This is a genomic window from Chryseobacterium wanjuense, from assembly GCF_900111495.1.
GTDB classification, from domain to species: Bacteria; Bacteroidota; Bacteroidia; order Flavobacteriales; family Weeksellaceae; genus Chryseobacterium; species Chryseobacterium wanjuense.
The window spans coordinates 2,305,822-2,421,164 of sequence record NZ_FOIU01000001.1; the positions used below are offsets into that span (position 1 = coordinate 2,305,822).

Annotated in this window: 109 protein-coding genes and 1 riboswitch (2 of these 110 only partly in view); of the genes, 49 read left to right on the plus strand and 60 right to left on the minus strand. The window is 36.0% G+C overall.

Annotated features, from left to right (window positions below):
- A protein-coding gene (locus BMX24_RS10245; RefSeq protein ID WP_089792196.1) for a hypothetical protein crosses the window boundary here: on the plus strand, positions 1-141 show its 3' portion. 291 nt of this gene lie to the left of the window's left edge; the window shows 141 of its 432 coding nt (coding positions 292-432); its start codon lies off the left edge, out of view; its stop codon occupies positions 139-141.
- Between the two features lie 257 nt (positions 142-398).
- Here the strand turns inward: BMX24_RS10245 and BMX24_RS10250 are convergent, their stop codons facing one another.
- Both BMX24_RS10250 and BMX24_RS10255 read right to left on the minus strand, forming a co-directional pair.
- Positions 399-1,676, minus strand: coding sequence for a replication-associated recombination protein A (locus BMX24_RS10250; protein ID WP_089792198.1), 1,278 nt, complete (start codon positions 1,674-1,676; stop codon positions 399-401).
- Positions 1,677-1,681: 5 nt separating this feature from the next.
- Positions 1,682-2,044, minus strand: coding sequence for a helix-turn-helix domain-containing protein (locus BMX24_RS10255; RefSeq protein WP_089792200.1), 363 nt, complete (start codon positions 2,042-2,044; stop codon positions 1,682-1,684).
- A gap of 125 nt (positions 2,045-2,169) precedes the next feature.
- On the opposite strand from BMX24_RS10255, the gene BMX24_RS10260 reads away from it, so the two are divergent.
- From BMX24_RS10260 to lgt, 4 genes are all read left to right on the plus strand, one after another.
- A complete protein-coding gene (locus BMX24_RS10260; RefSeq protein WP_139176817.1) occupies positions 2,170-3,489 on the plus strand; it encodes a hypothetical protein in 1,320 nt (439 codons plus the stop codon).
- Between the two features lie 15 nt (positions 3,490-3,504).
- Positions 3,505-4,068 (plus strand): DUF6705 family protein, encoded by a 564-nt coding sequence (locus tag BMX24_RS10265; RefSeq protein WP_089792205.1) that lies wholly within the window; start codon positions 3,505-3,507, stop codon positions 4,066-4,068.
- Between the two features lie 77 nt (positions 4,069-4,145).
- Positions 4,146-4,388 carry a membrane protein insertion efficiency factor YidD gene (gene yidD, locus BMX24_RS10270; RefSeq protein ID WP_170835685.1) on the plus strand — a complete coding sequence of 81 codons (243 nt, stop codon included), beginning with the start codon at positions 4,146-4,148 and terminating at the stop codon, positions 4,386-4,388.
- A gap of 433 nt (positions 4,389-4,821) precedes the next feature.
- Positions 4,822-5,688 (plus strand): prolipoprotein diacylglyceryl transferase, encoded by an 867-nt coding sequence (gene lgt / locus BMX24_RS10275; RefSeq protein WP_089792874.1) that lies wholly within the window; start codon positions 4,822-4,824, stop codon positions 5,686-5,688.
- A gap of 150 nt (positions 5,689-5,838) precedes the next feature.
- Here the strand turns inward: lgt and BMX24_RS10280 are convergent, their stop codons facing one another.
- The gene (locus tag BMX24_RS10280) at positions 5,839-7,353 is read right to left on the minus strand and encodes an NAD(P)H-hydrate dehydratase (RefSeq protein ID WP_089792207.1); all 1,515 of its coding nucleotides are present in this window, start codon (positions 7,351-7,353) and stop codon (positions 5,839-5,841) included.
- A 212-nt stretch (positions 7,354-7,565) separates the two neighbouring features.
- On the opposite strand from BMX24_RS10280, the gene mscL (BMX24_RS10285) reads away from it, so the two are divergent.
- Positions 7,566-7,943, plus strand: a complete 378-nt coding sequence (mscL, locus tag BMX24_RS10285; RefSeq protein WP_089792208.1) for a large conductance mechanosensitive channel protein MscL — start codon at positions 7,566-7,568, stop codon at positions 7,941-7,943.
- A 106-nt stretch (positions 7,944-8,049) separates the two neighbouring features.
- Positions 8,050-8,430 (plus strand): large conductance mechanosensitive channel protein MscL, encoded by a 381-nt coding sequence (mscL, locus tag BMX24_RS10290; protein WP_089792210.1) that lies wholly within the window; start codon positions 8,050-8,052, stop codon positions 8,428-8,430.
- 53 nt (positions 8,431-8,483) lie between these two features.
- Here mscL (BMX24_RS10290) and BMX24_RS10295 read toward each other — a convergent pair whose 3' ends face one another.
- Positions 8,484-9,443 (minus strand): D-2-hydroxyacid dehydrogenase, encoded by a 960-nt coding sequence (locus BMX24_RS10295; protein WP_089792213.1) that lies wholly within the window; start codon positions 9,441-9,443, stop codon positions 8,484-8,486.
- Between the two features lie 89 nt (positions 9,444-9,532).
- Complete coding sequence (locus BMX24_RS10300; RefSeq protein WP_089792215.1) at positions 9,533-9,940, minus strand: LNS2 domain-containing protein; 408 nt, start codon at positions 9,938-9,940, stop codon at positions 9,533-9,535.
- A gap of 259 nt (positions 9,941-10,199) precedes the next feature.
- Here BMX24_RS10300 and BMX24_RS10305 point away from each other — a divergent pair, with 259 nt between their 5' ends.
- From BMX24_RS10305 to gcvT, 4 genes are all read left to right on the plus strand, one after another.
- Positions 10,200-10,796 carry a Pr6Pr family membrane protein gene (locus BMX24_RS10305; RefSeq protein ID WP_089792217.1) on the plus strand — a complete coding sequence of 199 codons (597 nt, stop codon included), beginning with the start codon at positions 10,200-10,202 and terminating at the stop codon, positions 10,794-10,796.
- Between the two features lie 229 nt (positions 10,797-11,025).
- The gene (gene idi, locus BMX24_RS10310) at positions 11,026-11,535 is read left to right on the plus strand and encodes an isopentenyl-diphosphate Delta-isomerase (protein WP_089792220.1); all 510 of its coding nucleotides are present in this window, start codon (positions 11,026-11,028) and stop codon (positions 11,533-11,535) included.
- A 1-nt stretch (position 11,536) separates the two neighbouring features.
- Positions 11,537-12,016, plus strand: coding sequence for a hypothetical protein (locus tag BMX24_RS10315; protein ID WP_089792222.1), 480 nt, complete (start codon positions 11,537-11,539; stop codon positions 12,014-12,016).
- Positions 12,017-12,031: 15 nt separating this feature from the next.
- Positions 12,032-13,108, plus strand: coding sequence for a glycine cleavage system aminomethyltransferase GcvT (gene gcvT, locus BMX24_RS10320; protein WP_089792224.1), 1,077 nt, complete (start codon positions 12,032-12,034; stop codon positions 13,106-13,108).
- A gap of 78 nt (positions 13,109-13,186) precedes the next feature.
- Here gcvT and BMX24_RS10325 read toward each other — a convergent pair whose 3' ends face one another.
- The gene (locus BMX24_RS10325) at positions 13,187-13,537 is read right to left on the minus strand and encodes an arsenate reductase family protein (protein ID WP_089792226.1); all 351 of its coding nucleotides are present in this window, start codon (positions 13,535-13,537) and stop codon (positions 13,187-13,189) included.
- 69 nt (positions 13,538-13,606) lie between these two features.
- Between BMX24_RS10325 and BMX24_RS10330 the strand changes: the two genes are divergently transcribed.
- From BMX24_RS10330 to BMX24_RS10345, 4 genes are all read left to right on the plus strand, one after another.
- Positions 13,607-14,074: an acyl-CoA thioesterase gene (locus tag BMX24_RS10330; RefSeq protein ID WP_072953061.1), complete on the plus strand. Its 468-nt coding sequence runs from the start codon at positions 13,607-13,609 to the stop codon at positions 14,072-14,074.
- Positions 14,074-14,943 carry a sugar phosphate isomerase/epimerase family protein gene (locus tag BMX24_RS10335; RefSeq protein ID WP_089792228.1) on the plus strand — a complete coding sequence of 290 codons (870 nt, stop codon included), beginning with the start codon at positions 14,074-14,076 and terminating at the stop codon, positions 14,941-14,943. Before BMX24_RS10330 ends, BMX24_RS10335 begins: the two co-directional genes overlap by 1 nt.
- Positions 14,944-14,967: 24 nt before the next feature.
- On the plus strand, positions 14,968-15,804 hold the full coding sequence (locus BMX24_RS10340; RefSeq protein ID WP_089792230.1) for a GLPGLI family protein: 837 nt from the start codon (positions 14,968-14,970) through the stop codon (positions 15,802-15,804).
- 29 nt (positions 15,805-15,833) lie between these two features.
- A riboswitch (Fluoride riboswitch) is annotated at positions 15,834-15,907 on the plus strand.
- Between the two features lie 30 nt (positions 15,908-15,937).
- Positions 15,938-17,242, plus strand: a complete 1,305-nt coding sequence (locus BMX24_RS10345; RefSeq protein ID WP_089792232.1) for a voltage-gated chloride channel family protein — start codon at positions 15,938-15,940, stop codon at positions 17,240-17,242.
- Between the two features lie 99 nt (positions 17,243-17,341).
- Here BMX24_RS10345 and BMX24_RS10350 read toward each other — a convergent pair whose 3' ends face one another.
- Complete coding sequence (locus BMX24_RS10350) at positions 17,342-17,536, minus strand: hypothetical protein (RefSeq protein ID WP_089792234.1); 195 nt, start codon at positions 17,534-17,536, stop codon at positions 17,342-17,344.
- 172 nt (positions 17,537-17,708) lie between these two features.
- Complete coding sequence (locus tag BMX24_RS10355; RefSeq protein ID WP_089792236.1) at positions 17,709-18,950, minus strand: MFS transporter; 1,242 nt, start codon at positions 18,948-18,950, stop codon at positions 17,709-17,711.
- A gap of 609 nt (positions 18,951-19,559) precedes the next feature.
- On the opposite strand from BMX24_RS10355, the gene BMX24_RS10360 reads away from it, so the two are divergent.
- Both BMX24_RS10360 and BMX24_RS10365 read left to right on the plus strand, forming a co-directional pair.
- The gene (locus tag BMX24_RS10360; protein WP_139176819.1) at positions 19,560-19,778 is read left to right on the plus strand and encodes a bacteriocin-like protein; all 219 of its coding nucleotides are present in this window, start codon (positions 19,560-19,562) and stop codon (positions 19,776-19,778) included.
- 67 nt (positions 19,779-19,845) lie between these two features.
- On the plus strand, positions 19,846-20,697 hold the full coding sequence (locus tag BMX24_RS10365; protein ID WP_089792241.1) for a GLPGLI family protein: 852 nt from the start codon (positions 19,846-19,848) through the stop codon (positions 20,695-20,697).
- A gap of 107 nt (positions 20,698-20,804) precedes the next feature.
- Here BMX24_RS10365 and rny read toward each other — a convergent pair whose 3' ends face one another.
- From rny to BMX24_RS10395, 6 genes are all read right to left on the minus strand, one after another.
- Positions 20,805-22,370 (minus strand): ribonuclease Y, encoded by a 1,566-nt coding sequence (gene rny / locus BMX24_RS10370; protein ID WP_170835686.1) that lies wholly within the window; start codon positions 22,368-22,370, stop codon positions 20,805-20,807.
- A gap of 228 nt (positions 22,371-22,598) precedes the next feature.
- Positions 22,599-22,886, minus strand: a complete 288-nt coding sequence (locus BMX24_RS10375) for a cell division protein ZapA (RefSeq protein ID WP_089792245.1) — start codon at positions 22,884-22,886, stop codon at positions 22,599-22,601.
- Positions 22,886-23,188, minus strand: a complete 303-nt coding sequence (locus tag BMX24_RS10380) for a hypothetical protein (RefSeq protein ID WP_089792247.1) — start codon at positions 23,186-23,188, stop codon at positions 22,886-22,888. The genes BMX24_RS10375 and BMX24_RS10380 overlap by 1 nt, the downstream gene beginning before the upstream one ends.
- Before the next feature lie 138 nt (positions 23,189-23,326).
- The gene (porT, locus tag BMX24_RS10385; RefSeq protein WP_089792249.1) at positions 23,327-24,109 is read right to left on the minus strand and encodes a type IX secretion/gliding motility protein PorT/SprT; all 783 of its coding nucleotides are present in this window, start codon (positions 24,107-24,109) and stop codon (positions 23,327-23,329) included.
- Positions 24,110-24,112: 3 nt separating this feature from the next.
- The gene (gene ubiE / locus BMX24_RS10390) at positions 24,113-24,844 is read right to left on the minus strand and encodes a bifunctional demethylmenaquinone methyltransferase/2-methoxy-6-polyprenyl-1,4-benzoquinol methylase UbiE (protein ID WP_089792251.1); all 732 of its coding nucleotides are present in this window, start codon (positions 24,842-24,844) and stop codon (positions 24,113-24,115) included.
- A 3-nt stretch (positions 24,845-24,847) separates the two neighbouring features.
- Entirely contained in the window at positions 24,848-25,417 is a 570-nt protein-coding gene (locus BMX24_RS10395) for a hypothetical protein (protein ID WP_089792253.1), read from the minus strand.
- A gap of 103 nt (positions 25,418-25,520) precedes the next feature.
- Between BMX24_RS10395 and BMX24_RS10400 the strand changes: the two genes are divergently transcribed.
- Together BMX24_RS10400 and BMX24_RS10405 are read left to right on the plus strand one after the other, a co-directional pair.
- Positions 25,521-26,588 (plus strand): 3-oxoacyl-ACP synthase III family protein, encoded by a 1,068-nt coding sequence (locus tag BMX24_RS10400; protein ID WP_089792255.1) that lies wholly within the window; start codon positions 25,521-25,523, stop codon positions 26,586-26,588.
- A gap of 69 nt (positions 26,589-26,657) precedes the next feature.
- Positions 26,658-27,863, plus strand: coding sequence for a metallophosphoesterase (locus tag BMX24_RS10405; protein WP_089792257.1), 1,206 nt, complete (start codon positions 26,658-26,660; stop codon positions 27,861-27,863).
- A gap of 93 nt (positions 27,864-27,956) precedes the next feature.
- Here the strand turns inward: BMX24_RS10405 and BMX24_RS10410 are convergent, their stop codons facing one another.
- A complete protein-coding gene (locus BMX24_RS10410; RefSeq protein WP_089792259.1) occupies positions 27,957-28,709 on the minus strand; it encodes a polysaccharide deacetylase family protein in 753 nt (250 codons plus the stop codon).
- 85 nt (positions 28,710-28,794) lie between these two features.
- Positions 28,795-29,760 (minus strand): NAD-dependent epimerase/dehydratase family protein, encoded by a 966-nt coding sequence (locus tag BMX24_RS10415; RefSeq protein ID WP_089792261.1) that lies wholly within the window; start codon positions 29,758-29,760, stop codon positions 28,795-28,797.
- A gap of 89 nt (positions 29,761-29,849) precedes the next feature.
- On the opposite strand from BMX24_RS10415, the gene ggt reads away from it, so the two are divergent.
- Both ggt and BMX24_RS10425 read left to right on the plus strand, forming a co-directional pair.
- Positions 29,850-31,535 carry a gamma-glutamyltransferase gene (ggt, locus tag BMX24_RS10420; protein ID WP_089792263.1) on the plus strand — a complete coding sequence of 562 codons (1,686 nt, stop codon included), beginning with the start codon at positions 29,850-29,852 and terminating at the stop codon, positions 31,533-31,535.
- Positions 31,536-31,735: 200 nt separating this feature from the next.
- Positions 31,736-33,016 carry a dicarboxylate/amino acid:cation symporter gene (locus BMX24_RS10425; RefSeq protein ID WP_089792265.1) on the plus strand — a complete coding sequence of 427 codons (1,281 nt, stop codon included), beginning with the start codon at positions 31,736-31,738 and terminating at the stop codon, positions 33,014-33,016.
- 7 nt (positions 33,017-33,023) lie between these two features.
- Here BMX24_RS10425 and BMX24_RS10430 read toward each other — a convergent pair whose 3' ends face one another.
- The 7 genes from BMX24_RS10430 to gyrB all read right to left on the minus strand — a co-directional run bounded on the left by BMX24_RS10430 (position 33,024) and on the right by gyrB (position 42,622).
- Positions 33,024-33,914, minus strand: a complete 891-nt coding sequence (locus tag BMX24_RS10430) for a diacylglycerol/lipid kinase family protein (RefSeq protein ID WP_394332534.1) — start codon at positions 33,912-33,914, stop codon at positions 33,024-33,026.
- A gap of 5 nt (positions 33,915-33,919) precedes the next feature.
- On the minus strand, positions 33,920-34,729 hold the full coding sequence (locus tag BMX24_RS10435) for a DUF3298 domain-containing protein (RefSeq protein ID WP_089792267.1): 810 nt from the start codon (positions 34,727-34,729) through the stop codon (positions 33,920-33,922).
- A gap of 90 nt (positions 34,730-34,819) precedes the next feature.
- Positions 34,820-35,647: an RsiV family protein gene (locus BMX24_RS10440; protein ID WP_089792269.1), complete on the minus strand. Its 828-nt coding sequence runs from the start codon at positions 35,645-35,647 to the stop codon at positions 34,820-34,822.
- Positions 35,648-35,726: 79 nt separating this feature from the next.
- Positions 35,727-37,664 carry a transglutaminase-like domain-containing protein gene (locus BMX24_RS10445; RefSeq protein ID WP_089792271.1) on the minus strand — a complete coding sequence of 646 codons (1,938 nt, stop codon included), beginning with the start codon at positions 37,662-37,664 and terminating at the stop codon, positions 35,727-35,729.
- Position 37,665: 1 nt separating this feature from the next.
- On the minus strand, positions 37,666-39,558 hold the full coding sequence (locus tag BMX24_RS10450) for a DUF3857 domain-containing protein (RefSeq protein ID WP_089792273.1): 1,893 nt from the start codon (positions 39,556-39,558) through the stop codon (positions 37,666-37,668).
- 137 nt (positions 39,559-39,695) lie between these two features.
- Positions 39,696-40,544, minus strand: coding sequence for a hypothetical protein (locus BMX24_RS10455; protein ID WP_139176821.1), 849 nt, complete (start codon positions 40,542-40,544; stop codon positions 39,696-39,698).
- 143 nt (positions 40,545-40,687) lie between these two features.
- A complete protein-coding gene (gyrB, locus tag BMX24_RS10460) occupies positions 40,688-42,622 on the minus strand; it encodes a DNA topoisomerase (ATP-hydrolyzing) subunit B (RefSeq protein WP_089792277.1) in 1,935 nt (644 codons plus the stop codon).
- Between the two features lie 232 nt (positions 42,623-42,854).
- On the opposite strand from gyrB, the gene BMX24_RS10465 reads away from it, so the two are divergent.
- The 4 genes from BMX24_RS10465 to BMX24_RS10480 all read left to right on the plus strand — a co-directional run bounded on the left by BMX24_RS10465 (position 42,855) and on the right by BMX24_RS10480 (position 47,581).
- On the plus strand, positions 42,855-44,198 hold the full coding sequence (locus tag BMX24_RS10465; RefSeq protein ID WP_089792279.1) for a cytochrome ubiquinol oxidase subunit I: 1,344 nt from the start codon (positions 42,855-42,857) through the stop codon (positions 44,196-44,198).
- Positions 44,195-45,199, plus strand: a complete 1,005-nt coding sequence (locus tag BMX24_RS10470) for a cytochrome d ubiquinol oxidase subunit II (protein ID WP_089792281.1) — start codon at positions 44,195-44,197, stop codon at positions 45,197-45,199. Before BMX24_RS10465 ends, BMX24_RS10470 begins: the two co-directional genes overlap by 4 nt.
- A gap of 161 nt (positions 45,200-45,360) precedes the next feature.
- A complete protein-coding gene (locus BMX24_RS10475) occupies positions 45,361-46,416 on the plus strand; it encodes a hypothetical protein (protein ID WP_089792283.1) in 1,056 nt (351 codons plus the stop codon).
- Positions 46,417-46,510: 94 nt separating this feature from the next.
- Positions 46,511-47,581: a hypothetical protein gene (locus BMX24_RS10480; RefSeq protein ID WP_089792285.1), complete on the plus strand. Its 1,071-nt coding sequence runs from the start codon at positions 46,511-46,513 to the stop codon at positions 47,579-47,581.
- 60 nt (positions 47,582-47,641) lie between these two features.
- On the opposite strand, the gene lysS is transcribed toward BMX24_RS10480, so the two are convergent.
- The 4 genes from lysS to BMX24_RS10500 form a co-directional block, all read right to left on the minus strand.
- Positions 47,642-49,339, minus strand: coding sequence for a lysine--tRNA ligase (gene lysS, locus BMX24_RS10485; protein ID WP_089792287.1), 1,698 nt, complete (start codon positions 49,337-49,339; stop codon positions 47,642-47,644).
- A gap of 119 nt (positions 49,340-49,458) precedes the next feature.
- Positions 49,459-50,388: a 23S rRNA (adenine(1618)-N(6))-methyltransferase RlmF gene (rlmF, locus tag BMX24_RS10490; protein WP_089792289.1), complete on the minus strand. Its 930-nt coding sequence runs from the start codon at positions 50,386-50,388 to the stop codon at positions 49,459-49,461.
- A 3-nt stretch (positions 50,389-50,391) separates the two neighbouring features.
- Positions 50,392-50,766 carry a c-type cytochrome gene (locus tag BMX24_RS10495; protein ID WP_089792291.1) on the minus strand — a complete coding sequence of 125 codons (375 nt, stop codon included), beginning with the start codon at positions 50,764-50,766 and terminating at the stop codon, positions 50,392-50,394.
- Positions 50,766-50,972: a hypothetical protein gene (locus tag BMX24_RS10500; protein WP_089792293.1), complete on the minus strand. Its 207-nt coding sequence runs from the start codon at positions 50,970-50,972 to the stop codon at positions 50,766-50,768. The genes BMX24_RS10495 and BMX24_RS10500 overlap by 1 nt, the downstream gene beginning before the upstream one ends.
- 135 nt (positions 50,973-51,107) lie before the next feature.
- Here BMX24_RS10500 and BMX24_RS10505 point away from each other — a divergent pair, with 135 nt between their 5' ends.
- The 11 genes from BMX24_RS10505 (at position 51,108) to lipB (ending at position 60,419) form a co-directional block, all read left to right on the plus strand.
- Positions 51,108-51,743 (plus strand): hypothetical protein, encoded by a 636-nt coding sequence (locus tag BMX24_RS10505; RefSeq protein ID WP_089792295.1) that lies wholly within the window; start codon positions 51,108-51,110, stop codon positions 51,741-51,743.
- 251 nt (positions 51,744-51,994) lie between these two features.
- Positions 51,995-53,422: an anthranilate synthase component I family protein gene (locus BMX24_RS10510; RefSeq protein ID WP_089792297.1), complete on the plus strand. Its 1,428-nt coding sequence runs from the start codon at positions 51,995-51,997 to the stop codon at positions 53,420-53,422.
- 28 nt (positions 53,423-53,450) lie between these two features.
- Complete coding sequence (locus BMX24_RS10515; RefSeq protein WP_089792299.1) at positions 53,451-54,062, plus strand: anthranilate synthase component II; 612 nt, start codon at positions 53,451-53,453, stop codon at positions 54,060-54,062.
- 2 nt (positions 54,063-54,064) lie between these two features.
- The gene (locus BMX24_RS10520) at positions 54,065-54,541 is read left to right on the plus strand and encodes a hypothetical protein (RefSeq protein ID WP_089792301.1); all 477 of its coding nucleotides are present in this window, start codon (positions 54,065-54,067) and stop codon (positions 54,539-54,541) included.
- A 46-nt stretch (positions 54,542-54,587) separates the two neighbouring features.
- Positions 54,588-55,574 (plus strand): anthranilate phosphoribosyltransferase, encoded by a 987-nt coding sequence (gene trpD, locus BMX24_RS10525; RefSeq protein WP_089792878.1) that lies wholly within the window; start codon positions 54,588-54,590, stop codon positions 55,572-55,574.
- A gap of 14 nt (positions 55,575-55,588) precedes the next feature.
- Positions 55,589-56,368: an indole-3-glycerol phosphate synthase TrpC gene (gene trpC, locus BMX24_RS10530; RefSeq protein ID WP_089792880.1), complete on the plus strand. Its 780-nt coding sequence runs from the start codon at positions 55,589-55,591 to the stop codon at positions 56,366-56,368.
- Between the two features lie 10 nt (positions 56,369-56,378).
- Positions 56,379-57,047, plus strand: coding sequence for a phosphoribosylanthranilate isomerase (locus BMX24_RS10535; protein ID WP_089792302.1), 669 nt, complete (start codon positions 56,379-56,381; stop codon positions 57,045-57,047).
- A gap of 28 nt (positions 57,048-57,075) precedes the next feature.
- Positions 57,076-57,648 (plus strand): hypothetical protein, encoded by a 573-nt coding sequence (locus BMX24_RS10540; protein ID WP_089792304.1) that lies wholly within the window; start codon positions 57,076-57,078, stop codon positions 57,646-57,648.
- Positions 57,629-58,834, plus strand: a complete 1,206-nt coding sequence (gene trpB, locus BMX24_RS10545) for a tryptophan synthase subunit beta (RefSeq protein ID WP_089792306.1) — start codon at positions 57,629-57,631, stop codon at positions 58,832-58,834. The genes BMX24_RS10540 and trpB overlap by 20 nt, the downstream gene beginning before the upstream one ends.
- 48 nt (positions 58,835-58,882) lie before the next feature.
- The gene (trpA, locus tag BMX24_RS10550; protein WP_089792308.1) at positions 58,883-59,659 is read left to right on the plus strand and encodes a tryptophan synthase subunit alpha; all 777 of its coding nucleotides are present in this window, start codon (positions 58,883-58,885) and stop codon (positions 59,657-59,659) included.
- A 31-nt stretch (positions 59,660-59,690) separates the two neighbouring features.
- Positions 59,691-60,419 (plus strand): lipoyl(octanoyl) transferase LipB, encoded by a 729-nt coding sequence (gene lipB / locus BMX24_RS10555; protein ID WP_089792310.1) that lies wholly within the window; start codon positions 59,691-59,693, stop codon positions 60,417-60,419.
- A gap of 114 nt (positions 60,420-60,533) precedes the next feature.
- Here lipB and def read toward each other — a convergent pair whose 3' ends face one another.
- The 9 genes from def to BMX24_RS10600 form a co-directional block, all read right to left on the minus strand.
- Positions 60,534-61,163 (minus strand): peptide deformylase, encoded by a 630-nt coding sequence (gene def, locus BMX24_RS10560; RefSeq protein WP_089792312.1) that lies wholly within the window; start codon positions 61,161-61,163, stop codon positions 60,534-60,536.
- Positions 61,164-61,377: 214 nt separating this feature from the next.
- The gene (locus BMX24_RS10565; protein ID WP_089792314.1) at positions 61,378-62,250 is read right to left on the minus strand and encodes a ChaN family lipoprotein; all 873 of its coding nucleotides are present in this window, start codon (positions 62,248-62,250) and stop codon (positions 61,378-61,380) included.
- A 186-nt stretch (positions 62,251-62,436) separates the two neighbouring features.
- Positions 62,437-63,465 carry a hemin-degrading factor gene (locus BMX24_RS10570; protein WP_089792316.1) on the minus strand — a complete coding sequence of 343 codons (1,029 nt, stop codon included), beginning with the start codon at positions 63,463-63,465 and terminating at the stop codon, positions 62,437-62,439.
- 4 nt (positions 63,466-63,469) lie between these two features.
- Positions 63,470-64,120 (minus strand): class I SAM-dependent methyltransferase, encoded by a 651-nt coding sequence (locus tag BMX24_RS10575; RefSeq protein ID WP_089792318.1) that lies wholly within the window; start codon positions 64,118-64,120, stop codon positions 63,470-63,472.
- A gap of 1 nt (position 64,121) precedes the next feature.
- Complete coding sequence (locus BMX24_RS10580) at positions 64,122-64,892, minus strand: heme ABC transporter ATP-binding protein (protein WP_089792320.1); 771 nt, start codon at positions 64,890-64,892, stop codon at positions 64,122-64,124.
- Positions 64,892-65,932 carry a FecCD family ABC transporter permease gene (locus tag BMX24_RS10585; protein WP_089792322.1) on the minus strand — a complete coding sequence of 347 codons (1,041 nt, stop codon included), beginning with the start codon at positions 65,930-65,932 and terminating at the stop codon, positions 64,892-64,894. The genes BMX24_RS10580 and BMX24_RS10585 overlap by 1 nt, the downstream gene beginning before the upstream one ends.
- Positions 65,916-66,794 (minus strand): heme/hemin ABC transporter substrate-binding protein, encoded by an 879-nt coding sequence (locus tag BMX24_RS10590; protein ID WP_089792323.1) that lies wholly within the window; start codon positions 66,792-66,794, stop codon positions 65,916-65,918. The genes BMX24_RS10585 and BMX24_RS10590 overlap by 17 nt, the downstream gene beginning before the upstream one ends.
- 84 nt (positions 66,795-66,878) lie before the next feature.
- Positions 66,879-67,964: an HmuY family protein gene (locus tag BMX24_RS10595; protein WP_089792325.1), complete on the minus strand. Its 1,086-nt coding sequence runs from the start codon at positions 67,962-67,964 to the stop codon at positions 66,879-66,881.
- A gap of 10 nt (positions 67,965-67,974) precedes the next feature.
- Complete coding sequence (locus BMX24_RS10600) at positions 67,975-70,110, minus strand: TonB-dependent receptor plug domain-containing protein (RefSeq protein WP_089792327.1); 2,136 nt, start codon at positions 70,108-70,110, stop codon at positions 67,975-67,977.
- Positions 70,111-70,205: 95 nt separating this feature from the next.
- Here BMX24_RS10600 and BMX24_RS10605 point away from each other — a divergent pair, with 95 nt between their 5' ends.
- Together BMX24_RS10605 and BMX24_RS10610 are read left to right on the plus strand one after the other, a co-directional pair.
- On the plus strand, positions 70,206-71,024 hold the full coding sequence (locus tag BMX24_RS10605; RefSeq protein WP_089792328.1) for a T9SS-dependent choice-of-anchor J family protein: 819 nt from the start codon (positions 70,206-70,208) through the stop codon (positions 71,022-71,024).
- Between the two features lie 202 nt (positions 71,025-71,226).
- On the plus strand, positions 71,227-72,510 hold the full coding sequence (locus BMX24_RS10610; protein WP_089792330.1) for a T9SS type A sorting domain-containing protein: 1,284 nt from the start codon (positions 71,227-71,229) through the stop codon (positions 72,508-72,510).
- Between the two features lie 240 nt (positions 72,511-72,750).
- On the opposite strand, the gene BMX24_RS10615 is transcribed toward BMX24_RS10610, so the two are convergent.
- The 6 genes from BMX24_RS10615 to BMX24_RS10640 form a co-directional block, all read right to left on the minus strand.
- Entirely contained in the window at positions 72,751-73,041 is a 291-nt protein-coding gene (locus tag BMX24_RS10615; RefSeq protein WP_089792332.1) for a putative quinol monooxygenase, read from the minus strand.
- Between the two features lie 90 nt (positions 73,042-73,131).
- On the minus strand, positions 73,132-74,016 hold the full coding sequence (locus tag BMX24_RS10620; protein ID WP_089792334.1) for a sulfite exporter TauE/SafE family protein: 885 nt from the start codon (positions 74,014-74,016) through the stop codon (positions 73,132-73,134).
- A gap of 180 nt (positions 74,017-74,196) precedes the next feature.
- On the minus strand, positions 74,197-75,438 hold the full coding sequence (locus BMX24_RS10625; protein ID WP_089792336.1) for a sulfate adenylyltransferase subunit 1: 1,242 nt from the start codon (positions 75,436-75,438) through the stop codon (positions 74,197-74,199).
- A 68-nt stretch (positions 75,439-75,506) separates the two neighbouring features.
- Positions 75,507-76,415: a sulfate adenylyltransferase subunit CysD gene (gene cysD, locus BMX24_RS10630; RefSeq protein WP_089792338.1), complete on the minus strand. Its 909-nt coding sequence runs from the start codon at positions 76,413-76,415 to the stop codon at positions 75,507-75,509.
- 22 nt (positions 76,416-76,437) lie between these two features.
- Positions 76,438-77,130 carry a phosphoadenylyl-sulfate reductase gene (locus BMX24_RS10635; RefSeq protein ID WP_089792340.1) on the minus strand — a complete coding sequence of 231 codons (693 nt, stop codon included), beginning with the start codon at positions 77,128-77,130 and terminating at the stop codon, positions 76,438-76,440.
- Positions 77,131-77,218: 88 nt separating this feature from the next.
- A complete protein-coding gene (locus BMX24_RS10640; RefSeq protein ID WP_076393217.1) occupies positions 77,219-77,626 on the minus strand; it encodes an RrF2 family transcriptional regulator in 408 nt (135 codons plus the stop codon).
- Between the two features lie 142 nt (positions 77,627-77,768).
- On the opposite strand from BMX24_RS10640, the gene BMX24_RS10645 reads away from it, so the two are divergent.
- The 7 genes from BMX24_RS10645 (at position 77,769) to BMX24_RS10675 (ending at position 83,237) form a co-directional block, all read left to right on the plus strand.
- Positions 77,769-78,197, plus strand: a complete 429-nt coding sequence (locus tag BMX24_RS10645) for a DUF4268 domain-containing protein (RefSeq protein ID WP_089792883.1) — start codon at positions 77,769-77,771, stop codon at positions 78,195-78,197.
- Positions 78,198-78,329: 132 nt separating this feature from the next.
- Complete coding sequence (locus BMX24_RS10650; protein ID WP_139176823.1) at positions 78,330-78,659, plus strand: hypothetical protein; 330 nt, start codon at positions 78,330-78,332, stop codon at positions 78,657-78,659.
- Positions 78,660-78,773: 114 nt separating this feature from the next.
- Positions 78,774-79,613 carry an SDR family oxidoreductase gene (locus tag BMX24_RS10655; RefSeq protein WP_089792344.1) on the plus strand — a complete coding sequence of 280 codons (840 nt, stop codon included), beginning with the start codon at positions 78,774-78,776 and terminating at the stop codon, positions 79,611-79,613.
- 462 nt (positions 79,614-80,075) lie between these two features.
- On the plus strand, positions 80,076-80,990 hold the full coding sequence (locus tag BMX24_RS10660; protein ID WP_089792346.1) for a helix-turn-helix domain-containing protein: 915 nt from the start codon (positions 80,076-80,078) through the stop codon (positions 80,988-80,990).
- Positions 80,991-81,051: 61 nt separating this feature from the next.
- Positions 81,052-82,521, plus strand: a complete 1,470-nt coding sequence (locus tag BMX24_RS10665) for a P-loop ATPase, Sll1717 family (protein WP_228404781.1) — start codon at positions 81,052-81,054, stop codon at positions 82,519-82,521.
- Between the two features lie 171 nt (positions 82,522-82,692).
- Positions 82,693-82,926, plus strand: a complete 234-nt coding sequence (locus BMX24_RS10670; protein WP_089792348.1) for a hypothetical protein — start codon at positions 82,693-82,695, stop codon at positions 82,924-82,926.
- Positions 82,920-83,237 carry a type II toxin-antitoxin system RelE/ParE family toxin gene (locus tag BMX24_RS10675; RefSeq protein WP_089792350.1) on the plus strand — a complete coding sequence of 106 codons (318 nt, stop codon included), beginning with the start codon at positions 82,920-82,922 and terminating at the stop codon, positions 83,235-83,237. The genes BMX24_RS10670 and BMX24_RS10675 overlap by 7 nt, the downstream gene beginning before the upstream one ends.
- A gap of 45 nt (positions 83,238-83,282) precedes the next feature.
- Here BMX24_RS10675 and gldG read toward each other — a convergent pair whose 3' ends face one another.
- From gldG to BMX24_RS10740, 12 genes are all read right to left on the minus strand, one after another.
- Entirely contained in the window at positions 83,283-84,953 is a 1,671-nt protein-coding gene (gldG, locus tag BMX24_RS10680; RefSeq protein ID WP_089792352.1) for a gliding motility-associated ABC transporter substrate-binding protein GldG, read from the minus strand.
- Positions 84,954-84,957: 4 nt separating this feature from the next.
- Positions 84,958-85,686, minus strand: a complete 729-nt coding sequence (locus BMX24_RS10685) for an ABC transporter permease (RefSeq protein ID WP_089792354.1) — start codon at positions 85,684-85,686, stop codon at positions 84,958-84,960.
- Positions 85,687-85,789: 103 nt separating this feature from the next.
- Complete coding sequence (locus BMX24_RS10690) at positions 85,790-86,335, minus strand: CopD family protein (RefSeq protein WP_089792356.1); 546 nt, start codon at positions 86,333-86,335, stop codon at positions 85,790-85,792.
- Between the two features lie 235 nt (positions 86,336-86,570).
- Positions 86,571-87,767 (minus strand): glycine C-acetyltransferase, encoded by a 1,197-nt coding sequence (gene kbl / locus BMX24_RS10695; RefSeq protein ID WP_089792358.1) that lies wholly within the window; start codon positions 87,765-87,767, stop codon positions 86,571-86,573.
- A 91-nt stretch (positions 87,768-87,858) separates the two neighbouring features.
- A complete protein-coding gene (locus BMX24_RS10700) occupies positions 87,859-89,784 on the minus strand; it encodes a M1 family metallopeptidase (RefSeq protein WP_089792360.1) in 1,926 nt (641 codons plus the stop codon).
- Between the two features lie 86 nt (positions 89,785-89,870).
- Entirely contained in the window at positions 89,871-91,340 is a 1,470-nt protein-coding gene (gene dacB, locus BMX24_RS10705) for a D-alanyl-D-alanine carboxypeptidase/D-alanyl-D-alanine endopeptidase (RefSeq protein WP_089792362.1), read from the minus strand.
- A gap of 160 nt (positions 91,341-91,500) precedes the next feature.
- Positions 91,501-93,948 (minus strand): replication restart helicase PriA, encoded by a 2,448-nt coding sequence (gene priA / locus BMX24_RS10710; RefSeq protein ID WP_089792364.1) that lies wholly within the window; start codon positions 93,946-93,948, stop codon positions 91,501-91,503.
- A gap of 429 nt (positions 93,949-94,377) precedes the next feature.
- On the minus strand, positions 94,378-95,286 hold the full coding sequence (locus tag BMX24_RS10720; RefSeq protein WP_089792369.1) for an AEC family transporter: 909 nt from the start codon (positions 95,284-95,286) through the stop codon (positions 94,378-94,380).
- Positions 95,287-95,402: 116 nt separating this feature from the next.
- Positions 95,403-97,886: a beta-mannosidase gene (locus BMX24_RS10725; RefSeq protein ID WP_089792371.1), complete on the minus strand. Its 2,484-nt coding sequence runs from the start codon at positions 97,884-97,886 to the stop codon at positions 95,403-95,405.
- Between the two features lie 152 nt (positions 97,887-98,038).
- A complete protein-coding gene (locus tag BMX24_RS10730) occupies positions 98,039-98,701 on the minus strand; it encodes a copper homeostasis protein CutC (RefSeq protein ID WP_089792373.1) in 663 nt (220 codons plus the stop codon).
- Positions 98,702-98,751: 50 nt separating this feature from the next.
- Positions 98,752-99,747: an isoaspartyl peptidase/L-asparaginase family protein gene (locus tag BMX24_RS10735; RefSeq protein WP_089792374.1), complete on the minus strand. Its 996-nt coding sequence runs from the start codon at positions 99,745-99,747 to the stop codon at positions 98,752-98,754.
- Positions 99,748-99,858: 111 nt separating this feature from the next.
- Entirely contained in the window at positions 99,859-102,114 is a 2,256-nt protein-coding gene (locus tag BMX24_RS10740; RefSeq protein WP_089792377.1) for a family 20 glycosylhydrolase, read from the minus strand.
- A 104-nt stretch (positions 102,115-102,218) separates the two neighbouring features.
- Here BMX24_RS10740 and BMX24_RS10745 point away from each other — a divergent pair, with 104 nt between their 5' ends.
- Positions 102,219-103,028 (plus strand): DUF4197 domain-containing protein, encoded by an 810-nt coding sequence (locus tag BMX24_RS10745; RefSeq protein WP_089792379.1) that lies wholly within the window; start codon positions 102,219-102,221, stop codon positions 103,026-103,028.
- Positions 103,029-103,126: 98 nt separating this feature from the next.
- Here BMX24_RS10745 and BMX24_RS10750 read toward each other — a convergent pair whose 3' ends face one another.
- Positions 103,127-103,780, minus strand: a complete 654-nt coding sequence (locus BMX24_RS10750) for a CoA transferase subunit B (protein ID WP_089792382.1) — start codon at positions 103,778-103,780, stop codon at positions 103,127-103,129.
- Positions 103,781-103,901: 121 nt separating this feature from the next.
- Between BMX24_RS10750 and BMX24_RS10755 the strand changes: the two genes are divergently transcribed.
- A complete protein-coding gene (locus BMX24_RS10755) occupies positions 103,902-105,701 on the plus strand; it encodes an ABC transporter ATP-binding protein (protein ID WP_089792384.1) in 1,800 nt (599 codons plus the stop codon).
- Between the two features lie 418 nt (positions 105,702-106,119).
- On the opposite strand, the gene BMX24_RS10760 is transcribed toward BMX24_RS10755, so the two are convergent.
- Positions 106,120-106,821, minus strand: a complete 702-nt coding sequence (locus BMX24_RS10760; protein WP_089792386.1) for a CoA transferase subunit A — start codon at positions 106,819-106,821, stop codon at positions 106,120-106,122.
- Positions 106,822-107,005: 184 nt separating this feature from the next.
- On the opposite strand from BMX24_RS10760, the gene BMX24_RS10765 reads away from it, so the two are divergent.
- Positions 107,006-107,497 carry a DoxX family protein gene (locus tag BMX24_RS10765; RefSeq protein WP_089792388.1) on the plus strand — a complete coding sequence of 164 codons (492 nt, stop codon included), beginning with the start codon at positions 107,006-107,008 and terminating at the stop codon, positions 107,495-107,497.
- A gap of 329 nt (positions 107,498-107,826) precedes the next feature.
- On the opposite strand, the gene BMX24_RS10770 is transcribed toward BMX24_RS10765, so the two are convergent.
- Positions 107,827-110,565, minus strand: coding sequence for a fibronectin type III domain-containing protein (locus BMX24_RS10770; RefSeq protein ID WP_089792390.1), 2,739 nt, complete (start codon positions 110,563-110,565; stop codon positions 107,827-107,829).
- A 292-nt stretch (positions 110,566-110,857) separates the two neighbouring features.
- Here BMX24_RS10770 and rplS point away from each other — a divergent pair, with 292 nt between their 5' ends.
- Positions 110,858-111,211: a 50S ribosomal protein L19 gene (gene rplS / locus BMX24_RS10775; protein ID WP_089792393.1), complete on the plus strand. Its 354-nt coding sequence runs from the start codon at positions 110,858-110,860 to the stop codon at positions 111,209-111,211.
- Positions 111,212-111,467: 256 nt separating this feature from the next.
- On the opposite strand, the gene BMX24_RS10780 is transcribed toward rplS, so the two are convergent.
- The 3 genes from BMX24_RS10780 to BMX24_RS10790 form a co-directional block, all read right to left on the minus strand.
- Entirely contained in the window at positions 111,468-112,460 is a 993-nt protein-coding gene (locus BMX24_RS10780) for an alpha/beta fold hydrolase (RefSeq protein ID WP_089792395.1), read from the minus strand.
- Positions 112,461-112,546: 86 nt separating this feature from the next.
- Positions 112,547-113,527, minus strand: coding sequence for an EamA family transporter (locus BMX24_RS10785; protein WP_089792396.1), 981 nt, complete (start codon positions 113,525-113,527; stop codon positions 112,547-112,549).
- Between the two features lie 133 nt (positions 113,528-113,660).
- On the minus strand, positions 113,661-115,343 hold the 3' portion of the coding sequence (locus tag BMX24_RS10790; RefSeq protein ID WP_170835687.1) for a T9SS-dependent M36 family metallopeptidase. Its footprint extends 936 nt past the window's final position; 1,683 of the gene's 2,619 nt are visible here — the last part of the coding sequence; its start codon lies beyond the right edge, outside the window — the gene reads right to left on this strand; the stop codon is at positions 113,661-113,663.

Genomic DNA, 115,343 nt, shown 5'->3' on the forward strand with positions numbered 1-115,343 from the left:
CAAATTGCTGAAAACACTCCGGTTTATATCGACGGGTACGAATTTACGAACACTAAAACCTTAGTATTCGGAGAGATCCTGACAAAGATGGAAGCGAAAGATAAAGACGGCAAAAGAACGTTGTTCATTACTACAAAATAAAGTAATTTCCTAGATCATATTTAAATGAAAAGGATGCTCGCTTGAGCATCCTTTTTTATGAAAATTTTTAACCACAAAAGGCACAAAAAGCTATTGAACTATTCACAGTCTAGTAATTTGAAAACAAAAGTCTGCAATAGAATAAAAATCAAAGATTTTTTTTAACTTATGTGTTCTTGTTTGCGTTTTAATAATGAACTTAAAATATTTAATGCGTTACTCTTTTGTATCTTTTGTAGTTAAAACTCTAAAAAAGATTAGTATTTATTGTTCCATTTTTTCTTTAACTCTTCATAGATTTTCTTTTCTGTAGCATTGTTTCCGGGCTCATAAAGCTTTACATCCTTAATTTCCTGGGGAAGAAAATCCTGGTCTACAAAATTTCCCTGAAAAGAATGAGCGTATTTGTATTCTTTCCCATAATCCAGGTCTTTCATCAATTTCGTCGGGGCATTTCTCAAATGCAGCGGAACAGGCAGATTCCCGGTCTGTTTCACCAAAGCCAAAGCTTCATTAATAGCCATATAAGCCGAATTACTTTTCGGGGAAACTGCCAGATAAACCGCCGTTTCACTCAAAATAATCCTTGCTTCCGGATTTCCGATTACATTCACCGCCTGAAAGCAGTTATTGGCGATCACCAAAGCATTCGGATTGGCCAAACCGATGTCTTCAGCCGCCAGAATCAGCATTCTTCTTGCAATGAATTTGATATCTTCACCACCCGCAATCATTCTGGCCAGCCAATACACCGCACCATTCGGGTCACTTCCCCGCATCGATTTGATAAAAGCCGAAATAATATCATAATGCTGCTCTCCGTTTTTGTCATAAAGCGCCATGGTTTCCTGCAAAACTTCGAGTACATCCTCGTTTTTAATTTCCGTTTTTTTGGAATTTTTAAATTGATTAAAAACAAGTTCCACAGAATTGATTAATTTTCTCGCATCACCTCCAGAATATTGGATAAATGCCTCTTTTTCAACTACTTTAAAATCAGTTTTCTCATCCTGATTGTATCTTTGTGCTGCAATATCTATTAATTCTTCCAGTTTTTCATAGCTCAAAGCCTTTAAAATATACACCTGGCTTCTCGAAAGCAAAGCTGAAACCACTTCAAAACTAGGATTTTCCGTCGTAGCTCCGATTAAAACAATCCACCCCTTTTCCACCGCATGAAGCAGTGAATCCTGCTGAGATTTATTAAAACGGTGAATTTCATCAATAAATAAGATTGGTGATTTCCCTGAAAAAAGATTTTGTTTTTTAGCATCTTCGATCACATCACGAACGTCTTTTACTCCTGAAGAAACTGCAGAAAGCTTATAAAATTTCCTGCCGGATTTTTCAGAAATAATTTCTGCCAGCGTAGTTTTCCCCGTTCCCGGTGGTCCCCAGAAAATCAGGGAATTCAGGGAATTGTTTTCCAACATTTTCCTGATCGTTCCTTTTTCTCCGGTAAGGTGCTCCTGGCCAAGAACATCATCTAATGCTTTTGGTCTTAATTTTTCAGCTAATGGAATATTTTGGTTCAAGATTTTTATTTATTCTTTTTATTAAGCATTTCTTTCAAAAGAGCAATTTGTTCGTCTTTCGATTGTATCAATTTTTCATATACTTCTTGGTTTGTCTGATACAAGTTTTGCACTTCTTGATGACCGACGGAGTAATCTTTTATATCTTGATTATAAACAATTTGATTCTTTAAATCCAGGAGATCTGTAATCTCTGTTTCTAATAATTTTGAAATAGTAAATAATCTGTCTACCGTAAGTTTAGTAGAATTACTTTCTATTTTCGCATAAGAAGCCTGATTAATATCCAGCTGATTCGCCATATATTCCTGACTAAAACCTTTTAATTCTCTATATTTTCTAATATTTTTACCTATTGATTCATTCATAATAAGAATAATTTATTCGTAAAAATAATAAATTATTCTCAAAACATCATTTCAAAATAAAATAATTTTTAAAACTTTGTGGAAATTATTTTTAATATATTTACAACGTAAAAACAAAAAAACTTATGATGAAAAAACTAGTCTCATGGCTGTCGTTCATGACAGTCTTCTGTTTTATGCTACACTCCTGTGTACAAGATGAGATATATTCTTCAACCGGTCCTACTTCTAAAGAATATCATTCCAAAAGCTTTTGGAAAGAAGATGAGAAGTACATTAAAAATGTAATGAAGATATATTTCGAACATGAATCTGAAATCAAAAAAATTGGAGGTAGTCCTGCATGGGATTATTCTATGAGTATGGGAAAGTATAACGAAACTTTTATGGCAGTCCCTATTGTGGAAAATGGCAGAGTTATAAATACTTTGGTATGTGCACGTTTTGATAAGAAGGTATATTTCAGATACGAAAATTCTGAGAGGAATAATAAATTCTTTAATGACATCATCTTCGGGAAATACACTAATTACAAAATTGATTCACAAAGTAATAAAGAAAAAGATAGTACAAACAAAGGAGTAATGTGCGGAACACGAAGTGTATCTATGTGGTATCCTGATAATGAAAGTAATCCGAATGGTTCAGGACATTGGGAAACCAATTACTATACCAATTGTTATTCCTATCAGGATTATTATGATCCAAGCTGGGAACAAGGTGGTGGTGGATTCGATTACAATGGTGGTGGCGGAAGTGGAACTGATCCCAACAATCCGGATACAAACCAAAATCCTTGTGAAAAAACAAAATCCTTGACAAATAATCCTGGTATACAAAATGCTATACAAAATTTAAAGAATCATATAAGCAGCAACACAGGAGGAGAATTAGGATGGAAATTTAATAAAGTTGGACCTCCTACACCAACGACACAAAACAGTGCACATAGTGTTGTAATTGGAGATCCATCTTCTATAAATGGAGCCTATCATAATCATACCGGTACCACTTTGGATATATTTTCAGCTACTGATATTAATACTCTTTTAGAAATAGCACGTTATCAAGATATTGGAAATACAGATAATGCATTTTATGGATTGATTGCACCAGATGACATACATTATCTAATTTACTTTAATGGCACTCATGCTGATTTACCAGCATCTGGAAGTTACAGTGATATTGATATCGACGTTTGGAAAATATATCAACTTAGAGATATGTGGAATATATTAAATAAAGATACTTCAGGAATATATTGTAATAATACAACAAATACGCTAAATAGTAAAGGACTAGAAAAAGTTTTTTTCGATACACTTAATAAAATGGGGATATCATCGAATAAAATAGTTTTGCAAAAAATAGATTCAAATAACAATATATCAACAGTAATTAAAAATAATGATGGAATGACAATTGAAATTCCTTGTTCTTAATAAATATAAATTATCATGAAATATATATTAATAATTAGTTTTCTTACAGTTTTTCATTTATATAATGCACAGATTTATCCATTAAACACTTTTCCAGATGATGTTCCTGTGGAGTCATATATGAAAGATTTAGATAATGAATTAACACCTTTTGTAGGAATTTGGAAAACAAACTATAATGGGAACACAATTATATTAACAATAAAAAAAGAAGAGCACAAAGCTTTTAAAATACCTCAGTCATCATATTTTTATTATCAAGATGCATTAGTTATAAATTATACTATTCAAAACTCAAATGGTATAATGTTACAAAACAATAATAATGTTCAACATGAATATGATAAAAATGCAATTGTAAGTATGTATGTTAACAATTCAATTGTGAATTTATATTACATAGGAACAAATTGCGGAGTGGGATGGGGTACAATTAATTTGAAAAAGATGAATAATACTCAAATATCTTGGTCGTATTATCCTAACGATACTGTTTTAACAACAAAAAATTGTCCAGGAAATCAAGATACAACTATTTATCTTCCGGAAACGAAGGATTTAATTTTCACTAAGCAATAGCAATCTATCAAAATATTAAAAATAAAACCCGTTTACTTTGAACGGGTTTTATTTTTTTACCCTATTTTTGTACCGTTTTGAAACTTACATTCAACAAAATCATTACTTTTCCTTTGGTAATATTCATAAGATTTTACCAATGGTTTATCTCGCCCCTACTTCCCAAAAACTGCCGCTACGAACCAACATGTTCGCATTATATGGTGAAAGCACTGCAGGTTCATGGGATCTTCAAAGGATTTTGGCTGGGAATGAAAAGAATTTCAAGATGTCATCCGTGGGGAGGAAGCGGATATGATCCTGTTCCACCAAAAAAGTAAAACCAATAAACAAACTACTAAAAAAATAGAAATGAGTAATATTTTTTTCAGAATTTATCTCGTAGTATTTGCGTTCATTACACAATGTTTTTTTGCGCAAAATTATCCGGACGGAATGTCTGACGGAACTTTAAAAGTAAACACCACAGACGTTCCCGTAAAGATCTACGCCACAACAGAATTGGGAGATCTCAATGTTTTCCCAGACAGAAAAGTAGACGGAAATGTGCTGATAATTCTGAATGAATCCAATTTCGAACCTGCCTATTTCAATTTCGGCACCCTGACTTTAACCAAACTTAAAGACGCAAAATACCAGCTTTTAGATAAGAACTTTAAGCCAATCACAACGCCTGCCACACAGGAAAATATTGACAATTTCAAATATGCCGTAAAATCGAATAAGCCGATCACTGCCGCAGACAAAGTAAGCCTGGAAACGCCTTTCAAGATCTGGGATCCTTCAAAAGGAATTCAATTGGGGCCGATTACCCTGCATTTTTATAGTCTGATGTTCATTTTTGCTTTTGGATTCGGCTATATTTTAATGAACAGAATTTTCAAAATCGACAATATTAATCAAAAATATTTAGAGCCTCTTTTCACTTGGACACTGATCGGAACTATTCTCGGAGCAAGAATGGGACACGTTATTTTTTATCAGCCCGAACTTTTCAAAGAAGATTTCTGGAGTGTATTTTTACCGATAAGTACTAAAAATGGTTTAAAATTTACAGGTTTTTCAGGCTTGGCAAGTCACGGTGCAACGATCGCTTTGATCTTTACAACACTGTATTATTCATTTAAAATCATTAAGAAAAATCCGTTCTGGGTGTATGACAGATTAGGAATTGTGGTTTCGTTGGGAGGAGCTTTCGTAAGACTGGGCAACTTTTTCAACTCTGAGATCATCGGAAAACCGGTTGACCCAAACTCTCCATTTGCCTTACTTTTCCCGCAACAAAGCAGCGAATATGGCGTAACAGTTCCTCGTTATCCGTCTCAGCTGTTCGAAGCTTTCGGATATGTATGCTTGTTTATTTTATTATGGATTTTATACAGAAAAACGAATAAAAAATATCAACAAGGATGGTTATTCGGATTATTTTTCATCATTCTTTGGGCAATCAGATTCTTTGTAGAATTCCTGAAAGAACCACAGGGTGACGAGTTCATTCAATTGGGAGGATTGAACACAGGACAAGTTCTTTCGATTCCATTCATGATAGCCGGAGTGGTTATTATGATTATTTCCAAGAAATTTAAAATTACTCAGGCGGAAAACGAAAAACCGGAATAGGTTACTGAGAAACAAAATTTAATATAAATGCTTCGACTCCGCTCAGCAAGACATCTCTAATACTAACAGTTTTATTTTGACGGTTAATTTGTAGCGATGTCTTGCTGAGCGGAGTCAAAGCATTTAATTATTATAAAAACTATAAAATTCCTATAATCTTATCTGTACTTTTTCATTAAGCTCTGTAAATACATTTCCGAATTCATGAATAACATCCGTCGGAAGCATGGATTCCTTAGAATATTTTTCAGAAGCAAATTCGGCGGCTTTTCCGTGAAACCAAACCCCTAAAATTGCAGCTTCTTCTTCTGTGTAATGTTGCGCCAGAAATGATGTTAAAATCCCTGTCAGGATATCTCCACTCCCGCCTTTTGCCAATCCGGAATTGCCTGTAATATTGTAAAAAACGTTTCCTTCAGGAGTTATCACCTGTGTATGATGATCTTTTAAAACAATAAAAATCCCAAGTTCATGGGCTTTTTCTTTTGCTAATTCGAGTCTTTCAAAAGAATTTTCTGTTTCTCCGAATAACCTTTCAAATTCTTTCGGATGTGGTGTAATGATCGATTTTTTTTGAATTAAATTCAGATTCTTTTTATCCTGCGAAATAATATTCAATGCATCCGCATCAATAACCATCGATTTTGAATAGCTTTTTAAAAATTTCAGAAAGTTTTTCACAGTTTCAGCTTCGGTTCCTAGTCCCGGACCTACTCCACACGAAGAATTTTCATCAATAATAAAATCATTAACGTAATCAGCTCCGCCTTCAATAAACATCGCTTCAGGACATGAAGTCTGAAGAATTTCATATCCACATTTGGGAGCCAGCGTGAAGGTAAGTCCAGCCCCGGTTTTCAATGCCGATTTTGTAGCTAAAACCGCAGCCCCGATTTTCCCATAGCTTCCACCAACGATCGTTACTTTTCCATAGCTTCCTTTATGTGAGAAATCTTCCCTTGGTTTAAAAATATTTTTAACCACTTCATCATCAATCACAAAATTATTAGTTAGAGTTTCTGAAATATAATCTTCGCTTAAATTAATATCTAAAATCTCAACTTTTCCGGTATATTTTCCTGTTTCTGGATGAAGAAAACTCTTTTTCCAGAATTGAAAACTCAATGTATAATCTGCCTTTAAAATGGTAGCATCGGCTGAAGAAATTGTATCTGCAAACAATCCGGAAGGAACATCAATAGAAATTTTAATACTTTTTTTTGAGTTTAAAAAATTAACCAAATCTTTATAATCGCCTTCAAGATTTCTCGATAAACCCGTTCCGAAAAGGGCATCAACAATTACCGTTCTGTTGTCAAAACGATACCCCATCGATTCTTTAAAATCTTTAATGGAAATTCCTGAGATCTCCTTCAATTCTTTGAAATTAATATGGGCATCGGGAGAAAATTTAGCCTTGGTATGCGTAAAAACATCTACATCAAAACCCTTTAAATAAAGCATTTTTGCAATGGCAAAACCATCTCCTCCATTATTTCCGTTACCGCAGAAAACAGCAAAGTTCCTGTGATTTTTACAATTTTCAGAAATCCAGTCTACACAAGACTCTGCTGCTCTTTCCATTAATTGAATAGAAGCAACCGGCTCATTGGCAATCGTATACTGATCACAATCCCTGATCTGTTCTGCTGTGAAAATTTTCATGTTTAGTTTGTTTTTTATGTATAATCTCCTTTCAGCAATTTACAAAAAGAATTTTATACAGAATGTAATGAGAGAAGCTATTTTACACGAAATAAATTAATCTCATTTTAAAATAATTCACCAATATTTAATCATAAAAATGTGAAAAATATAAAATTTTTTGTATCTTAAATTCCTATTTTTGTTGATAAGTAATAAAAAAAATATAAATTATGGGATTAGTTAAAGAATTTAAAGAATTTGCATTCAAAGGAAATGTGCTTGATCTGGCCATCGGTGTGATCATTGGAGGTGCCTTCGGAAAAATTGTTTCGTCTTTGGTAGAAGATGTTATCACCCCTTTATTATTGAATCCTGCTTTGAAAGCTGCGGGTGCAGAAAATATTTCAAAACTTTCATGGAACGGGGTTACGTATGGGAATTTCCTTTCTGCGGTGATCAGCTTTTTATGTATTGCACTGGTTCTTTTCTGGATCATCAAAGGAGCCAATAAAATCGTCAAAAAAGAAGAAGCGGCTCCTGCAGCTCCTACCACAGACCAAAAATTATTAATGGAAATTAGAGATTTACTGAAAAATAAAAACATTTAAAAACGAAATACTTTATTTTAAAGTAATTTTTTCATAAAACATCCATGAGAATTCCGAAAAATTTTATTTTTTTCTACATTTGTCAGCAAACAGATGTAAAAAAATTATGGGATTTTTAAAAGAATTTAAGGAGTTCGCCTTCAAGGGTAATGTTATTGATTTAGCGGTCGGTGTTATTATTGGTGGTGCTTTTGGAAAAATCGTCTCCTCATTGGTGACTGACGTGATTACTCCATTATTATTGACTCCGGCACTGAAAGCTGCAGGCGCAGAAGATATTTCAAAATTAAGCTGGAACGGAGTTACCTATGGAAACTTTCTATCTTCACTGATCAGTTTTTTCTGTATTGCGCTTGTCCTTTTCTGGATCATTAAAGGAGCCAATAAAATTTCAAAAAAGCATGAACCAGCTCCTGCAGAACCTACTGAAGACCAAAAATTATTAATAGAAATCAGAGATATTCTGAAAAATAAAAACAATTCATAAAAAAACAAAGCACTTCAAATTGAAGTGCTTTTTATTATTGACAATAAATTGAATTATTGAATCTGTAAAATACTGGAAATCTGCTCTGCCAAAGAAAGTCCGATTCTGTCCTGAGCTTCCAGAGTAGATGCCCCAGTGTGCGGAGTTAAAGAAATTTTTGAATGATTTAAAATCTCTTTCGATGGGGTCGGTTCATTAATGAAAACATCAAGCCCCGCGAATTTCACTTTCCCGGAATCAAGAGCTTCTATCAGGGCAGTTTCGTCAATGACACCGCCTCTTGAACAGTTTACAACCGCTACTCCGTCTTTCATCATGTCAAACTCGTTTTTACCGATCATGTATCCGTCTTTCTGCGCCGGAACGTGAAGCGTAATAAAATCCGAATGCTTCAAAACATCCTGAAGCGGCTCGGTTTCAATATCTACATTGATGAATTGGTTGTTATAAAAAGTAACTTTAATACTTGCTTTTCCGACATTATTATCAGCAGCAATCACCCTCATCCCAAGACCTAAGGCAATTTTTGCTACTTCCTGCCCGATTCTTCCCATTCCAACGATTCCGATGGTTTTTCCTTTCAACTCGATACCAGCTGCATAGGCTTTTTTAAGACTGGCAAATTCCGTATCTCCTACTACAGGCATCTTTCTGTTGGAATCCTGCAAAAATCTTGCCCCTGAAAATAAGTGGGCAAAAACCAATTCAGCCACCGACTCTGAAGAAGCAGACGGTGTGTTGATGACATGAATTCCTTTTTCTCTTGCGTAATCCACATCGATATTATCCATGCCTACACCCCCTCTTCCGATGATTTCCAGAGACGGACAGCTGTCGATAATATCTTTTCTTACCTGCGTAGCACTGCGCACCAAAAGCGTACGGATTTTGTGCTCATTAATATAATCTATCAAAAACTCCTGCGGAACTTTTGCAGTAATCACCTCAAAACCTTTCTCAGTAAGTGCATCAATCCCGGATTGATCCAAGCCATCGTTTGCTAAAACTTTCATAAAACTTTTTATCAGTTAAAAATTAAAAGATTAAATGACCAATTTACCCTTGAGTAAAATTTAATCGTTTAATCTTTACATTAAATTTTTTATTCTTCTTCTTTAAATACTTCAATGGTTACCTGCTTTTCGACAAGGTCTGTGAATTTACCTTTGTATCTTGTAGCTCTCACCAGGTGATTGTCGATCCAGTGGTAATTTCCGCCTCTTGGTTTTCCGCATAACACACTGTGGTATTTGAAACCGTGCTTATCCAGCCAATCAATCGTGATCTGCTTCAAATTTTCTGTTCTTGAAGTAAAAAAACAGATTTGATGTCCTTCATCATACCATTTATTGATGGTTTCCAAAGCATCCGGAAAAGGCTCACAAGTCACCATTCTTTCGGGTTCTTCGTTGGGAACATCTTCCGTGATCGTTCCGTCAATATCAATTAAATAGTTCTTTATTCCGTCCTTTAGAATAGGACTAATGTGATCTTTGTACTCTAATTCCATCATTAAAAATTGAATTGCAAAGTTATGATTTTTATATCAAAAAGGTTTGTTAAAGTTGATTTATATTAAATTTATACTACAGAAACAGTTATTTAACGAATAATATCAATAATTAACTCATCGATTTTATAATTCTGGTTAAAAATTTTCTTTTTTTAATAATTAAATTTTAAAATATTTGTTTTTGAACAACTTAAGAAAATTTTCACAAACACAGAATCGCATTTTTATCTTATATTTGAGTAACACTTCACAACATATGAAAAGAACTTTAGCATTGATTTTCAGCAGTATCGGCTGGTTTGCACTTATTGCTCAATTTTATCTTATGATAGAAAACAGGATTCTGCCCATTCCGGAAACTACCATCAGGTTTTTCAGCTATTTTACGATTCTTACGAATTTAATTGTTGCTATTTATTTAACTAGTGAAATTTTTAAAGATAATTCAAACAGAAGCTCCGGGAACTTGACAGCCATTACAATCTATATTCTTATTGTCGGGGTTATTTATCAGGTTATTCTTCGCCAGCTTTGGCAGCCAACGGGTTTACAGAAAATCGTTGATGAATTATTACATTCCGTAACTCCTGTTCTTACCCTATTCTACTGGTATTTATATGAAAATAAAAAAAATCTGCACTATAAAATGATCCCGAAATGGACTGTTTTTCCTTTGCTGTATCTTATTTTCGTATTGATCAGAGGACATTTTTCAAATTTTTATCCCTATTTTTTTATTGATGTAAATGCATTGGGATTAGCACAAACTTTGATGAATGCTTTCTGGATTCTGGTTTTCTTTGTGGGATTGTCGATGCTTTTTATTCGTGTTGGAAGATTGTTTAATAAGTAAATTATTTTTCTCGTAGATTTTGCGGATTTAGCAGATATTTACGTTTTAATTTATAAAAAAATTCTTTGCACATTGTCTAAAAAATACACATAAATATCTGCTAAATCCGCAAAATCCGCGAGAGAAAAAATAATCAATAGAGCTTTCTTCGCCCATCCTCCACCGCAAAAAACCATGATGTTTTACCAAAAATTTCCAAAATACATTTATTAAACTTACATTTGTAGAAATGGAAGAATTCGTAGTTTTAGTGAGCCCTGAAGATCAAGTTCTCGGCTTGATGGAAAAGCAGCAGGCCCATGTCAATGGCCTATTGCACCGTGCTTTTTCCGTATTTTTATTCAACAGTAAAGGTGAAATGCTTTTACAGAAAAGAGCTTCCGGAAAATATCATTCTCCGTTAAAATGGACGAATGCGGTTTGTTCGCACCCGAAAAATGGAGAAACTTACCTCGAAGGTGCAAAACGCAGGGTAAAAGAAGAACTCGGCATTGAAGCGGAGATCTCAGAAAAATTTAGTTTTATCTATAAAGCAGATGTTGGAAACGGCCTTTGGGAGCACGAATTAGACCATGTTTTTATAGGAGTTTTTGAAGATGATTTTAATTTAAATAAAGATGAAGTGGAAGAAGTACGATATATTTCCATGCAAGATCTTGACAGGGAAATGATCGAACATCCGGAACATTTCACAGAATGGTTTAAAATTATCCTTGAAGAATACAAACACCATTTTTAAAATGATGAAGAAAATAATTTTAGTATTATCTTTTTTAGTAGGATTTTTTTCATTTGCACAATCTATTCCTACGAAAGTTTATGACAGTGAGAACTACTCCATCACTTTTCCGGAAGTCTGGAAACTGACCAACGATAATGACATTATCAACATTTTCCCGGGCACCGAAATCGGAGCCATCACGATCTCAGAATACCACGATCTGAATCTTCCGAAAACAGAAACAAAAAAATTCATTCTGGCTCTTTACAAATCTGCCGACGACGAGAAGAAAATAAAAACCAAAAGCGGTAAAAAAGGATATACAGAATATTTTTACGAATATTTTGATGAAAACGAAAAATTGTTTTGGATCACCAAAGTTTTTCAAAAAGATAAAGATCTGTTCCTGATCTCCATCAATTGTGGACAAAAATACTGGAACGGAAATTATATGAAGCTTTTCAACGAAGCTTTTGACAGTTTTAAAATAAAGAAATAGAAATAAAAATTAAATATGAAGAAAACAGCATTGTACGACAAACACGTTTCTTTGGGAGCTAAAATCGTACCTTTCGCAGGTTTTGAGATGCCTGTACAATATTCTGGAGTTACCGAAGAGCACTTTGCAGTAAGAGAAAAAGCAGGTTTGTTTGATGTTTCCCACATGGGACAGTTTTTCATCGAAGGTCCCGGTTCAAAAGACCTTTTACAACTGGTTACAACAAATAATGTAGATGCTCTGGAAAACGGAAAAGCTCAATATTCTTGTCTTCCCAACGAAAACGGAGGAATCGTAGACGACCTTATTGTTTACAAAATGGAAGATGACAAATATTTCGTGGTTGTCAATGCTTCAAATATCGAAAAAGACTGGAATCATATTTCAAAATACAATTCTTTCGGGGCAAAAATGACCAATGCTTCTGATGATATGTCGTTATTGGCTGTTCAGGGTCCGAAGGCTACTGAAATTCTTCAAAAACTTACAGAAACCAACCTTTCTGAAATTCCTTATTATCACTTTACACTAGGCGCTGTTGCCGGGGTAAATGATGTGATTATCTCCAACACAGGCTACACAGGAAGCGGCGGTTTTGAGATTTATTTTAAAAATGAAAATGCCGTACAACTTTGGGACGCGATCATTGAAGCAGGTGCATCAGAAGGAATTATCCCTTGCGGATTGGCTGCCAGAGATACCTTAAGACTGGAAAAAGGATTCTGCCTTTACGGAAACGATATCGACGATACTACTTCTCCGATCGAAGCGGGATTAGGATGGATCACAAAATTCGATAAAGATTTTGTGTCTAAAGATATTTTCGCGAAACAAAAAGAAGAAGGTGTTACAAGAAAATTAGTTGGTTTCGAACTTACAGATAAGGGAGTTCCAAGACACGACTATCCTGTTGTAGACGCAGAAGGAAACGTGATCGGGAAAGTAACTTCCGGAACTCAGTCTCCAATGAAAAAAATCGGATTGGGCTTGGCGTATGTTGATAAACCTCATTTTAAACTAGGTTCTGAAATTTTCATTCAGGTAAGAAATAAAAATATCCCGGCAAAAGTGGTGAAAGCTCCTTTTGTATAACAGGAAAAGTAGATACAGAAAAACCGTCTCGTGAATTTTACGAGACGGTTTTTTATTTTTGAGTTCAATATTTTTTAATTAATTATTGAAAAAAGCTCTTAAATTTCCAAGATTTTCCTTGTCGTTTCCAATGAAAATTTTATCATCGGTAAGGAAAACAGGACGCTTCAAAAAGGTATAGTGATCCAGCAGCAATTCTTTAAAATCCTTTTCTCCCAAAGACTTTATGTCCAGTTCTCTTAATTTGATCTGAGTAGATTTTTTACTGAACAATGCTTCGTAAGATTTTGTATGCTTGAACATTTCTTCAAGCTCGTCTTTTGTAATCGGTTGTTTTTTTATTTCGCGAAGTTCCCAGTCTTTAAGATTGAACTGAGCTAAAATTTTTCTACAGGTGTCACACGTATTAAGATAAAATACTTTTTTCATTCTCCAAAAGTAAGATTTAATCTAAAGTTTTAAAAATTATTAAATACCTTTATTCAAATTTTTATGAGAATGGAGAACAAACCTATCACTTTTCAGTTTATTTCAGAACCTTCAGACGTCAACTACGGAGGAAATGTACATGGGGGAAGTGTGATGAAGTGGATCGATCAGGCGGGGTATGCCTGCGCAACAACCTGGAGTGGAAATTATTCTGTAACCGTCTATGTTGGCGGAATCCGTTTCTACGAACCCATTAAAATAGGGGAAATTGTAAAGGTAGAAGCACAGGTGATCTATACAGGTTCTTCAAGTATGCATATTTCGATTAATGTTTTTTCGCGAAACTTAAAGCAACCGAATTTCGATAAGAAAACGCATTGTATCATTGTTTTTGTGGCAGTTGATGAAAACGGAAAAAAACTTCCGGTTCCGAAATGGATCCCGGAAACTGAGGAAGAAAAACAACAGGAACAATACGCAAAACGCCTGATGGAACTGAGAACGCAGATTGAGGACGAAATGAAACCTTTTTTATAATGCAGCGAAACGAATTCATAAAATTATCTTCATTAGGACTTTTAGGTTTATATTCCTGTGGTACTTCTCAACTATTAACGAATAAAAAAACATTGGCCATTCAGTTATACACCATTCGTGATGCTATTTCCGAAAACCTTGAAAAAGCTCTGGAAAAGTTGGTGAATTTAGGATTTACCGAACTGGAAATTTATGGCTATAATGGCAGTTTTTTCGGGAAAAACAGAAATGAATTTCAATCGATTTTAAAAAATATTGGTTTAAAAGTGATCAGCTCGCATCACACAACCGGAATTCTTCACAATGACAAAGGAACTTTATTAAACAATTGGGAAAAATCTGTTGAAGATTTACACTTCATTGGCGCGAAATATATGGTTTGCTCTTATCTTTTTCCGGAAGAAAGAACTATAGAAAATTATAAAAAACTTCCTGAATTATTAGAAAAATCAGGAGAAATTACAAAAAATGCTTCAATTCAGTTTGCCTATCACAATCATGATTTTGAGTTTGAAAAATTTGATGAAACACAGAATGTTTATGATTTTATTTTAGAAAATTCTTCATCCGATTTGGTGAAAATGGAACTTGATTTATACTGGATTTCAAAAGCGGGCATTGATCCATTAACTTATTTTGAAAAATATCCGAAAAGATTTCCGTTGTGGCATGTGAAAGACATGAAAGCCGGAACAAAAGATTTTGCAGAAATCGGAAACGGAACAATAGATTTTAAAAGAATTTTTGAAGCTCGAGAAAAAGCCGGACTTAAGCATTGGTTTCTGGAGCAGGATTCCAGTGATAAAGATATTTTTGAAAGTATCGCCATCAGCAAAAAATATATTCTTGAACAGTCTTATTTCCAATAAAACAAAACCAACACAAAGCCAATCATGAAAATTTTAAATCTTATTTGTTTATTCATCATCGTTTCGTTAAGCGCGCAAACTCACAGATTTATTTATGAGCTTCAATTAAAAATGGATTCCACAGAGTCTGATTATCAAAAGTTTAACATGATTCTGGACATCAATTCTAAAGATGTTAAATTCTATGGTCGCAACCTTCTGATTGCCGATTCACTGAATAAAAAATTCGGAAATATGAATAACAAACATGTTGACATGACCGGGCAGATCGTTAAAAGAAAAATCAACACCTTTGATAATGAGAACTTTATCAATATTAAGTTTGGATATTACTCATTCAAAACCCATGATAAAATCGCCTGGAACATCTCTAATGAGACGAAGAAAGTGCAGAATTATACATTACAAAAAGCCACCGCCACATTTGGAGATCGAAATTGGACAGCGTGGTTTAATAAAGAAATTCCCTTTAATGAAGGGCCTTTCAAATTTTCAGGACTTCCGGGATTGGTTTTTGAAATCTATGACACAAAAAGAAATTTTATTTACAACCTTGTAAAAAGTCAGGAACTTGCGAACATCTATCCTACCGAAGATTTTCTGGAGTCGAATTTTGCAAATAAGGCCATTCCAATTAACGAAAAGCAAAAACAAAAACTTTTATTAGAATTTTATAATGATCCTTTCTCATTTGAGAGAACAAATTTCAATAAGAACAACAGTAATTTAAATATAAATATCGGCGGCAAAGAAATCCGTTCCATTGACGAGCTCAACGCGCAGGTCAAAAGTATGCAGGAAATTATTAGAAAATACAATAATCCCGTTGAAATCGACAAAGCTATTCATTATAAGAATTAAAATATTTCAAAATATTCGTTATATTTGCAATGATAAAAGGAAATGGTGTTCTTCCTTACCCAACCGTCCCGTTTCAAACGGAACTGATGACGCCTGATTGTAAGATTATTAATAATAATTAATCAGGTAAATTATGTCTAAACATCAACGAACTTTAAGCGATACATCAATCATTCAGATCAGGATTTTTTTCAGAAAATATCCGGCTTTACCTTATGTTTTAAAATGGCTTTGCATAAGCCTTATTATCGGAGCATTGGTCGGAACCACTTCTGCAGGCTTTCTACAGTCTCTGGAATGGGCTACAAATTTCAGGGAAAATCACCTCTGGCTGATTGCATTTTTGCCCGTTGCCGGCTTTATGGTCGGGCTTTTATATTATTATTTCGGGAAAGATGTCGAGGCAGGAAATAATCTGTTGATTGAAAACATTCATGATCCGAAAGACATTATTCCTTTTAAAATGGCACCTTTTGTTTATTTGGGAACTATTATTACACACTTTTTTGGAGGTTCTGCAGGTCGGGAAGGTACGGCTTTACAGATGGCAGGAGCAATTTCAGATCAATTGACAAAACCTTTTAGACTAGATAAAAGCGAAAGAAAAATTTTAATCATTTCTGCCATTGCAGCTGGATTTGGTTCAGTTTTCGGGACACCTTTGGCCGGAGCGGTTTTCGGTCTGGAAGTTTTTCTGATCGGTAGAATTCGTTATAATGCTATTTTTCCAGCTTTTGCTTCTGCAATTTTGGCGGATTGGGCAACCAATCTCTGGAATGTAAAACATACACATTATCATATTGATTTTATCCCAAAGCTTGAACTTTTACCGATAGTATACAGTGTTTTAGCAGGAATAGTTTTCGGGATTTGTGCAGCAGTTTTCAGTAAATCGATGCACTGGGCGAGCTCTCTTTTTAAATCAAAAATACACTATCCTCCCCTTCGTCCTGTTATTGGCGGGGTTTTGGTCGCTGCCGCTGTTTTTGCAATGGGAACGACAAGATACATTGGCCTTGGAATTCCTGTTATTTTGGAATCTTTTGAAAAACAGCTTCCGTTGTATGATTTTGCTTTAAAAATGATTTTCACTATTGTGACGCTTTCCGCAGGATTCAAAGGCGGTGAAGTGACTCCGTTGTTCTTTATCGGGGCGACATTGGGAAGTGCATTGGCATTATTTATTCCGCTTCCTTTTGGATTGCTGGCGGGAATGGGATTTGTGGCCGTTTTTGCGGGGGCAACTAATACTCCTCTCGCGTGTATGCTCATGGGCATTGAATTATTCGGTGCAGAATGTGGAATTTATGTGGCCATTGCCTGTGTTGTATCTTATTTGTTTTCAGGAAATAACAGCATTTATACCAAACAAAAAATAGGAGAAGCGAAAAACAGGAGATTTGAAAATTTTAATGATAAAAGCTTTTCTGATTTATAAAAATCTATGATCGTCTTAAATAACAAAAACCTTTTGAAAACAAAAGGTTTTTGCGTATTAAATGTGGAAATGTTTATTTCTAGTTGAAATAATTCTTTATTAACAAGTAATTACTTGTGGACATGCGATGTACTGTACGCAATATTTAGGACCTGTAACGGCACCTGTACAGCTGCAACCGCAAAGAGACAGATCCGGAGTACCCAATGATCCTCCTCCACCTATACCTCCTACGATATTTTTAAGATCTTCTTTTCTTAATTTTTTACCGTTTTTTAAAATGTTGTTTTGCATGTGATTTGGTTTTTGATTTGACAATATAGTTTTTAGTTACCTTCCAAAGTTAAACAAATATTAATTATTCAACGCATAATTTAATATTAAATTTTATAAATTATTTGTTTTGTTGAACTTATTATTAGTATAACGGAAATTGATATTTAAATATTTCTTAAACAGTCCTTAATTATTCTGTAAATTCCAGGTCTTTGTTGTGAGTCTCCGAGATCGTTAATGACGAATAAAAAGCCAGTCCGAACACGATGATTCCTACAATCGCAGCACTCATAATCACGGAAAAATCTTTCTTAAAAAAATCAAAAGCCAGGATCATGACAGGAACCAATCCGCGAACCATATTCGGAACGGTGGTCGTAGCCGTATTTCTGATATTGGTGCCGAACTGTTCCGCCGCTAAAGTCACAAACATCGCCCAATAGCCCGTTCCCAAGCCCAGCCAGACGCAGAAAAGATAGTATTTTGTTTCCGTATTTGTATTTCCGAAGAGCATGAAGGCAACACCGATAATTGTGAAAGCCAGCATGTAGAAAATCGCCATTTTACGGGATTTTAAAGCATGGGAAATAAATCCGCTCATGAGATCGCCGACGGAAATTCCTACGTATGCCCACATAATTGCTTTTCCGGGGTTCAGGTCTGTAATTCCTAATTCCGGCGCAAACTGATTGGCCAAAACCGCAAGAATCCCGATGCAGTACCATGTTGGCAATCCGACGGCAATGCATTTTAAATATCTAATCAAGCGGTCTTTATTGGTAAAAAATGACAGGAAATTCCCTTTTGAAACCGATTCATGTTCAATATTTTTATAAATCCCTGACTCTGAAACACTTATTCTCAAAAATAAAAGTAAAATTCCCAGAATTCCGCCGATGATGTAGGAAATATTCCACCCTCCGGCTAATTCTACGGTTAATTGAGCCACCACTGCGCCCATTAATCCGAAACCAGCCACCACAGAAGTTCCGATCGCTCTCAGATTCTTTGGCAGGCTTTCAGAAACCAGTGTAATTCCCGCTCCGAGCTCTCCGGCAAGACCAATCCCCGCAATGAACCTTAATCCGGCGTACTGATACACCAAATGCTCTTTTGGAAAATATGGTAAAAAACCACAGGCGATATTCGCGAGAGAATACACCAAAATAGATCCGAATAATACAGATAATCTTCCTTTTTTGTCCCCAAAAATCCCCCAGAAAACGCCGCCAATCAGCAAACCGATCATCTGACAATTGAGAATGAATGTTCCGTCTACATCCGGATTTAAGCCTAAAGCCTTTAAACTGGGAATCCTAACAATTCCGAATAAAAGTAGATCGTAGATATCTACAAAGTAACCTAAAGCGGCAATGATAACGGGAATAGAGAAAATAAGTCTTGCTTTTGCAGACAAAGAAAGTTCTTGCATTTTGGAGTTTTAAATTTTGCTAAAAATAAAAATTAATTCAACAAAATACCATTTTTATTAAACATATCTTATTGTACACTATCAATTTTAAAGATACTTTCTCTTGAAATACAATTAATAATTAAAATATCAATACATAAACGGATATTTTAGTTTTTTATATCGAGATTTTTAAAGAACAATTGATACAGAGAAATTATTTTTGAAAGCATTCTAAAACTCTTTTATTTGTGAAAAAAAATATTTAACATTGCAACAGAAAATGGATATTTAATGTATCATTTTAAAATATAAAGCATTAGCTTTTCTTGTTAGAGTAAAACTGGTAATTTTCAAAAACGACAAGAATATGCAATGCTCGCGCTTCGGCGTGGGCTATTGTTTCTCTGTCGTTTGGGTATACCAGTACCTCTCTAACAGTAGACATAGTTCCACGCTTTTTTATTTTTCAATATGAACAGCTAGGAATTTATAAAATTTAACCACGAAGTATTTTGTAGTGTACAATGCAAGAGAAAAATGATTAAATAAAAACTTGCAAGTGAACACCAAAGCGCAATCAATGTGTATAAACTTGAGATTCAAAATAAAATTTATAATTTTAAACAAATGAAAAATTTAAAAAAATTATCTAGAAATGAGCTTAAAGATGTAACGGGAGGAAGGTTACCACGAGTTTGGATTGCTGAAACTTCATGTGGTGTGATTGCTACCACTACTCAGGATTGGACGCCACAACAAGCCCAAGAATGGTTTGAAAAAGTTGAAACAATTAATTGTCCACCACCCACTCATAGTGGTCCTAGTACAAATCTAGCGGGAAATTAATCTAAATTAAAGCACTTATAGTGAAACTTATCCCACTATAAGTGCAATTTATAAAGAAACAACACTTATGTATTGCCATAAAAAATTACTTCAACTATTTATTATATTTTATTGCACTTCATCTTATGCTCAATCTGAGAAAAAAGATTCTTTGCGTGGTGAGTTCATTTATCAATTAAAAGCTAAATCTGATATACGAACTGATAGTAGATATGAAGAACTTTTCTCATTACAGATAGGTGATAAACGTGCTTTTTTTGCTAGTACTGTATCATTAAAAGGTGACTCAGTAATGACAAATTCCGGAACAACAACACATAATCCCAATGGAAGCATCACCCTTGGTTACAAAAAAGGCACTGTAATTCCAAAAACAAATTTTGATTTTACCATTATACAAACCAATGAAAATATACAGTATTTCGATTTGGCCTTCATGACATTGCTTACTTACAGAGAGCCTGTAATCAAGAACTGGAAGCTTGTAGATGAAACAAAAGTCATTAATACCATTACCTGCAAAAAAGCAGAAGTTACCTTCAAAGGAAGAAACTGGATTGCATGGTATTCTCCGGAAATTCCTTTTCCGTATGGCCCGATGAAATTTAGCGGATTACCCGGATTAATTATCAAAATAACAGATGATAAAGGAGATTATGATTTTGAGCTTGTAAAATCTGTTTCTAATTCTAAGCTCAAAGGCAGATTAATTAACATTAAAGAAAGTAGATATACCCATGCCATAGAAACAACACAGCCGAAGCTGAAAGAAGCAATAAAAAACGTCAGAGCTAATGCTGCTGCCGTCCTCGCAAGCCAAGGAACTACAATTATAAAAGGACAGGAAATATTGAGACAAAGAGAAAAAAAACGAGAAGAAAATCAGAAATATGCAAATCCGCTAGAACTTAGTAATTAAAGTGCTAATTTTCTCATGTTTTATTTAAAATTTAGTTCTATTTAAATTTAAAAAACAAAAACCTTTCAATTTCTTGAAAGGTTTTTATATAATATCTTTTTCGATTATTATCTCGCAATGTTCACAGCTCTCGTTTCTCTGATTACTGTTACTTTTACCTGTCCCGGATATGTCAATTCGTTCTGAATTTTCTCCGAAATGTCGTAAGATAGCTGGGAAGCAACTTCATCGTTTACTTTTCCGCTTTCTACCATTACTCTTAATTCTCTACCCGCCTGAATTGCATATGCTGAAGATACTCCGTCGAAGCTTAAGGCAGCAGATTCAAGGTCTTTTAATCTTTGGATATAGGATTCCAACACCTGTCTTCTTGCGCCCGGTCTGGCTCCTGAAATAGCATCGGCAACCTGAATGATCGGAGACAATAATGAAGTCATTTCAACCTCGTCATGGTGAGCTCCGATTGCATTGATAACTTCTGCGTTTTCACCATACTTTTCAGCCCACTGCATACCTAGCAAAGCGTGAGGAAGTTCAGACTCCTGCTCAGGAACTTTTCCGATATCGTGAAGCAGACCTGCTCTTTTTGCCAGTTTTACATTTAAGCCTAATTCAGCAGCCATTGTTGCAGCAATATTCGCTACTTCTCTCGAGTGCTGTAATAAGTTTTGTCCGTAAGATGAACGGTATTTCATTCTACCTACGATTTTGATCAATTCCGGGTGTAATCCGTGAATTCCTAAATCGATGATCGTTCTTTTACCAACTTCAATGATCTCCTCTTCGATTTGTTTTCTTGTTTTTTCTACAACTTCTTCGATTCTCGCAGGGTGAATTCTACCGTCTGTTACCAATCTGTGAAGCGATAATCTTGCAATTTCTCTTCTTACAGGATCAAAACATGAAAGAAGAATCGCTTCCGGTGTATCATCAACGATGATTTCTACTCCTGTTACAGCTTCCAAAGCACGGATATTTCTACCTTCTCTACCGATGATTCTACCTTTTACTTCATCAGATTCGATGTTGAAAACAGATACCGAATTTTCGATGGCCTGTTCTGTCCCGATTCTCTGAATAGTCTGAATAACGATCTTTCTTGCTTCGTTTTTCGCATTCATCTGCGCTTCTTCCATAATGCTCTGAACGTGTGCCTGAGCTCTGGTTTTTGCTTCAGCTTTCATGGTTTCTACCAATTCTACTTTAGCTTCTTCTGCGGTGTAATTAGAAATCTTCTCAAGAACTTCAACTTTCTTAGCCATTGCTGTGTCTAGTTCCTGTTGTTTTCTTTCTAAAATTTCAGTTTTTTTGGCATAATCAGCAATCTGCTTATCCAAATCCTTTTCCAGTTTTCCTGTCTTGCTAAGCTCGTCGTTCAGCTTGTGCTCCTTATCCTTTATTCTTTTTTCAATCTCCTGCATTTTCTTTTCACGAGACTGAATATCTGCATCATGTTGAGATTTTAGCTCCAGGAATTTTTCTTTAGCCTGAAGATTTTTCTCTTTCTTTATGGATTCAGCTTGTACGTTAGCTTTTTCTATAAGGTTTTCGGCATTTTTCTTTGCATCATCTATAATAAATTTTGCTTTAGTATTCAGCGAACTTCTAGAGAAAAATATCCCTATCACGGCACCTATTACTAAACAAACAACGCCGATTATAACTTCTATCATAATTTATATTGAGTTTTAATTGTCTTCACATTATAAAATAAAAAAACCCACAATAATCCAGAGATTGAGAGTAAACTCCTAATCAACACGATTTGAACTGATTTCCACTGTCTGTAATCCGGACGGAACCGGCACGCCATTCAATGGACATTTGTTCGGTAATTGTTTAGCGTTGAGTTTACCTTTAATGTGTTAGAATTATTGTAGGCAGTTTGTCGGGAAAAAAATCTATTTCCCTGTTTCATTCAACGATTGATTGATTATTGCTAATCTTTCGTTGGTAGAATGTATTGTTTTTTCGTAGTTCGCAGACACCACTTCGGCATTTGTACCCAATTTCAGAGCACACATGGCCAAAGCATCCTGTTTGTCTCTCACATCGAAGTTTTGTTCAAAATCTTTAATCATATTCTCAATTTGCTTCCCTACCTTACGCAAAGTTTCTTCCTCTGCTGCCGGTACGTTCAGCGGATATACCCTTCCTGCAATGTTGATGGTTATTCTTCTTACCTCCATTATAATCCACTGTTTTGAAGCTGAGCAATACAGAAATCTATTTCCTTTACCAATCTGTTGATGTGATTTTTCATCAATCTGTTGTGCTCAGGATTTCCTGATATTGCTGAATAAAGTTTTATATTTTTTTGTTCTTCTGCTAATACCTGACTTTTTTTTCTTTCCTCATCATATTTCTTCTTCAGTTCTTCATGCTCCGTATGCAATTCTGAGAACTTTTCAGTAAGATTTTTATAGTTTTTTTGTAATAATAAAATCTTTTTCTCTAATTCTGAAAAATTGTTTTCTAAATCTTGAAGCATTTCAGGTTTGTATATTCTAACTAATAGCAAAAATAACAAAATATTAATACTAACAAAAATAAAACTCCCTATATTTTGTAATGGCAACAAAAAAAGGAGATACAAAAGCATCTCCTTTATTATTTTTAAGCTAAATTCTTATTCAAATTTAAGAACAAAAAACACCGCTCTGGTCTGTAAAGTAGACATTGCTGCCGTCCAGTACGGAGGTGTTGTCGCATTATCTGCCACGATCTCGTTGTTCATAATGAAAGTCCCTCTGATGGCAGGTGTTAATTTAAACTTGTTAAAGTAAAACTGAACTCCCATTTCTGCAGACCACGCAAAATTGTGCGTCGTAGATCTGAAAACCTGCTGAAGGTTATCATCAGTAGAATCTGAATTCGACTGTAGATTTACGATATAATTCACACCCGCTGCAACGTAAGGCCTTGAGTTGTACCATCTGTTTCCGTGGAATTCTAATAACACAGGAACATCCACCAAAGTTGTTTTAACCTCTCTTACTCTGTCATTTTCAGTAAGCGGAATCGGAGTGAATGGAGGATTTGTTAAAGTTCCTGCAGCATACTGGTCGTTTGATTGTGTATTGAAAGTCAATTGTCTCTGACCAAATTGTAACCCTGGTTCTAATCTTAAGTCTAAATAATCGTTCAGTCTCCATTTTGCGATCAATCCGGCACCGAAACTGTAGCTTTCTTTAGATGTAACAAGATTCTGATTATTATTCATACCATATCTGGGATTCAAAACGATACGATAGTCTAGTCTGTTGCCATTCAAATAAAAACCCCAACTGAATTTCTGCTCGTCAAAGTCTTCCAACTTATCCATTCTGTTTCGGGTTCTAAATTGCGCGTTTGCCAAAACTGCAATATTTACTGAGGCTAAAACCAGTGCTTTTAATAAAAATTTATTCATAGGTTACTTTGTTGCTTTATAAATTGTGGCTATACCTAAACTTAGTTTTTTATATTCAACTTTTTTAAATCCTGTATCTAAAAGAATTTGTCTCATTTTTTCCCCGAAAGGGAAAGCATTTACAGAATCCGGAAGGTATGTGTATGCCCTATTATCTTTAGAAACCAGTCTGCCGATGGCAGGTAATATATTTTTGAAATAAAACATATAAAATGGTGCTAAAAATCCCTCAACCTTTGAAAACTCCAGTATATAAACACTCTTGTTATCCTTTACTACTCTTCTTAACTCTGCTAAACCTTTGGTAAGATTTTCAAAATTCCTTACTCCAAATGCAACGGAAACAGCATCGAATCTATTGTCCTCGAAAGGTAAATTTTCTGCATCTCCCTTTTGCATGGAAATTTTGCCGTCTAATTTAAGTTTTTTTATTTTAATAACGCCAACATTTAACATTTGTTGCGATAAATCTAAACCAATTACTTTTGCACCGGTTCCTTTTTCTATCGTAATTGCTAAATCTCCCGTTCCTGTAGCCACATCCAGCACTTCCTGCGGATTGTCATTTTTCATCCATTTCACCAAAGTATTTCTCCACAAAACATCAATTTTCATGGACAAAACATGATTCAGAAGATCATATTTTGGTGCAATATTGTCGAACATGTCCTCTACCTGGCTTTTCTTTGTAGCCTCCGAATTGTAGGGCGTAACTTGGTTTATATCTTTTGTCAAAACTTAAAACTTGTAATATTCTTTATAATAATTCAGATAATCCTGCTTTCTGAAGATCTTTGATCTGGATTCTACCTGCTGGATATTCTTGATGATCTTGTCATAATCTTCATCTACATTATAGTAAAAATCGTCTGTAAACAGCTTATTGAAGTGTTTTGCACCTCCATAATATGTTTTCCCGTCGATCACAACCTTATCAAGCGCCAAAAGTAGTGAATCTTTTTTAAGGTTGTATCCATAATATTGATCATTAATATAATAATCCTGATGAGCGATGTTGATCAACCCTCGAATTTTATTTACTTCAAAAGCAGAATCGTATAATAATTTTTTATTTTGGTCGAAAACTTTAATAGAATTTTTACCTTTATTCAAATCTACCGGAACAGTCTGCCCTGCGGCGATAGTCCCTTCCGAGCTGTTATTAATTTTATAGTAATAGGTATTGGGAGTAGGATTATCTACTACGTAATAGTTCTTTTTGGCTAAAAAAAGGAAGTAGACCCCAAAGGCAACGACAAACGCTACAACTGCAATAACTAAGCCTTTTAAGGACGGATTGTTTTTCATAGATTGTAAAGTACAATTTTTGCAAATTTAATAATATTTTTAATTCTCCGTTATTAATATTAATTATTAACTTTGCGTCTTTAAAAAAAAATCATATAAACGAATGCCGAATACGATCATTATTGGTTCTGGATCTTACCTTCCCAACAGAATTATCGGGAGAGACTATTTCTTAGGTTCAGAGTTTTATTCAGAAGATGGGGAAAAGATAGACAAGCCTGTCGAAGAAACGATTGCGAAATTTGTAGAGATCACAGAGATAGAAAACAGGAGATTCATTGATGAGGACCTATCAAACTCAAAAATCGGTTATGAAGCTGCAAAATTAGCCATTGCAGATGCAAAAATAGATCAGGAAGAATTAGATTATATTATTTACGCAAGTAATTTCGGGGAAGTTACCGAACACGGATATGCCGACTTCATGCCGACAATGGCTGCAAGAGTAAAGAATAAATTAGGCATTAAAAACAGAAAATGCGTAACATACGATATGCTTTTCGGATGTCCGGGATGGGTGGAAGCAATGATTCTGGCGGATAATTTAATTAAAGCCAACGTTGCCAAAACAATCCTTGTGATCGGAGGAGAAACATTGAGCAGGGTAACAGATCCGCATGACAGAAACAGAATGATCTTCGCAGACGGAGCCGGTGCTGTAGTGGTAAAAGCTACTGACGAGGAAAACGTAGGGATCATCGCTCACAATACGATTTGTGATAACGGTATTGAGCTGGATTACCTGGCTAACGGACCTTCTATCAATAAAGAATCTGACCAGACTCGTTTATTTGTAAGAATGCAGGGAAGAAAAATTTATGAGTACGCTCTTAAAAATGTTCCTAACGCCATTAAAGAAACTATTGAAGACGCAGGTCTTTCTATTGAAGATATCAATAAAATCCTGATCCACCAAGCGAATGCTAAAATGGATTACGCCATGATTGAAAGACTTCACAAGCTTTATGATGTGAAAGATTACGACCATTCTATCTCTCCGATGACGATTCAGGATTTCGGGAATTCTTCTGTAGCAACGATTCCTACGATGTATGATTTAATAATTAAAGGAAAAATGGACGGTCAAACGTTTAAAGAAAAAGGTAACATTGTGATGACTTCGGTAGGTGCCGGAATGAACATCAATGCTATCGTTTACAGATTTCCTTAATAATATTTAATGTAAATAGATATAAAAAGCACAGGGAAACTATTCTTTGTGCTTTTTTTAAACTTAATTATGCAAAGAAATTTTTTAATAATTGCAGCCATTTTCTTGTTTCTGGAAGTATATATCTATCAGGCAATAAGAACCTTAACGGATAATTTCTGGATAAGACTGGGATATTGGATCGTTACATTGACCGTTTATGGAGTCTTTGCCTACGAGATCACCCATTTTCAAAGGTCAGACAGAAGTACGGTGCGAATGCAAATCATGATTTCCGTGTTTTTGGTTTTTATTTTGCCTAAAGTTTTCATCGTTTTATTTTTATTAATTGATGATATTTTCAGGACAGGAAGTTATCTGGTGGGATTAACAAGACCGTCTGAAAGCTTTTTTCCGGAAAGAAGAAAATTCTTAAGCCTTGTGGGATTAGGACTCGGAGGCGTGCTTTCTGCTTTGTTCATTGATGGAATTACGTTTGGAAAATACCGTCACAAAGTGAGAAAAGTTAAAGTAAAAATAGCCAATCTGCCCAAAAGCTTCAAAGGGTATAAAATCATCCAGATTTCGGACGTTCACAGCGGAAGTTTTGGCGATCCGAGCAAGCTGGAACATGCGATTAATTTGATTAATGAACAAAATCCTGACCTCGTTTTATTCACAGGAGATATGGTGAACAATGTTGCAGAGGAATTCAAACCTTTTATTCCGTTGTTTTCTACAATTAAATCTAAAGACGGAAAGCTTGCCGTGCTTGGAAATCACGATTATGGCGACTATATCAGCTGGCCTTCTCCGGATGCAAAAAAACAAAATCTTGAAACCCTGATCGATTATGAAAAACAGGCCGGTTTTGATATGTTGAGAAATGAAAACAGGGTAATCGAGAAAAACGGAGAAAAATTATACATTCTTGGCGTTGAAAACTGGGGATTAAAGCCTTTTCCACAATACGGAAAACTTGATGAAGCAATAAAAGATGTCCCGGAATCTGCGGCAAAAATATTAATGAGCCACGACCCTACCCATTTCGATTATGTGGTAAAAAAACACCCGGGAAATGTTCAGTTGACACTCTCAGGACACACTCACGGAATGCAGTTTGGTTTGGATTTGAAAAATATAAAGTGGTCACCGGTACAGTATAAATATCCGAAATGGGCAGATTTATACGAAAGTGAAGGAAAAATGCTCTATGTAAACAGAGGTTTTGGAGTATTGGCTTATCCCGGAAGAGTCGGGGTTTTGCCGGAAATTACACTTTTTGAGTTGGCTTAGAGGCGTTGTGGGGTGCGGGATGCGAGTTTGTGAGGAACGGTTATCGTATTTAAATCTCGAAACTCGTATCTCGAAACTGGAAACTGAAAAACTCTAAAAAATATAATCTTTCATACGGGAAGTTGCTAATTCTTTCTCGTTGATAAAAGTAAGGAGGGCATCTAATTTGTCCTCCATTTTTTTGCCCGAAGAAATCTTTCTGTAGAACGGAAGATCAAACGGATATACACTGAAATCCGTGAATTGCCATGAATTAAGATAAATCAAAACAAACTCATCATTTTTCAAGGTTTCGAACACCATATTCTGGTAATATTTCATCGGCAGGATCTGAAACACAAAATCATTGTAAGGAAGCTGACTGTAAGGAGAAATGCTTTCCGGAACTATACTCAATCCCTCTTCTTCGGTGATTTCCGTATCCCTTTTCAGGCGTTTGAACGGGAAAAGAATATTGGCATTGTCGATATTGGAGACATAACTAAACTCCAACAATTTTAAACTTTCCTGGGACAGCTTTATATCTTTTTGGCGAATTCCTTTGATCTGTTTTTCCAAAAGATTCTGAATAGATTTCTTAGCCTCTTCAATTTCCTGAAGGTTTGAATTTTTATTATAAAAAGCAATTTCATGCCCTTTGGATGAAATTGCTTTTATCAAATTCTGAAGTTTTTCTGCAATGGAAATCTCAACAAAAAAACTTGCTTTTATATCATGAATATCTAAAATTCTGAGAATAGCTTTCGTATTGTCAATGGTAATTTTTAATCTCTCATCATCAGAAATTTGACTGCCGTTTTTAGCGTCAGATTCAATATTTATAATGTTAAAAGTTAATAAAACCATTTAAATTAAATTTTAGATAAATTTTGTATTAAATTAATAATCAAGTGTTAAATAGATTTTTATTTAAACACTAACTTTAAGTAAATTAATTTTTAGCTAATTTCACTTTTAAATTTTTGATCATATCTTTTGTCATCTCAGAAATTCCAAAATCATAAGATAATCCCCAGTCTTTTTTTGCAACAGAATCATCAATCGACGCCGGCCAAGAATCTGCAATAGCCTGTCTGAAATCCGGCTTATAATCGATTTCAAATTCCGGAATTTCTTTCTTGATTTCTTCTGCCAATTCTTTTGGAGTAAAAGACATTCCACCCAAATTGTAAGACGAACGAACCGTCAAGTTTTCCTTCGGAGCTTCCATTAATTTTAATGTTGCGTTGATCGCGTCATCCATATACAACATCGGCATTCCTGTATTTTCGGAAATGAAACTTGTATATTTTCCTTCTTCGATTGCTTCGTAGAAAATCTCAACGGCATAGTCGGTTGTTCCTCCCCCTGCCGGAGTTTTCCATGAAATAAGTCCCGGATATCTGATACTTCTTACATCTACCCCATGCTTGTCGAAATAATATTCACACCATTTTTCACCCGCCATTTTTGAAATACCGTATACAGTTGTCGGATTCAAAACTACATCTTGTTCAACATTTTCCTTCGGAATTCCTTTCCCGAAAACCGCAATTGAACTTGGCCAGAAAATCTTTTGGATAAGACCTTCTTTTGCCATTTCACAAAAATGAAGAAGAGGTTCAAGATTCAATTTCCATGCGAAAATCGGCTGCTTTTCAGAAGTTCCTGATAACAGTGAAGCCAGGTGATAAACGGTCGTAATATCGTAATCTTTAATTACCTGTCTCACCAGTTGGGTATTGGTAACATCCATTCTTTCATAATGTCCTGCAGCGGTGATTCCCTTTTGCCATCTGTCAAGCCCTGAAGCAACTACATTATCTGCTCCGTGAATTTCAACAAGTCTGTTTGTAAGCTCGGTGCCGATTTGTCCTAAAGCACCTGTAATAAGTATTTTTTCCGTGTGGGATTCCATTTTTCTTTTTATTAGTTGACAAAAGCAAAAGTAAATATTTTAGAGCCTATCTTAAAACAAAATTGTAAATTCGATTACAAAATTTGCAAATGAAAAAGATTATTATTTTTTTGATTCTATTTTCTCACACATTTTCAGCACAATACACAGATATTAACATCGTAAAAGAAGTGAAGGTAAAGAACAAAGGCGTTGTCGTTTCGGCACATCCTCTTGCCAGTGAAGCAGGCTCAAAAATACTAAAAATGGGAGGTAACGCTTATGATGCGATTGTTGCAACACAATATGCTCTGGCGGTGGTTTATCCTCAAGCCGGAAATATCGGCGGCGGTGGATTTTTAGTAGGTGTAAAAAATAATGGTGAAAAATTCTCCATAGATTACCGTGAAACTGCTCCCCAAAAGGCAACCCACAGTATGTATATTGACAAAAACGGAAAAGCCAATACCGATCTTTCCCAAAACGGAAGGCTGGCTGTAGGAGTTCCGGGAAGTGTTGCGGGATTTTTTGCTACTTTAAAACATTGCAAACTTTCTATGGATCAGTTGATTCAACCTGCGATTGATTTAGCAGAAAAAGGATTTGCCATTACCGAGCAGGAAGCCAACTTATTAAATGCAAGTAAAGAATATTTTCAAAAACATAATACTTCTTCCATTGTTTTCGTAAAATCTGTTCCCTGGAAAGCGGGAGATATTTTAGTTCAGAAAGAATTAGCGGAAACTTTAAAATTAATTCAAAAACAGGGTTTAAAAGGCTTTTATGAAGGAAAAACAGCCGGACTTCTTGTAGCAGAAATGAAAAAAGGAAACGGAATCATCACGCTGGAAGATCTTAAAAATTATAAAGTTGCAGAAAGAAAAGCATTAGAATTTGAATACAAAGGAAATACTGTTGTTTCGATGCCGCTGCCTTCAAGTGGAGGAATTTTACTAGCTCAGATGTTGAAAATGGCAGGCTATGAAAATTTGGAAAAATATCAGCAAAATTCAACAAAAGCGGTTCAGATTATGGTGGAAGCAGAAAGAAGAGCGTATGCCGACAGAGCTGAACACATGGGAGATCCTGATTTTATTGAAGATAAAACTTCTTATTTAATTTCTGATGAATATATTAAAAACAGATGGAAAAATTTCAGTTTTAATAAAGCTACACCAAGTTCTGAGGTTGGAAAAATCATTAAACAACCGAAAGAATCTACAGAAACAACCCATATCTCCGTCATTGATAAAAACGGAAATGCAGCAGCAGTGACCACCACCCTGAACGGACTATACGGAAGCAAAGTCATGGTTTCCGGTGCCGGATTTTTCTTAAATAACGAAATGGATGATTTTTCGATAAAACCGGGTGTACCCAATATGTATGGAGCTGTGGGCGGAGAAGCCAATTCGATTCAGCCTAATAAAAGGATGCTTTCATCCATGACGCCGACCATTGTCTTGAAAAACGGAAAACCTTATATGGTAGTAGGAACTCCGGGTGGAACGACGATTCCAACTTCAGTTTATCAATCCATCGTAGATGTTGTTGATTTTAAATTGAATGCTAATATTTCCGTAAACGCCCCGAAGTTTCATCATCAATGGCTTCCTGAAACCGTAGCTTTTGAAAAGAATTTCCCTGAAACTACCATTCAAGAGTTAGAAAAACTTGGCTACAAAGCGGAAAAATGGAACCAGATCGGAAGAACGGAAATGATTCTGATTGATGATAACGGAAATATTCATGCGGTTGCAGATGGAAGGGGTGATGATTCTGTGGCGGTGGAATGAATATAGACTTTGAAAGGCTTCGTGAACATTCATACAAACCTTCAAGGTTTTAAAAACCTTGAAGGTTTAAATAATCACAAATTAATTATATCGGGAGTTTCGGCGGGGCTTTCAGCCCCGCCGAAACTTTCCCTGACTTTTATCATATTTTCAAGTTAATTTTCTTATTTTTCTCCCTTTAAAAATTAAAAACAACTCTTTTGAAGTCAAAAAAATTCCATCATCAGCTTTATTTTCAGGTTATTATAGCCATTGTTGCGGGTATACTTTTAGGCAAATTTTATCCCGAACTGGGCGAAAAAATGAAACCTTTAGGTGACGGATTCATTAAACTCGTAAAAATGATCATTGCTCCGGTAATTTTCATCACTCTTACCTTAGGAATCGCTCACATGACCGATCTGAAAAGAGTGGGGAGAATTGCTATAAAATCAATGATATATTTCCTGACTTTTTCTACTTTAGCGCTGATCATAGGATTGATAGTCGGAAATATTTTACAGCCCGGACACGGCTTAAACATTGACCCTTCCACCCTTTCGGGCGATGTTTCACAATATCAGCAAAAAGCCCACGAAACGACACTGACAGGTTTTATTATGAACATAATTCCTGAAACACTGTTTAGTCCACTGGTGGGAGAAAATATTCTGCAGGTGCTTTTGGTGGCGATATTGATGGGGGTTGCACTGGTTTTAACCAAAGAAAAAAGCCATAAAGTGACAGATTTTCTTCAGGATCTTTCGACTCCGGTTTTCAAAATTGTGCATATGCTGATGAAACTGGCGCCTATCGGGGCTTTTGGAGCTATGGCTTTCACGATCGGAAAGTACGGGCTGCACTCTGTCTTGAATCTCATCTTTTTAGTCGGCACATTTTATATTACTTCTGCCCTGTTTGTGGTATTGGTTTTAGGAACTGTGGCCTGGTATAATGGTTTTAATATTTTTAAATTAATGTACTATCTGAAAGAAGAACTTTTACTGGTTTTGGGCACAAGTTCTTCGGAATCTGCACTTCCCGGAATTATGGAAAAACTGGAAAAAGCGGGCTGTTCACGAACTATTGTCGGCTTGGTGGTTCCTACCGGATATTCCTTCAATTTAGATGGAACGAATATTTATATGACACTCGCTTCCTTATTTATTGCTCAGGCTTTGAATATTCACCTTCCGATTGAGAAGCAAATTATCCTGCTTTTGGTTGCAATGTTGAGTTCAAAAGGAGCTGCAGGTGTTACCGGAGCTGGGTTTGTTACCTTAGCCGCGACATTGGCCGTTGTTCCCGAAATTCCGATTGCCGGAATGACCTTAATTTTAGGTATCGATAAATTTATGAGTGAATGCCGTGCTCTCACCAATGTGATCGGAAACTCTGTTGCAACGGTAGTGGTAGCAAATTGGGAAGAACAACTGGACAAAGAGCAGCTGCATTTTTGCCTGAATCATCCGAACGAGATTGAAAAGAAACTGGAGGTTTAAAAATAGTTTAAATTAAAATATTCAAGCTTGAAGGCTGAACTTTGATATGAATCGGGGATTTTATTTTGTTGAACTCCCCGTCAAGATGCCAGTTTTTGGTATTGACTTTAAATTCTATTTCTGAAACAGGAAGATAAGTGATGTAATCGTCGTCCTTCAATTTTTTGGTGAACATTCTGAACGCAAAAAGCGGAGAATAGGTCAGCGGAAATTTTTTCACCAAAACCATATCTACCAAACCATCACTTTTACTTGCTTGGGGAGCAATATAGGCGTTGTTTCCGAACTGGCGGGTATTGGCAATATTCAGCATTAAATATTTTCCGTTGTACTGTTTATACTGTTCATCAAAAAATTTAACTTTTATCGGCTTATACTTGAAAAATGTTTTAAGTGATACTTTAATATAATTTTTAAATCCACGGTTGGTTTTTTCAAATTCTTTCACCACTTTCCCATCGAACCCCGTCCCTGAAACATTAATAGAAAGCCTGTCATTGACCGTAAAAGTGTCTATTTTCCTTGATTTTTTTGCTTTAATTTTTTCTAGTAATTCATCCAGATTTTTACTGAACTGGGTCTCGTTAGAAAAACCATTTCCCGACCCTGCCGGAAAAATAGCGAGAACTTTTTCTGTATCAATAAGGTTTCGTGCAACAGTGGAAATCGTACCATCACCGCCAATGGCGACAAAAATATCTACATCATTGAAATGTTTCTGTATAAAATCATCCGTCCCCAAAATCGACTCCGAAATATAATACAAAGGTTCTTTCACCTTAGTTTTCAGTTCATTGAGAAACGGCTGGTAATTTTTCTTTGCCGAAAAAGGATTGATAATAAAGGCTACTTTTTCCATTGTCGCAAAATTAAAAAATGCTGCCTGATTTGGAAGCATTAATATTATTTAATTTTCATTCTTTCTATAAATTCCGGCTGCAAAGTACCTTTGAGATCTTCAAAAGGAATCAAAATGATGAGATCTCCGATATCATAATTGCGGGTAATTTCGTTCATATTGTAATGAAAGTAGAGATTATTATCGTCAAAATAAAAATTATGTGTAAAAGGAATCGATGCATTCGCCAGCAATCTATAACCTTCCTGATCATATTTCTTCATCTGCTGCATCATGGTCGTTTTTTCCAGATTGGTTTTCAGGTATTGCAAAAGCTTGTCTCTCGGAATAGAGGTGATGTCTGAAAGCTGCATCTTTTTATTATTTCTCAGGTCAAAAACTTTCTCGTTATAATGGTAGTTATCTCTTTTCCCTAGAAAAGTGCTTTCATAATACTGAATATACAGATAATCATTTTTATTCATCCTTAAGTTCATTTGAGAAATATTTTCCCACTCCTGTCTACTGATAAGATTGGAATATTTTTTATCACATTTTAAATTATTGTAAAAACTATACTTTTTATTTTCCAAATATTTTTTTAATCCATTTTTAGAATAATCTGTAATTTTTTTACCTGAATAAATACTGTCGCGAAGCCGTTCGTCTTTTAAATTAGGAAACATAAGAAGCTTAGAAGAATACTTCATCATCACTGAATCGAAAATCTTTGCAGAATCTTCTTCTATCACATAATCGATCAAAAACTTTGATGATATATCTGCAGAAGAATCCTTATTTTCAAATCCGGTTTCCTTACAACCGAAACTTATAAAAACTATTGCAAACATCCATATGAAACCCCTCTTTTTCATCTTTTAACTTTTTGTGCTATGTTTTAAAACTCAAAAAATGTTCCAAATAAATAAAAAAAGCTCCCAACCGGAAGCTTTTAACTTATTTTATCATTGAATTTTCATTCTTTCTTTAAACTCCGGATTGAGAGTTCCTTTCAGTTCTTCCCACGAAACCGGAATGGTAATATCTCCCGCTGCAAAAGCGGTAATTTCGTAAGGACTGTAATGGAAATACAGATTTTTCTCATCAAAATAGAAATTTTCCGTTGCCGGAATTACCTCTACCAAAAGCATATCCGAATTGTTAATTTTTCCTTTATCATCCGTCGCTCCGCCGTTAATTTTATTGATATTTTTCATCAATAATGCTTGTAATTTATTTTCCGGCATGGTAGTAATATCTTTCAACACCAGCTTTTTGTTGTTTTTTAAATCAAAAACCCTTTCGGATGAACCATAATTATCATGTGCGCCACCTTCATACGAACCCCATGCATATTCGATATGCAAATAATCGCTGATGTTAGATTTCATATTCATTCCTGTATCCGAATACCATTCCTGAGAATATTTTACATCGGAAAGCCAGTCTTTGGAATCTTTTTTAACATTATTAAAATATTCATTTTTATTTTTATCAACCAAAGCCTGAATTCCGTTTTTCGAAAAATCCTGAATATTTTTGTTTCCAAAATAGATACTATCGAGCAATGTTTTGTCTTTAATAGTCGGGAAAACCAACATTCGGGAGCTGAATTTTAGTTTTAAAGAATCATTCAGCATGATTGAATCGCTTACCTTGACAGAATCTACAGCAAATGTTTCCGGTTTTGAAGCTTCGGTTTTATCGGTATTTGAAGCGGTGTTTTCAGTCTTTTTACAGGCTGAAAATACTAGTAATGAGGAAAATGCTAAAACAGCAATTGTATTTTTCATAAATTTGATTTTCCTTCTTATATGCAAAAACCATTCAAAAATGAATGGTTTCAGAATTATTTTTAAAATTTTGTGTAACTTATTGTTTTTTCACAAGGCTGATGACCTGGTTTTCCTGTTTTGAAGCCACCCCCCAAATCTGTTTGAAGGCAGGATAATATTCCTTCGGATAATCTGGGCTCATTACTTTTGTGGTAGAAATCACCTCTATTTTGTTGCCTTTCTGCTCTGCAACATAGCTGTATTCGATTTCTTTATCATCTGTAACGATCTTTTTGTTTTTAGGCATCTCTTCGATCACATATCCTGCAGGAATTTCAAGAACAATTTTCTTCACTCTTGTGAAAGGTGAAGTAAAGTCAATAAGATATTTTCTTTCTTCCGTCTGGTCAAATTCATTAGAATTTTTATTTAAAAACAGCATCGGGTTGATGATCATTTTCTTGCCGATTTTATCAATCAGATTGTCTGAAGAGAATTTCATTGTACTTTCGAAATCGCCATTGTCAAGCACTTTTGAATCGATATTGGTGAAATCTATAGCAAAATTTTCTTTGTACTGTTTCTTATATTTCTCCGCATTGTCGTCATAATTTTCTTTTGCAAACATCGCATACGTTCCGGTATCTTTATCGGAATAGGTTCCGGAAATACTTCCATCGTCATTGATTTTAGCGTCTACCGTAAGATACGTGAAACTCGTTTTTGCGTTCACCATCGACAATTGCTGAACTTTTTCTTTTGAAATTAAAATTCCAAACTGGTTCCAGTCTCTCGGAGGCAGCTGATCCATCGCAGATTGCTTTGCCGTTGCATCAAACAAGTGGAAACCATCTTTTGTCTGAAAAGCAGCAATCACAAAATTCATATTGGAAATATTGGGTGAAGCAATATTGATCAGCCCGTTGCTCACCGTTGAAATCACAAGCGGATCTGCCTTAATACCGGCTTCACGAAGCATCATTACCAGGAAAAGATTCATTTCAGCAGCGTTTCCGGTTTTTGTTTCAAGCATCTTTTTGATGCCGTCTTCTACATAAATTCCCCTGTCTTTGTTCCATGTAAAAGTATTTTTTACGTAGTTGAAAATTGCATTTGCTTTTTCATTTTCGTCTTTAATTTCGGAAATATTCGCAGGCATATTTTCTTTTGCCAGCTTTGTTTTCTTTAATTCTCCTCCAAAATCTTCATTTTCATACAATCTCTGTTTGATCTGTTCCCATGAAGAAGAGTACAACTTAACTTCCCTGAAATTCGTAGAGTGCAGCTCTGCGCTTATTTTTGTTCTGTAATTTCTATCATTATTAACAAATTTTTCCGTTTTAAAGCCTTTTACATTATCATAACCGAATCTGTAGGTTCTGTAGCTCATTCCGTACATCATTTTCTCTTCTACTTCACGGTATTTTGGATTTAAAGAACCTGTGTAATTCACATTATAAGCGATATTCGACGGGCTGTCCAGTACATATTCCGTGTACAGTGACGGAGTGTCTGTTTCGATTAAAATCTCGGGAACAATAAATAAAAACGGCGAAGTCACTTCGTACTGATACTCGATAATAGAACCGTTTTTCACATTCGGAAAGGCAAATTTTGTAATGGAAACGTATTTGCTTTCCTTACTTTTATATTTGGAACTTTTATCCACTTTTGTCGCAACTGTTGCCCCATTTTCCAGATTATAGGTGAAAGCCTTCATTTTAGAAAGGGTTTCCTGGTCGCTTCCACCGTTTTGGTAAAGAGGAATTTCAAGATTCAACCAATCTTCCGCTTTATCTTTATCATAAATTTTAACTCTGTAAAAAGCTTTTTTAATGAGATTTCCTGTATTGTAATCAACACTGAAATGTAATGATTTATATAAAATTTCTGCAGGTGCATTTTCATCTAAAGCCGATTTTTGCTTTGATAAATCTGCGTCATTGAATTTTGGAGGCTCAAGAAATTCATGCTTTTGAGCACTAATGAAAATAAAATTCACCGAGCAGATGGCTATTAATAAGACTTTTTTCATGTTAGATTTTAGAAATTAAAATTTTTGAGTTGTCGATGTTTATTGTTTTCTTTCTGAAATTAATATAATCGTTGTATTTTTCTTTTGGATAAAGACCTTTGTTGATTCTGATAGCTCTGTTTACCTTTACTTCTTCCCCATTTTTTGCAAAACTTAATTTATACGTTCCAAATTCAGAATTAATGGTAACATTTTCCGGAAGTTCTTCAACTTTATAATTTTTAGGAATCGTAAAATTAATCTCATATTCATCTTCAAAAGACTGTCTCAATTCAAACGGTAATTCTCTGTTTTCCTCTGTTTTATAAACATTATCCGAATAAATCGGAACTGCCCTGAAAATCATACTACTTCCTGCATTTTTAGAATAATTATTTGCTTTAAAATCAAGATCGTATTTTGTGATGGCATTGTCCTTATCATTCAGGAAATTTTTCATTTCCACTTTTTCAAAATGCAACACATCCAGAAAGCTTTTCATCGCTTCATTTCTTTCTTTTGGCGACATATTGATGAGCGCCATGCTGTTGTCATACTGGCTTCCTGTATACGAGAAATTGCCTTCGCCCAGAATACTGTTGTCTTCGTTAAGCTTAATTTTAAGTATCTGTTTTTCCTTGTTTTGTTCGGCAGGATATGTCGGAGTATCAATCAGTTCAATCCCGTTTTTTCTTATGGAAAGTACATTTCTGTCTGTCGTACTGTAACTTAAATGATTAAAAGCCACCTGTTGCGAAGTATTTTCCAGCCAGATATTTCCTTTCTCGGTCGGAACCATCAAAATAACGTGATTTCCTCCCATTTTAGGAAAATCTTTGTCAAACGAAACCGGTGAATTCCCGGAATTGATCACCGAATAATATGAAGGAATTCCCGCTTCATCCAATAGCGTTTTCATGTAATTGGTCAATCCCTTACAATCACCATACCCCTTTTTCTGAACCTCATCCGGAAGCATCGGCTGCCAACCGCCAATTCCCAATGCAACAAAAATATATCTTGTCTTCGCCTGCATATACTGATACAGTTTTTTGACCTTTTCCTCGGTTGTTCCCTGCAAATTGAGACTTGCAACCTCCGCTTTAATTGCGGGGGTAGACACTGAAACCGGCTGCAAAATACTGTTGTAATACCAGCTTCCAAAGTCGCCCCAGTTGGTCATGCTTCCCTGCTTGCCTTCCAGATTGAATTTCGTTAAGGCAAAACTTGCTTTCGGTAAAATTTTTACAGGCTGTGGCAATAAAAAAGCATCATCGATCGCAGGAACATTCTTATATATGTATGTTTTTTCTGCTCCGTTATCACTTTCTGCAACGGAAGTATAATTGTATTTTGAAGGATAGATTTTAGTTTTAAGTTCGATTCCTGATTTGTTGACGATTTTCATCTGCGCTTCTTCCAGTGAAACATTGGTAGATGAAAAGGGCACAAAATCCGGCAGGAAAACCGTATTTTCATCACCCATTGCATACGAAAACTCGACAGTATAAGGATATTGTGTCGGAGTATAAGACAAAGCCATCACCCTATTATCCGAATAAAAAGTTCCCTGATTATTGTTTGCAAAATCCCCGAAATCGGATTTCGAATATGATTTTATTTTTTTGCCTGATTCATCATAGATATTGACCTTAATATCTGAAATGCTATTCCCTTTTTCGTAAGGAATATAGATAAGCGCGTCAGAATCTCCGTCTTTATTTAAAACCGTAGTTACGGTATAAAACTGATATTTTATATCATCGATTTTATTGATCTGAATTGTCGTAAAATCTTTTCTGAGAACCGCATCAGCATTTTTTTTCAAGTTTTCAGGGATCGCAGAAACCGGAAAACTCTGTGCATAATACAACGAAGCTATCGAAAGTGCTCCAAAACAAAGTATTTTCATCATGGTTATTAAAATTTAGCAAAAGTAATGAAATCTTAATAACTGTTAAAATTAAATTTTATTGTATTAAAAAGATTTCATACTGAAACCATTAGTTTGGGGTACTTTAAATTAAAAAGAACTCCATTTCTGATATTTTTTTATTTTATACGAATTACCGAGAAAAAAGTCATTGGAAATATCCCCCCTCCCGCTGTAGTTCCTGTTCCTCTCATAACAACGGAAGGAGATCCGCCACCATTGTGCTGCTGTTCTATCGTAAAAGCATATGTTTTTCCGGTTACTAATTCCATAGCCACCTGATAAGAAAGATTCGTGACTTGTCCGAATGCTAAACTAGTAATTGTGTCAATATTGAAAGCTACATATCTATTATCCGTCACATTGTATAATCCATAATAACAATTTCCACTCAGTGGAGTGGTAGGACTTTCTCCTTGTAAAGAAAAATTCATATTAACAAGATAAGTACCATTTGAATTAACTGTAAAAGCATTATTCGTAGCAGTTCCGGTAAATGTATTAAAATTATCTACTAATTTCTCAGTCATTCTTCCAATTCGAGTAGGACTAGCTGGATTAGTAGGAACTGTAAAATCCCCATCCATTCTAGCTGAAACCTCCTGTGCAATTTGCGGCTGCCCGTTGATCGCAAGAATATTTCCCGTGCCATTAGGTATATTATTAATTGTCATAGTACCCCACACAGTTCCGTTAAAATAATAAAAACCTGGTACTGTTACATTTACTGTTTGTCCTGCCGGAGCAGAATCTGCCGCTGTTACATATACTACAGCTCCCGTCTGTGCAGTTGTATATGTTTTGGCTCTTAATTGATCGCCTGTAAGTCTGGGAGGAATTATACCATCTAAACTTGAGGGAGTTGTTGGCTTACCTACAACATCCAATGTTGCTTGTGGATTGACTGTGTTAATACCTACTTGAGCATGCACCAAATCGAAAGATATGGTCATTGCAACTAGAATCAAAGATTTTAAATTTTTCATTTTTTTTCATTTTAGTGTTTATGCTACAAAGATATAAAATTAACATAAATAATTAGTTTGGGGTATTTTAAATAAAAAAGACTTCATTTCTGAAGCCTTTTATTTATGTATGTTAAAAAGAATGATTATGCATCAATCTTCGCATATTTTGCATTCTTTTCGATGAATTCTCTTCTCGGCGGTACCTCATCTCCCATCAACATTGAGAAAACACTGTCTGCTTCCACTGCATTATCGATTGTTACCTGTTTCAGGATTCTGTGTTCAGGATTAAGAGTTGTTTCCCAAAGCTGTTCAGGATTCATCTCTCCAAGACCTTTATAACGCTGAACCTCAACACCTTTTCCATCCGGAGACATCTCTAAAGTAAACTCTTCACGCTCTTTTTCATTGTAAGCATAAATTTTCTTGTTTCCTTTTTTCAATAAATATAAAGGGGGCTGAGCGATATAAATATATCCGTTCTCAATCAGTTCTTTCATATATCTGAAGAAGAATGTTAAGATCAAAGTTGAAATGTGAGATCCGTCGATATCGGCATCGGTCATGATTACAATTTTGTGATATCTTAACTTCGCCATATTCAACGCCTTACTGTCTTCCTCTGTACCTACAGAAACTCCTAAAGCAGTATAAATATTTTTAATTTCCTCGTTATCATATACTTTATGAAGCATTGATTTCTCAACATTCAAAATCTTACCTCTTAACGGAAGAATTGCCTGGAAAAATCTGTCACGCCCCTGTTTTGCAGTTCCACCCGCCGAATCTCCCTCTACAAGGAAAATTTCAGATTCTGCAGGATCTTTTGATGAACAGTCGGATAATTTACCCGGAAGTCCCGAACCTCCCATCGGAGATTTTCTCTGAACCATTTCACGGGCTTTTTTCGCAGCCTGTCTTGCTTTTGCCGCTAAAACAACTTTCTGAACGATAATTTTTGCTTCATTAGGATTCTCTTCCAGGAAGTTGGACAGCATTTCCCCTACAATTTTATCTACAGCACCCGAAACTTCGGAGTTTCCTAATTTCGTTTTGGTCTGCCCTTCAAACTGTGGTTCCATTACTTTTACAGAAACTACTGCCGTAAGACCTTCACGGAAGTCATCTCCGGTAATCTCCACTTTTTCTTTTTGTGGAATTCCTAAATCATCCGCATATTTTTTCAAAGTTCTCGTCAAAGCACGTCTGAAACCTGCCAAGTGAGTACCTCCTTCGTGAGTATTAATATTATTAACGTAAGAGTGAAGATTTTCGTTGAATGACGTGTTGTAACGCATCGCTACCTCAACCGGAATATCATCTCTTTCGCCTTCCATGAAGATTACATTCTCCATGATAGACTCACGGTTTCCGTCAATGTAGGCAACAAATTCTTTTAAACCACCTTCAGAATGGAAAATTTCTGATTTGAAAGAACCATCTTCCAATTTTTCTCTTTCATCCGTAAGGGTAATCGTGATTCCTTTATTAAGGTAAGAAAGCTCTCTTAAACGGCTTGCCAACGTATCATAGTTGTACACCAATTCTGTGAAAATACTATCATCCGGCTGGAAAAACTGCTTAGTTCCTCTCTTGTCACTGTTTCCTATTTCTTCAACTCCCGTTTGTGCTTTTCCTCTGGAATATATCTGCTGATAAATATTTCCGTCTCTGTAAACAGTCGTTATCATTTCATTGGAAAGTGCATTCACACACGATACCCCAACTCCGTGAAGACCTCCGGAAACTTTATAAGAATCTTTATCAAACTTACCTCCTGCCCCGATTTTTGTCATTACAACCTCAAGAGCAGATTTTTGTTCTTTTTCGTGGAAGTCAACCGGGATCCCTCTACCGTTATCAATAACCTCGATTCCGTTTCCTTCTTTAATGCTGACGAAGATTGTGTCGCAGTATCCTGCCAAAGCCTCATCAATAGAGTTATCTACTACTTCATAAACCAAATGATGGAGACCTCTTACTCCTACATCACCAATGTACATTGAAGGACGCATACGTACGTGCTCCATCCCTTCCAATGCCTGAATACTACTAGCTGTATATTGTTTCTGACTCATATCAAATATTAAAATTTTTGCTAAATGCAAAGACTTACAAATATCGTGATTTTTTTCGAGGTACGAAAGTTAAAATATGTCAAAAAATGAAGGATTTTTCCACAAAAATCACAAATAATTTATTTCAAAAAAAGATTAAAGTTAAAACCTATTATTTAAACCACAACTGTTGTAAATCATACTGAACATCTCTAATTTATACGTAAATTTATTTACTCAAAAGTTGATATTTATGGATGATTTTCTAGCTGCCCGCGCACAGATGGCAATGTCGCTTGGTTTTCATATCATATTTTCCTGTGTAGGAATGGTGATGCCTTTCTTAATGGCGTTTGCACACTGGAAATACCTTAAAACAAACAATGAAATCTACAAAGGTCTTACCAAAGCCTGGAGCAAAGGAGTAGCCATTCTTTTTGCTACCGGCGCCGTTTCCGGAACGATGCTTTCCTTTGAACTCGGACTTCTCTGGCCTACTTTTATGAAACACGCTGGTCCTATCTTCGGGATGCCTTTTTCATTGGAAGGAACAGCTTTTTTCATTGAAGCGATCGCCATCGGATTTTTCCTTTACGGATGGGATAAATTTAATAAATGGTTTCATTGGTTTTGCGGATTTCTGGTAGGGTTAAGCGGTTTAGCCTCCGGAATATTGGTGGTTGCCGCCAATGCCTGGATGAATTCTCCTGCCGGATTTGATTATGTGGACGGACAATATTTAAATATAGATCCTATAAAAGCGATGTTTAATGAAGCTTGGTTTCCACAGGCTTTACATATGACGGTTGCGGCATTTTGTGCGACAGGATTTGCGGTTGCAGGAGTTCATGCTTATTTAATAATGAAAAAAAAGAATGTCGAATTTCATACTAAAGCTTTTCGGATTGCTGCCGGATTTGCCTTAATCGGGGCATTCGGAGCACCATTGAGCGGTGATATTGCCGCAAAATCCGTTGCCGAAAGGCAGCCTATAAAACTCGCCGCCATGGAAGCCCACTTTGAAACAGAAAAAGGTGCCGCATTTGTAATAGGCGGAATTCCTGATGAAGAAAAAGGTGAAATAAAATATGCGGTAAAAATCCCGAAAGTGTTAAGCTTTTTAGTGAGTAATGATTTCAACCACGAAGTAAAAGGACTTAATGATTTTCCTAGAGACGAATGGCCTCCGATTGCTGTTGTACATTACGCATTTCAGATGATGATCTTCTTTGGAGTGGTAATGATTATTATCGGAATGATCTATTTATATGCCGTGTTTTTCAGAAAACAATGGCTGAATAAAAACTGGCTGCTAAAAACATTTTTAGTGGCAACACCTTTCGGATATATTGCACTGGAAGCGGGCTGGACAGTCACTGAAGTCGGTCGGCAGCCATGGATAATCTACGGAATCATGAAAACCGTAGACGCCGTAACTCCGATGCCGGGAATACAGTATTCTTTTTATTTTTTCACTGCGATTTTCGTGTCGTTATCGCTTGTTATAATTTTCCTTCTAACAAGACAGATAAGTATGGTTCCTAAATTATACGATCCTACCGATCCTCAGTTTAACGCTAAAAATAAGAAATCATGATTTACGTAGTTATAGGTTTTCTCTGGCTGTCTATCTGTCTGTATGTGATTTTAGGAGGCGCTGATTTCGGAGCGGGAATTGTGGAGCTTTTCACCAAAGAGAAAAACCGTTCCAAAACAAAAACCATTATGTATGAATCTATTGCGCCGGTTTGGGAAGCCAATCATATGTGGCTAATCATTGCGATTGTGATCCTTTTCGTGGGTTTTCCTGAGATTTATACGACTTTGTCCACCTATCTTCATATTCCATTAGTTTTAATGTTGGTGGGGATTATTGCAAGAGGAACCGCCTTCGCTTTCAGGCATTATGATGCGGTAAAGGATGATTGGCAGACGGTTTATACCCAGATATTTTATTTTTCGAGCTTATTGACGCCTTTTTTCTTAGGATTAATTGCTGCTGCGACAGTTTCTCATTCGATCGACCCTAATGCGAAAAGCTTTTTAGACCTATATATTTTCAGCTGGCTGAATTGGTTCGGAATAGCGGTAGGCTTGTTCACCGTTTCCATCTGCGCTTATCTGGCTTCCATATTTGCTTTAAGGGAAACGACAGACCGATTGGAATTGAATTTAATGATAAAAAAATCCAAACAAACCATGATTTTCGTTGTCATTACAGGAATTTTAGTTTTTTTGACGGCTCATTTCTCTGATATTCCTTTATTAATGTGGGTTTTCTCGAAACCTTTGGGAATTATGGCAACTGTTTTTGCAACCATTTGTTTAGGTTTGATTTTACGAGCCATGCAGACCCGGAAACTGCTTCCGGTAAGAGCTTTAGCGGGATTCCAGATTATTATGATCCTGGTGGCGGCGACATATCAGCATAACCCGAATATTATTTTATTTGCAAACGGACAGCATCTTTCCTTACTGGAACACGTTGCAGCTCCCAAAACCATTTCCGCATTGGGATGGGCTTTGATGTTGGGTTCTGTTTTCATTCTGCCATTTTTGTTTTATCTGATGGCGTCATTCAGTAAACAAAGAAGATAGTTTTACATCATTTAAAATAAATAGTCCTCTGCTTTGAAGTGGAGGATTTTTCTTTTGTATTGAATTCAAAAAAAATCTTAAATCAAGTTAAGTCTGGTTAAAATTTTAAGATTGGAGAGAAGATTGTATATCTTTTCCGGAACCAATCTCTAATTATTCAAATGACAAAATTTTTTAAATATTCCTTGTGCCTTATTTTAATTCTGTTTATTTCTTTTAAAACTTTTGCACAAACGGTAAAATCCGCGGACAGGTATCTTAATGCTTATAAAAAATACGAAAATGCAACCTGCCCGATTAAAAAAAATAATATTAAAAATTTCGTGTATTTCTCCAGAGACAGGGATGCCATCAAAGATCATCCTTTCCTGAAAAATCCTCGGTTTGAAGGGGCACAAATCATGTATTCATGGGATCGCCTGGAACCGGAAGAGGGTAAATATGATTTCTCGGAAATTAAAGAAGATTATCAATACTTGCTTTCTCATCACAAAAAACTTTTTATACAGCTTCAGGACACGACTTTCGACCCGGAGATGAAATCGGTTCCGAAATATTTATTGGCCAATAAATATGATGGCGGCGCAGTTATTATGCTAAAAGATAACGGTGAACCCGACGGCTGGACTGCCAAAAGATGGAACCCGAACGTACAAAAACGTTTTGCCTTGTTGCTTCAAGCTTTAGGAAAAGAATTTGACGGAAAAATTGAAGGAGTTAATCTTCAGGAATCTTCGATCGGAGAAGTGAAAGACCCTACTTTTACCCCAGAATCATATGCGAAAGGGATAAAGGCAAATATGCTGGCTATGAAAAAGGCATTTAAAAAATCTGTGACGATGCAGTACGCCAATTTTATGCCCGGAGAAAGCCTTCCGGAAAATGACAAAGGATATCTTCGCGGGCTTTACCAATATGGACAACAAATCGGTGTCGGCCTGGGCGGTCCCGATCTGATGGTAAAAAGAAAACCTCAACTCAACAACACGCTGGCTATGATGCACGAAGCAAAATATACTGTTCCTCTCGGAATTGCAGTGCAGGATGGAAATTATATCAACGATACCAGCAACAATGCAATTGTCTCTGATCATAAAAATATTGTCCCGCTTTTGGTGGCTTTTGCAGATGATTTTCTCAAGGTAAATTATATGTTTTGGGTAAATCAGGAACCGTATTTTATGGAGGATGTAATGCCTTGTTTTACCGCCAAATAATTCATTTTAAACAATAAACATCATGACGATTCAATTGAACATACAAATCATTAAGTAACAAATTAAAATTAAATACTAATCAAAAACAGAAATAATGAAACATACTTTTTCATTCAGATATTTAAAGTATTCGGTAAGCTTTCTTGTGTTTTTATTTTCGATGAAGGCCTACTCCCAGAAGTATGAAAATCCGGCAAAAAAGTACAGCAACGAATATAAAAAATATGAAAATGCATCCTGCCCGGTTCCTCCCAATACTATTAAAAATTTTGTCTATTTTTCCAGAGACAGAGAAGCCATTAAAGACCATCCGTTTCTGAAAATACCAAGATTTGAAGGAGCTCAGATCATGTATGCGTGGAGCCAGCTCGAACCAGAAAAAGGCAAATACGACTTTTCAATTATAAAAGAAGATTATCAATATCTGCTTTCTAAAGGGAAAAAATTATTTATACAATTGCAGGATACAACATTCGACCCCAACGCTAAAGCGGTTCCAAAATATTTACTGACCGATGAATATGGCGGAGGTGCTGTAATTATGCTAAAGGACAACGGCGAACCCGATGGATGGACTGCCAAAAGATGGAACGAAAATGTACGCAAGCGTTTTGCTCTGCTGCTTGAAGCTTTAGGAAAGGAATTTGATGGAAAAATCGAAGGAATTAATCTTCAGGAAACGTCTATTGGCGTTGTAAAAGATCCTACTTTCACTCCTGAAATTTATGTAAAAAGTATCAAGGCAAATATGCTGGCTTTAAAAAAGGCTTTTTCAAAATCGGTTACCATGCAGTACGCTAATTTTATGCCTGAAGAATGGCTTCCGTGGACGGATAAAGGCTATCTGAGAAGCATTTATAAATATGGTCAGGAAATTGGTGTTGGTCTCGGAGCGCCGGATTTAATGGTAAAAAAAGACGGACATCTGAATCATGCTCTGGCTATGATGCACGAATCCAAATACACTGTGCCGCTGGGAATTGCAGTACAGGACGGAAATTATACGAATGATGATACCAACAGCAAAGCTTATATAAAACACAATAATATGGTTCCCATGCTCAGTGCGTTTGCGAAAGACTTTTTGAAAGTTAATTATATGTTCTGGGTAGATCAGAAACCTTATTTCATGGAAGATGTAGTGCCGTGTTTCAGTTCAAAATAATTATTTAAAATAAAAAAGCAGACCTCTACAGTCTGCTTTTTCTATTTTTATATCTTGCTATTAAGCCAGTTTCATCAAAAGATTTTCATCAATTTTTTCAACTTTCACAAGATTATTCTTCGTTAAGTTTTTTGAAGCTTTGTCCCATTTTTTACCGGACAGCTGGCTTCTTTCTTTCACTTCAGCCAAAGAGAACGGCTCTTCCTGAGAATTAAGAATTTCAAGAATTACCTTTTCATCTTCTCCCAATTCGATTTGCGGAACCGTTTTTTCCGGTCTCATCTGCGGGAAGAACAGCACTTCCTGGATGGATGCGTTATTCGTTAAGAACATGATCAATCTATCCATACCGATTCCCAACCCTGAAGTTGGCGGCATACCGTATTCAAGGGCTCTCAGGAAATCCTGATCGATGAACATCGCCTCATCATCTCCTCTTTCAGATAAAGCCATCTGTGCTTCAAAACGTTCTCTCTGATCGATAGGATCATTCAACTCAGAATAGGCATTCGCGATTTCTTTTCCGCAAACCATTAGCTCAAAACGCTCTGTAAGCCCTTCTTTGCTTCTGTGTTTTTTCGTTAAAGGTGACATTTCGATCGGATAATCTGTAATGAAAGTCGGCTGAATGAAGTTACCTTCACACTTTTCACCGAAAATTTCATCGATTAATTTTCCTTTCCCCATGGTTTCATTCACCTCAATTCCGATAGATTTTGCGAAATCGTATAACTCCTCTTCAGTTTTTCCGGTAATATCAAAACCTGTAAATTTTTGGATCGCTTCCGTCATGGAAACTCTTGGATAAGGCGCTTTGAAATCAATTTCATGCTCTCCGAAAGTTGCTTTTGTCGTTCCGTTTACTTGTACTGCACAGAATTCCAATAGTTTTTCCGTGAAATCCATCATCCAGTTGTAGTCTTTGTAAGCTACATAGATTTCCATTGCCGTGAACTCAGGGTTGTGCGTTCTGTCCATCCCTTCATTTCTGAAGTTTTTTGAGAATTCATAAACTCCGTCAAAACCACCCACGATCAATCTTTTCAGATATAATTCGTTGGCAATTCTTAAATATAATGGAATATCCAAAGCATTATGATGTGTGATAAACGGTTTTGCAGCCGCACCACCCGGAATTGACTGTAAAATAGGTGTTTCCACTTCAAAATATCCTGCATCATTGAAGAAAGTTCTCATCGCGTTGAACAATTTTGTTCTTTTTACGAAAATTTCTTTCACCTGAGGGTTTACCGTTAAGTCTACATAGCGCTGTCTGTATCTCAGTTCCGGATCTGTGAATCCGTCGTGTACTACTCCATTTTCATCAGTTTTAGCCTGAGGAAGCGGGCGTAAAGCTTTAGTTAAAAGGGTAAAGTTTTTCACCAAAACAGTTTGCTCGCCAACCTGAGTGGTAAACAATTCTCCTTCAACCCCGATAATGTCTCCTATATCTAAAAGGTGTTTGTAAACTTCATTATATAAAGTCTTGTCTTCACCTGTACAAATTTCGTCTCTATTAAAATATACCTGAATTTTACCCTTAGAATCCTGCAGTTCAGCGAAAGAAGCTTTCCCCTGGATTCTTCTTGACATTAATCTACCTGCAATCTTAACCTGTTTATTATCAGCGAAATCCTGTTTTATAGATTCTGTAGTATCTGTAATTACATATTCATCTGCCGGGAACGCGTTGATCCCCATTTCAACAAGCTTGTTCAGCTTTTCTCGTCTAATGATTTCTTGTTCTGATAATTGCATTGTCTTTATTTAAAATAACGTGCAAAATTAGTGATTTTTGAATTGATGGTCAATGGCTTTTCTCAGAAATCTCATTTATTTCATATAAAATTGAACTCGAAGATCGTTTAACATTGAATTTACAGGAACCAGCTTTTACGATTTTGCTGAGGAATAAAAGTCCATGCCAATATTCTGCTCACCTTCTGACCTTGCGCCATATCGATCGTTTTGATTTCTATAGCTTTAAGTTTCTTTAAAAGTGTTGTAAGCTTAAATAAGTTATCTTTTTTTGAAACCAAACACGTAAACCAAAGAACCTGTGATGAATACAAGGTACTTTCACTGATCATTTTTGTGATAAAAGCCAATTCGCCGCCTTCGCACCATAATTCGGATTGCTGGCCGCCGAAATTAAGCAAGGGCTTATCAACCTTAGACTTTTTAAGATTTTTTGTTTTCCTGATATTTCCTTTTAAAGCAGCTTCTTCAGAATCATGAAAAGGAGGATTGCACATAGAAAACATAAACCGGTCTTCAGAATTAATTATATTTTTGAATATATGATTAGGATCAGGCTGATGCTTCAATTGAATTGTTGACAATAAATCCGGATTATGAAGCAGAATTTTGTGAGCATTTTTCAAAGAATTCTCATTAATATCCGTTCCCAGCATTTTCCAGCCATAAGAACGGTGGGCAATTAAAGGATATACAAGATTGGCTCCTGTCCCGATATCCAGGCCTTTCACAGAAATCCCTTCCGGAATCTCATTTTGTTGTTCGGCCAAAACATCTGCAATATAATGTACATAATCTGCCCTTCCCGGAATGGGCGGACAAAGATTGGTCTCGGGAATATCCCAGTCTTTAACATTATAGAAATGCTGTAATAAAGCTTTATTAAGTAATTTTACGGCTTTCGGAATGCTAAAATTAATCGTTGCCGTCTGATAAGAATTGGTGAAAACATAATGTTTCAGTTCTGGCACACAAGAAATAAGCTGATCAAAATCGTAAGGATCACGATGCAGATTTCTTGTGTGCAGACTGGATTTTTCGGTAGACATTGTCTATTTTTTCTTCTGTGTCAAAATATATTCCACCATTTTTTTGGCATCTTCTTTAGATACCTGAGGATGAGGAGCCATTGGAACGCCTCCCCAAACTCCGCTCCCGCCTTCTATAATTTTGGAAGCCAGCAGTTCAATATCTTTATCAGAATATTTGTCTGCGATTTCCTGATAAGAAGGTCCTATCATTCTCTCATTTACCGAGTGACAACCCGAGCAATCCAGCGTTTCGATGATCTGGTCTCCGGAAAGATTGCTTTTTGCGGGCTCTGAAACAGCAGGGGTTTCAGAAGTGCTTTCAATCGGTGTATTTTCTTTTTTGGAACAGGAAAGAATAAGCAAGCTCAGACATCCTGTCAAAAACAATTTTTTCATTATTTTGTTGCTGCAGAATCAGTTTTAGGAGCTTCAGGTGTTGCAGCTGCTGGTGTGTCAGCTTTTTTAGCTGTAGAGTCTACTACTGTAGGTGCATCCGGCTCTGGTAACATCGTGTTGCTGTCCTGTAAGTCATGATTAGGCTTTTTTGAGCAGTTTACTACCAATAGACCTCCGATAAATGCAATTGCTAATACTTTTTTCATTGTTTTCTAATTTGGCAACAAAAATATAAAAAATAAACTTTTCAGCTCATGATATCTATCCGTTTTTAGACATATTTTTAATAAAGATTATTAATTCATAATGATTATATTTAAAGACAATTTTAAATTTAAACTATGATTTTCGTTTCAAAAATTCTGTTTTTTACAAGTCATCATGGTTTTTATACTGTGATCATCCTTGTTTTGGTCTTTGGACTGCTTTCTTTTGTGACTAAAAAAGGATGGTTTCTGATCCCGATTCTTCCTCTGGCTATTCTGAATGGAATTAGCGGACAGTTCTTAAACGCATGGTTTCTAAACAAATATGGCACAGAAAGCACAGCAATCATTACTTCTGATGTGGAGACGAATTCTACCCTTAATGATCAGTATATCCATGATTATGAAGCTATTGTAAAGAAATTGGACGGCAAATACATCAATACCTTTTTTTCAACCACTACTGCATCGATCTACCCTATTGAAAATACCATCAGAATTCCGCAGGTGGAAAAGCCGTTTCCGGTAAAATTCATCCCCGGTTATGAAAAGAATATTGTGATTCTGTACCATCAGTCCGAAGACGGGAAAATATTGGAAAAGTACCAGCTTCAGGCTCCCATCAACAGCGCGAGAATCAAATATGAGGCAGATCCTACCAATCAGGAATTCATTCAGGAATATATTGAGGCCTTAGAAAATTATCTGAAAGTATATGACGATGAAGCGTTTAAAATAAGGCTTAAAGAACTGCAATCTCAAAGGAAATAACAGGAACCTGAAAGCTTTAAGTTTTTTTAAATTTCACGATTTTTATTCTTATATTAAAAAAAATATTTACATTTGCAATATGTTAACAATGAGCAACAATAATTGGTGGTGGCTTTCAAACTCGTCGGGTCTGGAAGTATTGTCATGTTGCTAATCTACAACAGAGATATAATTAAAAACAATATACATAAGACTTTGACGGCTGCGTTGAAGTCTTTTTTTTGTTTAATTAAATTAAAAATAAACTACAAATGTTCAATAAAAAAATAAAAATAAAAACCGTATCCAAAAAAACATTGGGAGATCTCCGGACCCCGATGACTATTTATCTACAGATCCGTGACAAATTCAGGGATACGATCCTTTTGGAAAGCTCGGATTCTAAAAATATTGACAATAATTTTTCGTTCATCGCCATAAATGCCGTTGCCGGAATTGAAATTAAAAATTTAAATGAATTTGAAATAAAGCTTCCCAGACAGGAGCCTATTAAACAGTTTATCATTGAGCATAAAATAGCAGATGTTTTCCAGCATTTTTCCAATATTTTTCACTGTGAAAAAACCAATGATCCGGTAGAAGAAACGGCGCAGAGCTTATTTGGATATACCAGTTTTGAAGCGGTACAGTTTTTTGAAAATATTTCATTTAAAGCCCAAAGCCCGGAAGTCGAAATCCCGATTCTACGGTACAGACTTTATCAATATGTCATAGCCATCAATCATTACAGTGATGAAATGTATATCATTGAAAACCAGATCGAAGGCGTAAAATCTGAACTTTATTTATTAGAAAGCTTAATTAAAAATCAAAATTCCGTTATCTATCCTTTCGAAAAAAACGGAAAAGAAACCTCCAACCTTACTGATGAAGAATATCTGGAACTCGTAAAAACCGCGCAGAAACATTGTATGCGGGGTGATGTTTTCCAATTGGTTTTAAGCAGAAGATTCGAACAAAAATTTAAAGGTGACGAATTCAATGTTTATCGTGCCTTGAGGAATATCAATCCCTCCCCTTACCTGTTTTTCTTTGATTACGGCAATTACAAATTATTTGGTTCAAGCCCTGAAAGCCAGTTAATTATTAAAAATAACAAAGCAATTATTCATCCCATTGCAGGAACTTTCAAAAGAACGGGACATTTTGATACCGATTTACAATCGATTGAAGAATTGAAAAACGACCCGAAAGAAAATGCGGAACACACCATGCTGGTTGATCTGGCCAGAAATGATTTAGGCAAATTGGGGAAAAATGTGACGGTTACAAAATTGAAGGAAATTCAACTTTTTTCGCACGTGATTCACATGGTGAGTGAAGTTACCGCCGATCTTCCCGAGAAAACCAACCCGTTTGAGATGGTCGCGACAACCTTTCCACAGGGGACTTTAAGCGGTGCACCCAAACATAAAGCCCTTCAATTAATCAATACTTATGAAAAAGATTCCCGAGGATATTACGGCGGCTGCATCGGAATGATTGGGCTCAACGGAACCTGCAATCAGGCCATCATGATCCGGACTTTTTTAAGCAAAAACAATACGCTGTATTACCAGGCCGGAGCCGGATTAGTAGCAAAATCCAACCCTGAAAGTGAGTTGCAGGAAGTAAATAATAAACTGAATGCATTAAAGAAAGCCGTTGAAAAAGCGGGGAAATTGGTTGATAGCTATTAAAATTAATTAACCTTAAAAAAAGAAGAAAATGAACAACGATATAAATCCAACAACCAACCAACAAATATCAACTAAAGTCTTAGTTTTTGATAATTATGACAGTTTCACATACAATTTGGTTCAGATTATAGAAAGAATTTTGAACTCAAAAGTTGATGTCGTGAGAAACGACGAAATAACGTTGGAGGAAATTGGAAAATACGATAAAATCATCCTTTCACCCGGTCCGGGAATTCCTGAAGAAGCGGGAATTTTATTAGACTTAATTAAAGAATATGCTTCTACGAAAAGTATTTTGGGCGTTTGTCTTGGTCAGCAGGCTATTGCAGAGGCTTTCGGAGGAAGTTTGATCAATCTTACTGAAATCTTCCACGGAGTTGCCACTACAGCAGATCTGGTGAAAAATGACACCAAACTTTTCAAAAATTTGTCGGGCGGATTAGAAGTCGGAAGGTATCACAGCTGGGCCGTAAATCCGGAAAATTTCCCGGAAGAACTGGAAATCACAGCAGTGGATAAGGACGGAATGATCATGGCGCTGCAGCATAAAAAATATGATGTACACGGCGTTCAGTTTCATCCTGAAAGTATTCTGACACCCGATGGTGAAACGATTATTAGAAACTTTTTAAACCGATAGCAATGACAAAAGAAGCGTTTGAAAAGTTCTTGAATCAAAAAGAAATTTATTTGAAAAGCAGTCGGACAAAGAGCTCCGACAACCAAGTTCTGAATATTTATGCCTACATCCTACAACATGAAAATAAAGACAGCGACTGGTGGATTGAAGATCATGGAACAAACGATATCATAAGAATAATTCAAAGATCTGATGAGGATATTTTCGACAGGATAAAAGAAGATATTTTTAATTGGAGCGGCGAACAAATTGAACTTTTTGCACAAACATTGCTTTCAAATGATTTTAAAGATTATAAAGTGAATGAAAGAATCAGACTTTATCTCGAATTATTTGAAATACCAAGAACAGATTACGATTTGTACGATATTTTCTACAGCGCCAATATAGATCTGAAACTTGCAGAAAAAGAACTTTTAATACAACTCGCAGAAAAGCTGAAATTCAGCTCTGTTGAGGAACTTTTGAACTCGGTTTAAGATGAAAACAGCAACACAAAATCCCTCAAACATACAATCTCCACAAATGAAAGAAATTTTACAATATTTATTTAATCATCATACTTTGTCCAAATCTGAGGCGAAGGCAACGATGATTGAAATTGCTCAAAATAAATTCAATGCAACAGAAGTTACGGCTTTTATCAGTGTATTTCTGATGCGCAATATCACGTTGAAAGAGCTTGAAGGCTTTCGGGAAGCCCTCTTGCAAATGGCCGTCTTCGTAAATTTGGATGCAGGTAATGCGATGGATATTGTCGGAACCGGCGGTGACGGAAAAGATACCATCAATATTTCAACACTGGCAAGTTTTGTGGTTGCGGGAGCCGGGCAAAAAGTTACCAAACATGGGAATTACGGGGCTTCTACCATCACCGGTTCATCGAATGTTCTGGAAGAGCTTGGCTATCAGTTCAAAAACAATTCAGATCAATTACAGCAGGATTTGGAGAAAGCAAACATCTGTTTTTTACATGCTCCTTATTTTCATCCCGCCCTTCAATCGGTAGGAACATTGAGAAAAGCGTTGGGTTTGAGGACATTTTTTAATCTTTTAGGACCTTTGGTAAACCCGGCTAAACCTCAATATTCGATGATTGGGGTATACAATTTGGAGATTGCCAGAATTTATCAGTATTTGCTGCAAAAAGATGAAAAAGACTTCGTTCTCGTTCACGGAATGGATGGCTACGATGAAATCAGCCTTACCCATGACAGCAAGATTATCACGAAAAACGGGGAGGAAATTTATTCAACAGAAGATCTGGGTTTTGATTCAATCAGTCCGGAAAGCATAAAAGCAGGGAAAAAAACCCGGGAAACCGCAAAAATCTTCAGAGATATCCTGCATGGAAAAGGAACGGAACAACAAAATTCTGTGGTTCTGGCCAATGCTGCCGTTGCGCTTTATCACACGGGTAAATACGGGAGTTATGACGACTGTCTTCTGGCAGTGCAGGATAGTTTATTGGGAGGAAAAGCATTGAGATGCCTGGAACGGCTTTTGGAGTAATAAAAAAATACAAAATGACAATCTTAGACACCATCATACAAAGAAAAAAAGAAGAAGTTGCCCTGTCAAAATCAAAAATTTCTGTTGAAGAATTGAAGAATTCTGAGTTTTTTGAAAGAGAAAAATTTTCATTAAAAGAAAGTTTAAAAAGTAAAACAGGAATCATTGCAGAATTCAAACGGCAGTCTCCTTCAAAAGGAATAATTAATAATAAGGTATCCCCTTTGGAAGTAACAACAGCTTACGAAAATTTTGGAGCAAGCGGAATTTCAATTCTTACCGATAAAGACTTTTTTGGCGGAAGTTTTGATGATATTGTAGAAGTAAGAAATCATATTAATATTCCAATTTTACGAAAAGATTTCATGATTGATGCATATCAGTTTTATGAAGCAAAAAGTCTTGGAGCCGATGTGGTTTTGTTGATTGCAGCCTGCCTTTCACCAGATCAGATCATGGAATTTACAGAGCTTTCGCACGAACTCGGACTGGAAGTTTTATTGGAAATTCATACTGAAGAAGAACTCCAACATTTTAATGAGAAAATTGATTTGGTTGGAATTAATAACAGAAATTTAAAAGACTTTAAAGTTGATCTGCAACACTCTGTACAATTGAAAAATCAGCTTCCGGAAGGTGTTTTATCCGTTGCAGAAAGTGGAATTTATAGTATTGAAGATTTTAATTATTTAAAAACAAAAGGATTTGACGGTTTTCTGATGGGTGAATATTTCATGAAAAATGATAATCCTGCAGAAAAATTTAAGAACTTTACCAATAATATAAAAGTATAATCGTTTAATAATGAACTCATTGATAGAAAATCAAGCTCTGAAAACCAGATTGAAAGTATGTGGTTTAACGAGAATCGGGCAGATTCATGAATTAATTTCTATGAATGCAGATTTTATAGGATTTATTTTCTATGAAAAGTCGCCCAGATATGTTTTGAACCATTTGAGTTTTGAGAATATTTCAAAGATAAATCACAAAGGAAAAGTAGGTGTCTTTGTAAATGAAACGATTGAAAAAATTATAGAAACAAGCCAAAAAGCAGATTTGAATTTTATTCAACTTCACGGCGATGAAAATGAAAATTTTATTTCAGAATTAAAAGAAAAATTGAATCCGGAAATGAGGATTATTAAAGTGATTAGAGTTGGAAGCTGGAGGCCGGAAGTGAGAAGCGAAATTCAAACAACGGTCAACCAGCAGCACAAAACCAGCAACTATTTCCTTTTTGACACCGATTCCAAAGCCTTTGGCGGCACCGGAAAACAATTTGATTGGAATATTTTAAACCAAATTGAAATACCGCTTCCCTATTTTTTAAGTGGCGGAATTTCAGAAGAAAATATAACTGATATTAAAAATTTAAATCAAAAACCTTTTGCAGTAGATATTAATTCAAAATTTGAAATTGAAGCTGGAGTGAAAGATTTAAATAAAATTAAAAATTTGAAAATGCCCTAAACATTTTTATTAAAAACAAAAAAACAAAATGAAAAAATATTATTCGAAAAAACTTAAAATTCTGAAGCTCAAACGGATGAATTTACAATCGATCAGAAAATCAATGCATCATGCATTCTTTCCGGTCAAATTTAAAAACGAGAAAATTGAAAAATTACACGATTTCATCTCACAGAATGACCGCGATGCCGAATATTGGCAGCTCAATGGCTTGTTAGGCGAATTTATCAATATCATTAAAAATTTCAATCAGGATGATGTTCGTTTTTTCTTTAACACGATTAATCTCTGGGACAGTTATCATCTGGTAATAATTGCCGATAAACTGCTTGATCCCACCGTAAAAGCAAGTGTAAAATACGATTTTGGATTTGTTTACTGCAGGATTTTTTGTCTTTATGAAAAACTGGATTCCTATTATCTTGTAGACAGTTTAGAAATTGCAGTAAATATGTATGATTCTAAATTAAATTTAAGCATGTTGGTTGATTTAGCTACAAAAATCAATCTATTATTCCAAAACAAGCAAATTACAAAACAACAATTAGATTATAACCTTTCATTTATAAACAAATTGCAGAATGAATTACAAAAACCCTGATGAATACGGATATTATGGAGAATTCGGAGGTGCTTTTATCCCTGAAATGCTGTATCCTAATGTAGAAGAATTGCAAAAAAAATATCTCGACATTATTGAATCTGAAGATTTTCAACGAGAATATCAGGATTTATTAAAAAATTACGTCGGACGATCAACACCTTTATATTATGCCGAAAATTTAAGCGATAAATATCAAACTCAAATTTATCTAAAAAGAGAAGACCTAAATCATACCGGAGCCCACAAAATCAATAATGCCCTGGGACAGGTTTTATTGGCCAGACATCTGGGAAAAAGGAGAATTATGGCAGAAACCGGCGCCGGACAACACGGCGTGGCGACTGCGACGGCTTGTGCTCTTCTTGGTCTGAAATGTATCGTTTATATGGGCGAAATCGACATCCAAAGACAGGCTCCCAATGTGGCGCGGATGAAAATGCTGGGCGCAGAAGTCATCGCCGCAACTTCCGGCTCAAAAACGTTGAAAGATGCTGTAAATGAAGCATTAAAGGACTGGATCAACAATCCCGTAACGACCCATTATGTCATTGGAAGCGTCGTGGGTCCGCATCCTTTTCCAGATTTGGTGGCAAGATTTCAAAGTGTCATTTCGAAGGAAATCAAGGAACAGCTTCACGAGCAAACCGGAAGGCAAAATCCCGACTATGTCATTGCCTGCGTTGGTGGCGGAAGCAATGCTGCAGGAGCTTTTTACCATTTTGTAGAGGAAGAAAATGTGAAGCTTCTGGCCGCCGAAGCCGGAGGTCACGGAATCGATTCGGGAATGTCTGCCGCGACCACTTTTCTCGGCACATTGGGCGTTCTGCATGGCAGCAAAAGCTTGGTTATGCAGACCAAAGACGGGCAGGTTATCGAGCCCCACTCCATCTCTGCTGGGTTGGATTATCCGGGAATCGGACCTTTTCACGCGAATTTATTCAAAGAAAAAAGGGCAGAATTTTTCAGTATTAACGATGATGAAGCTTTAAAATCGGCGTTTGAATTAACAAAACTGGAGGGAATTATCCCGGCTTTGGAAAGTGCTCATGCGTTGGCTGTTTTGGAGAAAAAAAGCTTTGATCCAAAAGATGTCGTCGTGATTTGTCTGAGCGGCCGCGGTGATAAGGATATGGAAACGTATTTGAAAAAGTTGGAGGATGGAAGTCTGAAAATGGAAGTTTAATTCAGTTATAAAAATGAAAATTTGTCAACTTAAACTCAATGTAAATTTATGAACTACAATAACTTCGAGCTTCCCGCATCTGGCATCCAGCCTAAAAAACTCAACATATACTTCACAGCAGGAATCCCACAACTGGAAGACACTCCTGAAATCATCAAACTCATCCAGGATTCCGGTGCCGATATGATGGAAATCGGGATGCCATATTCTGATCCGGTTGCCGACGGACCAGTCATCTCCCAAGCCCACGAACTGGCTCTGAAAAACGGAATGACGATTTCAACATTATTTTCTCAGTTGAAATCCATTAGAAATGAAATAAAAATTCCGGTTATTCTGATGGGATATATCAATCCCGTTTTAAGCTTTGGTTTTGAAAACTTTTGTAAAGAATGCTCTGAAAGTGGCGTTTCCGGATTAATTATCCCCGATTTACCTCCTATTGAATTCGAAAAAAATTACAGAAAAATGTTGGAAACATATAATTTAAATTTCACATTTTTAGTGACTCCCGAAACTTCTGACGAAAGAATTTTATATCTGGATTCCCTGAGTTCAGGATTTTTGTACGCCGTAAGTTCCTCATCCACAACAGGAAACGAAAACACCGAATTAAAAAACGAAGATTATCTTTCAAAATTAGCCTCTCTCCCTCTAAAAAATTCTGTCATGATCGGTTTTGGAATTAAATCAAAAGAAGATTTTGAAAATGTCACCGAAAAAGCAGACGGAGGAATCATCGGCACGGCTTTTGTGAAAATTTTACTACAAAATAGAGATTGGAAGAAAAATGCGATAGATTTTGTCCATTCCATAAAAGCATAAAAATCACTAAATTTGTGTATCAAAAAATGGTATGAACACACATCAAAATAAAGTAGTAGAATTTGAAGATTTAGGAACAAAAGAATATCAACCCGCTTGGGATTATCAGGAAAAACTGATGAAAGATATTATTGATACCAAAATAAAAAATCGCGATCTGCCTGCTGAACAACATATTACGACCTCCAATCACTTTCTTTTAGTCGAACATCCGCATGTCTATACCCTCGGAAAAAGCGGTCATGAAGAAAACATGCTGGCGGGAATGGATCAGCTGAAGGAAATCGACGCTACTTTCGTAAAAGTGAATCGTGGCGGCGATATCACCTATCACGGGTACGGACAAATCGTTGGCTATCCTATCCTGGATCTTGAAAATTTCTTCACAGATATCCATAAATACATGAGAAATCTTGAAGAAGTAATCATCAGAACAATCGCCGAATATGGTTTAAAAGGTGAACGTTCTCCGGGCGAAACGGGAGTATGGCTGGATGTTGGGAAACCTTACGCCAGAAAAATCTGTGCAATGGGCGTAAAAGCCTCCCGTTGGGTAACTTTACACGGTTTTGCCCTGAATGTAAATACCGATATGCGTTATTTTGAATACATCATTCCTTGCGGGATCAAAGATAAACAGGTAACTTCTATTAAAAGAGAGCTGGAAAGAGATCTGACTCCTGAAGAAATGGAAGATATTAAGGCTAAAATCAGAAAACATTTTTCGGATGTTTTTGAGGCGGAATTGGTGAGCAGATAAAAGATTTAAACCAATCTTTGTCATTCTGAAAGAATCTAAACTAAGTTTTAAAATAATTGTAGAAATTCTTTCAGAATGACAAAGATTATGTGTTTTTATTATCAGCATTAAAAATTATCTCGTCACAGAGTCACTTTTCTTAAAAGCATCCACCTTTTTATAAGAATCATTTTTCTCTTTTTCTTTTTTATCAGAAATTAAAATTCCGAAGAGATGGTCGATTTCATGCTGGAAAATCACCGCTGTAAAACCTTCTACAATTTCTGAATATTTTTGTCCTTTCAAATCAACATATTCCAACTGAATAACTTTACTTCTGTAAAACTGATCCCTGAAATCAGGAATCGACAAATCCCCTTCCGGGCCGAGATTCTGTAATTCTGATCTCCATACAATCACCGGATTGATGAAATATTCCAACGACTGTTCTTCCTTATCAAAACGCTGAACCCAGATAATTTTTCTATTGATTCCGACTTGTGGCGCCGCAATTCCTACTCCGCCATCAGTTGATAAAAGAGATTCTTTCATTCTTTTGACCAATGTTGCCGTGTTTTTATCCAACGGATCGATTTCCGTAGACAAGCTTAATAGAGTTTTATGCTGATTTTCATCCGTCGTCTGGTAAATCGGTAATGCCGAGTTGATATCGCCTTGGTTGATGATTGATATTTCACTCGAAGTTAATTTCTGAGCGTTGATTAAAACGACGAAAAATATAAATACAAAAGATAATTTTTTCATTTTTTTGATGGGTGTTTTACAAATATAATTAATGTAGTTATGTTTTGGTTAAAACCATTTGACTTTTTTGCATAAAAAAACGGGCTAAAGCCCGTTCCTATTGATCGTTATATTATTTAAGGCCTCGACTACGCTCAGCCTGACAGTGGAAAAATATTGCAGATAGTATTAGCGTTGTCAGGCTGAGCGTAGTCGAAGCCTATTAAATATAAAACTAAAAAGTTTTCGTCATATCCGCCGGAATAATCAAGTTAAAATCCGTTGGAATATAATCTTTTTCAGGAACTTTCAATTCCGGGTTTTCGGATTCAAAAACAGAAATTACGGCCATTTTCAGGTTGGGATTTTTCTGTTTGATGTACCAATAAATTCCGCCGAATTCTTTGCTGTGATAATTTCCGTTGTAATGAATAAACGTCTTTCCGGCCTCTAGGTTTTTCAAAATAGATTCTGCCATGGTAGCGTCTTTCGTTGCCTGCGCAGAAATAAAATTCATCACCTTTGTTCCGTCTGCATGATCGCCCATCATGGTTTTCATTTCAGGATAACCGGGTGTGTCCAGGGTCACTTTTATTGGCAGCTGAGCGATGTATGTTTTCTCTTTTTCACTTAAATTATTTAAAGATTCCAGCCCTTCTTTTGCAGTCTGGGAAGCATATTTTCTAGGAATATTCGTAGCGATGAAATTCAGTTTTTTAGCTTTGGCAAAATCTACCAGCGGTTTGTAATCTGTCGCATAATTATTCCATAAACGTGCTGAATCTTTCAATGTTTTTGCATCAAATTTTCCATTCAAATATTGATTTAACTGAACCTGATTGTCTCTTTCAAACATTTCTGCCCCTAAAATGATCTGTCCTTTTTTCTTTTCAAACAAAGCTTCCGTAATTTTCAGCTGAAGCCAGTGATTGATAGAACTGTTATGATTTTCACCAAAGAAAACCACATCGTATTCAGCCAGTTCTCTGACTAATTTTTCAGGCTTAATTTCCTTTCCCTTCTGATTATAAAATTGATAGGCTTTGAATTTCTGAGCATTGACCGAACAGAAGACTACAAGCAATATCGTTAGGAAAATATTTTTCATTTTTTATTTTAATTTTTTTTTTAAACACGAATGACACGGATGATTTTCACAAATATCACAAATTATTATTAAATATATACTTGAAAAATTAGTGTCATTTGTGAAAATATTTGTGCAATTTGTGTTTCTAAATTAAAAAAAGCCGCCCTGCAAAAACAAAACGGCCTTATAAAATCATCTAACTATTTATTTTTCAAGATCTGCTACAAGGTCTTTCCACTCTTGCAGTTCAGGAATTCCCGGTTTTCTTTTCCCGAAGAACTGAACGATGAAATCGCCTTCATTATTAAATACTTCGATAGCCGTTACTTCCCCGTCTTCTGTTGGTTTCTTTACAATCCAGGCTTCAGCGATTTTCGTTACATCAAGGTGTAAATTGAAATCAGGATCCATGACATTAAACCATTGCTGATGCCAAAGTGTTTTTTTCACGTTTCCTGTGTGAATCTGGATAATTCCTCTGTTTCCAACGAAAATCATGATCGGAAGCTCTTTTTCAGAAGCATCTTCAAGAACGTTAACCACTTTTGCACTGTCGATTTTTTTAGCAAAACCTTCCGGAGCCAGTCTCAATGCCTGTGTTCTGCTTACCCCGAATTTTCTTGTCATCATGAAGAAATCATGGGTATCTTTCAGTTCTGTCCAAGCTTTTTGGAAACCTTCCACATCAATTTCAGCATCGTCTTTTTCAGGAGCTTTCGGAGCTACAGCTTCAAATTCGAGAGTTTCGTTCTGATCCTCTGCCTTAAATTTTTCAACAATAGCATCGAAAGCAGCATCATTACTGTCTTTTGTTAAGTAAATCTTATGCAGCGCCAATCCGTCTTTTCCGAAAAATTGTAAACTTTTTTTATCACCTTCAATGACAGCAAACGCAAATTTCCAGTGGTTCAGGAAAATTCTAAGATCGATATCTTCCCCTACAAAAAGCTGTGCGTGTGGGCTGCTGAAATCTCCGTTCAGGTAAGTTCCTTTTCTTTCGTGAACGCATTCGTCGTTGCGTGTAAGTGCCATTACTTTGCCCAATTGTTCTGCATCAGTCAAAATATCTTTAAACTCCGGCTTAAAAACCGTTACGCCGTTTCCAACATTCGTTGCTAATAATTCTGCTTCGCTTACTCCTAGTTGTGCAGCTGCATTTCTGATTCTCAAATGTGGATTTTCAGCTTTCAGAGCTTCCCATTTTTCCTTCAAATCGTTTACTAATGTGCTCATTATTTTATTTTTTTATGGTTAAAACTGTATAATTTCTTGTTATTGTTTCGTTTCCTGTTTTACTTTTCACTTCTTCTTCCTTTTCAGAGATTTTCATTCTTTTAAAATGACTTTTGGAAACCGTTTGTTCCATTTCATCCGTATTGTACAAGATAAAATCGAACTGAGTAAAAGGTAATTTTTCCATGAAATTTCTTTGTCCGAAAGTCAGCACAAAAGTTCCGTTATCTTTGAGTACCCTGTGAATTTCATTTAAAAAATCAACCGGTTCTTCCCAGAAATACACGGTGTTTACGGTAAATATTTTATCGAAAGTTTTATCTTCAAAAGGAAATTTTTTCCCTTCATACAATACAAATTCGGCCTGGTTTTTAAATTCTTCATTTAATCTTTTGGCTTCGTAATGCATTGTTTCAGAAATATCAATCCCTGTATAGTGTATATTTTGGGCTTTATTTACAATACTTTTAACGTGATCAGCATTCCCATGACCGATTTCAAGAACGGCCTCATTGTCTTCAATTAAAAGTGTTTTAATGCTTTCCAGCGTCATTCCGATGTTGGTGGCATTCATCATCTCGCCGATTTCGATTCCTTTTTCTCCCTGAGGATTGGCCAGATTTTGAGCTAATATTTTTAAGTTTTCGTTGTCCATCTTATCCAAAAATAATCATTGGGTTATTCGTAATCGGGTGTCCGCAAATCGTGCATGGAAAATTGTACGCTTCACTGATATTTTCGGCAGTAAAGACCTCTTCCGGGCTTCCATAAGCAGCTACCCTTCCGGATTTCATTAATAATATTTTGTCTGCATATTGTGCTGCAAGATTCAGATCATGGAGAACAACGATTGCCGAATTGGCTTTTTTGGTGAAATTTTTAATCGTTTCTAAAGCTTTATATTGATGTTTAACATCTAAATTATTCAAAGGTTCATCGAGAAAAACCAGTTTATGTGCAATTTTATTCTGCAGCTGAGCCAATACTCTCGACAAATGCACGCGTTGTTTTTCTCCACCGGACAACGTATTGTATTCCCTTTCTTTCAGGTGGAAAACATCTGTTTCCTGCATCATACTGTTCATCGCATCATGATCTTCCTGTCTCGGCTGGGCATCGAAATACGGGTAACGCCCCATCATCACGACATCCTGCACCTCGAGCGGAATATCATTGCTGTTGTGCTGGGAAAATTTCGCCTTGTGCTTCGACAATTCCTGAACTTCCCAATCGTTGATATTTTTATTCTTAAATACAATCTTCTGATTCGATTTCACTTCATTCGCCAAAACACTCAAAAGACTGGATTTTCCGGCACCATTCGGACCGACAATGGCTAAAAATTCGCCATATTCCAAAGAAACATCAACACCGTTCAGAATATGAAATTCCCTGTGTTTATAATTGATTTGATGTGCCTTTATCATTATAAAGATTTTTTGAATTTAACTAAAATCGCGATGAAAATCGGACCACCCATTAATGCCGTCAGAATCCCGATCGGTAATTCCGAAGGTTCTACAATGCTTCTGCTGAACGTGTCTGCCGTTAACAATAAAATACTTCCGCAAATCGCCGATAATGGCAAAATGAACGCATAATTTGATTTAAACGAAAGCCTTAAAATATAAGGGACAATAAGCCCCACGAAGCCGATCGTTCCCGAAAATGCGACACAACTTCCGACCATTAATGCCGTAATGATGATGATCTGTTTTTTTAATCTTTCTACATTGATTCCTAAATGCTGGGCATCTTTTTCACCTAACATCATTGCGTTCAATGCTTTACCTTTCGGCAATAAAATGAAATAAGAAATGATTAAAACAACGGTTAAAATAATATTCTTCGTCCATGTTGCAGCGGCCAAACTTCCTAAATTCCAAAATGTTAAATCTCTCAACTGGTCGTCTTTTGAAATATAAATCAAAAAACCAGTGATCGAAAAACCGATGGCTGTAATCGCAACTCCGCTTAACAACATCATGACAACATTCGTCTTTCCTCCGCTCGTAGAAATCCTGTACACCAGCAACATTGATAAAAAAGAACCGATGAAAGCTGCAATACCTACCAATGAAAATTGTACGGCTTCAGGAAGATATTCTTTGAAATGCCCTCCTAAAACAATCGCAATGGCGGCAAGTAACGTCGCTCCCGATGTGAGTCCGATTAAATCTCCTGTCGCTAAAGGATTTTTAAACAGTCCCTGCAATCCCGTTCCCGAAACCGCAAGCATGCTTCCGATGAGAATAGCCATGATAATTCTGGCTGCTCTTACGTCCCAAACGACATATGTATCACTCAATGATATTGTTGGATCTCCTTTAATTACTTTTCCTAAAATTTCAAACGCGGACTTACCACCGAAGTCGTAAACCCCTGTGTTAAGTGACCATACCGCTATCATGATAAGCAGTATGGCACTTATGGTGATGTAAACGTATAATTTACTTTGTGTTTTCAACTAAAAGTTTGTTTAATCCTACTGCAGCCTCTCCTAATCTCGGTCCGAAACCTGAAACCAAGCCACCGTCCATTGCGATGATTTTCTTGTTTTTACCCGCGTTTGTCTGTGAAACACCCGGCATTTTTAAAGCCCCCTCATTTCCTCCGGCACCTTGTAATCCGCTTGTGAAAAAGAACAGAATATCAGGATTTGCTTTTACAACTGCTTCAGGAGTTAACGGCTTGAAATCTTCGAAATCATTCACGGCGTTTTCACCACCTGCAAGTCCGATCAATGCAGCCATTGGCGTATTTTTACCTGAAACCATCAGCATATTTCCTCTTGCGTAGATGAACAATACTTTTGGTTTTTTAGCGATGGGCTGGATTTGTTTTAAATCTGCATCGATTTTATCGTTCAATTTCTGATAATCTGTATTTCCGATCGCTTTTGCTACGTCTGCAATTAATTTTTTAGTTCCGTCAACCGTAAATTCCTGTTTAAAAATTTCGGTCTGAATCTTTGACTCTTCGATTTTTTTCATTAATTCTGGGTTGATGTCTTTATCAGACGCTAAAATTAATGTCGGAGAAACCGCCATGATCGGCTCGATCGTCATTGATCTTACGTGACCTAAATCTTTAGCCGTAGCTTTCAAAGATTCTGGATATGTGCTTGTAACATCGGTTCCTACGATTTCTTTTTCGTGGCCTAAAGCTGCTACGATTTCTGTAATCCCACCGTTTAACGTTACAATTTTATGGGTAGATTTTGGTGTTTCAGAACTTACTTCCGTAGTATTTTCTTTTTTCGCTTCTTCCGCTTTTTTGCAAGAATACACTGCGACAAGCACAGAAGCTGCAAGGATGAATTTTTTCATGATATACTATTATTTGATTTATTTTTTGATTTTTAATACTTGATTTTAAAGCAAAGGCGTTTCACTCAGCCAAGTCCGCATTATTTACAGAGGTTTATATTCGAATTGAGGTCTGCCTCTTTCGCCTGCCGTATTGGTAAGTCTGGTGAATCTTAATTTGAAATAAAACCCTTCCGGATCTTTGATGATGTAGAAACGGTCGCCGTAGACTTCCAGTCCGTTTGTACCTACAGGATTTCTCCAGTTGGCACCGATTACACGCTGATCATTATAAACGAATTTCGACTGATCGATATCTGAAGTTTTAAAATTATTATAAGCTTCCACACCCGATCCTGAAGTTACCAGAACCTCATAAGCCCCGACTCCGGCTACATTATTTGTCGTAACAAAATCAGCATAGATATAGCTTCCCGCTCCCGCAATGATATTGGTAAATACCGTGAAACAGATATCCCATTTCTTTTTTTCGGGCTGGATAAACACTTCTTTATTGTTTTTTAAACTTACAAAACTGTAGTTGTAAGCTGTGTTTTTTGCGATGGTCAGTTCTTTGTGTGTCGTTGCACCAAGCTCTGCATATTTCACTTTGTAACCGCCATCGGTAGTTCTTACAATCTGAACTTTCATCCATCCTCTGCTGTCACCGCCCGTCGCTACTGAACCTGTGGGAACCGAACCTGTATAAATTTCCTTGCCCATATTCACTAAGTAAACCGCATTTTCAGCATCATTGGCTTTAATTTCGCCAATTGCCGTGTATCCTGCGGGGAAATTACCATTCACATCATCAATATAAATTTCATTTGCCGGATTGAAATTGGCAACCTGTACCTGATTTTTTAGAGAAGTAAGATTCGATTCTGTTACCATATCTATGTTGGTGGCATCAGGAATTTTTCCTGCAGCCATCATGATGGATGAATTTAAAACTACTTTAAAAGCGCTTCCGGAATAAAAAGCAAGATCCCAGTCTGTTCTCTTCGTAAGAATCTCGGCATTGGCAGACAAATCAAACCAAACCTGGTTCGGCTGGGTGGCACCACCTACATCAGGATCTACTCTTGCTCCGTCTGAAGGTGCTACAGCAACGGGATCTTCATTATCATTAATACACGATTGAGATATAAAAGAAGTTCCTATTAATAAACAAAATAGTATTTTTTTCATTTTTAATGATTTAAAAATTATAATTTAATCTGGCAAAATAACTTCTGCCGTAGAATAGATTCTGCTGATTGGCTGCGGCATTATGACCGTCACCCGACTGAATGGTATTTCTTACATTCGTTACATCAAAAATATTTTTGATTCCGGCACTTATTTCGAAATGATTTTTAAAAAAAGGCTGGCTTACGGTGAAATTCATCATATTAAAATCACCGATTTCCCCTAAAACATACTGCCCCGGATCTGTCGGATCCTGTGCATTTCCCTGGTGAGTGTAGCGTTTTTGGGTTCCGGTATATTTATAATAAAGGGCAAATAAAGTTTTGGTATACGGTAAGGTGTAATTGGCTGCCAGATTAGCTTCAGCGTAATAATTAAAATCATCCGGCGAAGTGATATTTCCGGTATTCAGAACCTGGGAAATTCCCATCACGGAAACCCCTGCATTGAAGGTTAAATCTCCTTTTCTTATGTTCAATCCGCCTCCGAATAAGATGGATTTATAATTGTCAACATTTAAAAAAGTGATTTGCAGAGGACTGTTATTAATAATGACATCCTCAATTCTGTTCTTTACATCAAGGTACATTCCCGAAAGGCTGTAGTTGAACTTCCAGTCAGAAGAATTGGTTGTCGAGTAATCCCAGAATAAAGCTGCAGAATATCCGGTTTCGGGCTTCAGGTTTTCATTTCCTCTGATATCATGGTTGTTGTCGACTACAAAAGTATACAATTCATCATATGTCGGAAACCTGTTGGCAGAGCCGAATACTGCACGAATGTCTGATTTTTCAGTAGTTTTAAGCCTTACCGTTGCAGAATAATTATATTGTGAATCAAATTGATCACTCAATGCCAATCTCACTCCCGGACGTAATGATACCCAATCGTTTATCTTCCATTCGGCAGAAACAAAATTGGCATAATTAAATATCGAACGTTGAATATTTTTACCGTTATTATTGCTTTCAAAAGTAGTAGCATCGGCAAAACCTTTTGTACGGTCTAGTTCGTATCCTACTTGAAAATTGATCTTCTCACTGTCCAGAAAATTACTGAACATTCCTCGCGAATAGAGAACATCTGATTTATAAAAAGTAACTTCAGGATCTCTTGATAATTCCTGTCTGTTGGGAACATCATAAGTATATTTTTGTGATTTTCTCTCCTGGCTTTGGTAAGAAAAATCTCCGTTGTAGTTTATTCTGCCCAGTTTTGTCTGAATATTAAACTGATGAATCCATCTTTTTGTATTGTAATCGATATCATCTGAAGTGTAAGTTCTGTTGCCAGCTCCGAGATACAACTCATTGACTAATGGATTATAATAATTGATTTTTTCCGAAAGAAAATTCAGTTTATAATAAAAGCTTGTGTTGTTTTTGCTGTACCGGATCGTTCCGTTGGTGGTGATCTGATCTTTCGGCTGCCAGTCGTAACCGCGCAGTCCGTCATTATTTTCGCTAAAATATTTGTAGCCGTTCAGCACACCTTTATAGCCTTGAAAATCATTATGATTGATGTCTGCTGCTACCGACCAGTTATCATTAATTTTATATCCAAGATTTAAAGACTGAATATGTCTTCCGTTTCCTTTTTTAAACCAGTCGTAATCTTTTCCCACCGTTTCTTCCTGTACAGAAGCCAGTGCTGTGAATTTTTTACCGTAATTTTTTTTAGTGATAATATTAATGACTCCCGCCACTGCATTATTTCCGTATTCAACTCCCATGGAACCCTTTACCACCTCTATTCTTTCAATATTATTCACATTGATTTTGGTAAGATCCACCAGGTTTCCCATTCCTTCATCGCTTACTACCGGGATATTATCAATAAGAATTTTTGTGTATTCTCCGCTCAGTCCCATGATATTGGCGCTGGAATTTCCTGAGCCTTTATTGGGTTCTATCAATATGTTCAGATTTTGGTTCAGAACTTCTGCAACATTTGTAACGGCCATGTTTTTAATCTGTTGTGCATCAATAACCTCAACTTTATAAATGGATTTGTTGATAGACTGCTGCATGTACTGACCCGTTACTACAACTTCTTCTATTTTCTTCTGGCTAAGAGTATCTTTTTCCTGTGCATTCACCCATAAGACTGTGGATAACGATAGAACGGAAAGCACTTTCTTCTTCATAGACACAAAAATTTTTGACAAATATATGATTTTATTTAGAACAGTTAAAAATAAATAATTACTTTTGTGGAATAATTCTAAATAAAAATAACGTTATGAAATTAAAACTACTTTTAGGAACTTTGATGTTTGCTGCTGTTACAGCTCATGCACAAGTAGCTACTCTTAATGAAAATTTCAACAACTTTACCCCCGGAAACACCACTTTCCCACAAGGAGGATGGTCTGCAGTGGTTGCAGCTCCTACAGCCACACCTCCACCTGTATCACCAAGAATGATTGTAGCAGCTGATGCCAATGATGCCAACAATAAAATGGTGCAATCTTATGCCGGAAACAATGGTGCCGCACCATCATATTTAATTTCACCTCAGATTGTAGCTCCTGCAGGAGACAAAACATTAACTTTTGATACAACATTAGTTTCCCCGTCTCCGGGTCCGGGAACCATTCAGATCGGATTGGCTTCAAACCCGACAGATATGTCGACTTTCGTACCGGTAGGAAACCCAATCACTGTTGCAACCATCGGAACTGTACAGAATATCAGTGTAAATATTCCTGCTTCTGCTTCACAATATCTGGTGTTCAGATTCACTCCATCAGCGACGCACGTTGCTGTTCAGATTGACAATGTGGTGTACAACACCTCTACAACGTTGGGAGTTTCTGATCAGTTAAAATCAAAAGAAGAAATCAGGTTTGCTGTAAATTCTGACAATACTGCTTTACAATTTGTGACCAGAAAAGACCCTAAAAACATCCAGGTGTATTCTGCCGGCGGACAAAAAGTGGCAGAAGGTAAATTAACCGGACAACTATTTGACATCAGCACTCTTCAGACAGGCGTTTATTATATGCTGATCGAAACTGCAGAAGGAAATGCGGTGAAATCAAAATTCATTAAAAAGTAAAAGATTTATTAGACTATAATTTGCACAGAAGGCCGATTAATCCCGTATTAATCGGTTTTTTTATTTTTCTAAAACTCCATATTGCGATATATTAATATTCAAACAAGATAAAAATCATGTTTTTATTTAGAATCATTAAAAATAATTTAAATAGTTTTGTAGAATAATTCTAAATAATAAAACTATAAATATTAAAGATATTATGAAAACAAAACTACTTTTTGCTTCAATGCTTGCTTTGGGAGTACAGCAGACTGCCCTTGCCCAAGTGGATGCCAACGGATATACAGCCGTGAATATGACAATGGGTGCAGGCTACCAGAATCGAGTTTTTTTTGACTTAAGTGCAAACAGTATCGTTTCACAACCCGCAAATTCCTGGGATATTGCGTTCTACAGAAATTCTGCGATGAGTTTTGGGACAAGAATTAATGATGCGCAGAATATTGAGGTTTACCAGGCATCCAACAATCCAAACGACTGGAATACCATTACCACCAATAATGTTTCTACTTACGGAAATCCTCTTTTTAATCTTGACAATACAACGGCTCTTCAGGAAGGGGCATTTGAGCAGGGAACCGCTACTTACGGATGGGGAGAATATAATCCCGGAAACCACCATGTAGAAGGAAAAGTAATTTTTATTTTAAAATATCTGAGTTCCGGAGAATATATAAAATTCATGATTGATGATTATTTCGGGGGTTACACATTCAAATATGCAAAATGGAATGCCTTATCGTCTTCATGGGATGCAACGGTTTCTAAAACCATCGCCAACGGATCTGATGATGCGTATTTTAATTATTTCTCTTTCGCAACAGGAGAAAAAGTTAGCAACCAGGAACCTTCAAAGGCAAACTGGGATCTAATGTTCACCAGATATTGGACGTTTTATGCCAACATTATGATGTACAGAATGGCGGGCGTCATTCAAAATTCGAATATTACTGTAGCAAGAGTTCAGCCTGAAACACAAGCCGTTGCTACAAGTACTTTACCTCCTTCTGCAACATTTTCAAGCAATATCACGACCATCGGACATTCATGGAAACCGACTTCCGGAGCCCCGACTTCTGATGTGGTATATTATATCAAACAAGGTTCGGAATATTACAGATTGTATTTCATTTCCAATGAAGGAACAGCTACGGGAAATATGTATTTTAAATATAAAAATATCACTTCGACACTGGGAGTTACTGACGTTGCAGGTAAAAAAGCATCTTTCGGAATTTACCCAAATCCTACGACAGCCGACAAACACGTAACTGTTTTATTTGATGTTAAAGAAAAAGCAAACAACAAGGGTTCTGTGGAGGTTTATGATCTGTCCGGTAAAAAAGTATATTCGGCGGAGTTGACGAACCAGGCTGGTTTTTATAAGCAAGATTTGAACTTATCTCATCTTTCGTCAGGAAATTATTTAGTAAAAATTACTTTCGGCGGAAGCACGGAAACGAAGAAACTGATCGTGAAATAGTTGAAAAAGTAAATGGTCAATTGTCAATCGTGAAGTTTAAAAATTGACAACAAAGAGATTTCACCGTTCACTATTCATATCAAAAGAAATACTTTCTATTTTTTCTAATAAAAGGCTGTCCACGATTGTGAGCAGCCTTTTAGATTTTATGCTTAAGTTTGGAAGATGGGAGATGGAGGATGCAAGTTTTTTCAATATGATAAACTTCCGGCTTCCTGCTTCAGACATCCAGCCTAAAACTTACAATGTTTTAAATCCTTTATAAACTAAAGTCGAGCTTTCCAGCATTTTGGAAGCATCTCTTCTGAAATCCAACAAGTGATCCTGCCCGCTGTGACGGTTCAAGTGTTCTTCACTTTCCCATAATTCGACCATAAAAAATGTTCCTTTATTATCTTTATCTTCGATAAGGTCATACTGAATACATCCCTCTTCCTTTCTGGTTTCTCTTACCAAAGTCTGAAAAAGCTCTACCGCTTCCATCAGGTAATTTTCATTAAACTTGAAAAGCGCAATTACATATATGTTCATATTATTTTTTTAATGATGTAAAAGTAAAATATTTTCAGGGTAGAAGATATTTTTCGGCCTTTTATTTTTCCACAAAGAAGAGAAAAATCATTAAAAAACAGATTTATAAATCGTTATGGAACTCATCACAATTACCAGCAGACCAATGACTATAAACATACTTTTCACAGGTAATTTTGCAGTGAGCATGGCAGAAAACGGTGCGGTAACGATACCTCCTATCAAAAGTCCTAAAATAATGTTCCAATGCTGGATTCCTAAAGTGAAAATAAAAGTAATGGCCGCCGTAAGGGTGAGAATAAATTTCGCCACCGTAGAACTTCCCACTGCAAATCTGGGGGTAAAAGAATTTTTAATTAAAGTTCCGGTCACCAAAGGTCCCCACCCGCCTCCGGCAAAGGAATCGATGAAACCTCCGATCACTCCTAATCTCGTAAGATTGGTTTTTCTTTTTAATTTTTTATCCTGTTTTTTCTTAAAAGCATTCGACAAGATCTGAATTCCAAGATACAGGGTATAAAAAGCGATGATTGTTTTGGTGATTTTCGCGTAATATTCGCCAAGATACGTCAAGGAAACGGCACCCATAATCGCCCCGATCACAGCAGGAATTGCCAGTCTTTTTACCAGACTTTTACTTACATTTTTAAGTTTGATATGACTGATGCTTCCCGCTGCTGTAGTAAAACTTTCCGCAGAATGAATACTCGCACTGACAATATGCGGTGGGATATTCAAAAATAAAAGTGTAGTGGTACAAATCACGCCATAGCCCATTCCCATTGATCCGGCGACGATTTCCGCCAAAAAACCAACCAGCATCATCCAGTAAAAAATATAATTGTCTTTTGCTAAAATGGTTAAAAGTTCATCAAGATAGCCCATTTCATACATCGAAAAAACTGCGATAAACAATACTGCCAATGTCACAAAAAATACATTGAGCCTGATCTGAACTTTTCTGGAAATTACCATTTTTTTTTATGTTTTCTAAAATTTTTAAACCATTAAGAAAAGATGTAAGGAGTTTAGGAAAATTAAGATTTTGCAAGCGAAAAAAATAACTTAAACTTTTAAAATACCTTCAATATTTATCTTAAATAAACTTAACTTATTACATCTTTTCTTAATGGTTCAAATTACATTTAATTCAAATTATAAAATCATCACAGCACCAACCGTCGAATTACTCGTCTCATCAATTAAAACAGCGTTTCCTGTTGCATTGCTCTCTTCAAAACTATCAAAAACCAATGGTGAAGCGGTTTTCAAACGGACTTTTACCACTTCGTTCAGTTTAATACTTTCGGAAGTCGGCATTTTTTCTAAGGTGTTGACATCAATTTTATATTCAATTTCTTTGACAATCGCTTTTAAAATCTTGCTTTTATGCTGGATAAAATATTTATTTCCTTCATTTAATTCTTTCTTATCAAGCCAGCAGACAACGGCTTCAATTTCATTTTCAACCTTCGGAAGGCTTTCATTTTTTACCAGAAAATCGCCGCGGCTGATGTCTATATCATCCTCAATATGCAGAACGGCAGGCTGATTGGTGAAAACAGAATCCACTTCTTTTCCGCCGGTTTCTATTTTTGAAATTTTCGTCTGAATATTCTGAGGAAGAACGGTAATTTCGTCACCTTTTGTGTAAATTCCAGAGATCACTTCTCCCGCGTATCCCCTATAATCATGGAGATCATCGGTTTGCGGACGAATGACATACTGCACCTGAAATCGAGGACTGTCAAAGTTTTTGGCTGAATTAATCTCAACATCTTCCAGAAAATCCAGAAGGGTCGAACCTTCATACCAAGCCATATTTTCGGATTTTGCAACAATATTGTCGCCATGAAATGCTGAAATCGGGAAATAATTGACATTTTCTAAACCTAATTTCTCCGCAACCAATTGATATTGAGCTTTAATATCATTAAAAATTTCTTCAGAATATTCCACCAAATCCATTTTATTAATGGCAACTACAACATTTTTCATCTTTAATAAAGACGTAATGATCGAATGTCTTCTCGTTTGTTCGATCACGCCTTGCCGCGCATCAATCAGAATGACAATCAGTTGTGAATTTGAAGCTCCCGTAATCATATTCCGGGTATACTGGATATGTCCCGGCGCATCTGCAATAATGAACTTCCTTTTCGGTGTTGAAAAATAGCGATACGCTACATCAATCGTAATTCCCTGCTCTCTTTCGGCTCTCAATCCGTCTGTTAAAATTGCCAGATCTACTCCGTTTTCGTTTTTGTTTTTCGATTGCTTTTCCAGTACTTCCAGCTGGTCGATCAATATGTTTTTGCTGTCGTAGAGAAGCCTTCCGATCAGGGTACTTTTCCCGTCGTCTACGCTTCCTGCAGTGATAAATCTTAATATGTCCACGTGTAATTTAGTTATAAGTTATGAGTGATAAATGAGTTTTTAAAAGCCTCCAGCTTCCATCTTCCAGCCTAAAAATATCCTCCTTTCTTTCTGTCTTCCATCGCCGCTTCCGTCACTTTATCATCGATTCTCGTTTCGCCACGCTCGGAAATTCTTGATGCTGTAATTTCGTTCACCACCTCATCCAAAGTTTCAGCAGAGCTTTCAACGGCTGCGGTACAAGTCATGTCCCCAACCGTTCTGTAACGGACTTTTTTATTCACAATCGTATCATTTTCATCAATTTGAATAAAATCTGAAACGGCGATTAATTGTCCGTCATATTCGATCACATCGCGGTTATGCGCAAAATAAATCGAGGGTAGCTGGATATTTTCTTTTTTAATATAATTCCAGACATCCAGTTCTGTCCAGTTGGAAATAGGGAAAACCCGTACATTTTCACCTTTGTTGATCCTTCCGTTGTAAATATTCCACAATTCCGGACGTTGTAACTTCGGATCCCATTGCCCGAACTCGTCACGAACAGAGAAAAAACGTTCTTTGGCTCTGGCTTTTTCCTCATCCCGTCTTGCTCCGCCGATACAGGCATCAAACTGAAATTCTTCAATCGTATCCAATAAAGTGTGCGTCTGCAACCAGTTTCTTGATGCAAATTTTCCTTTGGGTTCGGTTAAATTTTTAGCTTTAATGGTATCTTCCACCTTTCTTACAATCAGTTCGGCACCGATATTTTCCGCCAGATAATCTCTGAATTGCAAGGCTTCCGGGAAGTTGTGTCCCGTGTCAATATGAACCAACGGAAACGGAATTTTCATCGGAGTAAAAGCCTTTTTTGCCAGATGAACCAACGTGATGGAATCTTTTCCGCCACTGAAAAGCAAAGCGGGTTTTTCAAACTGAGCCGCAATTTCTCTCATAATATAGATACTTTCGGCCTCCAATTGTTCCAGATAGTCTAGTGTATAGGTACTCATTATTATTTGAAAAATTTTTGAATTAATGCGAATGCAGACCACACTCTTTGTGTGAATTTTCCCACCACCAACGGCCGGCACGGGGATTTTCTCCTTCCACGATCGCTCTTGTGCAGGGTTGACAACCGATACTGATGAAGCCTTTTTTGTGCAGAGACAATTCCTGAACTTTATTTTGATCTAAATAATCTAAAACATTTTGATAACTCCAGTGAATTAATGGATTGTATTTGAATAATTTGCGATCTTCATCCCATTCAATAACAGGCATATTTTCACGGTTTTCCGACTGCTCGGAACGCAAACCGGTGATCCATATTTTAGCACCATTCAAAGCGCGGTTTAAAGGCTTTACCTTGCGGATATAGCAACATTCTTTCCTGTTTTCAATGGAATGATAGAAAGCATTGATCCCTTTTTCATTCACATATTTTTCTACATCAGAAGCTTCCGGAAAATAGACTTCCGTTTGGATTTTGTACCTTGAATTGTTCTGTGAAAGCAGCTCGTAATGCTCATAAAAAAGTCTTCCCGTATCTAGCGTGAAAACCTTTATTGGTAAACCGTTTCTGAAGATTATATCCGTAATGACCTGATCTTCCTGACCAAGCGATGTTGAGAAAACAACTCCTTCCGGGAATTTTGATGAGATCAATTTCAATCCCTCCTCTGCTGAAAGCTGTTTCAGTGTATCTGCATCTTCTTTTGAAATCATAATTTATTCATTTGAAGTACTGCAAATATCTAATAAAATTATTATCCCACCAAATAAGTAGACTAATAATTCAAAAAAAAGGACTCGGTTAATCCACCAAATCCATTAAAGTTCTTTTTTCTAAAATATTCAATGAAGCGTCGCGAACCTCGATCAATACATCATGTAAGCCGCAATGATCTTCACTGCAGTCATCACATTTTTCGTAAAAATTTAAGCTTACGCAAGGAAGAAGTGCGATCGGCCCGTTTACAAGGCGGATGATTTTCGCCAATTTTACGTTTTCAGGATTTTCTTTAAAAAAATATCCCCCTCCTTTCCCCTTTTTACTATCGAGAATGTCCGCTTTTTTAAGTTCAAGCAAAATATTTTCTAAAAACTTTAAAGGAATTTTCTTGTGTTCCGCAATTTCGGAAATAAGAATCGGGCCGTCATTCCTCTTTTCTACAAGGTATGACAACGCCTTAAAAGCATATTGAGATTTTTTAGACAGCATTACAACAAAAATAAGAAAATAGTTTGAAATGCACATATTTTGGCTTGGAGGCTGGGAGATGGGTGCTAGAAGTGATTATAACGATGTTATTACTTCCCTCTTCCGGCTTCCGGCTTCCAAACAAAATACCTATTTTTGCTCTATGTTCAGTAAACAGGAAGCACAGCAATTAAAAAAAGAATTTTGGACGGCTTTTGGAAAGTCTTTTCCAAGAAAATGGATTTTGTATGACACAAAAGTGAAGGATTTGTCATTCAAGTTTTATGCAGACAATAAAAAAGTGGAAGTTTCTTTGGATATCGAAATGAAAGATGAAGTTTTCCGAAATGCATATTATGAAAAGATCTGGTCGCTGGAAGATATTCTGAAAGATTTTATCGGAGATTTTACAAAAGAAGAATATTTTACACTCGAAAACGGAAAAGTGATTGCAAAGATCTGGGTCGAAAAACACGGAGTTTCTATCTTTAATAAAAATACATGGCAGGAAATTTTTGAATTTTTTGTCGAAAAAATGGATGGATTTGAGAGGTTTTATTATGAGTATGAGGATTTTATAAAGGATGTTTGATACTTATAATAATTAAAATTCTAACTGTTTTTTAACGCAGAGCAAACAAAGTTTTTTTTTAAAATTAATAACCGTTTTTAAGTTTATAAGAGAGACTTTCGGGTTTCTCTTTTTCGTTTCAATTTTATATATTTGAAAAAAGACTTTTTAACCAAAATGCAGACTGTCATATTAAGCACTTTCTTTTCTGAAAAGATTAAGGGTAAATATACTCCGGAATTTATTGATACCATTATTGAAAAAATTTCGCTAAATCCAAAAGCCTCAAAGAATATCGGAACTACAAAAAATCTTTATCTTTATAAACTGGGAATTTGTGACCTAAAAAAACACGAATACAATCTTATTTATTTTTTCGAAAATAAAAATTCCCCCATTTATTTTATTACTATTTTTAAAGACAAAGAAAGCGACATCATCAATAAAGCCATTTTTTATCTGGCTTCTGACGCTATGAAATAAACTTTTTATCCAAATTCACGATTCGATTACATCATTCGTTGATTGGGCTACTTTTAAAACCTCTCATCTTGCCAACTTTGTACCATCATTTAACAACAATAAAATATTTAAAAAATGGAAACAACAAAAGTATGGTTCGTGACAGGAGCTTCAAAAGGTTTAGGATTAGCTTTAATCAAAAAATTATTAGAACAGAATTATCGCGTAGCGGCTACCACAAGAAATGTGCAGACCTTGATCGATGAAATCGGAAATGCATCTGAAACATTTTTACCGCTTGAAGTAAGTTTAACTGATGATGAAAATGTAAAATCTGCCATCGAAAAAACAGTTGAACATTTCGGACAATTGGATGTTGTGGTGAACAATGCAGGCTACGGACAATTGGGAACACTGGAAGAACTTTCCGATAAGGAAGCAAGAGCCAATTTTGACGTAAACGTTTTCGGAACACTGAACGTCATCAGAAATGCAATGCCTCATCTTCGCAATCAAGGATCCGGACATATTTTCAATATTTCTTCGATCGGAGGATATTCGGGGAATTTTCCGGGATGGGGAATTTACTGTTCGACAAAATTTGCTGTGGCAGGCTTAACAGAAGCTTTGGCAGAGGAAATTAAAGATTTCGGAGTAAAAGCAACCGTGGTTTATCCAGGATATTTCAGAACCGATTTCTTATCAAAAGAATCTGTGAGAACTCCCGAAAATTCAATTCCGGAGTATGAAGCAGCGAGAAATTCTGAACAGGCTCACCTTGATGAAATTAATGGAAACCAGCCTAATGATCCCGATAAAGGCGCAGAAGCCATCATCGCAATCAGTGAAGTGGAAAATCCACCGGTGCATTTCTTATTGGGAAGCGGAACGGATGAATATCTGAATAATAAAATTCAGATTATTACGGGGGATGCCGAGAAATGGAGTGATTTGACGTTTTCTACTGTGATCTAATTTTTTTTAAATCTAAATCTTTATTGAGATCCTTCGACTGCTTCGCGCTCAGGATGACACCGGCAAGTTACGCTGTATATTTTGACGGCTAGTATTAGCGCTGTCATCCTGAGCCTGTCGAAGGATCTCAACTATAAATCAAATTCAGTTTTCAAAATAATGAAGAATGAAACTTTACAGATTCTTCGACTGCTTCGCGCTCAGGATGACACTGGCAAGTTATGCTGTATATTTTGACGGCTAGTATTAGCGCTGTCATCCTGAGCCTGTCGAAGGATCTTATAATAATTTTTTTAATCATTAAGAATTTATTTAAGGAGTTTAGAATATTAAGATAAGCTTCACCTTAAAATAAATTTTAAAATCAAACTGATTTTTCTTCATTAAACTTAACTTCTTAAATAAACTCTTACTGGTTTAAATTCAATCCAACATTCAAAATAATTAAATAACTTAGTCATTATGAAAAATACATTTCGTTTTAATTCGCTTTCTGATTTTCATGCTTTCTGCAATCTTCCGAATCCTGAGCATCCGCTGATCAGTTTGATCGATTACAGCAAAGTACGCTATCCTGTGGATGATACGGAACTGAAATGGATACAGAATTTCTACTCGATCGGCCTGAAACGGAATGTGAATGCTAAGTTCAATTACGGACAGCAGGAATATGATTTTGATTCCGGGGTGTTATGCTTTGTTTCGCCGCTTCAGTTTCTAAGCCTTGAAATGAAACCCGGTATTGAAGTGGAACCGACAGGATATTTACTGCTGATTCATCCTGATTTTCTTTGGGGAACTTCTCTCGCGAAGAAAATTAAGTCGTATGAATTTTTCAGCTATCAGATCAATGAAGCGCTTTTTCTTTCGGATAAGGAAGAGAAAATTATTGTTGATTTATTTAAAAATATCGAAAAAGAATATCAGACGAATATCGATAAATTCACACAGGAACTGATTGTTGCCCAACTGGAACTGTTCATGATTTATGCCGAGCGTTTTTATGAGCGTCAGTTTTTTACGCGGAAAAAATCCAGTCACGAATTGCTGGAAAGGTTTGAGGAAGTGCTTTCCCAGTATTTTGAAAACGGAAACCTCATCGAAAACGGTATTCCTTCCGTAAAAACCATTGCCGAACAGATGAATATTTCACCCAATTATTTGGGAACTTTACTCCGCATTCACACTCAACAAAATACGCAGCAGCATATTCAAAATAAGATCATCGACACCGCAAAAGAACGTTTGAGTACAACGAATCTTTCTGTCAGCGAGATTGCTTATGAACTGGGATTTGAGCATCCGCAGTCTTTTAGTAAGTTGTTTAAGCAGAAGGTGCAGCAGTCGCCGGGGGAGTTTAGGAGGTTGTTTAATTGAGTTAATATTATAAAAAAATTATATATTTATCAAAACTTCTAATAACCTTAAAAACTTATTTATGAAACAAGTAAAAGGACTGGAATTTTCAGATGAAAATATCCAACGATTGTTTGGATATGAAGATGCTGAAAGTGAACCAATCGACAGACTACGTGAATATTATTTTAAAAATGAAACATTCGCAAGAGTGTCAGCTGATTTACCAATTAGACTTTTGGTCGGCCACAAAGGAATAGGAAAATCCGCTTTATTTAAAGTTTCAATATCAGAAGATATTGATAAAGGGAATTTACCTATTTTAATAAAACCGGATGATATAGCCGAACTTGGGAATGATGAAGATAATTTTCTATTATCAATACGAAAGTGGAAAAGTGGTCTTAATCAAATTATTGGATCTAAAGTTTTCAATGAATTTGGAATAACTGATAAATCTACACTTAATAAATTATCAAACTATAGCTTAAAACTAATAAACTTTATTGTCGAATCTATTACAATTGCTACAGAAAATGTTGATCTATCTACTTCAAAAAAATTGATTGTAGATAATTTTTTAAAAACTAAAAAAATTATAGTTTATATTGATGACTTAGATCGTGGTTGGGAAGGTAAAAAAAAAGATATTAATCGTCTTTCTGCACTTTTGAACTCAATTAGAGATTTAGCGAGCGAGAATCCCGGATTATGTTTTAAAGTTTCATTAAGGTCTGACGTATATTTCTTGGTTAGAACATCAGATGAGTCAACAGATAAAATTGAGGGATCAGTAGTATGGTATAGTTGGTCAAATCATGAAATTCTCATAATGCTCATAAAAAGAATTCTTACATATTTTGAGAAAGATTTTGATGAAAATATCTTATTAAATACTCAACAATATCATCTGGCTTTTTATCTAGATAATGTTATGGAAAGTAAATTTCAAGGGCATGGGAAATGGGAAAATAAAGCTATGTATAAAATTCTTATGTCATTAATAAGAAAAAGGCCAAGAGATTTGGTGAAACTCTGTACTCTTGCAGGACGTGAAGCACATAAAGCAAAATCTAATTTAATTAAAACTGAACATTTTCAAAATATATTTGAGGAATATTCACAAGGTAGAATTCAGGATACAATTAACGAATATAGAACAGAACTTCCTTTAATTGAAAAATTAATATTTGGAATGAAGCCATCAAAAAAATCAAAAATCGCTTATGTTGACAGTTTTGTATTTACTACTCCAGAATTACATTTAAAATTAAATAATCTTCTCCAACAAAATCGTTTTACTTTTGCGAATTCAAAGATTGCAACTGCACAAGATTTAGCACATTTTCTATATAAAATAAATTTTCTAACAGCAAGAAAAATTTTAGCAGACGGTGAAATTGATCGCAAATATTTCGAAGAAAATAGATATCTTTCGAATTCCACTGTTAACTTTGGATATGACTGGGAAATACATCCTGCATACAGATGGGCACTACAACCAGATACCATAGATGATATATTCAATAAACTGTCACCTAGTGCAGATTAATTACAAAAAAGAGAAGCTTTTGGCCTCTCTTTTTCTATATCCTATCCAAACTTCCTCTTCCTCAACCAGAAGAATAACCCTCCCAAAATACCTATAATCATCAATAGAAATAAAAAATGATAAATTCTCCTTTAAAAATTAATTTGTAATTTTGATTCAAATATATCAGTCGTGGACATTCAAACCAGAAAATTAAATTTAATCACATATCTTGCCCAACTGCAGGATGAAAGTTTTTTTGATAAAATCGAAGAATATATTTTATCAAAATTAGAAAAAGAAGATCACACGAAACCATTTTCAGTTGAAGAGTTAAATAAACGAATTGATCAATCATTAGACGATTCAAAAAATGATAGAATTATAGATTCTAATGATTTACTTTCTGAAATCGAACAATGGTAGTAAAAATATTCTGGACAGATTTTGCAAAAGAACAATTAAGGAATATTTTTGATTATTATAAATTAAAAGCCAGTCCCCGAGTTGCAAAAAATTTAGTAACTGGAATTGTTGAAAAAGCAAACACACTTGATTTCCAAAAAGAAATCGGACAAAAAGAAGAACTGCTTTTATCAAGAAAAGAAAACTTCAGATACTTGATTTATAAAAATTACAAAATCATTTATTGGTTTAATGAGACAAAGAACCGAATCGAAATAAGTGATGTTTTTGATGTAAGACAAAATCCTACTAAAATTCAAGAAAGACAATAATTGTATACAAAAAAGAGAAGCCAAAAGCCTCTCTTTTTCTATATCCTATCCAAACTTCCTCTTCCTCAACCAGAAGAACAACCCTCCCAAAATACCGATAATTGCTAAAGGAAGCAGCAAATTAAACCATTGCCAGTTGTTTTTTTCTTCTGTGATTCTTTGTCGGTCGAGAAGACGTTCTTCGATGTTTCTGTTTCGCAGTTCCATCAGATTGCTGTCGTCCAGAAGATAGTCTAGAGCATTTCTTAAAAACTGTTCGTTTCCGAATTGTTCGTTGGTCAAAAGATCGACGCCTAAAGGAAGCGGCTCCCCTTTGATCACTTTATTTCTTCCCACATCTCCGTCTGCAATCACGATCATTTTATTTTCAGGGCTTGTGCTTTTGAAATTCGGGTACGATTTTCTTTCGATTCTTGAAGCATAGGCAGAATTAAACTTCCCTTCCAAAGCTACAGCGTAGATTTTCGGAGTGCTTGGTTTTTCCATTTGTCCGAGGCTGTCGACGCTGGCCACTTCTTTTAATTCAACATAATTCGGAACCTGCTTCAATAAGGTTCTTTCACTCGATTCGAAAAGAACTTTTGTCTTAATATTTTTTCTTCCTCCCAATGTATCGATGGAAGTCGGGAATTCAAATTTTACCGGATTGATATTTTTCGTGATCGGATCGTTTTTCTCAGCAATTCCCAACGGGAAATACGGCCACGGAAGGCTTGTGTACTGCGGGTTTCCGCCCACTTCTCCCGTTACCAGCCTCAACAATGCAAATTTCTTCACGTCTTTCACCAATGCAGGGTTGATTCTGATTCCGTAGTTGAAGAAAAAGTCTGTCATATTGATGTCTACAGGGAAAGGCATTACTTTTTTAGACCTTGTCAGTGTATCCATTTCGGCATTTACGGCATCGATCATCCAAAGGGTTTTTCCGCCGTTCATGATGTATTGGTCCAGAATCACTTTTTCTCCGTCTGTAAAGGCTTTTCTTGGTTTTGCAATGACCAGAGCATTCATTTGTTTTAATAAAGGAACATCCGCCAAAGACAGTTCTGTCTGATTTTTAGGAATAATCGGTCCTGCATCATAATTTTCCAACGCAAGATGCATGAATCCCTGAAATTCATCCGGACTCAACTCATCCTGATTTACCAAAACCCCAATTTTCTTTCTTTTATCAACCGCAATATTTTTGATATTTGAAACCAGATTATATTCTAAATTTTCAATAGATTTTGTCAGCTGCTGATCTGCATCTATTCCCGTCTGCTGAACCACCAACGGAATAGAAACCCCTCTGTCACCATATTTTACGACCGCATAAGGAAACAGATAAATCTGAGAAACCTTCCCGTCTTTCACATCAGGAAGCACAGAAGGCTGCATTCCCATGGCCATCAATGTATCCTGAGAAATCTTACTCTTAATCGGATCGATGAATTTAAAATCAATTTTTGGATTAATTTTTCTGAATTCCTCCAGCATGAATTTTGTTTCACTCTGCAATTGTTTAAAGCTTGCAGGGAAATCTCCTTCCAGGTAAACATCCACTGTCACAGGTTTTTTGACCGATTCTAAAACCTTAATCGTGTTATCGGAAAGCGTATATCTTTTTTCTTTTGTTAAATCTAATCTGATTCCTGAAAAGGCAAGAATAACGACCAACGGCAAAATAACAAACAGTAAAATTCCGAATGGCGATTTGAATGGTATCTTCTTCATAATTCTACTTCTTTTTATTGATAAAATGGTTGGACAAAACTAGCGTAACACCAATGATTAAAACAAAATAAGCAACATCCTTAAAATCAATAAGACCTCTCGTAAAGCCTAAGAAATGCTGATAAAAACCAATATTCTGCAAAATAAAATCTGCTCCTCCCAATAGCTTATAGCTAGCCAATTGTTCGATCCCGAAATACATGATGAAACACATGAAAACGCCCAGCAGATAAGCCATGATCTGGTTTTGAGAAAGCGAAGAAGCCAGAATTCCGACTCCTGAAAATGCTGCAATTAAAATGATTAATCCGAAATAACTTCCAAAGGTCATTCCAAGGTCAATATTTCCTTCCGGAACACCTAAAACATACACGGTGTAAAGATAAATAAGTGAAGGAATCAGGCATAAAATACCAACCACCCAAACTGATAAGAATTTACCTAGAACCAAATCCGAGACTTTCAACGGTTGAGAAAACAGCCAGTTTAAGGTTCCCGTTTGTTGTTCTTCCGCAAAAGTTTTCATAGAAAGGGCAGGAATGATGAACATTAATAACCAAGGCACCAAAACGAAATAGCTCTGTAGAGAAGCCATCCCGATGTCAAAAATATTGGAATCGTTCTCGAAAAAAAACAGAAACAATGTCGCTATCAAACTGAAAGCCGCGATAATAATCCACGCACTCCAGTTCCCAAAATAGCTCCAAAGTTCTTTTTTAAAAATTGCAAACATGTTTTTTAGTTATGAGTTATAAGTTTTTAGTTATGAGTTCCCAGTTACTTGTTGAGTGTAATTTAATCAACTCATAACTCATCATTCATAACTAATAACTTTATTATTTTCTTTTTTTATTAACCAATTTCACCGTCATCATAATCAAAAATACCAAAACGAGAAATCCTGTAATTAATTGCCACCAATATTCAATCACCATTGATTTTAAAATTACTGTGAAAACGACCAGAAATAAAATAAAGGTTGCGATTTCGTTGGCTTGTCTTAATTTGATATTGGCAGTTTCCAGGGTATTTCCGTTAAGTTCTTTGAGTTTTAAAACTTTTTTCCAGCACCAGTAATGATAAATTGCCAGTCCGATAAGGAAAGTTAATTTTAAATGAAACCAAGGTGTTTTCATTAATCCCAAATTCAGGAAAATCATGACCAATCCACAAACCGTCATGATAACTCCGGCCGGAACGGTAATGATGTTCCAAAGCCTTCGCGCCATGAACGTATACTGTTCCCTTAAAATCTTCTTTTTATCCTCGGCAAATTCATCGGTATCTTTATAGTAAACGAAAATTCTCACGAGATAAAAAATTCCCGCAAAATAACTTACCATGAAGATAATGTGTAGTGCTTTTATTATGGTGTAAAGCATTTAGAAAAAATTATGTGCAAAGATAAGTTTTTATATATTCTTTAAAAATAAAAATGATTTAATAAAGAAAATATAGATTTATTGGAAAGATGCTTCGACAGGCTCAGCATGACACTGTTAACTGATATTGTTCTAAACTTAAAATAAATAATTTTAGTCATTATTAAAACAGCTAGTATTAGCGATGTCATGTTGAGCCCGTCGAAGCATCTATATTTTTTTTTAAAATTTCAAATTAAGAAATAACTCCCAATTCCTTCCCTACTTTTTCAAAAGCAGCAATCGCCTTATCCAAATGCTCTCTCGTATGAGCTGCAGAAAGCTGTACCCTGATTCTCGCTTTTCCTTTCGGTACTACAGGATAGAAGAATCCGATCACGTAAATTCCTTCATCCATCAACTTTTCAGCCATTTTTTGTGAAAGAGGCGCGTCATAAAGCATTACCGGAACGATCGCAGCATCACCATCTGGAATATCAAAACCTCTGGCTTTCATTTCCGTTCTAAAATATTCTGCGTTTTCCATCACTTTATCACGAAGAGAAGTGTCATCAGAAATCATCTCCAATACTTTCAAAGCTGCCCCCACGATTCCCGGAGCCAATGAGTTCGAAAATAAATACGGACGAGAACGCTGTCTCAGCATATCGATAATTTCTTTTTTACCTGAAGTAAATCCTCCCAAAGCACCTCCAAGAGCCTTTCCTAGCGTAGAAGTAATGATGTCTACTCTACCCATCACTTCATTGGCTTCGTGAGTTCCACGGCCTGTTTTTCCGATGAAACCTGTTGCGTGAGAGTCGTCAACCATCACCAAAGCATCGTATTTATCGGCCAGATCACAAACTCCTTTCAAGTCTGCAACAATTCCGTCCATTGAGAAAACTCCGTCTGTTACAATAATTTTGAAACGGTGATTTTTTTCAGAAGCCGCGATCAGCTGAGCTTCCAAATCTGCCATATTATTGTTTTTGTAACGGTATCTTGCCGCTTTACAAAGACGAACTCCGTCGATGATCGAAGCGTGGTTCAGTTCATCTGAAATAATTGCATCTTCTTCTGTAAACAAGGGTTCAAAAACCCCTCCGTTGGCGTCGAAACAAGCTGCGTAAAGAATGGTATCTTCAAGACCTAAAAATTCGGCAATTTTTTGTTCCAATTGCTTGTGAATATCCTGAGTTCCGCAGATAAAACGTACAGAAGACATCCCGTAACCATGAGACTCAATCATATCCTGAGAAGCTTTCATCACTTCCGGATTGTTGGATAATCCCAGATAATTGTTGGCACAGAAGTTCAACAGCTTTTTCCCGTTGGCTTCTATTTCCGCACTTTGCTGAGAAGTAATGATTCTTTCTCTTTTGTAAAGTCCGTCATTCTCAATATTTTGTAGTTCGTTCTGTAAATTTTCAAGATACTTTTTAGAGATCATTTCTAGTAATTTTTAAGATGCGCTAATTTAATAAAAAAAGCCGTTTCAATCTTATGAAACAGCTTTCTTATTTTGTATAAGGTAAAGTTTATTACTTTTTAATGAATTTCACATTTTTGTCTTTCATCTTAAACAGGTAAGTTCCGGGAACCAGTTCTGAAATATTGATTGGTTTTGCAGACTGATACGTTGCTTTTCTCACCAGTTTTCCATCAGTAAAATAAATCGTAAAATCGGTAGGCTTATCAATTCCTTTCACGTAAAGTTCGTTCTTCGCTGGATTTGGATACAGTGCAAATTCCTCTTTATTAACATCAGAAGTACTTAAAGTATTATCCTGAGTTACTGTTGAATTTTTTTCCAAGATCTGATATTCATAATTAAATTCCACACTTGCTACAGGGAAGGCAACCGACTGTACAAAATACTGATTGTTCGTCGTATTATTTAAGGCAAAATAAGCAACCTGACCACCTGTTCCGTTTACTTTTATAGGCAAAGGCATTTCGTAAAAGCTTACTGTCGGACTGCTTTGTGTCTGAGCAGCTTTAATGATGATCTGACCTCCGGATTGTCTCCATCGGATGTCATAGATCGGATATCCTTCGCCGTAGATCCAGTCATTGAAAAATTCTGTAAAATTAATTCCTGTTGACTGCAGCAAAGAAGCATTTAAATCCTGAGTTTTAACATAATTATAAGCTAAACTCGGTCTTGAATGATAATCCTGAATTGCCTGATAAAAAGCTGTATCACCCAAAATCCATTTCAGCATTCTCAGAACATATCCACCTTTTGAGTACGATAATCTTCCACTGAAAATACTTCCGATATTTCCCAAATTCGAATCTGCTACGTACACACTTCCTCCCGGTGAGCTTGTGATATAGTTTTTCTGATCCAATAAATAACTCATAAACTGAGGGTTCGTCATCAATAATTTTTCATTGGCCAGATGTTCCCCGAATGTCGCAAAACCTTCGTTCAGCCAGATATCATTCCAGACTCCGCAGGTTACCTTGTCGCCAAACCATTGATGAGCCAGCTCATGCGCAATTACACTTCTTCCCCAAGAACTCATGGAAGACATTGTCTGATGCTCCATACAAGTGCCGTTGTACTGGAATTCCATATGTCCGTATTTTTCATTTCTGAAAGGATAAAGTCCGAAATAGGTTTCAAAAGTGTTCATCACCTGTTTTGTCCAGTCGATATTGGACATAATAGTCGAATTTCCCTGACTTGCCGGATAAATATAATTCACAAAAGGAAAAGGCGGGTTTCCTATGGTGTCATTAAGCTTAACAAAATTGGTAATAGAAAGTGCCACCAGATAAGAAGCCATCGGATACATCGTTCTCCAGAATGTTAATTTCTGGCTTCCCGGAAGTGCCGTTTCAGACATCAGTTTTCCATTGGCGGCAACGCTGTATTGGGAAGGTGTTGTTATTTTAAAATCAAACCTGTCGATCTTGTCGTTCATGCTTTGTTTCGTGGGAAACCAGTCCTGTGCTCCGTAAGGTTCGCTTAAAGTCGATAAAATCGGTATTGTATTTTGTGATCCTGTAGAAAAAGCATTGTACGTTGTAGCCGGAGCTCCGGAATATGTTATCGTCAAAGAATCCAGCACATTAGCCGGGAGTGCTGACTGAAAATCGATCTTAAGCTCTTTAGTAGGAAGCTGCTGAAAAGCAAGTGTATTTCCGTGATACTGAACCTGAGAAACCGTCAAAGTATTCGTAAGATCAAAATAAATGCTGCTCATACTCTGGTTGGGCTTAAAATGAGAAGTCACCGAACCCGAAATATTATACACAGAAGGATCTAAGCTTACATCCATTCTCTGATACTGAAGGTCATAGTTTAATGTATTCGGATTGACATTTCCAACCGCCATTTTATGGGTGAAAGACTTCATTTCCTTGTCAATCAGGCCTTTTTTATCAATATTATCATTCTGAGCAAACATTTGCTGGAAAACAAAAACACTCAAAACTAAAAAGTAAAATTTTCTCATACTCAAGTTATTATAACATCAAAGATAAAAAAAACCTTCTAATCATTGATTAAAAGGTTTTTACAATATTCAAATAAAAAATATTTTTAAAGATCTAAGGCTGGTTCTAGAATTTTTTCCATTCTTTTCTTTACCATATCTACAGATCCTGCATAATTGTTAACCATTAACGAAAAAACTAAAGTCTTTCCTGAGTTCGTTTTCATGTATCCTGCTAATGTTTTTACTTTGTTTAAAGTACCTGTCTTAGCAAAAACCTGTCCGTTTCCTGTTCCAATAAACATTCTTTTCAATGTTCCCGACTGTCCTCCCACCGGCAATGAATTAAAATAGGTTTTATAATATTTTTCATCCATTAATGATGTTAAAAACTTAGCCTGAGCAATCGGAGTTACGTTATTGCTTCTTGAAAGTCCGCTTCCGTCCATATAATTTAAGCCCATCATATCGAAACCTTCACTTTTCAAGTGTTCTGTAACCACTCTTCTGCCCGATTCAGCAGTCTGATCCCCTAAATTCTGGAAACCAACCGTTTTCAGCAATGCTTCTGCCAAACCATTATCACTGTGCTGATTGGTATAATAAATAATATCGCTCAACGTAGGAGATTTGTAAGCTGAAACCAACTTTCTGTTTTCAGGATTTGCATCCGTCATTTTAGGCGTTACTTTTCCTGTTACGGCGATTCCGCTTTTTACAAGAGTCGTTCTGAATGTATTGGCGAGATAAGCCGGCGCATCAGGTAATTTTGTTGTTAAAATACCGTCTCCATCATATTTATCTGCATATACCATCTGTTGATTGTAAGGAGAAATATAGAAGAATTTTTTATCTCCTGAGAAATTATTTCCTTTCTTTACAATTAATTTTTCATTGGCAGGATTGATTTCTCTTGTAGAACCCACCGGCAAATAATAATTATTGTTCTCTAGCCAAACAACATTTTCCGGAAGCTTCGAAATGTTACCTTTGAAAAGCGCTGTCTGAATAATAATATCACCATTTACCTTTTTGATTCCTTCACGAGAGAGTCCACCTACGAAATCTGAAACGATATCTCTGTACGACCAGGCTCCGGCTTTATTGGTACCCAAAGATGGGTCGCCGCTTCCTACGATATAAAGATTTCCGTTCAGAACTCCATTTTCATCGATACTTCCTGAATATTCCAGCTGAGTCATCCAACGATAATTTTCTCCCAACAGGCTCATTGCCGTTTCCGTTGTTAATAATTTCGTTGTAGAAGCAGGAACCAGAGGAGTATTTTCGTTGTACGAAGAGATTACTTTCTTCGTTTTAGGGTCATACACTACGAATCCCCAGTTTGCGTTTTTCAAAACGGGGTCGGTCATCATTGTGTTTACATTGATATCTACAAGCTCTTTAGGCGACAAAATAGCTTTCTCCACTACTGAAGTAATGGGGGAAGGTAAGTTTAAACTTTTCTGATTGTCGTAAGTCTGAGAATATAGAACTGTAGAAACGGTAGACTGAGCAAGGAAAAATCCTGAAGCCAGCACCGCAACACTTGAAATATACTTTCTGAAATTTACCATCTATTTTTTCATTTTGCTATAGTTTGGATAGACTAAAAATCAATTGGTTAAATTGAAAATCAAAATACCAAACATATAATCAACGGTCAAATGTATAGAATATTGCTATAAGTAGCTTCAAAGAACCCTTATAAAACCTTTTAAAGTTTGTTAAAAATTGTTAAAAATCAACAAAAACGTCCTTTTTAATGCTATGATAAGCAGTAATTTCGTCAAATTCTTTTAGACTTATCAAAACCAGCTTCTTGTATTCCTCATACTTTTTACCACGCGGAAGTTTAAGCATAATTTGAAATTGATATAGATTATTAAGTCTCGCAATTTGAGCCTTTTCCGGACCCAAAACGCAATCTTCAGGAAGATATTTTCTTAAAATCGAACCTAAGAATTGAGAAGCGCGGTTTGCCTTGTCTTCCCTTCTGTGTTTAAGCTCAATCATGATTAATTTTGTGAAAGGCGGATAATGAAATTTTTGACGCTCCGTTAAAATATATTTGTAAACTTTCGCCGGGTTATTCATTTTAATCAATTGGAAAACAGAATGATCCGGATTAAAAGTCTGAATTAAAATTTTCCCTTTTCCGGAAACTCTTCCGGCGCGGCCGGAAACCTGTGTGATCAGCTGATAAGCCCTTTCTTCGGCTCGGAAATCCTGAACATACAATAAAGAATCCGCTTTGGGAATTGCCACCAACTCAATATGATTAAAGTCTAATCCTTTAGAAATCATTTGCGTTCCGACCACAATATCCGTTTCCCGATCTTCAATTTTTTCGTATAATTTTTCGTAGGCAAATTTCTTCCGCATAGAATCAACATCCATTCTATCTACCTCATTTTCAGGAAATAATTTTGAAACTTCTTCGTGAATTTGCTCAACGCCCACTCCTCTTTCATTCAGATTTTCAGAATGACATTTCGGGCATGCTTTCGGTTTTGAAGCCCTTTGACCGCAATAATGGCATTTCATTTCATTGGCAGCCTTATGATAAGTCATGACAACGTCACAATTCGAGCAATAATTCACATATCCGCAGGTTTCACACTCCACTACATTCGCATAACCACGGCGGTTGTGAAGCACAATAGCCTGATTTTTCTCTTCTAAGGTTTTCTTGATCTCATCAATTAATCTCAAAGAAAAATTCCCGGAAACTTTTTTGGAATCCTGAGCTTCTTTAAAGTTAATTAATTCATATTCAGGTAATTTTACATTTCCGAAGCGCTCTTCAAGAAAAACATAAGCCATTTTATCTTTTCTGGCATTGTAATAGCTTTCAACAGAAGGGGTTGCAGATCCCAAAATCACTTTTGCACCATAAAAATTTCCGAACACCAATGCCGCATCTTTAGCATTAAAATAAGGAGAAACCTCTCTCGGTTTGTAAGCGGAATCGTGCTCTTCATCCACAACAACCAGCCCTAAATTCTGGAAAGGTAAAAACAGTGCATTTCGCGTTCCGATAAGGATTTTAATATCATTCTGCCGGATTCTTCTCCAGACTTCCACCCTTTCAAAATCGGTGAGTTTTTGGTGATAAAATCCCAACTGACGACCGTATTTTTTTTCTAATCGTTGAGTAATTTGTTTGGTCAAAGAAATTTCTGGAAGCAAAAACAAAACATTTTTTCCCTCATTGATGCATTCTTCAATTTTCTCTAAATAAATATGTGTTTTCCCTGATGAAGTCACCCCATGAAGCAGAACATTTTTCCCTTCCTCAAAGGCTTCGTCAACTTCCGTTTTTGCTATTTTCTGAGTTTCGGAAAGTTCTTCGATCTCTTCAATTTCGCCTTCATAGCTTTCAATCCTGTCTTTTTGCATATAATATTCTTCAACAAGATTTTTATCTGCCAACGCTTTAAAATGCGAACCGGCAAAATATCCGTCTTCAAAAAGTTCGGATTTTTTGATATGTAAATCAGGATTTTCCGTCTGTTTTTCAAGAATATTCAGGAAAAGTTCTTTCTGTTTCTGAGCTCTTTTTAATGTTAAAAGAATTTCCGTAAGATTTTGAGTTTTTAAAACTTCATCATTAATTTTAACGTAAGCAACCTCTTTTGCTTTATATTTTTCAGCAATTTTTTCGTCGATTTCAATATATTGAAGATCAATAAGTGAATTGACGGTTTTAATAATATCTTTTTTCGGAATAAACGCTTCGATATCCGTAAGATTAATCAGCTGTCGAACTTCCAAGGCCTGAACGAGATACATTTCATTCACATCAAGATTTTCAAAATCGACTGTGATATTGGGTTTTAATTTTAAATATGTTTCACTTTCAAGCTTTAAAGAAGAAGGAAATGCAAAACGGTAAATCTCGCCCAGCCCGCACAAATAGTAATCTGAAAGCCAGTTCCAGAAGTTAATTTGCTCCTGCGGAACGATCGCCTGATCATCCAAAATGCTGATAACTTCTTTTACCACAAAATTTTCCGGCGCCTGGTCATGAAGCTCAAACACAATTCCGGTATAAATTTTCTTCCCACCAAACGGAACCAAAACCCGCATTCCTATCTGAATTTCAGGTTGTAATTCTTCAGGAACTTTGTAAGTGAAAGATCCTTTTAAGTTTAATGGTAAAACTATCTGAGCGTACTGCAAGGGAAATATTTAAAATGTAAAATTAGATTTTTCTTCAGAGAACTGCAATATTTTGTTTTGGTCATTGTGAAGACTAAGATTTTTTTTGAATAGTAATGATGATATTCTTTCCGTTAATCATTATCCAGGCAACATTTAACTATATAATTTAGATGCTTATAACACAACAAACTTTCTGTCATCGTGATTGTTACCTATATCGGCTGAAATTTCTTTGGTGGCTGAGGCTCTCGAAGCCACCTATCCTACGATACTAGCCCAGATTGCAACGGCATCCTTTTTTGTTGCGGCCGGCGCGAAGCGTCGGCCGCAACAAAAAAGATATAGTGGAAAGCTGGAAAAAGCTCCTAATGAGATTCGGTTTCGAGTTTAATGTTTTGTGTGAATGTCTAAGAGAGTTTCAATTTTTATATGATTCCAGGGATTGTACTAGAAAAAATATTCTATAATTTCATACCAAATTGCGGAAGTAAAAAATCCTACGATGATACTGAATCCTATAATTAAATTCGTTAATTTGGTATTTAACCTGAATTGTTCTGCAATGATACTTGAAGTGACAACCGTAGGCATTGCAGTTTCGAAAACCGTTATTTTAGCGACATTTCCCTTTACTCCTAATAATAAAGTAAGCCCTAAAATCATAGCCGGTGCTATAATTAATTTATACAGTAATGAAACCGACATTTGAGGGATTAATTTTTTCCATCCGTTGAATTTCAACTGTAACCCAACTGAAAATAAAGCGAGCGGACTTAATGTTGCCGCCAGTTTGTCGAAAAGCGGCTCCGCAAAAGTGAAATCTATAAACCGAGATAAGACTAAAGCTGAAATACATCCTATCAAAGGAGGAAAAGTGATTAATCTTTTTACTATAAATGCCGCACTTACTTTTCCGGATCTGCTTCCTCCTCTTACCGCAGCAATAATTCCCAATGTAGAAAGGGAAAAAAACATGGTCTGATCACAGATAATGGCGATGCTGAGGAGACTTTCGCCGTAAAAAGCCGAAATCAGCGGGAACCCGATGAATGAAGTATTGCTGTAACCGCTTACCAGTTCTAATGTGCTTCTCGATCTCCCCGAATATCCTTTGATTTTACTATAAATCGCCATGAAAACGAAGCAGACAACAGCAATTAAAAACGTTGCAGCAACGGGAAAAAGCATTTCCATCGTCCAATGAACTTTAGGCAGATATTTGAATGAAACTGCCGGAAGCGCTAGGTAAAGAATCCAGGTGTTGATGCCTTTGTGCGCGTCAGGATGGATAGATTTTGTTGCCTTGAGAGCCATTCCTGCGATAATGCATATTGCGATCAGAACAAAATTTACCATAATTGAAAAATATGAAACAAATTTACGGTTGATTTTTTATTTGATGGTTGAAAATTTTATTATTAATGTGGATCGAATAAAGTTTTTTCAATGTTTGTTTTTTATAACTTTATATATTAATTCATCGCATCCCAAAGACTCATCACCTCCATCTTCTCCAAAGACTTTGAAAGCTTGATTTTCTTTGACGTTTTCGGTAATAAATCAAAAAAATTATCACTAAAGTGAGTGTCTCCGATTAAATATACATCTTTCGCTAAAACATCAGTGGAAATTTCGATTTCTGTTGGAGAAATTTTCTTGATTTTGATGGTTGGCTTTGATAGTTTTAACTCTTTTGGTTTTACGAAGAAATGAGTATTTTCAACAATTATTTTTTCGTTTTTATCTTTTAAAATGAGTCGTAAAAAAACTTCGCTTTTATTGTTATTTCCTATTAAATTTTTAATTTTAACAGGGTCTAATATTGTTATTTCAATCAAATTTTTTCCATTCGGAGTTGAAGATATTTTCTTTAAAATCTGACCTTTGAAATTAATTACCTGAATTTCCAAATTTACATCTTCAAACTTTTTCAGTTCATCATTTATGGCAAAAAAATTCAAGACTCCATCTTTTTCCTCTGTCAAAATCACCTGATTTTCAAAGCTTCTTTTGATCTGGTAATGCAGCGCCTTCCAGTTTCCCAAATAATCAATCGAAGACCACGAAACAACAGGCCAACAGTCGTTCAGCTGCCAATATAAACTTCCCATATTATAAGGTTTTGCACGACGATGGGCTTCGATGGCAATCTGCATTCCACGAGCCTGAAGCAGCTGGGAAATATAATTATATTTCACAAAATCTGTTGGGCTTTTATAATCGCGCTTCATGTAATTATCAATGATTTCCCAACCTCTGGAATGTTTTTCGTGAGCTTTAATGGTTCCGTTTTGCAGGCTTAAATCAGGTTTTCCGGAGAACATAGATTTTGTGGTTTCCAGTGTTGGCATTGCCTGAAAGCCATATTCTGATGCAAACCTTGGAACTTTTTCATTATAAATCTCAAACGGCTGCTCTCCCCACCAAACACCCCAATAATGAGAATCACCTTCAGTCAAGCTCTCTTTATGCCCCCACCCGATAGAAGGTGAACTTGGCCAATAAATCGTTTTGTCTCTTGTTGCGTATTTTTTTATGGCATTTGGAATAATTTCATGAAAAATTTTATTGTAATCTTTCCAAACCTGTAAAGAATCTTCATTAGAATATTTGAATTGATTTTGAAATTTCCAATTGACAATTGCTTCATCAATTTCATTATTTCCGCACCATAAAGCTAGGGATGGATGGTTCTGAAGTCGATTGATTTGATCTTTTACTTCTAATTCTACATTTTGTTGAAAATTTTCATCTCCCGGATAAAAACTTCCCGCAAACATAAAATCCTGCCAAACCAAAATTCCGTTTTCGTCGCAAGCTTTGTAAAATTCATCATCTTCATAAATTCCGCCGCCCCAGACACGAATCATATTCATGTGCGCTTCTTTGGAATCTTTGATGAGTTTTTGATATTTTTCTTTGCTGATTCTCGGTGAAAAACTGTCGGCCGGAATCCAGTTGGTGCCTTTTGCATACATCGGATTTCCATTGACTTTAAAATAAAAAGATTTTCCTTTTGCATCTTTTTCCTGAATTAATTCAACCGTTCTTAAACCAATTCGTTCAGATTTTTCAGCAATACGTTTTGAATCTTTTTGAAGAGAGATTTTTAATTCATATACATTCGGATCGCCCCAACCATTCGGCTGCCAAAGTTTCGGATTTTTAATTTGATAAGGTACAGAAATAGTATTTAAACCAGGTTTTAACGAAATATTTTGAGATTGACCGTTTATTAAAATCCTATAGTTTCCGTTATTATTTGCTATAATTTCAGCATGAATATTTAAATCAGCTTTTTGTTTTGTTAAAACTTTTTGTTCGATTTTTACATTTTCAAGTTTGGCCTGATTCCAGAAATTGAGTTTTACATCTTTCCATATCCCAGCCGTCACCAATCTTGGTCCCCAATCCCAGCCGAACTGGTATTGCGCTTTTCTTACATAACTTCTCGGCGATTCCGGCACGGTGAACGGAACTTTTTTCGCCAATTCTTTTCCTACATTTACAGCCGATTTAAACTTAATTTGTAAAATATTTTCGCCATTTTTCACATTTTGCTTAACGGGAATTGTCCATTTCCTGAACATATTATCCGTAGTCTGAATTAATTTTCCATTTAAATAAATTTTTGAAAAAGTATCCAACCCATTAAAAACCAATTCAATATTTTGATTTTCTAATTCTTTTGATGACATTTTAAATGAAGTCTGATAATCCCAATCTTCATTTTCTATCCACTGAACTTTTTTCTCATTTTCATCTTTAAAAGGATCCGGAATAATATTATTCTTCATCAAATCCAAATGAACTGTCCCCGGTACCGTGGCGATCAGCCAATTTTTATCTTTTGAATTTTTAAATTGCCATTTTTCAGAGGATAAATTTCGCTCTGAATATTGTCCAAAAAAGATATTTTGAATGAAAAAGAAAGCAAAAAGGATAGTTTTATTCATCAATTATTTGATTTAAACGTGCAGTTTGTCATCCTGAGCGCGAAGCAGTCGAAGGATCCTTGCAATAAAAAAGAATATTTTTCACATAGAACTCTAAGACTATGTTTAGATCCTTTCAGGATGACAAACATTGTTAATATTTTTAATTAAAATTATTTATTCTTCAAAGCAATCACCTCATCTGCATTCGCAAAAGCCCCACCATCCGTGATCGCAGAAGAATGAAAATATCCGGCTTTCGTTACTTCTCTGATTTCTTCAATATTAGTAGAGCGAAGTCCGCCGCCGATGAGAATTTCGATTCTTCCATTCGATAATTCAACCAGCTTTTTAAGGTTTTCTTTCCCTTCAGAAACATTGGGTTTTTGACCGGAAGTAAGGATCGTTTTAAAGCCGCATTCTATCACTTTCTCCAAAGAATTTTCAAGATCTTTTGCCCTGTCGAAAGCCCTGTGAAACGTACACTGGTAAGGTTTTGCCAATTCTACCAACACTTTATTCTGCTCCATATTTACCTCATCATTTTCATCCAGAATTCCGAAAACAAAACCATCAACATTTAATGATTTTAATTGAATTAATTCTTCTTTCATCTGCTCAAATTCTGCATCTGAATAGGTAAAATCGCCGCCTCGAGGACGAATCATCACAAAAATCGGAATGTTGATTTTTTCTCTAAGCTGTTTTGCTGTTTCAAAGTTGGACGTTATTCCGCCTTCGCTTAATCCGTCACACAATTCTATTCTGTCGGCTCCATTTTCAAATGCGATGATTGCCGATTCCGGATTGAAACATGCTATTTCTATTTTTGACATTGATTTGTTTTAGGTTTTGAGTTTTGCAAAATTAATTTCTAATTTTTTACTTATTTTAAGGCAAATTCAGGTTTTTCCAGACGGCTTCCTTTCTGATCGTAAACGGCAAAATTAAATCCATCCTGAATACAATACGAACCGTATTCACCTTTTTTATTGAGCGCAATAAACCCAACCTGAATATCTTTCAGATTTTTATTTCTTCTTTTGGTAATCTGAACGATCCTCTCAACTGCTTCTTTACAAGCCTGTTGCGGATTTTTCCCTTGTCTCATCAATTCCACCACCAAATGAGTTCCCACCATTCTGATCACTTCCTCACCATGACCTGTTGCCGTCGCTGCACCCACCTCATTATCAACAAATAAGCCCGCTCCAATGATAGGAGAATCGCCTACTCTGCCATGCATTTTGAATGCCATTCCGCTGGTTGTACAGGCTCCCGAAAGATTTCCGTTGGCATCCAAAGCAATCATCCCGATCGTATCGTGATTTTCAATGTTTACAATAGGTTTGTACTGACTTGTTTTCAACCATTCTTTCCATTCTTTTTCGGATTCCGGAGTGAGAAGATTTTCTTTTTTAAAACCTTGAGAAAGAGCAAATTCCAAAGCTCCGTCAGCAACCAGCATCACATGTGGTGTTTTTTCCATTATTGCTCTTGCTACGGAAATCGGGTTTTTAATATGCTCCAGACAGGCAACTGAGCCAATATTGTAATTTTCGTCCATGATACAGGCATCCAGCGTCACTCTTCCGTCTCTGTCAGGACGACCGCCATAGCCCACACTTCTTTCATTCGGGTCAAGCTCGACAAGGCGTACTCCTTTTTCTACCGCATCCAAAGCTCTTCCACCTTTTCCAAGAATCGTCCAGGCTTCTTCATTAGCTTTTAATCCAAAATTCCAGGTGGAAAGAACGATCGGTTTATTAACAGCTTTATGAGTATTTTCAGGCAAATCTTTCGCAAGTAAATCCAACGGATTCAATAATAATGCTGATGAGGCCAATGCCGTATTTTTTATAAATTTTCTACGTGATGACATAAGATGGTTTTGAGTTTTGAATTTAAAGTTTATTGTTGCTTGTTCTTTGTTGTTCGTTGTTTTTGTTTAATGTAATAATTGACTTTGAACATTAAACCTTGAACAATACACTTATTTCGCTCCGATTTCATCGACAAAAAGCCATGCTTTTGAATCTGCACCGGGGTTTCCTGCAGGGATAATTCCTGCGTTTTCTATTTTAATTTTAATATATTTTGAATTCTGATTTCCTACATTAAGCTGGATTTTTCCTTTAGCTTTCTGAATTTCTTCTTTCCCGATTTCCTTTATCATTTTAAAACTTTTATTATCATCGGAAACAAAAACCTGTGCAGATTTTGCCAGATGAATCCAGCTTCCTTTATTTTCCAGTGTGTTAAAATCAATTTCTGAAAACTGAGTTTTCTGTCCTAAGTCAATCGTCGCTACAACATCTTTTCCCTGAAAGCCGAGCCATGTTTTTCCTAATTGTTTCTGATTTCCGATAATTCCGTCAATTAAAGTAAAAGCACCTCCGAAAGAATAATTTTCGCTAGGCTGTTGTTCCAGTGTAATATTTTTTCCTGTTGTTTTTGAAGTGGTAAATTGTTGAGAAGAAATCGCACTTTTTAGTTGTCCGTTTTCAAAATAAGCAGATTTAATGATCATTGATTTTGAAACTGGAATCGGATTCTGATACGCCTGAGAATTGGCTGTCGGATCTGTTCCATCTAAGGTATAGCGGATTCCGTTTGGGTTTTGTGATGTCGAAAGCTCATAAGCAACTCCATTATTCCCCGGAACTACTTTTCCCATGACATTGTAAATACTTTTCGCATAATTTACCCCCATTTTATCCAACACCTTGAACTGGTTGATAACACGACCCTCAAATTCTTTATAATTTTTCGGATCTGAAGTTCCCCAACCGACCTCCGAAAGCGCCATCAATCTTGGGAAGATCATATATTGAACCTGCTTAAAATCAAGGATGTATTCTGTCCATAAATTTGCCTGAACACCCAAAATATATTTCGCCTGCTCTGCATTCAACTCTTCAGGAATCGGATTGTAGGAATACACTTTATCTAAAGGCGTAAAACCTCCGAAAGCATTCGGTTCTGTTGCCGGATCTCCCTGATAATGATCGAAATAGCAATATGAACCGGGAGTCATTACAGCGAAATGACCGGATTTTGCAGCTTCTACACCTCCTTTAATGCCCGTCCAGCTCATTACTGCGGCATTTGGAGCCAGTCCGCCTTCCAGAATCTCGTCCCAACCGATGATTTTTCGACCTTTGCTATTTACATATTTTTCAATTTTTTGGATAAAATAGCTTTGCAGTCCATGTTCATCTTTTAAATTATTTTTCTTGATTAATTCCTGACAATGAGCACATTCCTTCCACCTTGTTTTAGGACATTCATCCCCTCCGATATGGATATATTGAGATGGAAAAAGTGCTATCACTTCATTCAAAACATTTTCTAAAAATTTGAAAGTTTCCTCTTTCGGGCAGAAAACATCATCAAAAACGCCCCATTTCGTTGCCGTCTCAAAAGGTCCTTTTGTACAGGCCAGTTCGGGATATGCAGCCAACGCAGCCAAAGCGTGACCTGGCATTTCAATCTCCGGAACCACAGTGATATGCCGATCCTGGGCGTATTTCACAACATCTTTTATCTGATCCTGTGTATAAAAATAAGGTCCATAAGGTTTTCCGTCGAATGTGTTGTCAACATAAGCCCCAATCATTGATTCTTTACGTTTTGAACCAATCTGTGTAAGCTTCGGATATTTTTTAATTTCAATTCTCCAACCCTGATCGTCTGTTAAATGCCAGTGAAATGTATTCAATTTGTACATGGCCAGATAATCGATGTACTGTTTTACCTCATCAACTGTGAAAAAATGTCGGCAAACATCCAAATGCATTCCTCTCCAAGCAAACTTCGGCTGGTCTTCGATTTTCATTGTCGGAATTTTCTTGGTACCCTTATATTGATCGATAATTTGAATTAAAGTTTGAAGTGCCAGAAAATAGCCCTGTGGAGTATAAGATTTAATAGAAATCTGTTTGGGAGTAATTTCAAGGGAATAAAATTCATTATTCTGGGCTGAATTACTCGATTTTGGAAGCTGAAAATATACCAAATGAGCATCTGATTTATTAGTATTCTGAAATTTTAAACCTGAATTTACTTTATTTTTAAAATAATCCGTCTCATTTTTCGGCAGCTTATCATTTAAGACAATAACTTCCGGAATAGTAAAAAATCCGTCATTTATGTTAACTTTTTGTGGATAAGGAATCAAATTCAGTTTATTTTGTGAAAAAAACAAATTTGAAAGTAAAACAAAAACTAATAAAAAAGCACGTATCATTGAATTTGATTAAGGTTTTAGCTAATATAAATATTTTCCTAAAACTTCTCCAATGTTTTTAACTTATTAAAAATTTAAACATCTAAATTTGCAAAAAATCAACAATGAGAAAAACAATTTTATTAGCTGGCGGATTATTATTTTCAGTTTCAACACAGGCACAAATTTTAGACGCCATAAAATCTGCTGTAAAAGACAAAACAGGTATCGACCTCAGTGAACCTAAAACCACTACAGGTTCTGCAACTACAGCAACTCCGAAAACATCAACAACTACAACTTCTCCTATCAATCTTGGAAATCTTACCTCAACACAAATTTCATCAGGATTAAAAGAAGCTTTAAGTCTTGGTGTAACAGAAGGAGTGAAAAAACTGGCTGTTCCGGACGGATTTTTCAAAAATGAAGCAGTAAAAATCTTAATGCCGGAAAAATTAAGAAAAATTGATACCACCCTACGTGCTGTCGGTTTGGGAAGTCTGGCCGATCAGGGCGTGAAACTACTCAACAGAGCCGCTGAAGATGCCGTAACGGAAGCTACTCCTATTTTTACCAAAGCGATTACATCCATGACGATTACGGATGCCAAAAATATTTTGTTGGGTAGCGATAATGCTGCAACCAATTATCTACAAACTAAAACGCAAAGCCAGTTATTCACAGCTTTTGAGCCAAAAGTGAAAGCTTCTCTGGGAAAAGTGGGCGCAGATAAAGTTTGGTCTGGCTTAATTTCCAAATACAATGCTCTTACAGGACAGGCTGTAACAACAGATCTTAATGCATATGTAACGACAGAAACCATCAACGGTGTTTTCAAAATGGTGGCACAAAAAGAAAATGGAATCCGAAATACTCCTGCCATGAGAACGACAAGTATTTTACAGAAGGTTTTTGGAGCGCAGGATGCTAAATAATTTCTTTTGTTTTGAAACAAAAGAAACAAAAATTCAAGACCTGGAAACTTATATATTTTCAATAAAAAAACCTTGTCGATGACAAGGTTTTTGTTTTATTAGAATTGCATTTCAGGAATTTCTCCGTCAATGATCAGGTCTGCTTCCGTAGCTTTGATGATGTCTTCCACTGAAACTCCCGGTGCTCTTTCCACAAGCTTGAAACCTGCAGGGGTAACATCTAAAACGGCTAGTTCTGTAACGACTCTCTTCACACAATTAACTCCTGTAAGAGGAAGTGTACATTTTTTAAGGATTTTACTTTCTCCAGCCTTATTTACGTGCATCATAGCAACGATGATATTTTCTGCAGAAGCTACCAGATCCATTGCTCCGCCCATTCCTTTTACCATTTTTCCCGGAATTTTCCAGTTGGCGATGTCACCATTTTCCGAAACTTCCATGGCTCCGAGAATCGTTAAGTCAACTTTCTGACCACGAATCATCCCAAAACTGAAAGCCGAATCAAAAAAAGAACCTCCCGGCAAAATAGTGATCGTCTGTTTTCCGGCATTAATGATATCTGCATCTTCTTCACCTTCGAAAGGGAAAGGCCCCATTCCCAACACTCCGTTTTCACTCTGGAACTCTACCGAAAGATTGTCCGGAACGTAGTTGGCGACCAATGTCGGAATTCCGATTCCTAAATTTACATAATATCCATCTTTTACTTCTCTGGAAATTCTTTGTGCAATTTGTTCTTTAGTTAGCATAGCTTAATCTTATCCCGCCAAATTAGCCATTTTTTCAGAATTACGAAATAGTTTCTTTCTTATCATATGATAAATTTTGCTTCTCAATTTGTTGTAAATTTGTGGACTTTTAATTTTACAAATGAAAATTCTATTATATTATTTAAAACCTTATAAATGGCTAATCATAGTCTCTCTTTTATTAGCTTCTATAAATCAGGTTTTTTCTTTGTTTGCACCTGCCATCACAGGAAACATACTGGACAAACTGGTTACCCATCCCAATTTCTTTGATAAAGAAAAACTTCTTCCGAGAAATCTCAATGAATATCTCTACGGAACTGATATCTATCATGGTGTATTCTATTTCTTAGGACTTCTTGTCGGTACTGCGATGATCAGCCGTATTGCAAAAGCATTCCAGGATTATGTGGTGAATGTGATTATCCAGAAGTTTGGTGCCCAGATTTTCACTGACGGGCTAAAACATTCGATGAGATTACCTTTTCAGGAATTTGAAGACCAAAGAAGTGGTGAAACGCTTTCTATTTTAACCAAAGTACGTGAAGATACCGTGAAGTTTATCAATAATTTCATTAATGTATTCTTCGGAATTTTGGTAAGTATCATTTTCGTTTCGGTATATGCTATTCGTTTGCACTGGTCGATTATGCCGGTTTATGTGGTGGGAATTATCCTGATTGCCGTAGTTACCAATTTATTAAGCAAAAGAATAAAATCTATCCAGAAAAATATTGTAAAAGAGACTACCAATTTGGCAGGAAGTACTACGGAAAGTCTTAGAAATATTGAGATTGTAAAAAGTTTAGGTCTTACTAACCAGGAGGTGGAACGTTTGAATAACAACACCTACAAAATCCTGAATCTGGAACTTAGAAAGGTAAAAAGCATCCGTTCTTTAAGCTTTGTACAGGGGACGTTGGTTAATTTTTTACAGCAGACGATTACTTTTACTTTATTATTATTAATTTTTAAAAATATCGTAACTCCGGGACAATATTTATCGCTGATGTTTTATGGGTTCTTTATTTTTGGTCCGATGCAGGAAATCGGGAATATTATCATTTCCTATCGTGAAGCACAGGCATCGCTCAACAATTTCGATCGTGTAATGAAGAAAGAAATAGAGCCTAAACCTGTAAACCCGAAACGAATCGGTGCCATTGAAGAGCTGGAGTTTCAACATGTTTCTTTTCAGCATCAGACAGCTCATTTTAAAGCATTAAGTGACATCTCGTTTAATGTAAAAAATGGCGAAACGATTGCTTTTGTGGGACCAAGTGGCTCCGGAAAAAGTACGCTGGTAAAATTGCTTGTCGGCTTGTACAGACCTCTGGAAGGAGATATTTTTTACAATAACATCAACGGAAAAGAGTTTGATTTTGATGAACTGAGGAATCAAATTGGTTTTGTAACCCAGGATACCCAACTTTTTGCGGGTACGATCAAGGAAAATCTTTTGTTTGTAAACCCTTCTGCAACTGATGAAGATCTGCATTTAGCCTTAAAAAAAGCCAGTTGCACCGCCCTTCTGGAACGTGCAGAAAACGGAATAGAAACCGTAATCGGAGAAGGCGGACTGAAATTAAGCGGCGGGGAAAAACAAAGAATTGCCATTGCAAGGGCATTATTGAGAAAACCGCATTTATTGATTTTTGATGAAGCAACTTCTGCGTTAGATAGCATCACTGAAGAAGAAATTACAACCACGATCAAGGAAATTTCTAAGGAAAAAGAACAGATTACCGTTCTTATTGCACACCGATTAAGCACCATTATGCATGCTGACAGAATTTTTGTTTTGGAACGCGGACAGATTGTAGAAACCGGTTCACATTTACATCTTATTGAAGAAAAAGGATTGTATTATGCGATGTGGAGACAGCAGATCGGTGAACGTAAACTGACTGCAGAAGCGTAATTTAAGAAAGGAAGATGGAAGTTGGGGACTGGAGGATTGTGCGTATGGTTTTATTTTATGAAACTTAGGCTATTAGTAAATGAAATGTTTTTGTTGGGAATCGCAAAGACGCAAAGGTTTTACTATATATGCAGCGTTTAAGGCGCAAGAAAATCAAAGATTTTCAATAGAAATTAGATATAAAATGGCATAAATTTTATCGTAGATAAAAATACTTATGCCTTAAAAATAGTATTGAATAGTAATTTGCGTCTTTGCGATTTGTCAACTATCAAAAAGCTTAGGCAATTTATTATGAAGCTTGCTGTTTGTCAAAGATTCTTCCTTCGTCGAATGACATTGAATTGTTATAATTTTTAAAATAAAATTACCCCGAAAATTGACTTCGGGGTATATTTTTTTTAAGAAAATTGTAAGATTAATCTCTTTTTCTTACGGTTCTCTGTTCGATTCTTTTTTCAAATTTTTCGCCCTGGAAGATCCTTTGAATCATGATTCCCGGAATGTGAATCTGGTTGGGATCCAATTCGCCCGGTGCTACCAATTCTTCCACTTCAGCGATCGTAATTTTCCCAGCTCCGGCCATCGGATGGTTGAAATTTCTCGCAGAACCTTTAAAGATCAGGTTTCCGGCGTGATCTCCTTTCCAGGCTTTTACAATAGAATAATCTGCTTTGTAAGCATGCTCTAAAATATGCGGTTTTCCGTCGAAATCTTTCACTTCTTTACCTTCCGCGACTTCCGTTCCGTATCCCGCAGGGGTATAAAAAGCAGGAATTCCGGCCTGAGCAGCTCTGCATTTTTCTGCCAAAGTTCCCTGTGGAGTAAGCTCAACTTCCAATTCTCCGGAAAGCATCTGTCTTTCGAACTCGGCATTTTCTCCTACATACGAAGAGATCATTTTTTTGATCTGTCTCTTATGAAGCAGCAATCCCAACCCAAAATCATCGACTCCGGCATTGTTTGAAATACATGTAAGATCTTTCACATCGCTTTCTACCAAAGCATTTATTGAATTTTCAGGGATACCGCAAAGACCAAATCCGCCCAACATCAACGTCATTCCATCTTTAATTCCTTCGATGGCTTCCTTTGCATTTTTTACTCTTTTATCTATCATGAAATATTAGATTTTCTGTTGGCTTAAATTTAATAATTTTTCTCATAATATCCGATGTTCAGGATTTTTTGAGTTTTTAATTTTACTTTTCTTATTTTTGACAATCTTACATTATGTTAAATAATTCACACAAGAAAAATTTATAAAATGTAAAAAATGATTAACCCTCATAATTATTATACAAATGAAACAAGAAAATTTTAACAAAGCCGGAGACATTTTTTATGTAATCTGCCGGCTCAGCATTGGATTATTTTTCTTTATTACTGGCTTCAACAAGCTATTTCACCCTGTTTTTCAAGGATATATGCTGAAAACCATTTCCAGTCTTGGATTTTCAAATCCTCAACTGATGGCAAATTTTGTGGCCGCCAATGAAATGCTCTGGGGATTTCTTTTATTGATCGGACTTTTCACAAGATTTAGCTCTTTAGCTTTAATTGTTATCATGCTGGTTGCGCTAGTTACCAAAGACATCCATTCGATTCCCACGGAATTAGTTCCTATTGATCCGAAAGTCGGAACCAGACCAATTGAAAATTATACATGGCTTACTTATTTCTTTTATTTGCCGCAGGTTTTATATATTATGATACTCGGATTGTTTTCTTTATACGGCTATAAAGCTTTTGGAATCGATCGTTTTTTAAAGAAAAAGGTAAATCCTTACAGATAGTTTTTTGCTTTTATCATAGACTTGTTTAAACTTTTATTTAACCACAAAAGATTAACACATTAGTTATTTTAAGTTTAACATTAAGCAACAAATAAGAACATATAAGTTTAAAAAAATCTTTGATTTTTCTTCTTTTGTAAACTGTTGTTTCTCAATAATTAACCTTTAATAAAATAAAAAATAACTTTTGACTCTTTTGTGGTTAAATTTTTAATTAATTAAACAATTTTCATATTTAAAATTCCAGGTTTTGGCTAAAGCCATATGAATTCTGCTCAATAAAAAAACGGGCTAAAGCCCGTTTCTATTGATCTTATCTTGTAATTAAATTATTGAATAATCAATTTTAAAGTAAACAGTTTTCTTGTATGAACCTTCACGAAGTAGACTCCTTTCGGAAGATTTTCATTCACCAAAGAAAAACGTTGATTGTGAATATTTTTTGATTCGTATAACAAATCCCCGTTGGCTGAAAGAAGCTCGATTTTTTCGATCGGATAATCACTCTTGATAAAAGTCGGTTCCCCCGGTTTTGTAGGATTCGGATATAAAACTACATTTTTTTCCGTGCTTTTCGTTTCCTCTGTTCCCAATGTCGGTCCCGCCACCTGGAACTGAACCCTGTTTGAAACCTCCGTGTAAGAATCGTTGGTAAACATCACCATATAATAATTCCCAGGAGTTGCCGGAACTGCCGTTCCCTGGATGGTTTTTGTCCCCTGAGTAACACCATCAAAATACGTATAAGAAACAAAATTATCATCCGGAGTGGTTACACTTTGAGGATAAATTCCCAGCCAGTCTTTGATGATTCCCGGAGAATCCGTCCATGAAGCCGTAATATTTTCACCTAAAGTATACACCGGTTTATTGATCCAAAGCTCTGTAACAATATCCCCGACTTTAAAGAAAACCTTCTCGCCAATTGCTGTATAACCATCTTCCAGGAAATATTGGGCATAATAATATCCTTTCGCAAGCCCTGTGAAATTAAGCGTTCCTGAAGGTGCCGTCACATAGCTCCACTGTGTAGAATTTACGGTTCCCGGCGTGTGACCCATTTTGTAAATACCGATCCAGTCTTTCGTTAAATTAGGTCCATTGCTAAAGTTAACCGTAACCGTTCCACCTACAGGATAAGTATCGGAAGTTGTGCTTAATACAACCTTTGGACCTACATAGAAATTCTTTCTTGGTGTAATTTCCGTATAGCCGTTGTTTGCGAAGAAACCTGCGAAATATTGACCTTTATTGGCAATACCATTCGGGAAGTTGGCTGTTCCTGCTGTTTGTCCATTCGTGTAAACAAATGCCTGAGAAGTTACCGCCGCAGGATTCTGACCTTTTTTGTAAATTCCCACCCAATCCTGGTTGTTTCCTGGACCGTCTGTGAAAGTCGCTATAATCGGTTCGTTCTGTGTATATTCTGTTTTATTTAAAATAAATGTAGGGTTTGAAACTACACTTCCCGTTACTTCAAATTGTTTTGCATCACTCCAGTCACTCCACTCCAAGTTTCGGTCTCTGTAACGTACTTTTACATAATAGGTTCCGTTGGTAATTGAATTTGAAGCAATTGTAGCTTTGGTAATGTCTACATTCGCATTCTGATTTTTAGTAATATCGGGCGTTCCCGTACCTTCTTTCCCGAACCAGTCTTCGTAATCCCTGTAAAATTCTTTTTCAATCACAGAAAAATCGGCAGCTTTACTAATTAAAAACTGAGTGGTATTCAACAATTCTCCGTTTGTGGTGGAAAATGCGCTTCCATTTAATGTTAAAGGTAAAGTAATAGGTGCGGTAAATGTATTGGTAATCGAAGGCTTGGCCGGCTTCGGCTGGTTTTTATACCGATGGAAAGTATCTACGAGCTCATTGTATTTTTTATGATAAACTCCTCCGATTGAATAACATTCTACGTCAACTTTTCCTGTATTAACATCAACTTCGACGATTTGATACGTCCAGTCCGTCAGTGTTTTCTGAACATCATCAAAATCCTGTTCCGTCGACATTCCCCAATACTGATCCCAAGCCGTTCCACCCGAGATAATCTGGTAATTCGGTGTATCTTTCAATTGACCTCTGTGATACAAATGGTGATGCGCTCCAACGTGCATTAAATATTTGCTTGAAGCCGTCAAAAGTGGAACGGCATTGTTTCTTACCCAAGTCGAAATATCTCCCACATATTGCTCGGCCTGATAAGGTCTGTGGCTTAAAGAGATGATCCAATCTACGGTAGAATCGTTATTTGCTTCATTTAGAATCTGTTGAAGCCATGTCATTTGCGCAGAACCTGTATGTTCCGAACTTAAACTTATAAATAAAACATTCCCAGCCTGTTGAGCATAATAATTCTCATTTCCTGAAGAGATGTTTTTATATTTAATTTCATCAATATAAAAATGCGCGTAATATGAATTCATCCCCAAACTTCCGTATGTTTCGTGATTTCCCACTGTTGTCTGGATCGGAAGGTAAGGTGAAAGCTTTGTATTCTTTTTAAAGTGAACATTTTCGTAGTGATCCAATGTTCCCACATCTACCTGATCTCCAACCATAAACGTCAGCGCCACATTATCAGAAGGGTCTGAATTGGGTCCGAATTTTTCCTTTAATTTTTTATAAGCATTTAAAGTCAGGGTATCATATCTCGGTTCTGCTTTGATCTGGTTGTCACCCATGATCAGGAAACGTATTTTACCATCTGCCGTCACGGCCTGCCCCGGCAAAGGAAGCGTCCTGAAATTATAAACAGCAGATTCATTTGCTCCTGTTTTTATCTTATAATAGTATTTTGTGTTCGGCTGTAAGCTCGTGATTTTTGCCGTATGGTAATAATAATTGTTGTTGTATCCCGTATCGGAAAAAATATTTGTTGTTCCCGTTACAGTCACGTTCAGATTGGTTGGCGATGTTCCGTAGATCACGGTTGTTTCGTTGTTGGAAGCCGTTTTCCAGTTGACGATCATGGAAGTTGGCGTCGGGTTCTGCAAATAAGGAAACAGAGCCTGGCCAAATGCCATCTGGACGGCGAAACAAAAAAAGAAGAAGTAATGTTTCATTGTAGTTCAGTTTTAAATGGTGTGTATGAATTAAATTTGTGTATCAATGATTTAAAAAAAATACTCTGTGTTTTTATTTTCGTGCAAAAGTAGACTTCCTATGTAAACTCTGCCTGATGGGAATTTAAAAGAACTGTTAATTTTTGCCCCGATTACGTTCGAAAAATTATCATATTTAGTATCTAATTTGTTTGGAATATTTAAAAAATGTTTCGTACATTTGCAACCTGTTATTCAACCTCTGACGAAAAGCGTGTAAGTTGCTTAGCTTTAACATTTTATTTTATTAATAATGGATTTATTAAAGTACGTACAAGACAAGTACATTGCGAAAAAAGAATTCCCTGAATTCAAAGCAGGTGATACAATTACTGTGTATTACGAAATTAAAGAAGGACAAAAGACAAGAACTCAGTTCTTCAAAGGAACAGTAATCCAATTAAGAGGTACTGGTTCTACAAAAACTTTTACTATCAGAAAAATGAGTGGAGATGTAGGTGTTGAGAGAGTATTCCCGATCAACATGCCAGCTTTACAAAAAATTGAAGTTGATAGAAGAGGTAAGGTTAGAAGATCTAGAATTTATTACTTCAGAGACCTTAGAGGTAAAAAAGCTAGAATCAAAGACGCTGCTTTCAAGAAATAATTCAGACAACAATAAATATAAAAAGAGACTGTTTACAATTAAACAGTCTCTTTTTTTTGATATTAATTTAAATTTTATGATGTTAAAGTTAAAGGCTTCGAGAACCTCAGCCTGACAATGCATAGATTAATCGTAAAAGATCAGATAAATTTGCGTGTTGTCAGGCTGAGGTTCTCGAAGCCTTTTTAATTTAATATTGACTAATTCATAATCCATAATCATGTAAACTTCCCTCCCCCAGCTTCCAACCTCCATCCTATTTTATAAAATCATACAAAGCATTCCAGAATTTATCATAAACTTCGATATGCGGAAGATGCCCCACATTTTCAATTTCCACCAGTTTTGATCCCGGAATCTGTTGCTGTGTTTTCTTTCCCAATTCCTGATACTGTCCCATTTTCGGTTGTAATTCTTTAGGCGCTCTGTCCTTCCCAATGGCGGTTCTGTCTCTGGTTCCGATGATTAATAAAGTCGGGACTTTAATATTTTTAAATTCATAACAAACCGGCTGATTGTAAATCATATCTGATGTCAAAGCCGCATCCCATACCACTTTCGGATAATCGGGGTGTAAAGTCCAGCCTGCGATTAAATCCAGCCACGGTTGATATTCGGGTTTCCATTTGTTGTCATAATAGAACTTCAACTGATAGTTTTTATATGTTTCTGCAGTGTTTTTTAACTCTGACTGATACGCCTGATCGATCGTCTGATATGATGCGAAAGTTTTGTAATCTTCCAGTCCGATCGGGTTTTCTAAAATTAATTTCTGAACTCTATCCGGATATAGCAAAGTAAATCTTGTGGCAACCATGCCTCCCATAGAATGTCCTAAAACAATCGTTTTATCAATTTTTAATTCATCTAAAACAGCCTTCGTATTTTCAGCCAATTGCGAAAAAGAGAACTGATAACTTTCAGGCTTTGAAGATTTTCCAAATCCGATCTGATCCGGAATAATCACCCTGAAACCTTTATCTGAAAGGTCTTTGGCAGTTTTTTTCCAATACGCTCCATTGAAATTTTTCCCGTGAAGAAGCATAATTGTTTTTCCGTTTGAGGTCTTAGGTTTCACATCCATATAAGCCATTTTCAAATCGTTTTTTTGAGATTTAAATTGGAGAAAATGGACTTCGTAAGGATACTGATAATTGGTAAGTTCCGCATCCAAAGGTTTTACCTGCGAAAACACCAGATTGGATGCAATCGATAATAGTAAAGCAACAGCAACATTAAAATTTTTCATGAAAATTTATTTTAATGATTAAAATTAAAAAAACCGCTTCAAAAAGAAACGGTATACACTATTATTTTTAATATAATTAAGATGTTTTAAGAAACTTCTGCAATTTTATATTCCTTTTGTGAAGGTAAATTCATCAAAACAATAGCAAAAAGAATCAATGCAATTCCCAACCACTGAATGAAAATCACTTTTTCTCCCAATAAAACAAAAGCCATCGCCACAGAAACCGGAAGTTCCAGTGAAGAAACGATACTTCCCAATCCCAGACCGGCTTTCGGGAAACCAATATTGAATAAAATCGGCGGAATAATGGTTCCGAATAAAGCCAACACAAAACCATACCTCCATAAAATCGAATAGCGAAATGAGTGAATATGTTCTGTGTTTTCTGTAAAATTTAAATAAATTGATTTTAATCCATCAAAATGTGAAGGTCCAATCTGAGCAAAAAATAAGAAAATAAAAACCACAACAGCTCCTCCTGAAAGCATGATCATACTTTTCCTCAGAACCGGAAGATTTGTCGCTAAAGTATTGGATGTAAACATTGTCAGCGTGTAGGATGCCGCTGCCAATAATCCCCAAAAGATACCTTTGACATCCAATTCTATTTCGGTATTGATCAGATTTGTCGCTAAAATAGTTCCAATTAAAACAATAATTACAGAGACCACTTTTCTGATATTGGGTAATTTTTTTGTTATCAAACTTTCAACCACTACACTAAACCAAACCGACTGCATCAATAAGACGATTGCAATTGAAACATTAATATATTGAACAGCAATGTAATAGAATAAGCTTGTACATCCCAGAGAAGTTCCCGCCATCATCAGGTTTCTGATTTCTTTTGAAGTAGGTGATGGCAACGCTTTTTTTGATGTTATTGTTTGAATAAAATTTAATAGTAAAAGTCCTATCAAGCCCAATAAAAACTGAGAAGTAGTAACCTCCGAAGTGGTATACCCCTCCTGATAAGCCAGCTTTACAAAAGTCGCTAACATACCATATATACTAGCACCAATTCCTACAAATAAAACTCCTTTTAGTATATTTTTCTTCTTCATGATTCATTTTTTGAACAGCCCGCAAAGTTACAATTTATTAATTAAAATAATTAAAATCCTCAAAGTGATAGATAAATAAAATCGGCGCAAGCTTTGCTTGCGCCGATTCATATGTTTATAAATTATTTAAAAATTATTTCTTAACAATAACTTTTGAAGTTGCATCGAAACCTAAACCTTTTACTTTAACCATATAAGTCCCGTTAATCAGCTTGTCTGTAGAAATTGATTTTTTAGCATCCGGAGAAATCTTGTCTTCAGAAGACACCAATTTTCCTGACATATCATAAATCTCAACACTTACTTTTCCTAAAGTATTGCTTGGGAAGTTGATAAAGAATTCATTCTTAGCCGGGTTCGGATAGATTGAAATATTGTCTTTAACTGTTTTCACTTCGTCTGTTGCCAATACACATTCTGCCGGTACTGTGAAATCCTGAACCTGGTCATTGATGTTTGTTTTAGATCCCGCAGAAGCATTAACTCCTAATCCTCTTTTTGCAAAGGTTCTCCAGATCATACATTTGTCAACACCTCCTGTAGTTGCCAATTCTGCTTGCAAAATTGCGTTTCTACCATCAATAAATGTAGGACTACAAGCCTGAAGCTTTAAAGCATCTGTTACTAATTGTAATACTCTTGAGCTACCATTAGTTGTGTTAGAAGTCACATCAGAAGCATATCCATACTTAGCAACATATTGCCAGTTAAGATCCCAAAGCATTGTTGCCCAAACAAAACCGATAGAATGAACATCAGGAACCATTGTTGATCCATTTAAGAACTCCATTCCGTTTGTATCAACATAAGTATAGTCGTTGATTAAAAAATCTGGTGAATATTTCGCGGGTCTGAGACCATCTCCTGAAATTCCTTCTCCTAAAGCATAAGTAGCCATTCCTCTTGGAACAGATGCATTATCTCCTGATTTGTTAGTTAACATTAAAGCAAAGAAATCAGACCAACCCTCTCCCATTTGCTCTTTACTCTGAGTATATTGTAGGCAAGTATAACCATTTCCAGTTAATCTATTAGAAATTCCATGACCATATTCATGGATCATAATTCCGTTATCAAAACTTCCATCTTGTTTTGTGCTATAACTCATTGAAACATTTACCGGAACATTGTTAGCCAATTGAGACTTAATATATTCTCCTTCAACATTATCAATAAGCTCTGACATTATGTAAACGTTAGCATTTGTTCCTGACATATTTCCCGGAGCAGCAGATGTCGGTGAATTATAAAGTATAGCACCAATAGCTCCGGCATTTTGCATATTTTCCACTTTTATGCTGAAATCACAGTTTCCTCTCTCAGCCAATCCAATAAATCCACTTAAAGAGTTTGCAGGAAGTGCGGTACAAGCATCTAAAACAGGTGATAATTTCACATCACCAGAAACTGGAAGCCCTGTAATTTGCTGACCAAATTGAGCGATATAAGAGACAGGAGTTCTTGATGTAGCAGAGGCAGGTGCATTATAGAATAGTTTTTGTGAACTATTTACCCACACATACATCTGCATTCTTCCACTTCCTCCATCTTGAGGAGTTGCAAAATTTGCATTATTATAATTTTGAACATTGGCTGTCACCACAGTACCCGCACCATCTTGTGCTTCTGCGTTTACAAAATCATTTCCAGTACCACCTAAATTAAAATTATTTTTTTGAAAATTTTTCGAAGCTGGAGTAAAGCCAAACTTATAAAATATATCATGCATCATATTGTTTGCATAAAATAAGTTGGTAATTGCTGCATCCTGATTCGTTAAAGCAAGTGCTCCTGCAGTATAGGGAAAATTAAAATT

Coding starts and splice junctions, on each gene's coding strand:
- BMX24_RS10600 (WP_089792327.1), bottom strand. CDS start 70,110: ATGAAGAAGAAAGTGCTTTCCGTTCTATCGTTATCCACAGTCTTATGG.
- BMX24_RS10280 (WP_089792207.1), bottom strand. CDS start 7,353: ATGAAAATTTTCACAGCAGAACAGATCAGGGATTGTGATCAGTATACG.
- BMX24_RS10480 (WP_089792285.1), top strand. CDS start 46,511: ATGAAACATACTTTTTCATTCAGATATTTAAAGTATTCGGTAAGCTTT.
- BMX24_RS10395 (WP_089792253.1), bottom strand. CDS start 25,417: ATGAAAAACAATCCGTCCTTAAAAGGCTTAGTTATTGCAGTTGTAGCG.
- lipB (WP_089792310.1), top strand. CDS start 59,691: ATGAACACACATCAAAATAAAGTAGTAGAATTTGAAGATTTAGGAACA.
- BMX24_RS10465 (WP_089792279.1), top strand. CDS start 42,855: ATGGATGATTTTCTAGCTGCCCGCGCACAGATGGCAATGTCGCTTGGT.
- BMX24_RS10450 (WP_089792273.1), bottom strand. CDS start 39,558: ATGATGAAAATACTTTGTTTTGGAGCACTTTCGATAGCTTCGTTGTAT.
- BMX24_RS10265 (WP_089792205.1), top strand. CDS start 3,505: ATGAAATATATATTAATAATTAGTTTTCTTACAGTTTTTCATTTATAT.
- BMX24_RS10755 (WP_089792384.1), top strand. CDS start 103,902: ATGAAAATTCTATTATATTATTTAAAACCTTATAAATGGCTAATCATA.
- trpC (WP_089792880.1), top strand. CDS start 55,589: ATGACAATCTTAGACACCATCATACAAAGAAAAAAAGAAGAAGTTGCC.
- BMX24_RS10750 (WP_089792382.1), bottom strand. CDS start 103,780: ATGCTAACTAAAGAACAAATTGCACAAAGAATTTCCAGAGAAGTAAAA.
- BMX24_RS10760 (WP_089792386.1), bottom strand. CDS start 106,821: ATGATAGATAAAAGAGTAAAAAATGCAAAGGAAGCCATCGAAGGAATT.
- BMX24_RS10645 (WP_089792883.1), top strand. CDS start 77,769: ATGTTCAGTAAACAGGAAGCACAGCAATTAAAAAAAGAATTTTGGACG.
- trpD (WP_089792878.1), top strand. CDS start 54,588: ATGAAAGAAATTTTACAATATTTATTTAATCATCATACTTTGTCCAAA.
- BMX24_RS10410 (WP_089792259.1), bottom strand. CDS start 28,709: ATGGTTTTATTAACTTTTAACATTATAAATATTGAATCTGACGCTAAA.
- BMX24_RS10685 (WP_089792354.1), bottom strand. CDS start 85,686: ATGTTTGCAATTTTTAAAAAAGAACTTTGGAGCTATTTTGGGAACTGG.
- BMX24_RS10785 (WP_089792396.1), bottom strand. CDS start 113,527: ATGAAGAAGAAAAATATACTAAAAGGAGTTTTATTTGTAGGAATTGGT.
- BMX24_RS10330 (WP_072953061.1), top strand. CDS start 13,607: ATGGAGAACAAACCTATCACTTTTCAGTTTATTTCAGAACCTTCAGAC.
- rlmF (WP_089792289.1), bottom strand. CDS start 50,388: ATGTCTACCGAAAAATCCAGTCTGCACACAAGAAATCTGCATCGTGAT.
- BMX24_RS10765 (WP_089792388.1), top strand. CDS start 107,006: ATGAAACAAGAAAATTTTAACAAAGCCGGAGACATTTTTTATGTAATC.
- BMX24_RS10605 (WP_089792328.1), top strand. CDS start 70,206: ATGAAATTAAAACTACTTTTAGGAACTTTGATGTTTGCTGCTGTTACA.
- BMX24_RS10620 (WP_089792334.1), bottom strand. CDS start 74,016: ATGGTAATTTCCAGAAAAGTTCAGATCAGGCTCAATGTATTTTTTGTG.
- BMX24_RS10575 (WP_089792318.1), bottom strand. CDS start 64,120: ATGGACAACGAAAACTTAAAAATATTAGCTCAAAATCTGGCCAATCCT.
- def (WP_089792312.1), bottom strand. CDS start 61,163: ATGAAAAAATTATCTTTTGTATTTATATTTTTCGTCGTTTTAATCAAC.
- BMX24_RS10500 (WP_089792293.1), bottom strand. CDS start 50,972: ATGAAAAAAGTATTAGCAATTGCATTTATCGGAGGTCTATTGGTAGTA.
- BMX24_RS10655 (WP_089792344.1), top strand. CDS start 78,774: ATGGAAACAACAAAAGTATGGTTCGTGACAGGAGCTTCAAAAGGTTTA.
- BMX24_RS10565 (WP_089792314.1), bottom strand. CDS start 62,250: ATGAAAAATATTTTCCTAACGATATTGCTTGTAGTCTTCTGTTCGGTC.
- BMX24_RS10340 (WP_089792230.1), top strand. CDS start 14,968: ATGAAAATTTTAAATCTTATTTGTTTATTCATCATCGTTTCGTTAAGC.
- BMX24_RS10780 (WP_089792395.1), bottom strand. CDS start 112,460: ATGAAAAATTTTAATGTTGCTGTTGCTTTACTATTATCGATTGCATCC.
- BMX24_RS10725 (WP_089792371.1), bottom strand. CDS start 97,886: ATGAATAAAACTATCCTTTTTGCTTTCTTTTTCATTCAAAATATCTTT.
- mscL (WP_089792208.1), top strand. CDS start 7,566: ATGGGATTAGTTAAAGAATTTAAAGAATTTGCATTCAAAGGAAATGTG.
- BMX24_RS10255 (WP_089792200.1), bottom strand. CDS start 2,044: ATGAATGAATCAATAGGTAAAAATATTAGAAAATATAGAGAATTAAAA.
- BMX24_RS10665 (WP_228404781.1), top strand. CDS start 81,052: ATGAAACAAGTAAAAGGACTGGAATTTTCAGATGAAAATATCCAACGA.
- BMX24_RS10440 (WP_089792269.1), bottom strand. CDS start 35,647: ATGAAAAATACAATTGCTGTTTTAGCATTTTCCTCATTACTAGTATTT.
- lysS (WP_089792287.1), bottom strand. CDS start 49,339: ATGCAATTATCAGAACAAGAAATCATTAGACGAGAAAAGCTGAACAAG.
- mscL (WP_089792210.1), top strand. CDS start 8,050: ATGGGATTTTTAAAAGAATTTAAGGAGTTCGCCTTCAAGGGTAATGTT.
- ggt (WP_089792263.1), top strand. CDS start 29,850: ATGAAAAAGATTATTATTTTTTTGATTCTATTTTCTCACACATTTTCA.
- BMX24_RS10610 (WP_089792330.1), top strand. CDS start 71,227: ATGAAAACAAAACTACTTTTTGCTTCAATGCTTGCTTTGGGAGTACAG.
- BMX24_RS10580 (WP_089792320.1), bottom strand. CDS start 64,892: ATGATAAAGGCACATCAAATCAATTATAAACACAGGGAATTTCATATT.
- BMX24_RS10570 (WP_089792316.1), bottom strand. CDS start 63,465: ATGAGCACATTAGTAAACGATTTGAAGGAAAAATGGGAAGCTCTGAAA.
- BMX24_RS10675 (WP_089792350.1), top strand. CDS start 82,920: ATGGTAGTAAAAATATTCTGGACAGATTTTGCAAAAGAACAATTAAGG.
- BMX24_RS10335 (WP_089792228.1), top strand. CDS start 14,074: ATGCAGCGAAACGAATTCATAAAATTATCTTCATTAGGACTTTTAGGT.
- BMX24_RS10770 (WP_089792390.1), bottom strand. CDS start 110,565: ATGAAACATTACTTCTTCTTTTTTTGTTTCGCCGTCCAGATGGCATTT.
- BMX24_RS10300 (WP_089792215.1), bottom strand. CDS start 9,940: ATGGAATTAGAGTACAAAGATCACATTAGTCCTATTCTAAAGGACGGA.
- BMX24_RS10360 (WP_139176819.1), top strand. CDS start 19,560: ATGAAAAATTTAAAAAAATTATCTAGAAATGAGCTTAAAGATGTAACG.
- BMX24_RS10735 (WP_089792374.1), bottom strand. CDS start 99,747: ATGTCATCACGTAGAAAATTTATAAAAAATACGGCATTGGCCTCATCA.
- BMX24_RS10495 (WP_089792291.1), bottom strand. CDS start 50,766: ATGAAAAAATTGTTTTTGACAGGATGTCTGAGCTTGCTTATTCTTTCC.
- gldG (WP_089792352.1), bottom strand. CDS start 84,953: ATGAAGAAGATACCATTCAAATCGCCATTCGGAATTTTACTGTTTGTT.
- BMX24_RS10505 (WP_089792295.1), top strand. CDS start 51,108: ATGATTTTCGTTTCAAAAATTCTGTTTTTTACAAGTCATCATGGTTTT.
- BMX24_RS10660 (WP_089792346.1), top strand. CDS start 80,076: ATGAAAAATACATTTCGTTTTAATTCGCTTTCTGATTTTCATGCTTTC.
- BMX24_RS10540 (WP_089792304.1), top strand. CDS start 57,076: ATGAAAAAATATTATTCGAAAAAACTTAAAATTCTGAAGCTCAAACGG.
- BMX24_RS10365 (WP_089792241.1), top strand. CDS start 19,846: ATGTATTGCCATAAAAAATTACTTCAACTATTTATTATATTTTATTGC.
- cysD (WP_089792338.1), bottom strand. CDS start 76,415: ATGAGTACCTATACACTAGACTATCTGGAACAATTGGAGGCCGAAAGT.
- BMX24_RS10475 (WP_089792283.1), top strand. CDS start 45,361: ATGACAAAATTTTTTAAATATTCCTTGTGCCTTATTTTAATTCTGTTT.
- BMX24_RS10700 (WP_089792360.1), bottom strand. CDS start 89,784: ATGAGAAAATTTTACTTTTTAGTTTTGAGTGTTTTTGTTTTCCAGCAA.
- BMX24_RS10430 (WP_394332534.1), bottom strand. CDS start 33,914: ATGCTTCCAAATCAGGCAGCATTTTTTAATTTTGCGACAATGGAAAAA.
- BMX24_RS10350 (WP_089792234.1), bottom strand. CDS start 17,536: ATGCAAAACAACATTTTAAAAAACGGTAAAAAATTAAGAAAAGAAGAT.
- gyrB (WP_089792277.1), bottom strand. CDS start 42,622: ATGAGTCAGAAACAATATACAGCTAGTAGTATTCAGGCATTGGAAGGG.
- BMX24_RS10520 (WP_089792301.1), top strand. CDS start 54,065: ATGACAAAAGAAGCGTTTGAAAAGTTCTTGAATCAAAAAGAAATTTAT.
- BMX24_RS10515 (WP_089792299.1), top strand. CDS start 53,451: ATGAACAACGATATAAATCCAACAACCAACCAACAAATATCAACTAAA.
- BMX24_RS10590 (WP_089792323.1), bottom strand. CDS start 66,794: ATGAAAAAATTCATCCTTGCAGCTTCTGTGCTTGTCGCAGTGTATTCT.
- BMX24_RS10745 (WP_089792379.1), top strand. CDS start 102,219: ATGAGAAAAACAATTTTATTAGCTGGCGGATTATTATTTTCAGTTTCA.
- BMX24_RS10325 (WP_089792226.1), bottom strand. CDS start 13,537: ATGAAAAAAGTATTTTATCTTAATACGTGTGACACCTGTAGAAAAATT.
- BMX24_RS10315 (WP_089792222.1), top strand. CDS start 11,537: ATGATGAAGAAAATAATTTTAGTATTATCTTTTTTAGTAGGATTTTTT.
- BMX24_RS10295 (WP_089792213.1), bottom strand. CDS start 9,443: ATGAAAGTTTTAGCAAACGATGGCTTGGATCAATCCGGGATTGATGCA.
- dacB (WP_089792362.1), bottom strand. CDS start 91,340: ATGGTAAATTTCAGAAAGTATATTTCAAGTGTTGCGGTGCTGGCTTCA.
- kbl (WP_089792358.1), bottom strand. CDS start 87,767: ATGATCTCTAAAAAGTATCTTGAAAATTTACAGAACGAACTACAAAAT.
- BMX24_RS10345 (WP_089792232.1), top strand. CDS start 15,938: ATGTCTAAACATCAACGAACTTTAAGCGATACATCAATCATTCAGATC.
- BMX24_RS10400 (WP_089792255.1), top strand. CDS start 25,521: ATGCCGAATACGATCATTATTGGTTCTGGATCTTACCTTCCCAACAGA.
- idi (WP_089792220.1), top strand. CDS start 11,026: ATGGAAGAATTCGTAGTTTTAGTGAGCCCTGAAGATCAAGTTCTCGGC.
- BMX24_RS10740 (WP_089792377.1), bottom strand. CDS start 102,114: ATGATACGTGCTTTTTTATTAGTTTTTGTTTTACTTTCAAATTTGTTT.
- BMX24_RS10595 (WP_089792325.1), bottom strand. CDS start 67,964: ATGAAAAAAATACTATTTTGTTTATTAATAGGAACTTCTTTTATATCT.
- BMX24_RS10305 (WP_089792217.1), top strand. CDS start 10,200: ATGAAAAGAACTTTAGCATTGATTTTCAGCAGTATCGGCTGGTTTGCA.
- BMX24_RS10415 (WP_089792261.1), bottom strand. CDS start 29,760: ATGGAATCCCACACGGAAAAAATACTTATTACAGGTGCTTTAGGACAA.
- BMX24_RS10260 (WP_139176817.1), top strand. CDS start 2,170: ATGATGAAAAAACTAGTCTCATGGCTGTCGTTCATGACAGTCTTCTGT.
- BMX24_RS10445 (WP_089792271.1), bottom strand. CDS start 37,664: ATGAAAAAAGTCTTATTAATAGCCATCTGCTCGGTGAATTTTATTTTC.
- BMX24_RS10640 (WP_076393217.1), bottom strand. CDS start 77,626: ATGCTGTCTAAAAAATCTCAATATGCTTTTAAGGCGTTGTCATACCTT.
- BMX24_RS10435 (WP_089792267.1), bottom strand. CDS start 34,729: ATGAAAAAGAGGGGTTTCATATGGATGTTTGCAATAGTTTTTATAAGT.
- BMX24_RS10535 (WP_089792302.1), top strand. CDS start 56,379: ATGAACTCATTGATAGAAAATCAAGCTCTGAAAACCAGATTGAAAGTA.
- trpB (WP_089792306.1), top strand. CDS start 57,629: ATGAATTACAAAAACCCTGATGAATACGGATATTATGGAGAATTCGGA.
- BMX24_RS10690 (WP_089792356.1), bottom strand. CDS start 86,335: ATGCTTTACACCATAATAAAAGCACTACACATTATCTTCATGGTAAGT.
- trpA (WP_089792308.1), top strand. CDS start 58,883: ATGAACTACAATAACTTCGAGCTTCCCGCATCTGGCATCCAGCCTAAA.
- BMX24_RS10375 (WP_089792245.1), bottom strand. CDS start 22,886: ATGGAGGTAAGAAGAATAACCATCAACATTGCAGGAAGGGTATATCCG.
- rplS (WP_089792393.1), top strand. CDS start 110,858: ATGGATTTATTAAAGTACGTACAAGACAAGTACATTGCGAAAAAAGAA.
- BMX24_RS10730 (WP_089792373.1), bottom strand. CDS start 98,701: ATGTCAAAAATAGAAATAGCATGTTTCAATCCGGAATCGGCAATCATC.
- BMX24_RS10720 (WP_089792369.1), bottom strand. CDS start 95,286: ATGGTAAATTTTGTTCTGATCGCAATATGCATTATCGCAGGAATGGCT.
- BMX24_RS10510 (WP_089792297.1), top strand. CDS start 51,995: ATGTTCAATAAAAAAATAAAAATAAAAACCGTATCCAAAAAAACATTG.
- BMX24_RS10635 (WP_089792340.1), bottom strand. CDS start 77,130: ATGATTTCAAAAGAAGATGCAGATACACTGAAACAGCTTTCAGCAGAG.
- rny (WP_170835686.1), bottom strand. CDS start 22,370: ATGATAGAAGTTATAATCGGCGTTGTTTGTTTAGTAATAGGTGCCGTG.
- BMX24_RS10380 (WP_089792247.1), bottom strand. CDS start 23,188: ATGCTTCAAGATTTAGAAAACAATTTTTCAGAATTAGAGAAAAAGATT.
- porT (WP_089792249.1), bottom strand. CDS start 24,109: ATGAATAAATTTTTATTAAAAGCACTGGTTTTAGCCTCAGTAAATATT.
- gcvT (WP_089792224.1), top strand. CDS start 12,032: ATGAAGAAAACAGCATTGTACGACAAACACGTTTCTTTGGGAGCTAAA.
- BMX24_RS10405 (WP_089792257.1), top strand. CDS start 26,658: ATGCAAAGAAATTTTTTAATAATTGCAGCCATTTTCTTGTTTCTGGAA.
- BMX24_RS10355 (WP_089792236.1), bottom strand. CDS start 18,950: ATGCAAGAACTTTCTTTGTCTGCAAAAGCAAGACTTATTTTCTCTATT.
- BMX24_RS10615 (WP_089792332.1), bottom strand. CDS start 73,041: ATGAACATATATGTAATTGCGCTTTTCAAGTTTAATGAAAATTACCTG.
- BMX24_RS10470 (WP_089792281.1), top strand. CDS start 44,195: ATGATTTACGTAGTTATAGGTTTTCTCTGGCTGTCTATCTGTCTGTAT.